At 69.0% G+C, this 114,384-nt stretch carries 96 protein-coding genes (1 of these 96 only partly in view); 34 read left to right on the forward strand and 62 right to left on the reverse strand.

Annotation, left to right across the window (positions count from 1 at the left end; all coding sequences use genetic code 11):
* The first annotated feature begins 142 nt into the window (after positions 1–142).
* The 3 genes from ACGHC0_RS21810 to ACGHC0_RS21820 all read left to right on the forward strand — a co-directional run bounded on the left by ACGHC0_RS21810 (position 143) and on the right by ACGHC0_RS21820 (position 6,408).
* Positions 143–5,251, forward strand: coding sequence for an RHS repeat-associated core domain-containing protein (locus ACGHC0_RS21810; RefSeq protein ID WP_415266744.1), 5,109 nt, complete (start codon positions 143–145; stop codon positions 5,249–5,251).
* Positions 5,230–5,844, forward strand: coding sequence for a hypothetical protein (locus ACGHC0_RS21815; protein WP_415266745.1), 615 nt, complete (start codon positions 5,230–5,232; stop codon positions 5,842–5,844). Before ACGHC0_RS21810 ends, ACGHC0_RS21815 begins: the two co-directional genes overlap by 22 nt.
* Before the next feature lie 303 nt (positions 5,845–6,147).
* On the forward strand, positions 6,148–6,408 hold the full coding sequence (locus tag ACGHC0_RS21820) for a hypothetical protein (protein ID WP_415266746.1): 261 nt from the start codon (positions 6,148–6,150) through the stop codon (positions 6,406–6,408).
* 120 nt (positions 6,409–6,528) lie between these two features.
* On the opposite strand, the gene htpG is transcribed toward ACGHC0_RS21820, so the two are convergent.
* The 4 genes from htpG to ACGHC0_RS21840 all read right to left on the reverse strand — a co-directional run bounded on the left by htpG (position 6,529) and on the right by ACGHC0_RS21840 (position 12,088).
* The gene (htpG, locus tag ACGHC0_RS21825) at positions 6,529–8,478 is read right to left on the reverse strand and encodes a molecular chaperone HtpG (RefSeq protein WP_415266747.1); all 1,950 of its coding nucleotides are present in this window, start codon (positions 8,476–8,478) and stop codon (positions 6,529–6,531) included.
* 140 nt (positions 8,479–8,618) lie between these two features.
* Entirely contained in the window at positions 8,619–9,206 is a 588-nt protein-coding gene (locus ACGHC0_RS21830) for a GAF domain-containing protein (RefSeq protein ID WP_415266748.1), read from the reverse strand.
* Positions 9,199–10,164 (reverse strand): Bug family tripartite tricarboxylate transporter substrate binding protein, encoded by a 966-nt coding sequence (locus ACGHC0_RS21835; RefSeq protein WP_415266749.1) that lies wholly within the window; start codon positions 10,162–10,164, stop codon positions 9,199–9,201. Before ACGHC0_RS21835 ends, ACGHC0_RS21830 begins: the two co-directional genes overlap by 8 nt.
* Before the next feature lie 79 nt (positions 10,165–10,243).
* On the reverse strand, positions 10,244–12,088 hold the full coding sequence (locus tag ACGHC0_RS21840; protein WP_415266750.1) for a gamma-glutamyltransferase family protein: 1,845 nt from the start codon (positions 12,086–12,088) through the stop codon (positions 10,244–10,246).
* A 94-nt stretch (positions 12,089–12,182) separates the two neighbouring features.
* On the opposite strand from ACGHC0_RS21840, the gene ACGHC0_RS21845 reads away from it, so the two are divergent.
* Both ACGHC0_RS21845 and ACGHC0_RS21850 read left to right on the forward strand, forming a co-directional pair.
* Complete coding sequence (locus ACGHC0_RS21845) at positions 12,183–13,154, forward strand: LysR family transcriptional regulator (RefSeq protein ID WP_415266751.1); 972 nt, start codon at positions 12,183–12,185, stop codon at positions 13,152–13,154.
* A 74-nt stretch (positions 13,155–13,228) separates the two neighbouring features.
* Positions 13,229–15,760, forward strand: a complete 2,532-nt coding sequence (locus ACGHC0_RS21850) for a PAS domain-containing protein (RefSeq protein WP_415266752.1) — start codon at positions 13,229–13,231, stop codon at positions 15,758–15,760.
* Here the strand turns inward: ACGHC0_RS21850 and ACGHC0_RS21855 are convergent, their stop codons facing one another.
* From ACGHC0_RS21855 to ACGHC0_RS21865, 3 genes are read right to left on the reverse strand one after another with little or no spacing between them, the layout of a single operon-like run.
* Entirely contained in the window at positions 15,761–16,789 is a 1,029-nt protein-coding gene (locus ACGHC0_RS21855) for a pseudouridine synthase (protein WP_415266753.1), read from the reverse strand. It abuts the gene before it with no gap.
* Between the two features lie 4 nt (positions 16,790–16,793).
* A complete protein-coding gene (locus ACGHC0_RS21860) occupies positions 16,794–19,139 on the reverse strand; it encodes a putative bifunctional diguanylate cyclase/phosphodiesterase (protein WP_415266754.1) in 2,346 nt (781 codons plus the stop codon).
* Positions 19,136–19,762, reverse strand: a complete 627-nt coding sequence (locus tag ACGHC0_RS21865; RefSeq protein WP_415266755.1) for a methylamine utilization protein — start codon at positions 19,760–19,762, stop codon at positions 19,136–19,138. Before ACGHC0_RS21865 ends, ACGHC0_RS21860 begins: the two co-directional genes overlap by 4 nt.
* A gap of 291 nt (positions 19,763–20,053) precedes the next feature.
* Here ACGHC0_RS21865 and ACGHC0_RS21870 point away from each other — a divergent pair, with 291 nt between their 5' ends.
* Positions 20,054–21,673, forward strand: a complete 1,620-nt coding sequence (locus ACGHC0_RS21870) for a methyl-accepting chemotaxis protein (protein WP_415266756.1) — start codon at positions 20,054–20,056, stop codon at positions 21,671–21,673.
* Here ACGHC0_RS21870 and ACGHC0_RS21875 read toward each other — a convergent pair.
* Entirely contained in the window at positions 21,651–22,448 is a 798-nt protein-coding gene (locus ACGHC0_RS21875; protein ID WP_415266757.1) for a Crp/Fnr family transcriptional regulator, read from the reverse strand. The genes ACGHC0_RS21870 and ACGHC0_RS21875 overlap by 23 nt on opposite strands.
* A gap of 77 nt (positions 22,449–22,525) precedes the next feature.
* Complete coding sequence (locus tag ACGHC0_RS21880; RefSeq protein WP_415266758.1) at positions 22,526–24,832, reverse strand: glycoside hydrolase family 98 domain-containing protein; 2,307 nt, start codon at positions 24,830–24,832, stop codon at positions 22,526–22,528.
* A gap of 279 nt (positions 24,833–25,111) precedes the next feature.
* On the opposite strand from ACGHC0_RS21880, the gene cysK reads away from it, so the two are divergent.
* From cysK to ACGHC0_RS21905, 5 genes are all read left to right on the forward strand, one after another.
* The gene (gene cysK / locus ACGHC0_RS21885; RefSeq protein WP_368352938.1) at positions 25,112–26,029 is read left to right on the forward strand and encodes a cysteine synthase A; all 918 of its coding nucleotides are present in this window, start codon (positions 25,112–25,114) and stop codon (positions 26,027–26,029) included.
* Between the two features lie 295 nt (positions 26,030–26,324).
* A complete protein-coding gene (locus ACGHC0_RS21890) occupies positions 26,325–27,104 on the forward strand; it encodes an endonuclease/exonuclease/phosphatase family protein (RefSeq protein ID WP_368352939.1) in 780 nt (259 codons plus the stop codon).
* A complete protein-coding gene (gene clsB, locus ACGHC0_RS21895; protein ID WP_415266759.1) occupies positions 27,101–28,483 on the forward strand; it encodes a cardiolipin synthase ClsB in 1,383 nt (460 codons plus the stop codon). The genes ACGHC0_RS21890 and clsB overlap by 4 nt, the downstream gene beginning before the upstream one ends.
* A 28-nt stretch (positions 28,484–28,511) precedes the next feature.
* A complete protein-coding gene (locus ACGHC0_RS21900) occupies positions 28,512–29,597 on the forward strand; it encodes a lysylphosphatidylglycerol synthase transmembrane domain-containing protein (protein WP_415266760.1) in 1,086 nt (361 codons plus the stop codon).
* A gap of 100 nt (positions 29,598–29,697) precedes the next feature.
* Entirely contained in the window at positions 29,698–31,431 is a 1,734-nt protein-coding gene (locus tag ACGHC0_RS21905) for an NAD(P)/FAD-dependent oxidoreductase (protein ID WP_415266761.1), read from the forward strand.
* 17 nt (positions 31,432–31,448) lie between these two features.
* Here ACGHC0_RS21905 and ACGHC0_RS21910 read toward each other — a convergent pair whose 3' ends face one another.
* The 12 genes from ACGHC0_RS21910 to ACGHC0_RS21965 all read right to left on the reverse strand — a co-directional run bounded on the left by ACGHC0_RS21910 (position 31,449) and on the right by ACGHC0_RS21965 (position 45,134).
* Positions 31,449–31,826, reverse strand: coding sequence for a hypothetical protein (locus tag ACGHC0_RS21910; protein WP_368352943.1), 378 nt, complete (start codon positions 31,824–31,826; stop codon positions 31,449–31,451).
* A gap of 118 nt (positions 31,827–31,944) precedes the next feature.
* Positions 31,945–33,531: a methyl-accepting chemotaxis protein gene (locus tag ACGHC0_RS21915; protein ID WP_415266762.1), complete on the reverse strand. Its 1,587-nt coding sequence runs from the start codon at positions 33,529–33,531 to the stop codon at positions 31,945–31,947.
* A 119-nt stretch (positions 33,532–33,650) separates the two neighbouring features.
* Positions 33,651–34,643, reverse strand: coding sequence for a Bug family tripartite tricarboxylate transporter substrate binding protein (locus ACGHC0_RS21920; protein ID WP_415266763.1), 993 nt, complete (start codon positions 34,641–34,643; stop codon positions 33,651–33,653).
* A 9-nt stretch (positions 34,644–34,652) separates the two neighbouring features.
* Entirely contained in the window at positions 34,653–35,423 is a 771-nt protein-coding gene (locus ACGHC0_RS21925) for a class II aldolase/adducin family protein (RefSeq protein ID WP_415266764.1), read from the reverse strand.
* 46 nt (positions 35,424–35,469) lie between these two features.
* A complete protein-coding gene (locus ACGHC0_RS21930; protein WP_368352947.1) occupies positions 35,470–36,402 on the reverse strand; it encodes an electron transfer flavoprotein subunit alpha/FixB family protein in 933 nt (310 codons plus the stop codon).
* A gap of 151 nt (positions 36,403–36,553) precedes the next feature.
* Positions 36,554–37,303: an electron transfer flavoprotein subunit beta/FixA family protein gene (locus tag ACGHC0_RS21935; RefSeq protein WP_368352948.1), complete on the reverse strand. Its 750-nt coding sequence runs from the start codon at positions 37,301–37,303 to the stop codon at positions 36,554–36,556.
* Positions 37,304–37,339: 36 nt separating this feature from the next.
* Positions 37,340–38,347, reverse strand: a complete 1,008-nt coding sequence (locus ACGHC0_RS21940) for a Bug family tripartite tricarboxylate transporter substrate binding protein (protein WP_415266765.1) — start codon at positions 38,345–38,347, stop codon at positions 37,340–37,342.
* An 87-nt stretch (positions 38,348–38,434) separates the two neighbouring features.
* Positions 38,435–39,709, reverse strand: a complete 1,275-nt coding sequence (locus ACGHC0_RS21945) for a CaiB/BaiF CoA transferase family protein (protein ID WP_415266766.1) — start codon at positions 39,707–39,709, stop codon at positions 38,435–38,437.
* A gap of 66 nt (positions 39,710–39,775) precedes the next feature.
* On the reverse strand, positions 39,776–40,585 hold the full coding sequence (locus tag ACGHC0_RS21950; RefSeq protein ID WP_415266767.1) for an oxepin-CoA hydrolase, alternative type: 810 nt from the start codon (positions 40,583–40,585) through the stop codon (positions 39,776–39,778).
* 21 nt (positions 40,586–40,606) lie between these two features.
* Positions 40,607–41,752, reverse strand: a complete 1,146-nt coding sequence (locus ACGHC0_RS21955) for an acyl-CoA dehydrogenase family protein (RefSeq protein WP_415266768.1) — start codon at positions 41,750–41,752, stop codon at positions 40,607–40,609.
* A gap of 4 nt (positions 41,753–41,756) precedes the next feature.
* Positions 41,757–42,965, reverse strand: a complete 1,209-nt coding sequence (locus ACGHC0_RS21960; RefSeq protein WP_415266769.1) for an acyl-CoA dehydrogenase family protein — start codon at positions 42,963–42,965, stop codon at positions 41,757–41,759.
* Between the two features lie 36 nt (positions 42,966–43,001).
* The gene (locus tag ACGHC0_RS21965; RefSeq protein WP_415266770.1) at positions 43,002–45,134 is read right to left on the reverse strand and encodes a 3-hydroxyacyl-CoA dehydrogenase NAD-binding domain-containing protein; all 2,133 of its coding nucleotides are present in this window, start codon (positions 45,132–45,134) and stop codon (positions 43,002–43,004) included.
* 120 nt (positions 45,135–45,254) lie between these two features.
* On the opposite strand from ACGHC0_RS21965, the gene ACGHC0_RS21970 reads away from it, so the two are divergent.
* The 3 genes from ACGHC0_RS21970 (at position 45,255) to ACGHC0_RS21980 (ending at position 47,753) form a co-directional block, all read left to right on the forward strand.
* Entirely contained in the window at positions 45,255–46,172 is a 918-nt protein-coding gene (locus tag ACGHC0_RS21970; RefSeq protein WP_415266771.1) for a LysR family transcriptional regulator, read from the forward strand.
* Between the two features lie 55 nt (positions 46,173–46,227).
* A complete protein-coding gene (locus ACGHC0_RS21975) occupies positions 46,228–47,052 on the forward strand; it encodes an AraC family transcriptional regulator (protein ID WP_415266772.1) in 825 nt (274 codons plus the stop codon).
* A gap of 83 nt (positions 47,053–47,135) precedes the next feature.
* Positions 47,136–47,753 carry a LysE family translocator gene (locus ACGHC0_RS21980; protein ID WP_368352957.1) on the forward strand — a complete coding sequence of 206 codons (618 nt, stop codon included), beginning with the start codon at positions 47,136–47,138 and terminating at the stop codon, positions 47,751–47,753.
* 17 nt (positions 47,754–47,770) lie between these two features.
* Here the strand turns inward: ACGHC0_RS21980 and ACGHC0_RS21985 are convergent, their stop codons facing one another.
* A complete protein-coding gene (locus tag ACGHC0_RS21985; RefSeq protein ID WP_415266773.1) occupies positions 47,771–48,400 on the reverse strand; it encodes a LysE family translocator in 630 nt (209 codons plus the stop codon).
* A gap of 93 nt (positions 48,401–48,493) precedes the next feature.
* Between ACGHC0_RS21985 and ACGHC0_RS21990 the strand changes: the two genes are divergently transcribed.
* Positions 48,494–48,961, forward strand: a complete 468-nt coding sequence (locus ACGHC0_RS21990) for an Lrp/AsnC family transcriptional regulator (RefSeq protein ID WP_288469576.1) — start codon at positions 48,494–48,496, stop codon at positions 48,959–48,961.
* 79 nt (positions 48,962–49,040) lie between these two features.
* Here ACGHC0_RS21990 and htpX read toward each other — a convergent pair whose 3' ends face one another.
* The 6 genes from htpX to ACGHC0_RS22020 all read right to left on the reverse strand — a co-directional run bounded on the left by htpX (position 49,041) and on the right by ACGHC0_RS22020 (position 55,025).
* Positions 49,041–49,916, reverse strand: a complete 876-nt coding sequence (gene htpX / locus ACGHC0_RS21995) for a protease HtpX (RefSeq protein WP_368352959.1) — start codon at positions 49,914–49,916, stop codon at positions 49,041–49,043.
* A 112-nt stretch (positions 49,917–50,028) separates the two neighbouring features.
* Positions 50,029–50,712 carry a DUF3025 domain-containing protein gene (locus tag ACGHC0_RS22000; protein ID WP_368352960.1) on the reverse strand — a complete coding sequence of 228 codons (684 nt, stop codon included), beginning with the start codon at positions 50,710–50,712 and terminating at the stop codon, positions 50,029–50,031.
* 135 nt (positions 50,713–50,847) lie between these two features.
* The gene (locus ACGHC0_RS22005; RefSeq protein WP_368352961.1) at positions 50,848–51,768 is read right to left on the reverse strand and encodes an NYN domain-containing protein; all 921 of its coding nucleotides are present in this window, start codon (positions 51,766–51,768) and stop codon (positions 50,848–50,850) included.
* Positions 51,769–51,820: 52 nt separating this feature from the next.
* A complete protein-coding gene (gene pyrC / locus ACGHC0_RS22010; protein WP_368352962.1) occupies positions 51,821–52,894 on the reverse strand; it encodes a dihydroorotase in 1,074 nt (357 codons plus the stop codon).
* Positions 52,895–53,110: 216 nt separating this feature from the next.
* Positions 53,111–54,286: a sensor histidine kinase gene (locus ACGHC0_RS22015; protein ID WP_368352963.1), complete on the reverse strand. Its 1,176-nt coding sequence runs from the start codon at positions 54,284–54,286 to the stop codon at positions 53,111–53,113.
* Entirely contained in the window at positions 54,279–55,025 is a 747-nt protein-coding gene (locus tag ACGHC0_RS22020; protein ID WP_107130526.1) for a response regulator, read from the reverse strand. The genes ACGHC0_RS22015 and ACGHC0_RS22020 overlap by 8 nt, the downstream gene beginning before the upstream one ends.
* Positions 55,026–55,202: 177 nt before the next feature.
* Here ACGHC0_RS22020 and ACGHC0_RS22025 point away from each other — a divergent pair, with 177 nt between their 5' ends.
* The 9 genes from ACGHC0_RS22025 (at position 55,203) to ACGHC0_RS22065 (ending at position 63,184) form a co-directional block, all read left to right on the forward strand.
* Positions 55,203–56,621: an efflux transporter outer membrane subunit gene (locus ACGHC0_RS22025; RefSeq protein ID WP_415266774.1), complete on the forward strand. Its 1,419-nt coding sequence runs from the start codon at positions 55,203–55,205 to the stop codon at positions 56,619–56,621.
* Complete coding sequence (locus ACGHC0_RS22030) at positions 56,618–57,754, forward strand: FtsX-like permease family protein (protein WP_368352965.1); 1,137 nt, start codon at positions 56,618–56,620, stop codon at positions 57,752–57,754. The genes ACGHC0_RS22025 and ACGHC0_RS22030 overlap by 4 nt, the downstream gene beginning before the upstream one ends.
* Positions 57,751–58,497 carry an ABC transporter ATP-binding protein gene (locus ACGHC0_RS22035; protein ID WP_368352966.1) on the forward strand — a complete coding sequence of 249 codons (747 nt, stop codon included), beginning with the start codon at positions 57,751–57,753 and terminating at the stop codon, positions 58,495–58,497. The genes ACGHC0_RS22030 and ACGHC0_RS22035 overlap by 4 nt, the downstream gene beginning before the upstream one ends.
* Positions 58,494–59,465, forward strand: coding sequence for an HlyD family secretion protein (locus ACGHC0_RS22040; RefSeq protein WP_415266775.1), 972 nt, complete (start codon positions 58,494–58,496; stop codon positions 59,463–59,465). Before ACGHC0_RS22035 ends, ACGHC0_RS22040 begins: the two co-directional genes overlap by 4 nt.
* Before the next feature lie 89 nt (positions 59,466–59,554).
* Positions 59,555–60,220, forward strand: coding sequence for an MtnX-like HAD-IB family phosphatase (locus ACGHC0_RS22045; protein WP_368355685.1), 666 nt, complete (start codon positions 59,555–59,557; stop codon positions 60,218–60,220).
* Positions 60,217–61,152, forward strand: a complete 936-nt coding sequence (locus tag ACGHC0_RS22050; RefSeq protein ID WP_415266776.1) for an alpha/beta hydrolase — start codon at positions 60,217–60,219, stop codon at positions 61,150–61,152. The genes ACGHC0_RS22045 and ACGHC0_RS22050 overlap by 4 nt, the downstream gene beginning before the upstream one ends.
* Entirely contained in the window at positions 61,149–61,535 is a 387-nt protein-coding gene (locus ACGHC0_RS22055; RefSeq protein WP_368352968.1) for an EamA family transporter, read from the forward strand. Before ACGHC0_RS22050 ends, ACGHC0_RS22055 begins: the two co-directional genes overlap by 4 nt.
* 4 nt (positions 61,536–61,539) lie before the next feature.
* A complete protein-coding gene (locus ACGHC0_RS22060; protein ID WP_415266777.1) occupies positions 61,540–61,953 on the forward strand; it encodes a DMT family transporter in 414 nt (137 codons plus the stop codon).
* On the forward strand, positions 61,943–63,184 hold the full coding sequence (locus tag ACGHC0_RS22065; protein WP_415266778.1) for a DegT/DnrJ/EryC1/StrS family aminotransferase: 1,242 nt from the start codon (positions 61,943–61,945) through the stop codon (positions 63,182–63,184). The genes ACGHC0_RS22060 and ACGHC0_RS22065 overlap by 11 nt, the downstream gene beginning before the upstream one ends.
* A 25-nt stretch (positions 63,185–63,209) precedes the next feature.
* On the opposite strand, the gene ACGHC0_RS22070 is transcribed toward ACGHC0_RS22065, so the two are convergent.
* The 3 genes from ACGHC0_RS22070 to ACGHC0_RS22080 are packed head-to-tail and all read right to left on the reverse strand — an operon-like array spanning position 63,210 to position 66,565.
* Positions 63,210–64,118, reverse strand: coding sequence for a hypothetical protein (locus ACGHC0_RS22070; protein WP_368352971.1), 909 nt, complete (start codon positions 64,116–64,118; stop codon positions 63,210–63,212).
* Positions 64,115–65,182 carry a peptidogalycan biosysnthesis protein gene (locus ACGHC0_RS22075; RefSeq protein WP_415266779.1) on the reverse strand — a complete coding sequence of 356 codons (1,068 nt, stop codon included), beginning with the start codon at positions 65,180–65,182 and terminating at the stop codon, positions 64,115–64,117. Before ACGHC0_RS22075 ends, ACGHC0_RS22070 begins: the two co-directional genes overlap by 4 nt.
* Before the next feature lie 6 nt (positions 65,183–65,188).
* Positions 65,189–66,565: an aspartate aminotransferase family protein gene (locus ACGHC0_RS22080; protein ID WP_415266780.1), complete on the reverse strand. Its 1,377-nt coding sequence runs from the start codon at positions 66,563–66,565 to the stop codon at positions 65,189–65,191.
* A gap of 573 nt (positions 66,566–67,138) precedes the next feature.
* On the opposite strand from ACGHC0_RS22080, the gene ACGHC0_RS22085 reads away from it, so the two are divergent.
* The 6 genes from ACGHC0_RS22085 (at position 67,139) to ACGHC0_RS22110 (ending at position 71,024) form a co-directional block, all read left to right on the forward strand.
* Positions 67,139–68,029: a DUF6402 family protein gene (locus tag ACGHC0_RS22085; RefSeq protein ID WP_415266781.1), complete on the forward strand. Its 891-nt coding sequence runs from the start codon at positions 67,139–67,141 to the stop codon at positions 68,027–68,029.
* A 44-nt stretch (positions 68,030–68,073) separates the two neighbouring features.
* A complete protein-coding gene (locus ACGHC0_RS22090; RefSeq protein ID WP_415266782.1) occupies positions 68,074–68,415 on the forward strand; it encodes a hypothetical protein in 342 nt (113 codons plus the stop codon).
* A 27-nt stretch (positions 68,416–68,442) separates the two neighbouring features.
* A complete protein-coding gene (locus ACGHC0_RS22095; protein ID WP_368352975.1) occupies positions 68,443–68,571 on the forward strand; it encodes a hypothetical protein in 129 nt (42 codons plus the stop codon).
* The gene (locus tag ACGHC0_RS22100; RefSeq protein WP_415266783.1) at positions 68,562–69,014 is read left to right on the forward strand and encodes a hypothetical protein; all 453 of its coding nucleotides are present in this window, start codon (positions 68,562–68,564) and stop codon (positions 69,012–69,014) included. The genes ACGHC0_RS22095 and ACGHC0_RS22100 overlap by 10 nt, the downstream gene beginning before the upstream one ends.
* A 112-nt stretch (positions 69,015–69,126) precedes the next feature.
* Complete coding sequence (locus tag ACGHC0_RS22105) at positions 69,127–69,996, forward strand: hypothetical protein (RefSeq protein ID WP_368352978.1); 870 nt, start codon at positions 69,127–69,129, stop codon at positions 69,994–69,996.
* A gap of 107 nt (positions 69,997–70,103) precedes the next feature.
* Positions 70,104–71,024 (forward strand): FmdB family transcriptional regulator, encoded by a 921-nt coding sequence (locus tag ACGHC0_RS22110; RefSeq protein WP_368352979.1) that lies wholly within the window; start codon positions 70,104–70,106, stop codon positions 71,022–71,024.
* A 13-nt stretch (positions 71,025–71,037) separates the two neighbouring features.
* On the opposite strand, the gene uvrA is transcribed toward ACGHC0_RS22110, so the two are convergent.
* A complete protein-coding gene (gene uvrA, locus ACGHC0_RS22115) occupies positions 71,038–76,899 on the reverse strand; it encodes an excinuclease ABC subunit UvrA (protein WP_415266784.1) in 5,862 nt (1,953 codons plus the stop codon).
* A gap of 227 nt (positions 76,900–77,126) precedes the next feature.
* Here uvrA and ACGHC0_RS22120 point away from each other — a divergent pair, with 227 nt between their 5' ends.
* Positions 77,127–78,248, forward strand: coding sequence for an ABC transporter substrate-binding protein (locus tag ACGHC0_RS22120; protein ID WP_368352981.1), 1,122 nt, complete (start codon positions 77,127–77,129; stop codon positions 78,246–78,248).
* A 108-nt stretch (positions 78,249–78,356) separates the two neighbouring features.
* Here ACGHC0_RS22120 and ACGHC0_RS22125 read toward each other — a convergent pair whose 3' ends face one another.
* From ACGHC0_RS22125 to ACGHC0_RS22180, 12 genes are all read right to left on the reverse strand, one after another.
* Positions 78,357–78,542, reverse strand: coding sequence for a hypothetical protein (locus ACGHC0_RS22125; protein ID WP_368352982.1), 186 nt, complete (start codon positions 78,540–78,542; stop codon positions 78,357–78,359).
* Positions 78,543–78,654: 112 nt separating this feature from the next.
* Positions 78,655–79,665 (reverse strand): porin, encoded by a 1,011-nt coding sequence (locus ACGHC0_RS22130; RefSeq protein ID WP_019704007.1) that lies wholly within the window; start codon positions 79,663–79,665, stop codon positions 78,655–78,657.
* A gap of 478 nt (positions 79,666–80,143) precedes the next feature.
* Positions 80,144–81,802 carry an MFS transporter gene (locus tag ACGHC0_RS22135; RefSeq protein ID WP_368352983.1) on the reverse strand — a complete coding sequence of 553 codons (1,659 nt, stop codon included), beginning with the start codon at positions 81,800–81,802 and terminating at the stop codon, positions 80,144–80,146.
* Between the two features lie 171 nt (positions 81,803–81,973).
* On the reverse strand, positions 81,974–82,624 hold the full coding sequence (locus ACGHC0_RS22140) for a 2-hydroxychromene-2-carboxylate isomerase (protein WP_415266785.1): 651 nt from the start codon (positions 82,622–82,624) through the stop codon (positions 81,974–81,976).
* A gap of 67 nt (positions 82,625–82,691) precedes the next feature.
* The gene (locus ACGHC0_RS22145) at positions 82,692–82,937 is read right to left on the reverse strand and encodes a DUF1289 domain-containing protein (RefSeq protein ID WP_415266786.1); all 246 of its coding nucleotides are present in this window, start codon (positions 82,935–82,937) and stop codon (positions 82,692–82,694) included.
* Positions 82,934–83,440: a YbaK/EbsC family protein gene (locus tag ACGHC0_RS22150; protein ID WP_415266787.1), complete on the reverse strand. Its 507-nt coding sequence runs from the start codon at positions 83,438–83,440 to the stop codon at positions 82,934–82,936. Before ACGHC0_RS22150 ends, ACGHC0_RS22145 begins: the two co-directional genes overlap by 4 nt.
* Positions 83,441–83,542: 102 nt before the next feature.
* Complete coding sequence (locus tag ACGHC0_RS22155; protein WP_415268446.1) at positions 83,543–84,949, reverse strand: M20 family metallopeptidase; 1,407 nt, start codon at positions 84,947–84,949, stop codon at positions 83,543–83,545.
* Positions 84,950–84,990: 41 nt separating this feature from the next.
* Complete coding sequence (locus ACGHC0_RS22160; RefSeq protein ID WP_415266788.1) at positions 84,991–85,896, reverse strand: ATP-binding cassette domain-containing protein; 906 nt, start codon at positions 85,894–85,896, stop codon at positions 84,991–84,993.
* Positions 85,893–86,891 (reverse strand): ABC transporter ATP-binding protein, encoded by a 999-nt coding sequence (locus ACGHC0_RS22165; RefSeq protein ID WP_415266789.1) that lies wholly within the window; start codon positions 86,889–86,891, stop codon positions 85,893–85,895. Before ACGHC0_RS22165 ends, ACGHC0_RS22160 begins: the two co-directional genes overlap by 4 nt.
* Before the next feature lie 21 nt (positions 86,892–86,912).
* Positions 86,913–87,824, reverse strand: coding sequence for an ABC transporter permease (locus tag ACGHC0_RS22170; protein WP_415266790.1), 912 nt, complete (start codon positions 87,822–87,824; stop codon positions 86,913–86,915).
* A gap of 14 nt (positions 87,825–87,838) precedes the next feature.
* A complete protein-coding gene (locus tag ACGHC0_RS22175) occupies positions 87,839–88,756 on the reverse strand; it encodes an ABC transporter permease (RefSeq protein WP_415266791.1) in 918 nt (305 codons plus the stop codon).
* A 52-nt stretch (positions 88,757–88,808) separates the two neighbouring features.
* Positions 88,809–90,347 (reverse strand): ABC transporter substrate-binding protein, encoded by a 1,539-nt coding sequence (locus ACGHC0_RS22180; protein WP_415266792.1) that lies wholly within the window; start codon positions 90,345–90,347, stop codon positions 88,809–88,811.
* A 197-nt stretch (positions 90,348–90,544) separates the two neighbouring features.
* Between ACGHC0_RS22180 and ACGHC0_RS22185 the strand changes: the two genes are divergently transcribed.
* Positions 90,545–91,480: a LysR family transcriptional regulator gene (locus ACGHC0_RS22185; protein ID WP_415266793.1), complete on the forward strand. Its 936-nt coding sequence runs from the start codon at positions 90,545–90,547 to the stop codon at positions 91,478–91,480.
* A gap of 35 nt (positions 91,481–91,515) precedes the next feature.
* On the opposite strand, the gene ACGHC0_RS22190 is transcribed toward ACGHC0_RS22185, so the two are convergent.
* The 7 genes from ACGHC0_RS22190 to ACGHC0_RS22220 form a co-directional block, all read right to left on the reverse strand.
* Positions 91,516–92,427, reverse strand: a complete 912-nt coding sequence (locus ACGHC0_RS22190; protein ID WP_415266794.1) for a hydroxymethylglutaryl-CoA lyase — start codon at positions 92,425–92,427, stop codon at positions 91,516–91,518.
* 39 nt (positions 92,428–92,466) lie between these two features.
* On the reverse strand, positions 92,467–93,393 hold the full coding sequence (locus ACGHC0_RS22195; RefSeq protein ID WP_415266795.1) for a 2-hydroxyacid dehydrogenase: 927 nt from the start codon (positions 93,391–93,393) through the stop codon (positions 92,467–92,469).
* Between the two features lie 58 nt (positions 93,394–93,451).
* Complete coding sequence (locus tag ACGHC0_RS22200; protein ID WP_368352994.1) at positions 93,452–95,485, reverse strand: acetyl/propionyl/methylcrotonyl-CoA carboxylase subunit alpha; 2,034 nt, start codon at positions 95,483–95,485, stop codon at positions 93,452–93,454.
* Positions 95,486–95,635: 150 nt separating this feature from the next.
* Positions 95,636–96,361: a DUF4126 domain-containing protein gene (locus ACGHC0_RS22205; RefSeq protein ID WP_368352995.1), complete on the reverse strand. Its 726-nt coding sequence runs from the start codon at positions 96,359–96,361 to the stop codon at positions 95,636–95,638.
* Positions 96,362–96,385: 24 nt separating this feature from the next.
* Entirely contained in the window at positions 96,386–97,189 is an 804-nt protein-coding gene (locus ACGHC0_RS22210) for an enoyl-CoA hydratase/isomerase family protein (RefSeq protein WP_368352996.1), read from the reverse strand.
* A gap of 46 nt (positions 97,190–97,235) precedes the next feature.
* Positions 97,236–98,840: a carboxyl transferase domain-containing protein gene (locus tag ACGHC0_RS22215; protein WP_415266796.1), complete on the reverse strand. Its 1,605-nt coding sequence runs from the start codon at positions 98,838–98,840 to the stop codon at positions 97,236–97,238.
* A gap of 20 nt (positions 98,841–98,860) precedes the next feature.
* Positions 98,861–100,594 (reverse strand): AMP-binding protein, encoded by a 1,734-nt coding sequence (locus ACGHC0_RS22220; RefSeq protein ID WP_415266797.1) that lies wholly within the window; start codon positions 100,592–100,594, stop codon positions 98,861–98,863.
* Positions 100,595–100,777: 183 nt separating this feature from the next.
* On the opposite strand from ACGHC0_RS22220, the gene ACGHC0_RS22225 reads away from it, so the two are divergent.
* On the forward strand, positions 100,778–101,830 hold the full coding sequence (locus tag ACGHC0_RS22225; protein ID WP_368352999.1) for an AraC family transcriptional regulator: 1,053 nt from the start codon (positions 100,778–100,780) through the stop codon (positions 101,828–101,830).
* Here ACGHC0_RS22225 and ACGHC0_RS22230 read toward each other — a convergent pair.
* From ACGHC0_RS22230 to ACGHC0_RS22245, 4 genes are all read right to left on the reverse strand, one after another.
* Positions 101,818–103,380: a histidine-type phosphatase gene (locus ACGHC0_RS22230; protein WP_415266798.1), complete on the reverse strand. Its 1,563-nt coding sequence runs from the start codon at positions 103,378–103,380 to the stop codon at positions 101,818–101,820. The genes ACGHC0_RS22225 and ACGHC0_RS22230 overlap by 13 nt on opposite strands.
* Before the next feature lie 85 nt (positions 103,381–103,465).
* Positions 103,466–104,185, reverse strand: a complete 720-nt coding sequence (locus ACGHC0_RS22235; protein ID WP_368353001.1) for an HAD family hydrolase — start codon at positions 104,183–104,185, stop codon at positions 103,466–103,468.
* A 366-nt stretch (positions 104,186–104,551) separates the two neighbouring features.
* Positions 104,552–106,393, reverse strand: coding sequence for a hybrid sensor histidine kinase/response regulator (locus ACGHC0_RS22240; protein ID WP_415266799.1), 1,842 nt, complete (start codon positions 106,391–106,393; stop codon positions 104,552–104,554).
* Positions 106,394–106,456: 63 nt separating this feature from the next.
* Positions 106,457–106,897 (reverse strand): YchJ family protein, encoded by a 441-nt coding sequence (locus tag ACGHC0_RS22245; protein WP_415266800.1) that lies wholly within the window; start codon positions 106,895–106,897, stop codon positions 106,457–106,459.
* Positions 106,898–107,003: 106 nt separating this feature from the next.
* Between ACGHC0_RS22245 and ACGHC0_RS22250 the strand changes: the two genes are divergently transcribed.
* Positions 107,004–107,507 carry a DUF421 domain-containing protein gene (locus ACGHC0_RS22250; protein ID WP_368353004.1) on the forward strand — a complete coding sequence of 168 codons (504 nt, stop codon included), beginning with the start codon at positions 107,004–107,006 and terminating at the stop codon, positions 107,505–107,507.
* Between the two features lie 40 nt (positions 107,508–107,547).
* Here ACGHC0_RS22250 and ACGHC0_RS22255 read toward each other — a convergent pair whose 3' ends face one another.
* The 7 genes from ACGHC0_RS22255 to ACGHC0_RS22285 form a co-directional block, all read right to left on the reverse strand.
* Complete coding sequence (locus ACGHC0_RS22255) at positions 107,548–108,678, reverse strand: acyl-CoA dehydrogenase family protein (RefSeq protein WP_368353005.1); 1,131 nt, start codon at positions 108,676–108,678, stop codon at positions 107,548–107,550.
* Positions 108,679–108,738: 60 nt separating this feature from the next.
* Positions 108,739–109,902: an acyltransferase family protein gene (locus ACGHC0_RS22260; RefSeq protein ID WP_415266801.1), complete on the reverse strand. Its 1,164-nt coding sequence runs from the start codon at positions 109,900–109,902 to the stop codon at positions 108,739–108,741.
* A complete protein-coding gene (locus ACGHC0_RS22265) occupies positions 109,874–110,572 on the reverse strand; it encodes an SDR family oxidoreductase (protein WP_415266802.1) in 699 nt (232 codons plus the stop codon). Before ACGHC0_RS22265 ends, ACGHC0_RS22260 begins: the two co-directional genes overlap by 29 nt.
* On the reverse strand, positions 110,569–111,753 hold the full coding sequence (locus tag ACGHC0_RS22270) for an acetyl-CoA C-acyltransferase (RefSeq protein ID WP_415266803.1): 1,185 nt from the start codon (positions 111,751–111,753) through the stop codon (positions 110,569–110,571). Before ACGHC0_RS22270 ends, ACGHC0_RS22265 begins: the two co-directional genes overlap by 4 nt.
* 85 nt (positions 111,754–111,838) lie before the next feature.
* A complete protein-coding gene (aceK, locus tag ACGHC0_RS22275; protein ID WP_415266804.1) occupies positions 111,839–113,647 on the reverse strand; it encodes a bifunctional isocitrate dehydrogenase kinase/phosphatase in 1,809 nt (602 codons plus the stop codon).
* A gap of 43 nt (positions 113,648–113,690) precedes the next feature.
* Positions 113,691–114,353: a carbonate dehydratase gene (gene can / locus ACGHC0_RS22280; RefSeq protein WP_368353010.1), complete on the reverse strand. Its 663-nt coding sequence runs from the start codon at positions 114,351–114,353 to the stop codon at positions 113,691–113,693.
* Between the two features lie 30 nt (positions 114,354–114,383).
* On the reverse strand, position 114,384 holds a 1-nt sliver of the coding sequence (locus ACGHC0_RS22285; protein ID WP_368353011.1) for an isovaleryl-CoA dehydrogenase. Its footprint extends 1,187 nt past the window's final position; only 1 of the gene's 1,188 nt is visible here; its start codon lies off the right edge, out of view; its stop codon straddles the right edge of the window (only 1 of its three bases is visible, at position 114,384).

Consider the following 114,384-nt stretch of genomic DNA (forward strand, 5'->3'; position numbering starts at 1 on the left):
CGTCAACCTTCGGGAACAAAAGTTACCCGGCGCAACTTTTCAATAAATTATAGAAATTTATGATCCCGGCCGTTTGAGAAGAACTCAGCCGCAATCCGGGAGGTTGCGCTCTATAAAAGATAACTGACGAGGGGTACAAACCATGAGCGGCAAACCCGCCGCCCGCCAGGGCGACTTGACGAAAAAGGGCGGCCCGATCGTCCAGGGCTCTGCAACGGTGCTGATCGGCTCGGCGGGCGGCGTGGCGTGCTCGGAGTGCCCCGGAGGCATGGCGGTGGGCAACCCGGTGAACCCGTCGCTGGGCGCAAAGGTGCTGGCAGGAGCCGATGAACTGGACTTCGCACTGCCGGGGCCGCTGCCGCTGGCGTGGCAACGGGTGTACAGCAGCTACGTGAATGCAGAGCACGGCGCGGCATGCGGGCTGCTGGGGTACGGCTGGAAGCTGCCGCTGGAGTTGCGGGTGGTGCTGCACGGCGAGCGCGCGGTGCTCTTCGATGCGTCGGGGCGGGCGATCACGTTCGACGGAGCCCTCGAACCGGGGCAGGCCCTTTACAGCAGCAGCGAGAACCTGTGGTTGATGCGTGGCGGCGGGATGGTCGTTGCGGACCCATCTTCCGCTCCAGCCATCCCCACCGAGTTGCAGCCCTGGCCGCAGCAGCCCCGGTGGTCGCACATTCCGGCTGCGCTGCGCGCCAACCCCCACTGTGTGATCGCCGCGCCGGGCTCTACCGGTGCGGGGGCAACGGCCTGGGTGTTCCTGCCCGCCCGGACGGCAGCGCCCGCCACCCCGGCAGGCAGCGCCCCGGATCATGTCCTGCATGCAGTGATCGACCGCTTCGGCCGCAGCCAGTGCTACCAATGGGGCGACGAAGGCCTGCAGCGGGGCCGCGTCGTGGGCATCACCGACGGTAGTGGACGCCGCTACGCGCTGCGCTACGAACGCATCGCCTCCGATGCATCGGCCAAACCGAAGCCCCCTTCGCTGCAACCCGACGACGGCGTGCGGCTCGTGGCCGTGGACTGCACGTTCAACCCGCTCAATCCCGGCCTGATACCCGGCACGGCCCCGCGCCCGCACCCGCTGGTGGGCTACCGCTACGACAGCGCAGGCAACCTGGCCGAGGTCCTGGGCGCGGACGGCACCATGCTGCGCCGCTTCGGCTACGACGCATTGCACCGCATGACGGAGCATCAGGTGCGCCAGGGCCCCAGGCACCGCTACGTCTATGAAGACCAGACCGCGCAGGGCCGCCGCCAGGGATTGGCGGCGCGCCCGGGCGCCCGCGTGGCCGAGCAGCACAACGAGGAAGGGCTGTCGTACTTCTTCGACTACGGCAGCGCTCCGATAGCGGCCGGTGACAGACCTGCCGCCTCGGTGCGCAGCAGCACGGTCGTGCGCGACAGCCTGGGCCGCACCACAACCTACCACTTCGAGGGCGAAGGTGGGCTCAAGCGCCTCGTGCGGCTGACAGGCCCGGACGGTGCCGAGCAGAGCTACCGCTATGACAGCGCCGGCCGCAGGTTGTCGGCCACCGATGCGCTGGGCCGCACCACGTGGTGGCGCTATGACGGCGCAGGCCGGCTGCTGGGCGTGCAGGGCCCGGACGGCCGCAGCACGCAGCAGCGCTGGGGCGCAGCAGGCAGCGCGCAGGACGGGCTGCTGCTGGCGAGCCAGGACACTGCAGGCCTGCGCACGCACTACCGCTACGACGACTGGGGCCGGCTGGTGGAAGTGGCGATGCTGCCGGAAGGGGGAGCGGACGAGGCAGCAACGCTGCAGGCCCTCACCACGCGCTTCGAATACGCACAGCCCCAGCAGGATGCCGGCACCGGCGCAGTGACATTCCCAACCCACGCTCTCGCCTGGTGCGACCAGCCTGTGGAGGTGATCGACGCGCAAGGCGGGCGCAGCCAGTACGCGTACAACGCGTGCGGCCAAATCACGCGGCACACGGACTGCTCCGGCCGCAGCCAGTCCTGGCGCCACGGTGCATGGGGCGAGGTGCTGGAAGCGGTGGACGCGCTGGGCCAGCGCACACGACTGCACCACGCGATGCAGCAAGGCGCACTGCGGCTGGTGGGCGTGCAGCAGCCGGGCAACACGGCGGTGCGCTACCGCTGGAACGAAGCCGGACGGATGGCGGCCATCACCCACGGCACGCACGACGTGCTGGAAGGCATGGGTGAGTCCGCAGACACCAGCGCCACCATCGCTTACCGTCACGACCTGTGGGGCCGCGTGGTGGAGCAGGTGCAGGCAGGCCGGGGCGTGCAGCTGCGCTACGACGTGGCCGGGCGGCTGCAGGAACTCGTCAACGAGAACGGCGACGTGACCCGCTTCGTGCACGACGCGGCCGACCGGCTGGTGCAGGAAGTGGGCTTCGACGGGCGCAGCCAGGTGTACGGCTACGACGCAGCGGGTCAGCTCACGCACACGGGCGACGGGCATGGCGAAGGCCACCACCCGGGAGCAGCGGCGCGGCCGGAGTTGGGCGCGGTGGTGCGCACGCGGCTGCACTACGACCTGGGCGGCCGGCTGGTGGCGCGTGTCGCCGTGCGGCTGCCGGCACCGGAGCACTCCGATGCCGAACCCCACGCGATACTGCAGATCCAGCGCTTCGAGCACACCTCGGCGGGAGCATTGCAGCAGACGCGGACCTGGGAAGCCGAGTTGCCCCATGGGATCGAGCCCATGGCTCTGCCAGCCCTGTCTTCTGACTCGTCGCGCCCAGGCGTTGCCACGGACCGGCCCATCCCTCTTGCCGAACGCTGGCTGACGCTGGACACCCAGACCCTGTTGTCCCTGCTGGATCGCCCGGGCGACCCGGCCCAGGCGCCGCTGGCCGCCGTGCTGCAGGCGCAGCGGCTGCAACCCGAGGCCCGCGTGACCCTGGCACGCGATGCCTTCGGACGTGTCTGCGGAGAGACGCAGACGCTGTACCGGCAGGCCACGCAGCCGCAGGCGTCCTATACCGGGGGCGAGCCCCCTGTGGAATTCGAGCACGCGATCACCCACACGCTGGGCCCGCTGGGCCAGCGCACGGCCACGCAGGCACAGGGCCTGGGCACGCTGCAATGGCTGGCCTACGGGTCGGGCCATGTGCACGGGCTGCTGCTGGACGGCCAGCCGCTGGTGGACTGGGAGCGCGATGCGCTGCACCGAGAAGTGGGCCGCACGCTGCACCTGCTCGAAGGCAAAGGCAACGAAGAGCTGCACGCCATCGTGCATGCGCGGCAACTCGACCCGATGGGCCGCATGCTGCACCAGGACTGGCGTGGCCTGCGCCATGCGGCGGGGCAGACACAGGCGGGAGAGGATCCGGACACCGGCCCGTCTTCCGCCGCAGGTCGCATTGCCCCGGCCCTGGGCCCCCTCTCCACACTCACCCAGCGCCGGTACTGGTACGCCCCCCTGGGCCAACTGGTGGGCGTGCAGACGCCGGGCGAGGCCACGCGCTACGCCTACGACGCCTGGCAGCGCCTGAGCGGGCTGCACCGCGCAGGCCAGGGCACGCCGGAAGTGCAGGCGCACTGGACGCTGGACGCGGCGGGCAACCGCCTGCCCGCGCCCCTGGAGGCTCGCGCGGCCGGGCCCTCCAGCGCCGAGCGGCAGGACTGGGCGCGGCAGGTGCGCGAGAACCTGCACGATGCGGACTTCGACCTGCTGCGCGCGGGCGACGGGCCTGGCGAGGGTGCAGGCCCGGTCACGCGCTGGCCGGGCAACCGCATCGGATGGAACACGCCCGAGCCGGATGCCGATGGCACCAGCAGCGATGGCAGCGACGGCAGCGACGGCAGCGACGGCAAGGGCATCCTGATCCGCTACCGCTACGACGCCTTCGGCAACCGGGTGCAGGCGCTGCACACCGACGGCCGGGCGCAGCGGCTGCGCTACGACGCGCTGCACCGGCTGCGCGAGGTCTGGCAGCGCGAGACAGCGGGTGGCACCTGGCAGCGGGTGGCCTGCTACCGCTACGACCCCTTCGGGCGGCGGCTGGCCAAGACCGTCTTCGGCAACGGCGACGGCAGCGAACGGGGAGCCGCATCGGGCGTCGCGACCACCACCTACGCCGGCTGGGACGGCGACCGCCTCGTGCACAACGAAGGCCCGCAGGGGCTGCAGCACGTGCTCTACGAGCCCGGCTCCTTCGCGCCGCTGCTGCGCCTGGAGCGCGAGCAGGCCATTCCCACAGCCATGCAGGCCATGCTGGTGATGGAGGACAGTGGAAACGTCGCCAACGATGATCCGGATGGCGGGGAATCCCCCGCCGCAGCCCTGTTCGCGGGCCTGCCGCGAGCCCAGCGCGAACTGATCGAGCGTGCCTTGCACGAGGCCACCGGCCCCCAGGGCGATGCACTGCTGGCGCGCCTGCGGGCAGGCCTGCCCGACGAGGCTGGCGCGTTGCTGCTCGCTGGCGTGCAATCCGTGCGCCGGCAACAGCAGGCCGCCACCCAAGCCCATTCGACGCGCGTCCGCCATTTCCTGTGCGACCACCTGGGCACACCCATCGCTTTGGTGGACGCCAACGGCCCGCAGGCGGGCCTGGTCACCTGGGCCGCGACCTATCACGCGTGGGGCACCGTGCGCGAGGAATACGACCCGCATGGCATCGGCCAGCCCATCCGGTTCCAGGGCCAGCAGCTCGATGCGGAAACAGGGTTGCACTACAACCGCCACCGGTACTACGACCCGATGCTGGGGCAGTATGTGACGCAGGATCCCATTGGATTGTTGGGTGGCGATAACAAATACAGCTATCCCGATTCTCCGACCGGCTGGATAGATCCAAGAGGGCTTAACCCTTTTGCGGTCTGCGCAATACCTGGGCCCACTATGGCTGCCTGTGCTGCGGCGGCAGAGAGTGCATTGAACGTGCTTGCTCTAGGCGCGGCAGCTTTGGCAACTGCGACGATCTCAGGTTCGACCTCGACAGTGAGCGACGCAGAAAGGTTAAGTGCTGCACATGACGCAGCCCAGGGCAACAGGTCTACACCTGGTTATGGAGGAAACTGCTCTCCTGATGAGCATGATGCATTAAAGCAGGAGCAGACTCAGGCCTGCGAAAAAGCAAAAGGCCTAACCTGTGCAGAACCCGAAATCAGCTTCAGTAAGGCAGAAAAATTACAAAAATGCATTGACGCAAGAATCAACATTGCAAAAAAATGCTTTGCTGGTGGCGATGCTGGTCACAACAAGCAAATCAATGAGCTCAGGAGAATCATCGGAAAATGCACGGGACACCAATGGTAGAGAATAATCCAGTCAACCTTCAAATCCTAAAGGAAAGAAAGAGGGCTGCTTCTTTAGCGCCATCTCTAGCAAAGCGCTATGAAAGCATGCTGCTAGCGGCCTTCCCTGAAAGTTACCCAGAAGGTGAATTATTTATAAAAAACACTTTTACAGGAGATGACAGGGAAGATTATCTAAGGTTTTTCTCATTATTTAACGGAAAGAAGTGGACCGAAGTAGATATCGAAAAAATTGAAGATATTTACATACAACACTCCAGATTGACAACCAGCGGTAGCATCTACTATTTACCTGTATTTCTCAAATATTTCTTCGACCTCAAGAATATAGACAACGAATTCTTTATTTATCTGATGTTTGATTTGGAGAATGGATTCGATGAGCATACGCCAGAAAACCTGGACGACTCCTTGAAAGGAAAGAAAAAGCTGGAAAGAAAATATCTTTCCTTTGAAAAGATCAATCCTATACAGTCTAAACTGGTGGCCACATTTTTAGTCAATGCAGCAAACCTTCTCCCGGAGGGAAGCTACGAGGGCAGGCAAGCTCAACGCGCACTCACCAACTACTGGGGAAATTTCCTGCTTTTCTGACCTGCCATGTCGTTTACTACATATCTATATCTACTTGCAGCAGGATCTTGATTTTAAAAACTGCCAGCGATTGCAGATTTTTCAGGATACCGCAGTATGGCGTTGAAAACATATTCCGCCGCGGCCATATGCCTGGCCGCGCATCTGTGCAACGCGGGGCAGGCACCTGAGCCGCCGCGCGCCTCCCATCAAACCCATGCCATCGCTCCAGCGGCATCCATCCAGATCACCCGCGCCACAGCGGAAACCGCGGCAGGAGACACAGCCCCCTGTGCGGGCGTCCGGCCACTGACCGAAAGCGACGTGCGCCGGTTTCTCGCACACGCCCGCCCCATCACCCGCCAGGCGGCCCTGCACGACGACTTCCAGGTGGGCGACTGCTACACGGAAGCCCGCGTCCGCTTCCAGGACGGCCGCACCGCCAGCCTGGGCATCGCCAACGATGCCGGCACGGCCCTGCTGACACCCATCGTGGAGGGCAGGGAGCAGGCACAGGGCCGCTACTTCCGCTGCACACAGTGCGCCGGCATGCTGGACCTGCCGGACCGTCTGCCGACGCACTGATCCGCGCACCGGCGGAAAAACGCACCCACGAAAAAGCCGCGAAAGGCATGCCTGCCTTCCGCGGCTCCGGTGTGCGGCCTGCATGATTGCAGCGCAGGCCGTCAGCTCACGGTCCCGGTCTTACACCAGCAGCGCGTTCACCCGCTTCACGTACGCGGCCGGGTCGTCCGGCAGCCCGCCCTCGGCCAGCAGTGCCTGGTCGAAGAGGATGTGGGCGAGGTCGTGGAAGTGCACGCTGCCGTCCAGCTTCTTCACCAGCGCATGCTCCGGGTTCACTTCCAGCACAGGCTTGGCGTCGGGCATCGACTGGCCGGCCTGTTTCATCAGCCGCGCCAGCTGGGTGCTCATGCCGTGCTCCTGCACCACGAGGCAGGCGGGCGAATCGACGAGGCGGGTGGTCACGCGCACGTCCTCGGCCTTGTCCTTGAGGGCCTCCTTGAGCTGGGCCAGCACGGGCTTGAAGGCCTCGGCGGCCTCTTCGGCGGCCTTTTTCTCGGCCTCGTCCTGCAGCTTGCCCAGGTCCACCGCGCCCTTGGCCACGGATTGCAGCGGCGTACCGTCGAAGTCGTGCAGGTAGTTGAGCGCCCACTCGTCCACGCGGTCGGTCATCAGCAGCACCTCGATGCCCTTCTTCTTGAAGACCTCGAGCTGCGGGCTGTTCTTCGCGGCGGCCAGGGTGTCGGCGGTGATGTAGTAGATGGCCTCCTGGCCCTCCTTCATGCGGGCCTTGTAGTCGGCCAGCGAGACGGTCACGCTGTCGGTCGTGCTGGACGCGAAGCGCAGCAGCTTCGCGATGCGCTCCCGGTTGCCGAAGTCCTCGCCCAGGCCTTCCTTGAGCACGGCGCCGAACTCGGCATAGAACTGCGTGTACTTGCCCTCCTTGGCCTTGTCCTCCTCGCTCACCACGTCGGTCACGCCGTCGGCGCCCTCGCCCGCGGCATGCTTGTCGTGCTTGGCCAGGTCCTCGAGCATGGAGAGCACGCGCTTGGTGGAGCCTTCGCGGATGGCGCGCACGTCGCGGCTTTCCTGCAGCAGCTCGCGGCTCACGTTGAGCGGCAGGTCGGCCGAGTCGATCACGCCCTTCACGAAGCGCAGGTAGGTGGGCATGAGCGCCTCGGCGTCGTCCATGATGAACACGCGCTTCACATAGAGCTTCACGCCGGCCTTCTTGTCGCGGTTCCACAGGTCGAACGGCGCCTTGGCGGGGATGTAGAGCAGTTGCGTGTACTCGGTGTTGCCTTCCACGCGGTTGTGGCTCCAGGTGAGCGGGTTCTCGTGGTCGTGGCTGATGGCCTTGTAGAACTCCTGGTACTGCTCGTCCGTGATGTCCTTCTTGGGGCGCGTCCACAGGGCGCTGGCCTTGTTCACGGCCTCCCACTCGCCGGTCTTCACCATCTGGCCGGGATCGCCCTCCTTCTCGCCGTCCTTCCACTCTTCCTTCTCCATCAGGATGGGCAGGCTGATGTGGTCGGAGTACTTGCCGATGACCTGCTTGAGTTTCCAGGCGTTCAGGAACTCCTCGGCCTCTTCGCGCAGGTGCAGGATGATGCTGGTGCCGCGCTCGGCGCGCGTGATGGTCTCCACCTCGAAGTCGCCCGTGCCGCCACTGATCCAGCGCACGCCCTCTTCGGGCTTCAGGCCCGCGCGGCGCGATTCCACGGTGATCCTGTCGGCCACGATGAAGCCCGAGTAGAAGCCCACGCCGAACTGGCCGATGAGCTGGGCGTCCTGCTTCTGGTCGCCCGACAGGCGGCTCATGAAGTCCTTGGTGCCGCTCTTGGCGATCGTGCCCAGGTGGTCGATCGCCTCCTGCTCGCTCATGCCGATGCCGTTGTCGGTGATTGTGAGCGTCCTGGCGGCCTTGTCGAAGGACACGCGCACTTCGAGGTTGGGCGCGTCCTCGTACAGCGCGGCGTTGTTCAAGGCCTCGAAGCGCAGCTTGTCGCAGGCGTCGGACGCATTCGAGATCAGCTCGCGCAGGAAGATTTCCTGGTTGGAATACAGCGAGTGGGTGACCAGGTGCAGCAGTTGCGCCACTTCGGCCTGGAAGGAATGGGTTTGCTTGCTCATGGTTGGTGGATGGCTCTTTTGTGAGAGTTTCGCAACGAAAGGGAACGCCCGGCCATCTGGGGGCCGGCCGCGGATTATCAAGCCCCGCGACCCCGCCCCCGCCACCGCCGGGGTCGAGCGGCCGTCCCCTGCAGGCTCGCTCACCGACCCGCGGCAGGGACCGGGCCCATCATCACGGCGTGAGCGATGGCAGGAGAGCACAAGGCGGCGAGCAGCCTGGCCAGGGATATCGCTTCGGGCGTCCACCGGGGCTCCGTGCCCAGCAGGTTGAATGTGGCGATGCACCCGCCCTGGCCGTCGAACACCGGCACGTTGATGACGGCCTGCAGGCCCAGGGAGGCAATCAGCGCATGGTCGTCGAACACCGCCTCCAGCACCTCGCGGCCCTCGCCGATGAAGGGCTCCCCGTGCAGGAGCAGTTTCCGTGTCCACGGCGTGAGCGCCTTGCGCTTGCGGCCGGCCACCGGGTAGGCGGCGGGGTCGGAGGTCCAGGCCCGCTGCAACACCAGCGTGGCGCCGGCATCCCCGGCCGGAGGCAGGGGACTGCACAGCAGATTCACAGTGAGCAGGCCCGGGCCGATGAGGGTGCGGCGCGCGGCGTCGGCGATCTCCATGGCGGCGTCCAGCCCGCGCGCGCGAGGCAGGTCTGCCAGCAGCGTGGCGCAGGCGGGCGCGGCCAGAGCCAGCCCGCAGCCAGCGGAATCCGGGAAGGTGGCGTGCTCACTCATTGGTGATGCCGAGTTCCTTGATGATCCTGCCGTAGCGCTGCGCGTCGGCCTTGAGGATGCTGTCGAACTCCTGCGGCGACTTGCTGACCACCTCGACGCCGATGGCATCCATGCGCTGGCGCACCGCAGGCACTTGGAGGGCGGCATTGGCAGCGGCGTTCAGGCGCTGCACCAGATCGGCGGGCATGTCCCTGGGGCCGAACAGTCCGTACCACACACCCAGTTCATAGCCGGGCACGGTCTCTGCCACCGCGGGCACGTCTTTCAGCAACGCGGAGCGCTGCGCTTCCGTCACGGCCAGCAGGCGCAGCTTGCCGGCCTTCACATGCGGCAGGGTCTGCGTTCCGGCGGAGAAGAGCACCTGCGTCTGGTCGGCGACGGTATCCACCACGGCCGGCGCGCCGCCACGGTAGGGCACGTGCGTCATCTGGATCCCGGTGGCCTTCTCGAACAGCACGGCGCTCAGGTGGTTGGTCGAACCCGGGCCGGCCGATGCGTAGTTGAGCTTGCTGGGATTGGCCTTGGCGTAGGCAATGAGCTCCTTGACGTTCTTGGCCGGCACCGACGGATTCACCACCAGGGTGTTGACCACGTTCGCCATCAGGGCGATGGGGGTGAAATCCTCCACGCCCCTGAAAGGCATGTTGGGCATGAGCGCGGGGTTCATGGCATGGGTGCTCATGGAACCCACCAGCAGCGTGTATCCGTCCGGCCTCGCCTTGGCGACGAAGTTCGAGCCAATGTTGCCGGAGGCGCCCGCGCGGTTGTCCACGATGACCGGCTGGCCCAGCGTCTTGCCGAGCTGTTCGGCCAGCGACCGCGCCAGGATGTCGGTGGAGCCGCCGGGGGCCCAGGGCACGATGAGGGTGATGGGTTTGTCCGGATAGTCGGCGTGGGCCAGCGAGGCGAGGCCGAGGAGCGACAGGGCGATCAGGCTGCGGCGAATGCGGGAGAACATGGCGGGGATTCCTTAGGGAGGAGCAACGGAAGGGACGGCGGAAAAGGGACGGGGAAACAGGGGAACGGGAGGCGCCGCGTCAGCGCCCCACGGCGTATCCCTGCATGCCGCGCGGGTTGGCGGCGGCGCGCAGCACCAGGCGGCCTTCCCGGTCGCGCTCGCGGGTGCAGGCGGACATGCGGCTTTCGGACCAGGGCGGCCCCACCTTCACGGTGTGGCCCATGGAGCGCAGTGCATCGATCTGCACGGGGTCGAAGCGCGACTCCAGGGTGAGCTGGTTGAGCGTGGTGCTTCGCGGCCAGAACGACGCGGGGAAATGGTCGATGTGCCAGGCAGGCGCATCGATGGCTTCCTGCAGATTCAGGCCATGCACCGCATGGCGCAGGAAGAATGCCGGGGACCACTGGTCCTGCTGGTCGCCGCCAGGCGTGCCGAACACCATGTAGGGCTCGCCGTCGCGCAGCGCGAGCGATGGCGACAGCGTGGTGCACGGCGCCACGCCGGGCGTGACCGTGTTGGGCAGGCCTTCGTCCAGCCAGGTCATCTGCAGCCGCGTGGTCAGCGCGAAGCCCAGCGCGGGAATGACCGGGCTGGACGAGAGCCAGCCCCCCGAGGGCGTGGCCGCGACCATGTTGCCGTCGCGGTCGATCACGTCGAGGTGGCAGGTGTCTCCCACGAAGACCTCGCGGTCCAGCCATTCGTTCACCGGCGGCAGCGCCGCGAAGGTGGGCTCGCCGATACCGAAGCGGGTGTCCGCGGTCAGCAGGGTGCGGCGCGCCACGTCCAGGTCCGGAAGCACCGGCGTCCGGCCGCCCGGAGTTCCGGCGCGCAGCAGGGTGCTGGCGCTGTCGCCGACCTCGCTCCAGCGCGCGCGCAGGTAGTCGTCGGACAGCAGCGCCATCTGCGCCTCCCGCTGCGCCCCCGGTGCGGCGCCGTACCAGGCCAGGCGGTCGGCCATCGCGAGCTTGGCCGCCTCGGCAATGCGGTGCACGAAGCCTGCGGAATCCACGGGGTGCTGCTCCAGCCCCGCATGGCGCAGCATGCCCACCTGCTGCAGGAATGCCGGGCCCTGGCTCCAGAAGCCGCACTTGGCCAGCGTGTAGCGGCCGAAATCCAGGGTCAGCGGCGCCTCGACGGCGGGCGACCAGTTCGCCAGGTCGTCGTAGCGCAGCAGGCCGCCGTGGCATTCGCCCGTGGTGTCGCGCACTTTCTCGGTGCGGTAGAAGTGGTCGATGTCGCGCGCCACGAAACCTTCGTACCAGCAGCGGATGGCCGCGTCGATTTCCGCGGTGCGCCGACCGCCGCCCTCCCGCTGCGCGGTCTCGACGATGCGCGTGTACGTCCCGGCCAGCCGGGGGAGCCGGAACAGCGCGCCAGGCTGGGGCACCCGGCCATCGGGCAGCCAGACTTCGGCGGAACCGGGCCAGTGGGCGCGGAACAGCTCCTGCACCGCGACGATGGCCTGCACGGCGCGCGCCAGCAGCGGAAAGCCGTCGCGGGCATAGCCGATGGCCGGGGCCAGCACATCCGCCAGCGACCAGGTGCCATGGTCGCGCAGCAGGGTCAGCCACGCGCCGAACGCTCCGGGAACGGTGGCCGGCAGCAACCCGATGCCCGGCACCTGCTCCAGCCCCAGCCGGCGGAAGGCCTGCGCCGTCGCTTCCGCCGGTGCGCTGCCCTGGCCGCGGATGGCGCGCATGGATCGCTCCCGCTCGCTCCAGAACAGGATCGGCACCTCGCCGCCCGGACCGTTCAGGTGCGGCTCGACGATCTGCAGCACGAAGCCCCCGGCCACGGCCGCATCGAATGCGTTGCCGCCCCGTTCGAGCACGCCCATGGCGGTCTGCGATGCCAGCCAGTGGGTGGAAGCGACCACGCCGTGCGTGCCGGTGATTTCAGGGCGGGTCGTGAAGGAGTGGCTCATGCTCGGTTCCGGTGCGTGTGGATGACGTTTCCAGTCTAGGAGCATCAAATAGACCAGCTAACATGGATATCTATAGATGTATGCATAAAACACTATGACCGACGCCTCCCTCCCCCGGGACGAACTGGCGATCCGCCTGGAAAACCGGCTCAAGATGCGCCACTACGCCCTGCTGCTGGCCATCGACCGCCATCGCTCGGTCAGCCGAGCCGCCGACGAACTGCGGCTGAGCCAGCCCACCGTGACCCGCGCGCTGGCCGACATCGAGGACATCTTCATGGCCCCGCTGTTCGTCCGGACCCGGCGCGGGCTGGAGCCCACGCCGGCCGGCGAGGTGGTGCTCGCCCGTGCCCGCTTCGCCGTGGCGGACAACAGCGCGTTGCGGCGCGAACTCGAAGGCCTGCGCGCGGGTCACCAGGGCCGCCTGCGCCTGGGCGTGATCCCCTATGCACCGGACCTCATCCTGGATGCCGCCTGGCAGCACCTGCTGGGCAAGAGGCCGCGGCTGTCGCTGCAGGCCCATGAGAACACGACACTCCACCTCATCGCCGCGCTGCGCAGCCGCACGCTGGACTGCGCCATCTGCCGGTTCTCGCAAGACAGCTCGGCCGATGACCTGGAGCAGGAGTTGCTGTGCCAGCAGACGGCCCACATCGTCGTGTCGAGGGACAACGCGCACTCGCTGAAGCGCCTGGCTTCGCCCGACATAGGCCAGCTGGCGCAGATGGACTGGATCTTTCCGCCGACGAACACGCCCATCCGCCACATGATCGACGCGATGTTCGCCGCCGGCGGCCAGCGGGTGCCGGTCCCCGTGCTGGAGGCCTATGCCACCCGCACCATCGCCACCGCCATGATGCGCCTGCCCCGCGGCGTCACGCTGCTGCCCCTGCACACGGCGGAACTCGTGGCCGCGGATGGTCGCGCCGTCGTCATGCCCGAGCCGCTGCCCTGGCGCATGCCGCCCATCAGCCTGGCCTGGCTGCGCGGCAGTCCCAAGTCGCACATGGCCGTCGAATTGGTGGCGGCGATCCGCGAGCGGTTACGGACGCACGAGGCGGCGTAGGGGAGCCGCAGCGGGCCAGTCCGCAACGATACCGGTCTGCGCCGAATGGCCCGGGCACGGTTACATTGACTGACATGAACGCATCCGCGACCCGCGATGACCATGGCACGGCGTCCGCCGGTGCGCCCCACTTCCTGCCCGACGGCACGCCCGCACATGCAATGCTGCGCGGCTGCGACTGGGCGGCCTCGTCCCTCGGGCATCCCGGCGAATGGCCGCGGCCGCTGCGCGCGGCGGCATCGCTGGTGCTCGACTCCCTGGCGCCGACGTGGCTGGCATGGGGGCCGCGCCTGGGCATGGTCTACAACGCACCCTATGCCGAGATGCTGGGCAACAAGCACCCCTGGGCCATGGGCTCGGCGCTGGATGCGGTATGGGCCGAGGTCTGGCCGGACGTGAGCGCGCTGGTGGCCGCGACCCTTTCGGGCGAAGCCCTCTACCGCGAGGACCTGCCGCTGGTCGTCAACCGCCGCGGCCATGCCGAACCTGCCTGGTTCAGCTTCTCCTACACGCCCCTGCGCGACGACGACGGGCGCGTGCAGGGCATCCTCTGCGCGGTCGCGGAAACCACCGGCAAGATACTGGCGCAGCGCCGGCTGGCCGACAGCGAATCGCGGCTGCGGGCCCTCACGCTGGCCACCGCCAATGCGGTCTACCGCATGAGCGCCGACTGGAGCCGCCTGCTGGAGATCAACGGCCAGGGCTTCGTGGCCGACACCACGGAGCCCACGCGCTCCTGGGTCGAGCAGTACGTGCCTGCAGAGGACCAGCCGCGGGTGCGCGCGGCCATCGCGCAGGCCATTGCGACGCGCAGTCTGCTGGAGCTGGAGCACCGCGTGTTCCGCGTGGACGGCAGCATCGGCTGGACACTCTCGCGCGCCATGCCGCTGTTCGGCGCGCAGGGCGAGGTGACGGAGTGGTTCGGCACCGCCACCGACCTCACGGCCCGCAAGGCCGCCGAAAAGGCGCTGCGCGAAAGCGAGCTGCAGTTGCGCACGCTGTTCGAGACCATGGACGAGGGCTTTTGCGTGATCGAGTTCCTCGACGGCCCCCATGGGCCGCTCAGCGATTACGTGCACGTCTCGGCCAACCCGGCCTACCAGGCTAACGCCGGCATCGCCGACGTGGTCGGCCAGCGCGTGCGCGACATGGTGCCCCAGGAAGCCGATGCCTGGGTGGAGATCTACCGCAAGGTCCTGCTCACGGGCGAGCCGGTGCGCTTCGAGCGCGAACTGGTCAAGACCGGCCGCTACCTGGAGCTGTCCGCCTTCCGCGTGGAGCCGGCCGAGCGCCGCCAGGTGGCCGTGCTGTTCCAGGACGTGACACAGCGCCATCGCGCCGAGCGCGCGCTGCGCGACCTGAACGACGCACTCGAACAGCGCGTGGCGCTGGAGGTGGCCGAGCGCCTGAAGACGGAGGAGGCGCTGCGCCAGGCGCAGAAGATGGAGGCTGTGGGCCAGCTCACCGGCGGCATCGCGCACGACTTCAACAACATGCTGGCGGTGGTGCTGGGCTCGCTGGAACTGCTGGACCGCCGCTTTGCCGCGGGCGAGCCACGCGCCAAGCGCCACATCGACGCGGCCCGCGGCGGTGCCCGGCGCGCGGCGCAGCTCACGCAGCGGTTGCTGGCCTTCTCGCGCCGGCAGCCGCTCAGCCCGGTGCCGCTGGACGCCAACCAGCTCGTCGCCGGCATGTCCGACATGCTGCGCCATGCGCTGGGCGGCGCGATCCGGCTGGAGACGGTGCTCGCCGGCGGACTGTGGCGCATCCATGCCGACCGCAACCAGCTCGAGAGCGTGATCCTGAACCTCGCCGTCAACGGCCGCGACGCCATGGGCGAGCTGGCCGGCGGCGGGCGGCTGACCATCGAAACCGCCAATGCCCACCTGGACGACCGCTACGCCGCGGAGCACCTGGGCGTGGCACCGGGGCAGTATGTGCTGATCGCCGTGAGCGACACCGGCACGGGCATGCCGCCGGAGGTGATCGCCAAGGCCTTCGACCCGTTCTTCACCACCAAGGAGGTGGGCAGGGGCACGGGCCTGGGGCTGAGCCAGGTGTATGGCTTCATCAAGCAGTCCGACGGGCACGTGAAGATCTATTCCGAGGTCGGCGAAGGCACCACCGTCAAGGTGTACCTGCCGCGCCTGCTGGCGTCCTGCCAGGAAGAGGCCGGCCCCGCCGCCCCGCCGCCGCTGCCCCTGGGGGACGCGCAGGAGGTGGTGCTGGTCGTGGAGGACGAGGCAGCCGTGCGGCAGTTCTCCGTGGAGGCGCTGGGCGAACTCGGCTACCGCGTGCTGGAGGCCGACGGCGCCGCCGCGGCGCTGAAGCTGATCGACGCGCACCCGGAGATCGACCTGCTGTTCACCGATGTCGTGATGCCCGACATGAACGGCCGCAGGCTGGCCGAGGAAGCACTGCGCCGCCGCCCGGGGCTGAAGGTGCTGTTCACCACCGGCTACACGCGCAACGCCGTGGTGCACAACGGCGTGCTGGACGCAGGCGTGCACCTGCTCGGCAAGCCCTACACCCTGGAAGACCTGGCGTTGCGGGTGCGCGAGGCGCTGGACGCGCCCGATGCCGGCATCCAGCCCGGCGGCGGCTGATCAGAACCGCTCGTTCGGCCCCAGGTAGCGCCATTGCCCCACGGGCAGGTTGCCCAGCACCACGCGGCCGATGCGGATGCGCTTGAGGCCCACCACCTTCAGGCCCACCAGTTCGCACATGCGGCGGATCTGGCGCTTCTTGCCCTCCTGCAGCACGAAGCGCAGCTGCTCGGGGTTCTGCCACTCCACCTTCGCGGGCTTGAGCGCCTGGCCGTCCAGCGACAGGCCATGGCAGAGGCGCGCCAGCTGCCCGGCCGGAAAGACGGATTGCACGTCCGTCGCGATGTCGCCGTAGTGCACGCGCACGAGGTACTCCTTCTCCACTTCGGAGTCTTCGCCGATCAGGTGCCGCGCCACGCGGCCATCCTGCGTGAGCACCAGGAGCCCGACGGAATCGATGTCCAGCCGGCCGCAGGGCGCGAGGCCGCGCAGCTGCGGTGGCGAGAAGCGCTGGCGGCTCGGATCCTCGCGCCAGTGGGTGCGCGGGTTGATGAGCGCCACGGCAGGCGTGTGGCCGTCCTCGGCCTGCCCGCTGACATAGCCCATGGGCTTGTGCAGCAGGATGGTCACCTGCCGCTCCTGCTGACCGCGGGCGGCGGGGTCCACCTCGATGCGGTCCGTGGGCGCGACCTGCAGCCCCATGGCGGCCACCTGGCCGTTCACGCGCACCCAGCCGCTGGCGATCCAGTCGTCCGCCTCGCGGCGCGAGCACAGGCCCAGCTCGGCCATCCGCTTGTTCAGGCGCGAGGTGCCGGCCGGCGCGTCACCGCGGTGTGCCCCGGCGGGCGCAGCCATGGGGGAGGGCGCGCGCGCGGGGCCGGGGCGCGAGGGCGCCTGCGCGCCTCGTTCTGCCGGAGCGTTGCGTGCAGCGGCTGCGCCGGCCTCGGGGGCGCGCAGGGTGAAGCGGCCCGCGGGCCGGGGGCCGCCCGCGCGGGGCGGCGCGGGACGGGGAGCGGGTTCGTCGGGCTGGCTGGCGCGCGGGCCGCTGGGCGGGAGCGACAGGCGGCGGCGGGGGGCGGAATCGGACATGGCGCTATTTTCGCGCGGCAGCGGCAGCAGCCGCGTGCCAGGCGAGGAAGTCGTCCGCGGGCATCGGCCGGCCGATGTGGTAGCCCTGGGCTTCGTCGCAGCGCAGCCCGCGCAGTTGCTCCAGGATCGCGGCGGACTCCACGCCCTCGGCCACGACGGAGAGCCCCAGGTTGTGCGCCAGGTCGATGGTGGAGCGCACGATCTGCGCATCGCCGGCATCCGCCGCCATGCCCATGACGAAGGACTTGTCGATCTTCAGTTCGTCCACCGGCAGGCGCTTGAGGTAGGCCAGCGAGGAGTAGCCGGTGCCGAAGTCGTCGATGGACAGCTTGAAGCCCTGCGCGGACAGCCGGTTCAGCATGGCCTCGGCCCGGCCGGGGTCGTCCATGATGGCGCTTTCGGTGATCTCCAGGCAGAACCCCCCCGCTTCCACGCCGTGCCGTGCCATGAGCGCGCCCAGGCGGGTGCTCAGGTCCGTGTCCATGAGGTCGCGCGTGGACAGGTTCACCGAGATGCGCAGCCCGAGGCCGCCCACCTCCGGCTGCGCGAGGTAGCGCGCGGCCTGCTCGAAGATCCAGAGCGTGAGCTGCCGCACGAATCCGGTCTGTTCGGCGAAGGGGATGAATTGCATGGGCGGCACGAGGCCGCGCACGGGATGCTGCCAGCGCACGAGCGCCTCGGCCCCGCAGCCGGCCTGGCCGTCCAGCCGGAGCTTGGGCTGCAGGTAAAGCCGCAGTTCGCCGGCTTCCACCGCATGGCGCAGCTCGGACAGCAGCGACAGCGCCGCGGCGCTGGAGGATTCCATCGACGGGTCGTAGATCTGCGCGCCATGCAGGCGCCGCTTGGCCGCGTACATCGCGATCTCCGCGTGGCTGAGCAGCGTGTCGGCGTCATTCGCCGGCCCCGGCCAGCAGGCGATGCCGATGCCCGCGCTCAGGTCCACCATCTGGTCGTCGAACACCAAGGGCGATTCGAACGCCCGCGTGATGCGCTGCGCCGTATCGCGGGCCGCTGCCTCGTCGGCGCCGGGCAGCAGCACGGCGAACTCGTTGCCCCCGAGCCGCGCCACGAGCTCCCGCTCCGCGCGCAGGTGGGCCGCGATGCGCGCCACCACCGCCTGCAGCAGCCGGTCGCCCAGCGCATAGCCCAGCACGTCGTTGACCTGCTGGAACCGGTCGAGGTCCAGGGCGATCACCGACAGCGGCTCCCCGGAGCGTCCCCCATGCTCCATGGCCTCCATCAGCAGCCGGCGGAACCGCTCCCGGTTCGGCACGCCGGTGAGCCGGTCGGTGTCGGCAAGCTGGCGGATCTCGTCCTGCTGCGCCGCGATGCCCAGCCGCATGCGGTCGAAAGAGCGCGCCAGGCGGCCGATCTCGTCCTTGCGGTGCGTGTGCTCGATGGGCTCGGCATAGTTGCCGCGCGAGATGCGCTGGGTGGCCTCCGTCACTGCCCGCAGGGGAGCGGCCACGCGCCGCGCCATGAGCGCGAAGCCGACTGCGAACAGCGCCACGCCCGCGAGCGTGAGGGCGCCGAGCAGCACCTGCAGGTTGCGGTAGGGCGCCAGCACGCCGTCCAGGGAACGCATCAGCAGGACCTGGGTCTCGCCGTTGACGCTCTCGAGGGGCACCCGGCGAATCAGCAACGGTCCGGCATCCGTTTCCACTTCGCCACTTCCTGCCAGCCCGCCGAGCCGCTGCCGGTCGTCTTCCGGCAGGGTGCTCACGGGCACCGACCGCCGGCCGTCGGGGCCGCGCACCACGATGGCCACCTCGATCGACTGCAATTGGTGCATTTCGGCGGCGAGCGCCTGCCCGACCGGGAACCCCATCAGCACCCAGCCGATCAGCAGGGGCGCGCGCATGGGGACCATCACGAACTGGTGGGGCACGCCGCCGACGATCGCGATCTGGCTGCGGCCCGGATGCTGCGCCAGCAGAGGCAGCACGCCGAGCAGCACGGAGCGGGAATCGCTGGAGGCGTCCGAGGCGGACGACACCACCAGCTGCATTTCCGTATCCAGCAGGGCCGCGACCGCCGCGCCGATGCGACTGCCGTGGTTGCTCAGCACCGACGCGATGGTTTCGGCATCGCCGGAGTTGACGGCCGAACGGAAGCCGTAATCAGCCGCCAGCAGCGCCGAGGCCTGCTGCAGCCGCTCCGCGTTCTGTTCGATGAGTCGCCGCCAGACCCGCTCGTCCGCATCCAGCCCCACCGCGATCTGCGCCCGGGCATTGCTCTCTATGGACGCGCGCACCACCAGAAACCCGGCCGCCTGCACCAGCAGGAGCAGGAGCAGCGACACCCCGGCGAGCCGGAACATCAGGCTCCGGCCGAACGCGCGCCAGGTCACTGCACGGCCCCTGCCAGCCGCACGGACACCGGCGCCCCGCCCGGCTCGGCGACGGCGAGCGGCTGGGCCAGGGCGGGAGCCCCCACCGGCAGCCCCGGGTGCCAAACGCGCAGCGTGTACTCGCCCGGCGGCACCTTGTCCAGGCGCACCGCGCCCGACGCATCGGAGCGTCCGTAGTACGGCGTTTCCACCACCAGGATCCAGCCCACCATCTGGTCGTGGATGTTGCAGCCCAGCACCACCACGCCCGGCTGGTCGAACAGCACGGGATTGGCGGGCGTGCCGGAATAGAGCTTGATCTCGAACTTCTTGGCCGGGGAGAAGGAATAGACGTGGTGACGCACCGTGTCGTGGTTCGGGAACTGCACCTGGGTGCCGGCCGTGACCACGAGCACGTCGGGCACGAAGGTCCGCTTTTCCTGGGCGACCTCGGCGGACAGCAGCGGCTTCGCCTGGCGCCGCGCCTGCACCGAATCCAGGAAAGCGACGGCGCCCTGCAGCGGCTTGCCCGCGCCATCCTGGACCAGAACCTGCACCAGTGCGGCCCGCGCCGCGGTGCCGGCGAACAGCGCCAGCAGCAGGGTGGATGTCCACGCCGAGCGCATCACACCTGTTTTCACCATGTCACCTCCAGCGGGCATATGTAACAAAGATATCGAGCCGAACCTGGGTATTACAGACTCTGGCACGATGGGTCCCATGCAAAAGCAAGCTATTAAAAAAATAGCGTAAAACGATGGTTCAGGCTGTTCATGGAATGATCCAATGGTTTCGCCAGACATGGCTTCCGCATGCGGAGCATGCCAGCGAAAGTGCAAGACCTGCGCCCCGTATTTGTAACAACACCAGGTTTTCTACTGGCACTCATCTTGCAATGAACCCCTGACATCGGACCAGGCTACCGGAAACACACTATGCAGGCCGTCACATTCCTTCGCTCCCTCTCGATTTCGCGCCGGCTGTTCCTCGGCTTCGGATGCATGCTGGCCCTGCTGGTGGCCGTGGCGGTCCTCGGCCATTTCTCCATGTCGGCCATGACCGGGCAGATGCAGCAGATCACCGGCCCGGGCGCGGCCAAGGCACGGCTGGCCAACGGCATGCTGCAGACCGTGAGCGCCACGGGCATCCATGCCCGCTCGGCCGCCATGCTGGGCGACATCGATCCCCGCAACGCCGAGGACCAGGCCCGCAAGGCGGCCGAAACCCTGCAGCGGTATGCCAAGCAGGAGGCCGAACTCGCGGCACTGCTGGAATCCGGCGGCGCGACGCCCGAGGAGCGCCAGTTGATGGCGGACATCCAGGCGCAGTCCCGCAAGACCCGTCCCGAAATCGAAGGCGCCGTGAAGCTGGTCACCGACGGCGACACGGTCAGCGCCACGCTCGGCCTCATGACCCGCGTGGCGCCGCCCGAGGCGGCATGGCGCGACAAGCTGGCGCAGCTGGTGGAACTGCAGAACACACTGAACGCCGATGCCGCTGCCGATGCGCAGCAGACCCAGACCCGTTCGCGCCTGACCGGCGGCGCGCTGGTGGCCATCGCCATCGCCCTGGGCCTGTTCATCGCCTGGCGCACCACGGCCACCATCACCCAGCCCATCGGACGCGCCGTCGTGGTGGCCGAACGCATCGCGCGCGGGGACCTCACCTCCCGCGTGGAAGTCCGCATCCACGACGAGACCGGCCGCCTGCTGGACGCGATCGCGGCGATGCAGGAGCAACTGCGTGCCCTGGTGGGGCACATCGGCACCACCGCCGACTCCATCCTCCAGGCCAGTTCCGAGGTCGCCTCCGGCAACCTGGACCTGAGCCACCGCACGGAACAGACCTCCAGCAACCTGCAGGAGGCCGCCTCCGCCCTGGAAGACCTGACCCAGACCGTCCACCAGGGCGCCGAAGCCGCCCGGCAGGCCAACCAGATGACGGCCTCGGCCGCCCAGGTCGCCACGCGCAGCGGCGAGGTGGTCTCCCAGGTCGTGCGCACCATGGACGTCATCAGCTCCAGCTCCCGCAAGATTTCGGACATCATCGGCGTGATCGACGGCATCGCCTTCCAGACCAACATCCTGGCGCTCAACGCCGCGGTGGAGGCCGCCCGCGCGGGCGAGCAGGGACGGGGCTTCGCCGTGGTGGCAGGCGAGGTGCGGGCCCTGGCGGGACGCAGCGCCGAAGCCGCCCGCGAGATCAAGACGCTGATCCTCGCCAGCTCCGGGCAGGTGCAGGAAGGCTCCAGCCTCGTCGCCCAGGCGGGCTCCACCATCGGGGAGCTCGTGCAATCCGTGCAGAAGGTGTCGTCCATCATGGGAGAGATCACCACCTCGGCCCACGAACAGAGCGACCGCATCGGCCAGGTGAGCCAGTCCGTGAGCGCCCTGGAGAACATGACCCAGCAGAACGCCGCGCTGGTGGAAGAGAGCAGCGCGGCGGCCGGCAGCCTGCGCGAGCAGGCAGGCCGCCTGACCGAGATGGTGGGTGCCTTCCGCCTGCAGCGCGACGCCTCGGGCGCCGCTCCACTCACGCCCGCGCTGACGGGCTGACCGCCCGTCGGGCCGCGCCGCCCCGCCGCCCCCTGGTCCGCGGGTGCGAGGCCAGCGGCTCGCCGGCACCGAAAACGCTGTCGCGCAGCGCGGGAAGGTTCAGCACCCGCAGCCCGCCGTATTCGACCCGGATGGCCCCCTGCGCCTGCAGCGCGGCCAGCGCCTCGTTCACGCGCTGGCGCGACAACCCCACCAGGTAGCCCAGCTCCTGCTGCGTGATGCGCAGCACGTGGCCCACGCCGGGATAGAGCAGCGGGTTGAAGAGCGCCGCCAACCCCCGCGCCACGCGCGCGTCCGGGCTGCCCAGGCGCTCGATCTCCCGCGCGGCGATGAACTGGCCCAGCCGCTCGTTGAGCTGCTGCATCACGAAGCGGTTGAAGCCCAGGGAGTGGTCCAGCAGCCAGTGGAAGGTGTCGATCGGCAGTCCGGCCACCACGCTGCGGCGCAGCGCCTGGATGTCGTAGCGGTAGGGCTCGCGCTTCACGGCCGTGCCTTCGCCGAACCAGCCGCCGGGCGGCACGCCCGCGAACGTCATGGTCTGCCCCTGGGCGTTGTCGGTGCTCATCTTGAGCAGGCCCTCCACCACGCCGAACCAGTAGGTGACGGGCCGGCCGCGCCGGCAGACGAAGTCGCCGACCTGGGCATCGCCCACCACCAGCGCGTCCATCGCCCGGTCGCGCTCGTCGGGTGCGAGGGCGGCAAGCCAGGGAATCCCCTGCAACTCGGCCGGCGTGGGCCGCCGGCGGCGCTGGTGGAGCGAGAGTTCTTCGGACATGCGCCCGAGGATGGTGGAAACGCGGGCCAGGATGGTTCAGGGGAAACCACGAGACCGGGCAGCGCCGGCCCCGGCCGTCACTGCCGCAGGACGACGTTGTCGAAATACACGGAAGCCGGCGCCGTGGCCCGCGCCCGGAACTCCACCGTGTTCGCCCCGGCCTGCAGGTCCACCGGCAACGCCTGTACCGCCCAATCGCTGACCGAGGGAGTCTGCGCGAAGACGGGTGAGGCGACGCGCACGCCGTTCACGTACACGTCGATCGTTCCCACGTCGGCACCCGCCACCGCGTAGCGGGCCAGCAGCTGGTAGCGGCCGGCGGCAGGCACCTGGACGCGGCCGCGCAGGCTCGCGGCGCTGCCGGTGCCGAAGTTCACGTAGCCCAGCCCCTGGTAGTTGCGGACCGACTCGCTCACCCCGTTGGCGACCATGCGGGCGATGTTGCGGAAATCGAAATGCTCGGCCTCGTACTGGTGCGCGCCGGCATAGACGGGAGGAGCATCGGGCACCTGGATGCCGGCCTCCGTGTAGCCCGCGAGCCGGCCGCCGGCAGGCCCCGAGCAGTTCACCGTCAGGTCCAGCGCCCCGTTGTGCGCCACGTCCAGCGTGAGCACGCCGTCCGCCCAGGTGCCTGCCACCTGGCTCGCCACATGGTCGCCGCGGTCCTGGAAGGAGAAGGCCGGCTGCGAGGCGGCGCCCCGGAACACGATCCGGCTCTTCTTCAGCGCGGCATTCTCCGGGTCGTAGTTCGTGAGGTAGATGGAGACCTTGTCCGGGTACTCCTTCACCACGCCGGTCGTGAAGGGCGGGTAGGTCACGTCCAGGCCGGCGCAGGTGTTGTACTTGAAGGGAATGCTGCCGCTGGCCGCCTGGCTGGTGCGGTAGGGGTTGTAGGTCACCCAGGTGTTCTCGAGGCGGCCGGCATAGATGTCGCCCGTGGTTTCCTGCGGGAACAGCGCGTCGAATTCGGCCTGCCTGGCCGCGGGGCCGGGCCAGCGGCTCGCGTACTCCGACTTCTTCACCGTGGTCTGGAACGATTGCGCCAGGTCGTCCGTCAGCCGCCAGACCGTGGGAATGGCAGGATACCGGCCTGTCTTCTTGGTCCAGCTGTGCTGGTTCAGGTAAGTGCCGTCGCCATCCATCGCGTACAGCCCGGAGAAAAGCGTTTCCGGCGTGGAGTAGAGGGCCCGGTCGCTGCCCGAGGACACGTCGTTGACGATGGCGATCCGCGTGCGGTCGATGACTTCCTTGCGGCTGGGAATGCGCAGCGTTCCGTCGAGGATCTTGCGGTAGATGTCGAGGTGGATGTTCCGGAACTGGGGGTGGAAATCCCAGCGCCGCGTGGAGTAGCCGTCGGCGGTCTGCCCGTTGGGCAGGTTCCTGACCATGTCGAGCATGATCAGCTCGGGTCCGTCGAACACGGTCTGCCCGGTCAGCGCCAGATGCTCGACGAGGTGGGGCGCGCCCGCGGGCACCGGGTAGGCATTGGAGCCGTCGGCGTTGTACCAGCCCGTGCGGTCCGTGCGGATGCCGTAGTTGCCGGCATAGCCGGAGAGGTACATGCCCAGGCTCACGCTTTCGTTGTCGTGGAAGCCGTAGTTGGCGGTGAACTTCTCCTCGATGATGAAATTCTTCGCATACGTCCTGAGCGCGTTTTCCAGCACCGGGCTGCGCTTGGCCATGGCCAGCGGATTGAGCGCCGCGCCCCAGAAGCCCCCGGTGAAGCTGACGTCGAGGTAGCCGCCGTATTTGTTCGTGAGCCTGAGCAGATTGGCCCAGTGCTCCCAGCGCTTGTCCGCCGACGGGGAGCAGGTCTCGTCGAAACCCCAGAACTGTTCGGCGTAGTTGAAGCCGAGGAAGTTCGGATAGTCCCGGAAGAACTCGCCATAGACGGTCGATTCCAGGTCGGTGCTCCCGTCATAGTCCGGGAAGTGGGTGAACCCGCCGCTGGACGGCTGGACCATGGCCCACATCCGGTTGTCGGCTGCCACCTTGATCCAGGAGCGGGCCGTCTCGATGCCGTTCTCCACCTGCCGCCAGCGGCACTGGCCGGGCGTGGACGTCTTGTCGTCGTGAAGGATGGACAGCGACAGCACCAGCACCGTGTAAGGGCGGATGTCCTGCGGGATGAGGTCGATGATCTTCTGGGGATCGGCCGAATTCCAGGTGTCCACGTGTACCAGGAACATCGGTTGCTGCGGCGATACGGGGCGCCGCAGCGATCCCCCTGCGGTGGTGGCCGGCCCGGATGCCTCGGACCTGGCAACGGCCGCAACCGCAGGCGTGGCGGGGGATTCGCCCCCGCTCCCGCCGCAGGCCGTGAGCACGGCGGCGAGCAGGAGGGACGGGCGGGCGCAGGAGCGCCAGGAAACGATTTTCCGCATGGTTGGTGTATTTCTGTATGGCGGAGACCCGCGTTTTCTGCAAGACGGAATTCCTGCAGATCGGCACGAAGAATATCCGCGCGGCCACTCGCCCATCCACCGCGAATCGATGAACATTTCTAATCCTTTCTAATTTCTTTCATAAATTAAATTTTGAATCCGACAGGGGCGCGTGGAGTATGGAAACAGCGGCATATCCATATGCAGCCCGTGTCGTTGGAGTGGTCCACAATGGCCCGTTCCCGTTCCTCAGGAACCTTTTTCCACCGTGGAGACGCCATGAAGATCGACAACATCCTGCAGTCCATCGGCAGCACGCCGCACGTGCGCATCAACCGGCTCTTCGGGGCGGGGACGAATGTCTGGGTCAAGTCCGAACGCAGCAACCCGGGCGGCTCCATCAAGGACCGCATCGCGCTGGCCATGGTCGAGGACGCCGAGCGCTCCGGCGCGCTTCCACCCGGCGGCACCATCATCGAACCCACCTCGGGCAACACCGGCATCGGCCTGGCGCTGGTCGCCGCGGTGAAGGGCTACCGCCTCATCCTGGTGATGCCCGAGAGCATGAGCATCGAGCGCCGCCGCCTCATGCTCGCCTACGGTGCGCAATTCGACCTCACCCCGCGCGAAAAGGGCATGAAGGGCGCCATCGCCCGCGCGCAGGAGCTGGCAGCGCAGACGCCCGGCGCCTGGGTGCCCCAGCAGTTCGAGAACCCTGCCAACATCGACGTGCACGTGCGCACCACGGCGCAGGAGATCCTGGCCGACTTCCCCGAAGGCATCGATGCGCTCATCACGGGCGTGGGCACCGGTGGCCACATCACGGGCGTGGCGCGCGTGCTCAAGCCGAAATTCCCCCAGCTCAAGGTGTTCGCCGTGGAGCCCGTGGCCTCGCCGGTGATCTCCGGCGGCCAGCCGGCGCCCCACCCGATCCAGGGCATCGGCGCGGGCTTCGTGCCGAAGAACCTGGACACCAGCCTGCTGGACGGCGTGATCCAGGTGGATGCCGAGCCGGCCCGCGAATACGCCCGCCGCGCCGCCCGCGAGGAAGGCCTGCTCGTGGGGATCTCCTCCGGCGCCACGCTCGCGGCCATCGCCCAGAAGCTGCCCGAGCTGCCGCAGGGCGCGCGGGTGCTGGGCTTCAACTACGACACGGGCGAGCGCTACCTGTCGGTCGAGGGCTTCCTGCCGGCGTGAGTACATCCCCCTGAGGCGCTTCGCGCCTTCCCCCTTCTCTCGCCGTGCTGCGCACGGCGGGAAGGGTGACGACGCCGGTGGCCGGGCGGAGCCCGTTCCACGGCGTCTGCTGGCATGGCCTGCTCCGCGGCCTTCTGATGGGTGAGGCCGTGGGGGTACTCCGGGGCCGTCCCAGGACTGCACACGCGGTCGGCCCGCAGTCCTACAGCACGGCCGTGCGGGGGTCGGAACAATCGGTTGAACCCCGCGCCGCGGCCGGCGGCCCGTCCGCCATGGCCGCGGTGCCCTTCTACCGATGGCATCCATGGCTACCCACGCAGAATCCCCCTCGCCCGTCGCGTTCAAGGTGCTGACCGTGAACGTGCACAAGGGCTTCACCTCCTTCAACCGCCGCTTCATGCTGCACGAGCTGCGCGAGGCCGTGCGCAGCGTGTCGGCGGATCTCGTCTTCCTGCAGGAGGTGCTGGGCACGCACCAGCGCCACGCCAGCCGCGTGGCCAACTTCCCGCAGGAGCCGCACTACGAATTCCTGGCCGACACGATCTGGGGACAGTACGCCTACGGCCGCAACGCGGTGTACGACAGCGGGCACCACGGCAATGCGCTGCTGTCCAAGTTCCCCATCGTCCACTACGAGAACCACGACATCTCCGTGAGCGGTCCGGAGCGGCGCGGCATGCTGCACTGCGTGCTGCAGCCGCCGGGACACGACCGCCAGGTGCATGCCATCTGCGTGCACCTGGGGCTGCAGGAGGCGCACCGCCAGCGCCAGCTGCGGCGCGTGTGCGACCTGGTCAGCACCTTCCCCGCCGAGGATCCCGTGATCGTGGCGGGCGACTTCAACGACTGGCGCGGCCGCGCCCACGAGGTGCTGCGCAAGGGCGCCGGGCTGCACGAGGTGTTCGTGCATGCGGGCGGGCGCGCCGTGCGCACGTTCCCGGCCTCGATGCCGCTGCTGGCCCTCGACCGCATCTACGTGCGCAACGCGTCGGTGCACGCGCCCGTGGTGCTGCCGCGCAAGCCCTGGCACAAGCTTTCGGACCACGCGCCCCTGGCGGCGGAGATCGCGCTATGAAACCGGTGCGCCGCTCTTCGCGCTGGGTACCGGGCAACCACTTCGAGCTGCTCGAAAACGGCGAGGCCTTCTTCCCGCGCGTGTTCGAGGCGATCGCCGCGGCCAGGCGCGAAGTGCTGCTGGAAACCTTCATCCTGTTCGAGGACAAGATCGGCAAGGGACTGCACGCCGCCCTGCTGCAGGCCGCCCGCAACGGCGCCGAAGTGCACGTGCTCGTGGATGGATTCGGCTCGCCCGACCTCTCCGAATCCTTCGTCAGATCGCTCGTGGACGCGGGCGTGCGCTTCCGCATCTTCGATCCGGGCGGGCTGCGCATCTTCGGCCAGCGACTGAACCTGCTGCGCCGCATGCACCGCAAGATCGTCGTGGTCGACGGCGAGGTCGGCTTCATCGGCGGCATCAACTATTCCGCCGACCACGTCGCGGATTTCGGGCCCGAGGCCAAGCAGGACTATTCCGTCGAGGTGCGCGGCCCCATCGTGGCGCAGATGCGCGCTTTCGCGCGCAGCGTGGTGGACAAGGGCGACAGGAAGGAGGGCCGGCGCTCGAATCCGCAGGCCACCTCCAGCGCCGAGCCGGAAGCGGGCACCGGCGGCGCACACGCCGGAGGTGCGGCCGCGTCCCCATTGCCCGCGGGCACGCCGGCAGACGGTCCGCGCGCCGCGGCCGAGCGGCGCCGGTGGCCCTTCGGCGCCCGCGCCGCCGTGGAGCGGCACCCCGCGGCCGGCCACGCGGACGCCATCTTCGTCACGCGCGACAACCATGCCCACACCAACGATATCGAGCGCCACTACCGCGTCGCGCTGCGCGCGGCGCGCGAGCGCGTGGTGATCGCCAATGCGTATTTCTTCCCGGGCTACCGCTTCATCCGCGAGATGCGCCGCGCTGCGCGTCGAGGAGTGGACGTGCGCCTGATCCTGCAGGGCCAACCCGACATGCCGATCGTGCGCGTGGCCGCAAGCATGCTCTACGACCACCTGATCCGCGGCGGGGTGCGCATCTACGAATACTGCGACCGACCGCTGCACGGCAAGGTCGCGCTGGTGGACGGCGAATGGTCCACCGTGGGATCGAGCAACCTCGACCCCCTGAGCCTGTCGCTGAACCTGGAGGCCAACGTCGTCATCCGCGACCGCGAGTTCAACGCCACGCTGCACGGGCGCCTCGCGCACCTCATGGAAAACAGCTGCCGGCAGGTGGAACCCACGCCGCCGGGCCGCTGGGACGGCCTGCGGCTGCTGCGCAGCTACTGCCTGTTCCACCTGATGCGCTGGTTCCCCGCGTGGGCAGGATGGCTGCCGCGCCATGAGCCGGAGATCTCGCTCGTGCAGCCCGACGCGCATGGTGGCGACCACGGCCACCGGCCGTCCACCACCTGAGCGCGCGGCGCACGATCGGTCCTGTTCCATGCCACCGGCCTCGCCCACGCCCGCCCTGCCCCGGGACCATGCCGACGACGGCGCGGAACGCTCCGGGCCCGGAAAAAGCCGGTGGCAGCGCCTGCGCTCCCAGCGCTGGTGGCCCTGGGCCATGACGCTGGTGACCGGGGCGTTCATCGCCTTCGTCATCACCCTGCTGGTGCGGCAGGCGCGCAACGTGGACTGGGGCGCGGTGTGGGAAGCCTTCCTCGCGCTGCCCCCGCCCACGCTGCTGACGGCGGCCGCCCTGGCGCTCGCGAGCCACGGCCTCTACAGCACCTTCGACCTGTTCGGCCGCCACTTCACGCGGCACGGGCTGTCCGTGGGGCGCACGGTGGGCATCACGCTCATCGCCTACCCGTTCACCCTGAACCTCGGCTCGATCATCGGCGGGGTATCGGTGCGCTATCGGCTCTACTCCCGGCAAGGCGTGTCCGTGGGCGCGATCGGCCAGGTGATCGGGCAGAGCATCGTCACCAACTGGCTGGGCTATTTCGTGCTCGCGGGCGCGGTGTTCTGGGCCTGGTCGCCGCAGCTGCCGCAGGACTGGCACGTAGGGCCGCAGGAACTGCGCTGGGCCGGCACCGCGCTGGCCGCTGTCACGGCTGCCTACGTCGTGGCCTGCGCCGTGCGCCACGGCCGGCCCATCGCCTGGCGCGGACACGACTTCCCCCTGCCGGGCTGGCGCGTGGCCCTGCTGCAGGTGCTGGTGTCCACGGTCAACTGGATGGTGATGGGCGCCGCCGTGTGGGTGCTGGCCGGGCGCGATACCCCGTACGCGGCTGCCCTGGCCACGGTGCTGCTGGGCGCGGTCGCGGGGCTGGTGTCGCGCATTCCGGCTGGACTGGGCGTGCTGGAGGCCGTGGGCACGGCCGTGCTCTCGGCGTACATTCCCGCCTCCCAGGCGCTGGCAGCGGTGCTGGCCTACCGGGCGCTCTACTTCTTCGCGCCGCTGTTGCTTGCGGCCCTGGCCTTCGGCGCGGTGGAATGGTTCGGACGCGGGACGCCCCCGAAGGCGGCAGAGGCGGAGGACGAAAGCCCGTCCGGGAAGACGTCCGGCAAGGCCACCGCCTGACAACGGCCACCCCGCGGGCAGATGAGCGCATTTTCGTGCGCAGGCGTATGATTTCGGGCCTTTTCCCTGCACCGCCCGATGACCACGGGCCGCACGCCCCATGATCCGCCTGTCTGAAATCAAGCTGCCGCTCGCCGCCCTGCCGGCCGACGGCACCCAGCATCCCGAGCCCGCGCTGCGCGCCGCCGCCGCGCGCATCCTGGATATCCCGCCCGGCGACATCGCCCACCTGAACGTCTTCAAGCGCAGCTTCGACGCGCGCAAGCCCGAGCTGCTGGCCGTGTACATCGTGGACGTCGCCCTTACGGATCCCGGCCAGGAAGCCGCGCTGCTGGCGCGCCATGCGGGCCGCCCCCACGTCCAGCCGACGCCCGACATGGCCTGGAAACCCGTGGGCCATGCCCCCGCCGGCGGCCTGCGCGAGCGTCCGGTAGTGGTGGGCTTCGGCCCCTGCGGCATCTTCGCGGCACTGGTACTGGCGCAGATGGGGCTGCGCCCCATCGTGCTGGAACGGGGCCGGGCCGTGCGCGAGCGCACGCAGGACACCTGGGGCCTGTGGCGCCGCCGCGAACTGCAGCCCGAATCCAACGTGCAGTTCGGGGAGGGCGGTGCCGGCACGTTCAGCGACGGCAAGCTCTACAGCCAGATCAAGGACCCGCGCCACCTCGGCCGCAAGGTGATGGAGGAATTCGTGCAGGCGGGCGCTCCGCCCGAGATCCTGTATGCGGCGCACCCCCACATCGGCACCTTCAAGCTGGTGAAGGTGGTCGAGACGCTGCGCGAGCAGATCATCGCCCTGGGCGGCGAGGTGCGCTTCCAGCAGCGCGTGACCGACATCGCAGTGGACACCGATGCTGCAGGCCGCCGGCACCTGCGCGGCCTGCGCGTGCTGGACCAGGCCACGGGCCAGACCCACGACCTGGAGGCGTCGCACGTCGTCATGGCCCTGGGCCACAGCTCGCGCGACACCTTCGCGATGCTGTACGGACGCGGCGTGCACATGGAGGCCAAGCCGTTCTCGGTGGGCTTCCGCATCGAACATCCGCAGGGGCTCATCGACCGCGCCCGCTGGGGCCGCCACGCCGGCCACCCGCTGCTGGGCGCGGCCGACTACAAGCTCGTGCACCATGCCGGCAACGGCCGCGCGGTGTACAGCTTCTGCATGTGCCCCGGCGGCACGGTGGTGGCCGCCACCAGCGAGCCCGGCCGCGTGGTGACCAACGGCATGAGCCAGTATTCGCGCAACGAGCGCAATGCCAACGCCGGCATGGTGGTGGGCATCGACCCGGCCGACTACCCCACGGACCCGGCCGCCTTCGAAGCAGCGCTGGGCGCCACCCACGGCGTCGAGGCCCTGCCCACGGGCCAGGCCCATCCGCTCGCGGGCATCGTGCTGCAGCGGCAGCTGGAATCCGGCGCCTTCGCGCTCGGGGGCGGCAACTACAACGCTCCCGGCCAGCTGGTGGGGGATTTCATCGCGGGACGCGTCTCGCGCGAGTTCGGAGAAGTGGAGCCCTCGTACCGGCCGGGCGTCACCCTGGCCGACCTGCACGCGGCCCTGCCGGACTACGCGATCGCCGCGCTGCGCGAAGCGTTGCCGGCCTTCGGCCGCAAGATCCAGGGCTTCGACCGCCACGACGCCGTGCTGACGGGCGTGGAAACGCGCACCTCGTCACCGCTCAAGATCGGCCGGGGCGAGGACTTCCAGAGCCTGAACACCGCCGGCCTCTACCCCGCGGGCGAAGGCGCGAGCTACGCGGGCGGCATCCTGTCGGCCGGCGTGGACGGCATCAAGGTGGGCGAGGCCGTAGCCAGAAACCTGCTTACCCCCTGAGTCGCCTGCGGCGCGGATCAGCGCATCGCCCAGTGGCCCGGACGCATGTGCCAGCCGCCCGGGCCCGGCTCCCAGCGGTGGGGCACCCAGACCCAGCCCGGCCGCGGCGGCGCGGCCCAGTGGCCGGGGCGCCAGACATAGCGGCCGCCGCCCCACTCCCAGAAACCGCCCACCCAGACATGTACCGGCGAGGGGGCGACGGTCACGGTCTCCACGTACGGTGCCGGGGGCGCGGTGGGGGCGACCACCACGGCCCCCTGCTGCTCGACCACGACCTGCCGGGGCGGCGCCACGACACAGCCGGACAGGGCTGCGGCCGCGAGGATCGCCAGGGCGCCTGCGGCGCGGATGCGGCCGGATGCACGGCCGGGGGAAGCGGGAATATTGAGGGGCATCGTCGGGCTCCATCGGGAAGGAAAACGCATGCCCATTGAACGCGGCCGTATCCCTTCCGCCGACAACCGCCGTGTAAAGAAAAGGAAAGATGAACGAAGCCCGTCCGCGCGGCGGGCTTCAGCGCGGCAGGGCCGGCGCCTGGCCGGATGCGCCTTCCGGCAGGCGGAAGGCCGCCACGAGGTCGGCCAGCTGCTGCGCCTGCATGCGCAGGCCCTGGGCCGCGGCGGAGGACTCCTCCACCAGGGCCGCGTTCTGCTGCGTCATCTGGTCGAGCTGGCTCACGGCCTCGCCCACCTGCCCGAGGCCGGTGCTCTGCTCGCGAGCGGAGGTGCTGATCTCGCCGACGATGGTCGCCACCTGCTCCACCGAGCCCACGATCTCGCCCATGGTGCTGCCGGCCGCATGCACCTGCTGCGTGCCCTCTCCCACCTGCCGCACGCTGTCGCTGATGAGGGCGCCGATTTCGCGGGCGGCCGTGGCCGAGCGCTGCGCGAGGCTGCGCACCTCCGCCGCGACGACGGCAAAGCCGCGTCCCTGTTCGCCCGCCCGGGCGGCTTCCACCGCGGCATTGAGGGCGAGGATGTTGGTCTGGAAAGCGATGCCGTCGATCACGCCGGTGATGTCGGCGATCCTGCGGGAGGCCTGCGCGATGCCGTCCATGGTGGAGACCACCTGGCCGACGGCGTCGCGCCCGCGCCGCGCGACATCGCTGGCGGTGGCGGCCAGGGTGCTCGCCTGCTGCGCCGCGTCGGCGCTGTGGCGCACGGTGGCGATCAGCTCCTCCATGCTCGCGGCGATCTCCTCCAGGTTGGAGGCCGTGTGCTCGGTGCGCGCGGAGAGATCGGAGTTGCCCGCCGCGATCTCCGCGCTGGCCCCCGCCACCGAGGCGCTGGCCTGCCGCATCCCCACCACCAGGCCCGCGAGCCGCTGCTGCATGCCGCCCAGGCGCTCCAGCAGGGCGCGCACCTCGTCGCGGTTTCCGTCTCCCGCGGGCGGGACGGACGACGTCAGGTCGCCCTCGGCGATGCGGTCGGACACCTCGGACGCCTGCGCCAGCGGCACGAGGATGGAGCGCGAGAGCAGCAGCGCACAGCCCAGGCTCAGCAGCAGCCCGACCACCGATCCACCCACGAGCAGTGCGATGCCCTGCCGTTCGCTCGCCTCGGCCCGGGCGCGGGCCTCGGCCACCCGCTTGCGCTGGTAGTCGGCCATTTCCTCCACGGCAGCCGCATAGCGGTCGGCCGCGGGCCGCAGCAGCTTGCCCACGGCATCGGGCGGCAGGGTTTCCCCGGACCGGCGGCGCTGGACGAGTTCGTCCCGCGCGGCGCGGAAGGCATTGCCCGCGGTGTCGATGTCCTTGAAGATGCGCTGGGACTCGGCGTCCTCGGCCAGGCTCTCGAGCCGCTTGCGGACCTCGGTGGAGCGGGCCGACGTCCGCTTGCGGTCCGCGTCCACGCGGGCCGTGTATTCGGGGCTGCCCACTTCCAGCAGCGCCTCGGCGCGCGCGGAACTCAGCACCACGATGGAATGGAGTTCACGGGCGAGCAGTGCCCGCTCGGAGGACTCGCCCCCCAGGTCGTCCGCGATGTCCTGGAGCTGCATCAGCCGCCATATGCCCACCCCGGCGGCCAGCGACATGACGAGGCAGACAACGCCGAAGGCGATGGCCAGGCGCAGGGAAAGGCGGGTGTGGTTCAGGGTCATGGCGGACGGTACGTGGTTGAGCGGAGCGGACGCCTGCACCGGCCACTGCGAGGAAAAAGCCTCCGGCTGCGGGCCGGCAGCGGCGGCTCATTCCCCCGGCGTGGCTCCGGGCGGCCCCATTACACCACCACGCCGGCCTCCTGGATCACCTTGGCCCACTTGGCGGTCTCTGCCGCGATGAAAGCGTTGCATTCCTGCGGCGACGACCCCTCGGGGAAGGTGCCCATGGCCTGCTCCAGCCGCTGCGACACCTCCGGGCTGCGGATGATGCGCGCCACCTCGCCGGACATGCGCTGCACGATGTCGGCCGGGGTGCCGGCGGGCGCCAGCATCGCGGCCCAGGTGCTGCCGACCAGGCCCGGGTAGCCGAGTTCGGCGAACGTGGGCACGTCGGGCAGCGCCGGCAGGCGCCTGTCGCTGGCCACGCCGATGAGGCGGATCCTGCCGGCCCTGGCGGGCTGGATCAGGTTGGGCGGCGGGTCCAGGAACAGCGGCACCTGCCCGCCCATGAGGTCGGCCAGCGCGGGAGATGCGCCCTTGTACGGCACATGCACCATCTCGACCCCGGTGACCATGCGCATCAGCTCCGACGTGAGGTGTGCCGCCGATCCGCTGCCCGACGAGGCATAACTGATCTTGCCGGGGTTCGCGCGGCCGTAGGCCACGAGCTCGGCCATGGTCTTGAAGGGCGCGTTCATCGACACGGCAGCCACCAGGGGCGACACCCCCATCAGCGAGACGCCGGTCAGGTCCTTCTTCGGGTCGTAGGGCAGCCTGGGGTAGAGCGTCGTGTTGGCCGCATAGGCGGCGATGAACACGCCGAAGGTGTGGCCGTCCGGCGCGGCCTTGGCCACCGCGTCCACCCCGATGATGCTGTTGGCGCCGGGCTTGTTGTCCACGACCACGGGCTGGCCCAGGCGCTGCTGCAGGCCGGCCTGTACCAGCCGTGCCATCTGGTCCGTGAAGCCGCCCGCCGTGTAGGGCACGACGATGCGGATGGGCCTGGCGGGCCAGGTGCCCTGCGCCCGGGCCGGCGCCGCAGGCAGCACGGCACCGGCCGCCAGGGCCGTGCCTGTGTGCAGGAAGGCGCGGCGGGAGGAAGTGAAAGTCATGTGTCTGCCTCAGGTGCGATAGCCCGGGTCGATGCGGTCCAGCCGGCGCAGCAGCCCCGGCCAGGCCAGGCCCGCCCCCTTGCCCTTGGTCACCTGGCGCGACTGCTCCACCGAGGTGGCGATGATCTCGTCCGGAATGCGCGTGAGCGCGCCACCGCCCGCCTGTGCCAGGATCTGGATGCGGCAGGCCGATTCGAGCGTGTACATGGACAGCAGGGCCTCGGGCACGCTGCGCCCGCAGGTCAGCAGGCCGTGGTTGCGCAGCACCATGCTGTTGGCGCCCCCCAGGTCGGCCACCAGGCGCGGCCGCTCGTCGTCGCGCAGGGCCACGCCCTCGTAGCCGTGGTAGGCCAGGCGCGCCAGCGGGAAGATGGATTGCTGCGAGATCGGCAGCAGCCCTCCTTCCTGCGCCGACACGGCCACGCCGTAGGCCGTGTGGGTGTGCAACACGCACTGCACCTCGGGCCGGGCCTCGTGGATCGCGCTGTGGATGAGGAAGCCGGCCGGGTTCACGTCGTACTCGGTGGCCATCACGGGCTCGCCGTGGTGGTCCACCTTGACCAGGCTGGAGGCCGTGATCTCGTCGAACAGCATGCCGTAGGGATTGATGAGGAACTGGTCGGGCTCACCCGGCACGCGCGCCGAGATGTGGGTGAAGATCAGGTCGTCCCAGCCGAAGTGGGCGACCAGCCGGTAGGCGGCAGCCAGCTCGACGCGGATCTGCCATTCCTCGGGCGTGACCTGGCTGCGCACGCCGGAAACATCGTGGATTGCATTCATGGGAAGAACCTTTCTTGCGTTCGGGACGGGAGAACGGGCACGCGCCTCAGAGCCGGCCCGCAAGGTCAGGCACGGCGGTGAACAGGTCCGCCTCCAGCCCGTAGTCGGCCACGCTGAAGATCGGCGCCTCGGCATCCTTGTTGATCGCCACGATCACCTTGGAATCCTTCATGCCCGCCAGGTGCTGGATCGCCCCCGAGATGCCCGCCGCGATGTAGAGCTGCGGCGCCACGATCTTGCCCGTCTGCCCCACCTGCAGGTCGTTCGGGGCGTAGCCCGCATCCACCGCCGCCCGGCTCGCGCCGATGGCCGCGCCCAGCTTGTCCGCCAGCGGCGTCATCACCTCGTTGAACTTCTCCGCGCTGCCCAGCGCACGGCCGCCCGAGACGATGATCTTGGCCGCCGTGAGTTCGGGACGGTCGCTCTTGGTGACCTCGCGGCCCACGAACTGGCTCTTGCCGCTGTCCGCGGCCGCATCGGCCTTCTCCACCGCGGCCGAGCCGCCCGTGGCCGCCGCGGCGTCGAAGCCCGTCGTGCGCACGGTGATCACCTTCACGCTGTCGCTGCTTTGCACCGTGGCGATCGCGTTGCCCGCGTAGATCGGGCGCTCGAACGTATCGGGGCTGTCCACCTTGGTGATGTCGCTGATCTGCGCGACGTCGAGCTTCGCCGCCACCCGCGGCGCCACGTTCTTGCCGCCGGCCGTCGCCGGGAACAGGATGTGGCTGTAGTTGCCCGCGATGGCCAGCACCTGGGCGGCCACGTTCTCGGCCAGCCCGTCCTTCAGGCTCTCGCCGTCGGCCAGGATGACCTTGGAGACGCCCGCGATCTGCGCAGCCGCCTGGGCGGCGGCATCCGCGCCCTGGCCGGCCACCAGCACGTGCACGTCACCGCCGCAGGCCGCAGCGGCCGTGACAGTGTTGAGCGTGGCGGGCTTGATCGAAGCGTTGTCGTGTTCTGCAATAACGAGAGAGGTCATTTCAGTCGTCTTTCTCTTGAATGTCAGGAATACCTGTATCGCCCGCGGCTTTCAGTTCTGGCGCGGCCGATGCGAGGGACACCGAGGAAGGGCCGCCCCGCACCGAGGGTGTCGTCCCCTCGGGGGGATGACGCGTAGCGGCTCAGGGGGGTCAAATCACCTTCGCTTCGTTCTTGAGCTTGTCCACCAGCGTGGCGACGTCCGGCACCTTCACGCCCGCGCCGCGCTTCGGCGGCTCCGTCACCTTCAGCGTCTTGAGCCGCGGCTTCACATCCACGCCCAGGTCCTCGGGCTTGACGGTGTCCAGCTGCTTCTTCTTGGCCTTCATGATGTTGGGCAGCGTCACGTAGCGCGGCTCGTTCAGCCGCAGGTCGGTGGTGACGATCGCCGGCAGCGTGAGCGCCAGCGTCTCCAGGCCGCCATCGACCTCGCGCGTCACGTTCACCTTGTCGCCGCTCACTTCCACCTTGGAGGCGAACGTCGCCTGCGGCAGGTCCGCGAGGGCCGCCAGCATCTGGCCGGTCTGGTTCGAGTCGTCGTCGATCGCCTGCTTGCCCAGGATGACCAGCTGCGGCTGCTCCTTGTCCACCAGGGCCTTGAGGATCTTGGCCACGGCCAGCGGCTGCAACTCTTCCGAAGTCTCCACCAGGATCGCGCGGTCCGCGCCGATCGCCATCGCCGTGCGCAGCGTCTCCTGGCATTGCGCCACGCCGCAGGACACCGCGATCACCTCCGTGGCCACGCCCTTTTCCTTCAGCCGAACGGCCTCTTCCACCGCGATCTCGTCGAACGGATTCATGCTCATCTTCACGTTCGCGATGTCCACACCCGTGTTGTCCGACTTCACGCGGACCTTCACGTTGTAGTCCACCACGCGCTTGACGGGGACCAGTATTTTCATGGGATGACCTTTGGATGGGAAGAAAAGGGAAACGCGTCAGTCCAGCCTGGCGCCGGCCGCTTCGACCAGCGCCTTCCAGACCGGCAGGTCGCGGCGGTAGTTGGCGCGGAAAGCCTCGGGGCTGTTCATCAGCGGCATGAAGCCCGCGCCGCGGATGCGCTCGAGCAGTTTCGGGTCGCGGGCGATCTCGCGCAGGTGCACCTGGAGCGTGTCCATCACCTCCCTGGGCAGGTTCGCGGGGCCGCCCATGGCGACCCAGCCGAAGACGGCATACGCATCGTCCGTCACGCCCTGCTCGTGGATGGTGGGCACCTGGGGCAGGATGTCCATGCGCTGCATGCCGGTCACGCCGATGGCCTTCAGGCGGCCGGAATCGATGAAGGGCTTGGTGTTCTGAGCGCTGGAGAAGCACAGCTGCAGCTGGCCGCCGATCAGGTCCTGGATCATGGGCGCCTCGCCCTTGTAGGCCACGTGGGCCATGTCGGCGTCCTGCGTCTTGCTCATGTAGGCTCCGCCCAGGTGCGCGTACGAGCCTACGCCCCAGGAGCCGTACGAGACCTTGCCCCGGTTCGCCTTCACGTACGCCAGCAGTTCCTTCATGTTGCCGGCAGGCACGGAAGGGTGCACCACCAGCGTGACGGGCGCGGCCGCGACCTGCGTGATCAGCGTCAGGTCCTTCTGCGGATCGTAGGGCAGCTTCGTATAGAGGAACTGGTTGATCAGCATCGAGGTGCTGAGCGAGAGCAGCAGCGTATATCCGTCGGGCGCGGCCTTGGCGACCGCGTCGGTGCCCAGGATGCCGGCGGCGCCTCCCCGGTTATCCACCACCACCGGCTGGCCCAGCCGCTGCGACAGGGCCTCGCCCACGCTGCGGGCGATGATGTCGGTGGCGCCACCGGCGTTGAACGGCACGATCAGCCGGATGGGTCTGGACGGCCATGCCGTGCCGGCGGCCTGGGCGCGGGCCTGGCCCAGCCAGCCGGCGCCGCCGAGCGCGGCCATGCCGTGCAGCACGGCGCGGCGGTTGAATCGGGAACCTGTCATGGTGTTGTCTCCGGGGGTTCTCTGGGGAAGATCGGCTCCGGTGCGCCGCCTCTGCGGGCGGCCTGGTGCACCGGGCCGGCGGGGGAATCAGGCGGGAGGAGGCGCCTCCGGCAGGGTCAGCACGCCGCGCTGCTGCAGGTGGTGCAATTGCGCGTCGCTCATCTGCAGCAGCCGCTGCAGCACATCGCGCGTGCCCTCGCCCAGCGTGGGCGGTGCGTTGCGGATGGGCAGGCGCTCGCCGTCCAGCCGATAAGGCGGTGCGAACACCGGCGTGGTACCCGTGACGGGGTGCGGCATGTCCTGCAGCAGGCCGCCGCGCCGCGTGCGCTCGCTGGTGAGCGCCTCGTGCAGGCCCGCCACCTTGCCGCAGGGAATGCCGCAGGCCGACAGGCGCTCGAGCAGCACGTCGCGCGGGAAGGTGCGGATCAGCTCCGTGAGCATCGGGCCGATCACCAGCCGGTTCTTCGCACGCTCCACGTTGGTGGCGAAGCGCGGGTCTTCCACGATGTCGGGCCGCTCGATCACCTGGCGGCAGAACTTGTCGAACTGCGCGTTGTTGCCCACGGCGATGATGAGCGGGCCGTCGGCCGCATCGAACATGCCGTAGGGCACGATGGACGGGTGGGCATTGCCGTAGCGTGCCGGATCGCGGCCCAGCTGCATCGCGTCGAGCCCGTAGTAGCCGGTGACCATGAGGCCGCAGTCGTAGAGCGCCATCTCGATCAGCCGGCCCCGCCCGGTGCGCTCGCGCCGGAACAGCGCCGCCAGCACGGCCTGGGCGGCATACATGCCCGTCATCAGGTCCACCACGGCCACGCCGAACTTCAGCGGCGGCTGCGAGGCCTCTCCGTTGAGCGCCATGAGGCCCGTCTCGCCCTGGACCACCAGGTCGTAACCCGGCCGCTTCGCCTCGGGGCCGGTCACGTCGTATCCGGCCACGGCGCAGTAGATCAGGTCGGGCTTGATCGCCTTGAGCTGCTCGTAGCCCAGGCCCAGCTTCTCGGCGCCGCCGGTCTTGAAGTTGTGGATCACCACGTCGAACTGCGGCAGCAGGTCGTGCACGATCTTCGCGCCCTCGGGGCTCTGCAGGTCCAGCGTGACCGACCGCTTGTTGCGGTTCATGCTGTTGTAATAGGTGGTCTCGGTCTTGCCGATGCGCATGCCCCAGTCGCGCGTGTCATCGCCGCGCCCGGGGTGCTCCACCTTCACCACCTCGGCGCCGAAGTCGGCCAGCACCTGGCCGCACAGCGGACCGGCGAACACGCGCGAGAGATCGAGCACGCGTACACCCTCCAGCGGAAAGTCGATGGTGTCAGGCGCGGCGGCGGAAGTGGTGGCGTTCAATGTCTTGTCTCCAGTCATTCGTTCATTGTGGTGCGGCGGGCGGCGTGGCCGCTGCCCCCTGCGCGACCCGGCACCGGGAGCGCGTCAGTCCGCCGGGCCGCGCAGGCGCACGTAATCGGGCAGCCGCTTTTCCAGGAAGGCGGCGATGCCTTCGCGCGACTCTTCGGTCGCCTGCGACAGCACCATGCTCTGCGCTTCGCTCTCCAGTTGCTCCTCCAGCGTGGCCTGGGGCGCCGCCAGGCACAGCGCCTTGATGCGCGCCATGGCGTGCTGCGGCCCGTTCGCCACGCTGGCGGCCAGCGCCAGCGCGCCCGCCAGCGCCTCGCCCGGCTCGGCCAGGCGGTTGACGGCGCCCAGGGCATGCAGGCGTTCGCCCGAGATGCGCTCGCCCGTCAGGCACAGCTCCGTCAGCACCTGGCGCGACACGAATTCGGCCAGGAACGCCGTCGCGCCGCCGTCGGGCGTGAGGCCCACCTTCACATAGGCCACCGAGAAGACGGCATCGCGCGCCGCCACCAGCATGTCGCAGGCCAGCGCCAGCGACAGGCCCGCGCCGGCCGCCGCGCCTTCCACGGCGGCGATCACCGGCTTGCCGCTGCCGCGCACCGCGCGGATCAGGTCGTGCAGGCCTTCAAGCTTGGCGCGGCGCTCCTCGATGGGCAGCTCGCGCCGCTTCGCCAATTGGCGGAGGTCGCCGCCCGCGCAGAAGTGCCCGCCTTCACCCGTGAGCACGATGGCGCCCACGGCAGGGTCGTCCTGCGCCGCGGCCAGGGCCGCGGTCAGCGCGGCATAGAACGCGGGCGACAAGGCATTGCGCGCGGCGGTGTTGTTGTTGCTGAGCACCAGCACGGCGCCTTCGCGGCGCTGCAGCAGGGGCGCGGTCGTCTCCGTCATGGAATGGGGTCCTTCTTCGTCTTATGCCGGTTGACTCAGAGCGATGTAGCGCGCCAGGTGGTGGTCTTCATCGCCCAGTTGGTGGTCGATCATCACCAGCCGTTTCGCATAGTGCGCCAGCGGCAGCTCCCAGGTCATGCCGATACCCCCATGCATCTGGATGCTTTCCTCGGCCACGAGCGTGCCGATGCGGCCGATGCTGAACTTGGCCGCCGAAAGCGCCCGCTCGCGCGCGGTGCGGTCCGCGCCGTCGATCGCGGCCGCGGCGTTGATGACCGCCGAGCGGGCCTGCTCCACCTCCAGCAGCAGGTCCGCCATGCGGTGCTGCAGCGCCTGGAAGCTGCCGATCGGCACGCCGAACTGCTTGCGGGTGCGCAGGTATTCCAGCGTGTGTTCCTTGGCCACGTCCATGGCGCCCACGGCCTCGGCACAGAGCGCCAGCAGTCCCCAGCCCAAGGCCCGCTCCAGCAGCGCGGCGCCCGCGCCTTCCGCGCCCAGGAGCGACTCCGCGCCCACGGCCACGTCCTTGAAGACCAGTTCGGCCGTGCGGCCGCCGTCGATGCGGCTATTGGCCCGGCGCGTGAGTCCGGCGGCGTCGCCGGGAACCAGGAAGAGCGAAATGCCCTCCGCATCGAAGATGCCGCCGCCCGTGCGGGCCGACACCAGCAGCCAGTCGGCGGTATCGCCGAACAGCACCACCCCCTTCGCACCGTCGATCACCCAGCCATCACCCTCGGCCGCGCGGCGCGCGGTGGTGGTCACACGCGTCGGTTCGTAGTGGCCGCCCGGCTCGTCGTGCGCCAGCGCGGCCACGGCCTCGCCGGCCACCAGCGGCGCCAGCACGGCATCTTTCTGCGCGGCGCTGCCGGCCGCCGCCACGGCGCGGCCCACCACCAACGCGCCCAGCAGGGGCTCGGCCACGAGGCCGCGACCCAGGCGTTCGAACACCACGCTCACATCGAAGCCCGCCCCGCCGAAGCCGCCGTCGGCCTCGGTGAACAGCGCGCCGATGGCGCCCAGGTCGGCGAAGCCGCGGTACAGCCCCGGGCTGTGGCCCTGCGCGCCGTAGGCGGCGTGGTTGCGCTGCTCGATGCCGGCCTGCCCGGCGATGAAGCGGTCCAGCGTGTCCGCCAGCATGCGGCGGTCTTCGGTGTGTTCGAAGTTCATGGCGTCACAGTCCGAGAATCATCTTGGAGATGATGTTTTTCTGGATCTCGTTGGAGCCGCCGAAGATCGACAGCTTGCGGTAGTTGAAATAGTTCGCCGCGGCCGCGGCGGCACCCTCCGGTCCCACGGCCCGGTCTTCGTGGCCGGCATGCAGGGCCCCTTCCTCGAAGGGCAGCGCATAGGGGCCCATGGCACGGCGCGTGAGCGAGAGGATCTCCTGGCGGATCTCGGTGCCGCGGATCTTCAGCATGGAGCTTTCCGCACCCGGCACGCCGCCACCGGCCACCGCCGCGATCACGCGCAGGTTGGTGGTCTTCATGTTCTCCAGGTCGATCTCCACGCGGGCGATTCGTGCCGCGAACAGCGGGTCCTGCGCCAGCGGACGGCCGTTGCACTGCACCGTGGCGGCCACGCGCTTGAGCTTTTCCAGCGCGGCCACCGAGAAGCCCACGCCCGCGATGTTGGTGCGCTCGTAGGTCAGCAGGTACTTGGCATAGGTCCAGCCCTTGTTCTCCTCGCCCACCAGGTTCTCCGCGGGCACCTTCACGTCGGTGAAGAACACCTCGTTCACCTCGTGCTCGCCGTCCAGCGTGATGATGGGGCGCACCTCCACGCCGGGCGAGCGCATGTCCACCAGCAGGAAGCTGATGCCCGACTGCGCCTTGGCCTCGCGGTCGGTGCGCACCAGGCAGAAGATCATGTTGGCGTGCTGGCCCAGCGTGGTCCAGGTCTTCTGGCCGTTGACGACGTAGTGGTCGCCCTCCTCGTCCCGTTTCAGTACGGCGGTGGTCTTCACCGAAGCCAGGTCCGAGCCGGCGCCCGGCTCCGAATAGCCCTGGCACCACCAGTCCTCGCCGTTCAGGATGCGCGGCAGCCAGTACTGTTTCTGCGCCTCGCTGCCGTACTTGATCAGCACCGGGCCCAGCATGTTCACGCCGAAGGGCACGATGCGCGGGGCGCCGGCCAGCGCGCATTCGTTCTCGAAAATGAACTTCTGCACGGCGTTCCAGCCCGGCCCGCCGTACTGCTCGGGCCAGTGGTTCGCGAGCCAGCCGCGCGCGTTCAGGATCGCGTGCCAGCGCTCCATGTCGGCCTTGTCCAGGCGCAGGCCGGCGCGCACCTTGTGCGACAGGTCGGCGGGCAGGTGCTCTTTCAGGAAGGCCTGCACTTCGTCGCGGAAGGCCTCCTCCTGGGGGGTGAATTGCAGATCCATGGGGCTCTTTCGTCGATCGCTCGTGCTGTCGTTCTGTCAATGCGCCTCGGCGGCGGCACGATTCAGGCTGCCGAAGTCGCGGCCCTCGGCCACCAGCTTTTCCAAAAGCGGCGCGGGCTTCCAGAACAGCGGGTCTTCCTGCGCGAACTCGCGGATGTCGGCCAGGATCTTCGGCAGGCCCACCGTGTCGGCGTAGTGCATCGGCCCGCCCCGGAAGCGCGGGAAACCGTAGCCCGAGAGGAAGGTCACGTCCACGTCCAGCGGCCGCAGGGCGATGCCCTCGTCCACCACCTTCGCGCCCTCGTTGACCATGGCGGCCAGGTAGCGGCGCATGATCTCCTCCGGCGTGAAGGTACGGGGCACGATGCCCTTCTTGGCGCGCTCGGCGTCGACGATCGCCAGCACCTCCGGGTCCGGCTGGCCCGTGCGTGCGCCCTCGGGGTAGAGGTAGAAGCCGCGTCCCGTCTTCTGGCCGAACCAGCCGCGCTCGCAGATGCGGTCGGCGATCTCCACATAGCGTGCTTTCGGATCGCGTGTGGCCGCACGGCGCTTGCGCGTGGCCCAACCGATGTCGCCGCCCGCCAGGTCGGTCACCTGGAACGGGCCCATCGGGTAGCCGAAGCCGCGCACCGCCGCGTCGATCTCATAGGGGCTGGCACCGTCTTCCATCAGGTAATCGGCCGCCTGCTTGTACACGGCCAGGATGCGGTTGCCGATGAAGCCGTCGCACACACCGGCTCGCACGGGTACTTTCCTGAGCCGCTTCGCCAGTGCGAAGGCCGTGGCGACCACGTCGGCACTCACCCGGGCCGGCACCACGATCTCCAGCAGTTTCATGATGTTGGCCGGGCTGAAGAAATGCAGCCCGATCACGTCCTGCGGCCGCCCGGTGGCGGCGGCGATCGCGTCGATGTCCAGGTACGAGGTGTTGGTGGCGAGCACGGCGCCCGGCTTGCAGACGCGGTCCAGCTCGCGGAAGACGGCCTTCTTGACTTCCAGGTCCTCAAACACCGCCTCGATCACCAGGTCGGCGGCGGCGATGTCTTCGTAACGCGTGCTGCCGGTGTAGCGCGCCATCACGGCGGCCTTGGCCTCGGCCGTCATGCGGCCCTTGGCGATAAGGCCGTCGTAGACCTTCTCCACATGCGCGCGGCCCCGGGCCAGTGAGGCGTCGTCGCGCTCGATCATCGTCACGGGCAGGCCGGCGTCCAGCGCCGACACGGTGATGCCGGCCCCCATGGTGCCACCGCCGATGACGGCGATGGCGGCCACCGGACGCGGTGCGGCAGCCTTCGCCTCCGGCACCTTGGCGACCTCGCGCTCGGCGAAGAAGGCGTGGATCAGCCCCGCGCGCTGCGGGCTCGCCAGGCATTCCACGAAGGCCGCGCGCTCGCGCTGCATGCCCTCGTCGAACGGCAGCTCCACGGCGTTGCGCACGCATTCGACGATCTTCAGCGGCGAGAACAGGCCGCGCGACTTCTTCGCGGTATCGGCCGCCAGCGCATCCAGGTCTGCCAGCGCGGCGGCGCGGTCGGCGATCGCGATGTCGCGCGTGCGGCGCAGCGGCGCCTGCGCGGCCTGCAGCTCCTGCACGCAGGCGAGGCCCGCGGCCACCGGATCGCTGCCGTCCACCAGGCGGTCCACCAGGCCCGCGGCGAGGGCCGCCCTGGCGTTCAGCGGCTTGCCGCCCAGCATCATCTCGGCGGCCGGCTTTACGCCCATCAGGCGCGGCGCGCGCTGCGTGCCGCCCGCGCCGGGCAGCAGGCCCAGGTTCACCTCGGGCAGACCGAGCTGCGCGCCCGGCAGCGCCACGCGGTAGTGCGCGGCGAGCGCCACTTCCAGCCCGCCGCCCAGCGCGGCGCCGTGGATGGCGGCCACCACCCGTTTGGTGCAGGACTCGATGCGCTGGCAGACCTCGGGTAGCGAGGGCTCCACGGGCGGCTTGCCGAATTCGCGGATGTCGGCCCCGGCGATGAAGGCCTTGCCTTCGCCCACGATCAGCACGGCCTGCACGTCCGCGCGCGACTCGGCCTCGCCGATGGCGTCCCGCAGGCCCTGGCGCACCGCCGCGCCGAGCGCGTTCACGGGCGGGTTGTCGATGCGGACGACGAGAACGCCGCCCTGCAGGCGCGCTTGCACGGGCGACGGGATAGCCGCTGCTGAGGTCATGCCTTTGTCTCCTGGGATCACTCTGTTCGGGACATTCTTGCGGCGACAATGTTTTCTGACAATCACATCAATCGTTGACAGACTGTCAAAGGATTTCAACCAATACACCGAAACACTGCCATGGACCTGCCCTCGCTGACCCTGCTGGTCGAGATCATCGACAGCGGCAACCTGAGCCAGGCCGCGCGCAAGCTGCGCATGACCCGCGCCAACGTGAGCTACCACCTCACCAAGCTGGAGAAGGCCGTGGGCGTGCAGCTGGTGCAGCGCACCACGCGCCGGGTGGAGCCCACCGAGATCGGCCTGCGCCTCTACGAGCACGGCCGCACCATCCGCAACGAACTGATGGCGGCGCAGGAAGCCGTCACCACGCTGGGCCAGGGCCTGCAGGGCCGCGTGGGCATCAGCGTGCCCAGCGGCTACGGGCAGATCGTGGTCAGCGACTGGCTGATCGAGTTCAAGCGCACGTACCCCGGCATCGTGCTGGACGTGCTGTTCGAAAACCGCGCCGACAACCTGCGCGACGAGGTGGACATCGCCATCCGCGTGGTGCAGGAGCCACCCCTGTCGCTCGTGGCACGCAGCCTGGGCGATGTGCGCTACCTGGCCTGCGCCTCCGCCGATTACGCCCGCCGCCACGGCCTGCCGCGCACGCTGCATGCGTTGCGCGCCGGCTCGGTCATCACCGCCGGCGTGACCGGGCGCCAGTTGCGCCTGTCGGCCTACCAGGGCAACGAGCGGCACGAGGTGCTGCTGGAGCCCACGCTGATCTCCGAGCACTTCCCGTTCCTGCGCCAGGGCATCCTGGCCGGGCTGGGCGTGGGGCTGGTGCCCGACTACGTGGTACAGGACAAGCTCGCCACCGGCGAGGTGCTGACCACGCTGGACGAATACCGCCTGAGCATCTTCGGCACGCACATGTACCTGCTGTACCTGCCCAACCGCCACCAGACACGGGCCGTGCGCACCTGCATCGATTTCCTGCTGGACAAGGCGCGAACGGGTGCCGACACGCCGGCAGTGACCCCGCCCGGCTGAGCACGCCCGCCCCCTGGCCCCGGAATGTCCACGACGGCAGCGTACGATCGGGCGAATGCCGAGGACGCCCCATCATCGAGTCGACCTGCTGCCCTGCCGGCACCCGGGCATCGAAGCCGTGGCGGCAGACACCGCGTTCGCGTTCGGCCGGCACATGCACGCGCAGTTCGGCGTGGGGCTGATCCAGCGCGGCGCGCAGAAGTCCACCAGCGGCCGGGGAATGGTCGAAGCCGGGCCAGGCGACCTCATCACCGTCAATCCCTGCGAAGTGCATGACGGCGCCCCGATCGGCGATGGCGGACGCGCCTGGCGCATGCTGTACATCGATCCGGCCGTGCTGGCACGCGTCGCCCAGGGCCTCGGCCAGGAAAGCGCGCCGCCTTGCCTGGAGTTCGCACGGCCCGCACTGAGCAACCCGGAACTGGCACGCTGCTTTGGCCGGCTCTTTGAAGCCATGACGTGCACACGCACGGGGGGCACGGACGACCTCGCCGCGGACGAAGCGCTGGTACTGCTGCTGGGCGGCCTGCTGCACCCCGGCGCACCGGCGGTCGCCCGCAGCCCCTCCGGAATCGCCCGGGCACGCTCGCTCATCGACGACGATCCCTCCGCGTCGCCGGGCCTGGACAGCCTCGCAGCGCAAGCCGGACTCAGCCCTTACCAGTTCCTGCGCGCCTTCGCCCGGGCGACCGGACTCACGCCGCACGCCTACCTCCTGCAGCGGCGGACCCACCGCGCCCGCCAGTTGATCGGCCAGGGCGTGCCCCTGGCGCAGGCAGCCACGGACAGCGGCTTCTACGACCAGAGCCACATGAGCCGGTTCTTCGTGCGCAGCTTCGGCATGCCCCCCGGCCGCTATGCCGAGGCGCGGCGCCGCTGACCACCGCGCCGCAATTTCATCCAAGACGGCAGCACGCGCGCTGCGGAGGATCGGGAGACTTCCACTCCGCCACGAGGCCTTCCGTGCAACTCTCCCATGAATTCCTGGCCACCTCGCTCATCGTCATCGCCACCCCGGGCACCGGCGCACTGATGACGCTGGCAGCCGCCCTCTCGCGCGGCCGCCGCGCCGCAGTGGTCACAGCCCTGGGCTGTACGCTCGGCATCGTGCCGCACATGCTGGCGGCGATCACCGGGCTGGCCACCCTGCTGGCCGCCAGCCCCGCCGCCTTCGCCACGCTGCGGTATGCCGGTGCGGCGTATCTGCTCTACATGGCCTGGATGACCGCCAGGGCCGACGGGCCGCTGCAGCCGGCATCCCTTTCCGGTGCGCTCTCCAGCGGGCAGGCGGTGCGCGAGGCGATCCTCGTGAACGCCCTCAATCCCAAGCTGTCGCTGTTCTTCCTGGCGTTCCTGCCGCAGTTCATCGATGCGGGCGGGGCGCGGCCCACCCTCCGCATGCTGGAGCTCTCTCTGGTGTTCATGGCGCTGACCTTCGCCGTGTTCGCGGTGTACGGGCTGCTCGCAGCGTCGGTGAGGGACCGCATCCTCTCGCGCCCCGGGGTGCTGCGGTGGATGCGCTGGAGCTTCGCCGCGGCGTTCTGCCTGCTGGCGGCCCGAATCGCATGGCCGCACCGCTGACAACCGGCAAGGCCGGATCACACGGCGGCGACCTGCCACAGGGCGAAGGCGGCCAGCCCCGCAGCGCTGGCGCGTTGGATCCGGCGGTGCCAGCGCGCGTCGAAGCGGGCCCGCAGCAGCCCGACGGCCATGCTCAGGCACAGCCACCACAGCGCGGAGCCCGCGAACACGCCGGCGACCATGGCCGCCGGTGCCGTCGTCGCCGCCGCCGAGCGGCCCGCCATGGCCCCGAAGACCGCGATGAAGGACAGGATCGTGGCGGGATTGGAGAGCGTCAGCGCGAAGGTGTGCGCGAAATCGGGCCAGCCGTTGCGCGCCGGACCGGTGCCGGCACCACTGCCGTCGCCAGCATGAGGAGTGACCGGCGCACGCGCGATATGCCACGCCATCCAGAGCAGGAAGGCCGCTCCCGCCCAGACGAGGGGCACCCTCACCGCCACCAGGGCGTGGACGAGCCAGTGCACCCCATAGGCGCCGAGCGCGCCGTAGACGGCATCCGCCGCGGCAGCGCCCAGCCCCGTGGCCAGCCCGGCGCGCGGCCCGTGCGCCAGGCTGCGCTGGATGACCAGGATGCCGATCGGGCCTACCGGTGCGGCGATCGACAGGCCGATCACCAGGGAGGGGAGAAAGACGTCGAGCAGTGCCATGCCAGCCATCGTAGGCAGGCCGGACGCGGCAACGAAGCCGATTCTTCCGGCCTGCCTGGCGTTTTGCCACTGTTTTTACGGACAATCCAGCCCATGACCGAACCACCCGTACTGGACGACAAGGCCTGGAAGCTGCTGCAGGCGCTGCAGGCGGACGGCCGTGCGCCGCTCAAGACCCTGGCCGAGGCGGCGGGCCTCTCGGTGGCTGCCACGGCCGAACGCCTGAAACGGCTGCAGGAGGCCGGGGTCGTGCGGGGCGTGCATGCCGATCTCGATCCTGCCAAGGTCGGACGGCCCATCCAGGCCCTCATCGGCATCACCGTCGGCCAGCCGCACAAGCGGGCATTCCTCGATGCGCTGCGCGGTCGCGCCGAGGTCCTCGAGTGCCATCACGTCACCGGAGCCGACTCGTACGTGATGGCCCTGGCGGTGGAGAACATGGCGGCGCTGGAGTCCTTCCTCGGAGACATCAACCGCTGGGGCGAGACACGCACGTCCATCGTCATGTCCACCCCCATCTCCCGGCGCGGGCCTGGCCCTGTCGCAGTCGGCGGCCGATGAAAAAACCCCGCCGTGTCGCCACGGCGGGGTCGCGTTTTCTTTCCAGTGCGGCAGCCGGCCCGGCTGCCGCGCAGGGGCATCAGCCCTGGGCGTTCTGCAGCGCGGCGATGCGCTCCTCGATGGGCGGATGGGTGCTGAACAGCTTGCCGATGCCGCCGGCGATGCCCATGGCCTGCAGGCCCTTGGGCAGTTCGGCAGGGTGCATGCCGCCCAGGCGGGCCAGCGCGTTGATCATCGGCTGCCGGCGGCCCATGAGGCGGGCGGCACCCGCATCGGCGCGGAACTCGCGCTGGCGGCTGAACCAGGCCACAATCATCGAGGCCAGGAAGCCCAGCACGATGTCGAGCACGATGGTGGTGACCATGTAGCCGATGCCGGGGCCGGAATTGTTCTCGTCGTTGCGGCGCAGGAAGCTGTCCACCGCGTAGCCGATCACCCGCGAGAGGAACACGACGAAGGTGTTCATCACGCCCTGGATCAGGGTCATGGTGACCATGTCGCCGTTGGCGATGTGGGCCACCTCGTGGCCGATCACGGCCTCGACCTCCTCGCGGGTCATGCCCTGCAGCAGGCCGGTGGATACCGCCACGAGGGCGTTGTTCTTGAAGGCGCCCGTGGCGAAGGCGTTCGGGTCGCCCTCGAAGATGCCGACCTCGGGCATGCCGATGCCGGCCTGGTCGGCGAACTTGCGCACGGTCTGGACGATCCAGGCCTCGTCGGCCGAGCCCGTGCCGTCGATCACGCGCACGCCGGAACTCCACTTGGCGATCGGCTTGCTCATGAGCAGCGAGATGATGGCGCCGCCGAAGCCCATGATGAAGGCGAAGCCGAGCAGCGCCCCCAGGTTGAGGCCGTTGGCCGTCAGGTAGCGGTTGACGCCGAGCAGGCTGGCGACGATGCCCAGCACCACCACGACGGCAAGGTTGGTGAGCAGAAAGAGCGCGATGCGTTTCATCGAAGGTTCTCCACGAAGGGGAAGCGTTGGGTGCAGGGGGAAGAAGCGGCCTGGTACCGGACCCGACACGACAGTAATCTGGGGATGTCGTGCGGGCGTTCAAGCCGCCGTGTCAGCGCGGAGGGACCCCTGTTGTGTACTGTGATGCGGGGCGTGCGCTGCGGAACACGGAAGAGTCATCATAGAAGCAAAAGTTCTCGTTCCCCGCCCACCAGCCGGGCACCCCCAGCACCGGAAGGGGTGTGAAGGGTTTGGTCTCCAGCAGCTCCGGCTCCAGGCGATCCTCCAGCCAGCCGTCGATGTCAGCTACTGTTTCAGGAGCATCCGGCACCAGCAGCACATGGGCGGTGAGCGGCTTGCGAGGCACGGTGAGCTGCTCCAGCAGGGCATGGCCGAAGATCTCCAGGCGCGCCTGCCGCCAGAGCGGCCGCAGGTCCGCGAACAGCCGGCGCCATGCGCGGGCCGCCAGCGCCTCCCGCAGCGCCCGGGGGGCGAACAGCACCGCGCCGTTCTCATCGAAGACCGTGAGCGCATCCCGCAGCGGGCCGCGCATGGCTCCGACGCCCTGTGCGGCGATGGCACCGGCCTGCAGGGCGTTGAGCCGGCGCTTGGCCCGCGGGTAGTGCAGCCAGATCAGGCCGTTGAAGAAATCGTGCAGGTTGTCTCGGGTGGGGACGGTGCCGGTGGCATGGATGAAGCTTTCGTAGGGCACGCCCTTGTCCAGTAAGGATTGGGGTACGAAGCGCACCCTGTATCCGGAGCCCCGCGTGGCGGATAGGCTCATCCCTTCCGCCATGACTTCCCCGAACGGCCGATTCAATGCCTGCGTAAGCGGCGCTCCGGCATACCAAGCAGACTCCACCTGGGTACCGAGAGACGACAACGGCTGCAGCCACGGAGGCACAGCAGCGAAAACACGGGATGCCGCCACTCAACGCGGAGGCAGGATGTAGCGCACGGTATTGGGCTGGCGAGAGGGCAGCAATTCGAAATGGTGCGGGAATTTCTTGAAGAGCTTGGTGGAAGCCGCGTTTTTGCCGAGCAGTTTGGCGTCGTGGAGCAGCTTCACGATCTCGCCCAGGGGCTGTATGTTTCCGCCCGCCAGTGCCGGGGCATGGCGCAGGATGTGCTGCACCGTGACTTGTTCGAGGGGTTCGGCAGCGTTTTTGGCGCGCGGCCCGGGGGCAGGGGCGGCGGATTTCCTGGCCGCAGGCGTTGCCTTCTTTGCGGGCGCCTTCTTCACAGGCACCTTTTTGACGGGCGCCGGGGCAGGCTCACCGCTCGCAGCAGTCTTGCCAGTCGCTGCACGCTTGACGGGCGCGGCCTTCCTGACGGGAGCCTTCTTGGCCGGCACGGCGGACTGCGGGACTGTGATCGGAGGCAGGGCCTGCGCATCGGTATCTGCCGCGGAGACCGGGACAGCGGCCGTCTCCGGCATTGCAGTTCCCACGAAAAGCACCTTGTCGTAAGCATCGACAGCCTCCGGGGCCATCTTGCCTCTTTCGGTGACGCAGACCACCCGGAAACCGCGCTCTCGCAGACGCAGCACCAGCGGCACGAAATCCGCGTCGCCGGATCCGATGGCGATCGTCGCGGGCCGCGGTGTTGCATAGGAAAGCTCCATGGCATCGACAGCCAGGGCAACGTCCGTGGTGTTCTTCGAAAGAGAAAGATTCACATAAGGACGGATCAGCCGCGTGCGCAGCACTTCCGCCAGCCCCTTGAGTTTTTCGGGACTTCCATAGGCACGCCGCAAGGACGTGCGTCCCTCCGAGTTCTCCAGCACACGGCATGCCTCGTCAACCCAGGAAGGTGCGCACAGGTTGTCTGCATCGATGAAAAACGCCGTCATCGGTATCTCCCTCTGTCTTTCGCGTACCGAAAATCGCCGCCCGATGGTCCGGTCACGACACAGCTCGCCACGCCAGTGCCTCGCCCGAGCGCAGCGGCTTGAGCAGCGCTTCGCCGAAGGGGAAGCTCTCGGGCGGTGTCCACGATTCGCGGCGCAGGGTCAGCGTGCCCTGGTTGCGCGGCAGGCCGTAGAAGTCCGGGCCGTGGAAGCTGGCGAACCCCTCCAGCTTGTCCAGCGCGCCCACGCTGTCGAAGGCCTCGGCGTACAGCTCCATGGCGGCATGCGCGCTGTAGCAGCCCGCGCAGCCGGTGGCATGCTCCTTCAGGTGGGCGGCATGCGGCGCGCTGTCCGTGCCCAGGAAGAACTTCGGGCTGCCGCCGGTGGCGGCCTCCACGAGGGCGAGCCTATGCGTTTCGCGCTTGAGCACCGGCAGGCAGTAGTAGTGCGGCCGGATGCCGCCCGTGAAGATGGCGTTGCGGTTGTAGAGCAGGTGCTGCGGCGTGATGGTCGCCGCCGTGAAGGCGTCGCTGGAGGCCACGTACTGCGCGGCCTCGCGCGTGGTGATGTGTTCGAAGACGATCTTGAGCTCCGGGAAATCGCGGCGCAGCGGGATCAGCTGGCGGTCGATGAACACGGCCTCGCGGTCGAAGAGGTCGATCTCGCTGCCCGTGGCCTCCCCATGCACCAGCAGCAGCAGGCCGGCCTTCTGCATCGCCTCCAGCACCGGATAGATCTTGCGCAGCTCGGTCACGCCGGCATCGCTGTTCGTCGTGGCCCCGGCGGGATAGAGCTTGCAGGCGACGATGCCGGCCTCCTTCGCGCGCGCCATCTCCCCGGGCGGGAGGTTGTCGGTGAGGTAGAGCGTCATCAGCGGCTCGAACGACACGCCCTGCGGCACGGCGGCCAGGATGCGCTCCCTGTAGGCCAGCGCCTGGGCGGCGGTGGTCACCGGGGGCCGCAGGTTGGGCATGATGACCGCGCGGCCGAACTGCGCCGCCGTATGGGGCACCACGGTCAGCAGGGGCTCGCCGTCGCGCACGTGCAGGTGCCAGTCGTCGGGCCGGGTGATGGTGAGGGTGTCCACGGAAGCGGATGCGGGAAGGGTGGGGTGTGCGGCAGCGGTCATGGGCGCCGATTCTCCCACCGGGCGCGCCCATAAAAAACCCTGTCCGCCGTGAGGCAGGACAGGGTGAAACCCCAGTCATTGGGGCGAGGGGGGGATCCGAGGCGCCGGGCATCGCTGCTCGGCATGGATGTGATCGTATGCAGCAGGGCCGGACCCGGTTGTGGTCCGTGGGCGGCTGGCCGCGTAGGACTGCGTGCCATGGCCCGCACCTGCGGATCAGTCGATGGCCGGGAATTCCACGGTGAAGCGCGCGCCGCCTTCGGGGCGGTTCTCCACCCGCACGCTGCCGCCCTGGCGCTGCACCAGGGCCTTCACGATCGACAGGCCCAGGCCGGAGCCTTCGCCCCGCCGCCCGGGATCGTGGGGGAAGCGCTCGAAGGGCCGCTCCAGCAGGCGTGCCGGCATGCCGGGGCCCGCATCGCTCACGCGCAGCACGACGCGGTCGCCTTCCCCTGCCACCTCGACCTCCATCCAGCCGCCCGCCTCCGCGTGGCGCAGCACGTTCTCGACGAGGTTGAACAGGATCTGGCGCATGCGGTCCGGGTCCACCATGGCATGGGGCCCCGGGGCATGGGGCAGCCGCAGCGCCAGTTCCACGCCGTGGTCCTCGATGCGCTGCGCATGCAGCGCCACCGCATCGCGCACCAGCTCGGACAGGTCCACCGCACGGGTTTCCAGCGACAACTGGTCCGCCTCCGCCATGGACAGCGTATGCAGGTCGCCCACCAGCCGCCCCAGGTATTCGACCTGCTCCAGCAGCGCGCGGGACTCTTGTGCATCGGCCTCGATCACGCCGTCGCAGATCGCATGCAGGCGCGCGCGCAGCACCGTGAGCGGCGTGCGCAGCTCGTGCGAGATGGAAGCCGCATGGGCGCGCCGCTCCCTGGCCGAGCGCTCGAGCGCATCGATCATCTGGTTGAAATGCCGGACCATTTCCGCCATCTCGTCGTGGTAGCGCCCCGGCTGGGCACGCACCGAGAAATCCCCCATCGCCACGTGGGACGCCACCTCGGCCATCGACGCCAGCGGCAGCGTGACGATGCGCGACACCCAGAACCCCACCACGAGGCCGATGGGCAGGCAGATCACGAGCCCCACCACGAGGGACCACTTCTCGCCGAACAGCAGGTCGCCGTGCCAGTACTGGCCGTAGATCTCCATCGCCCGCGGGCTGTCTTCCATGTCGCGGTCGCGCAGGCCGTCGAGCTCGACCTGCACGTCGGAGGGCAGGCTGCGGTAGAAGTCGCGGTACTGCACCTCGGAAAACAGCATCACGCTCGCGGCCAGGAGCGCCATCGTCGCCAGCACGGTGGCGGCGATGCACACGCCGAACCGCACCCAGACCCGGCTGAACAGCGACCCCTGCGCGGCCGGTGCGCGGTGCTCAGGCAACGGGACCCTCCCCGGGCCAGAGCCGGTAGCCGATACCGCGCACGGTCTCGATGAGCTCCCCCTGCCCCGCCTGCTGCAGCTTGCGGCGCAGTTTGGAGAGGTGGGAATCGATCACGCGGTCGAGCGCATCGCTCTCCGGAAGGCAGTGCTCGATCAGGTGGCTGCGCGAGAAGCAGCGCCGGGGCTGCGCCGCCAGGCAGGCCAGCAGCCGGTACTCGGTCAGCGTCAGCGGCAGCGGCACGGCCCGCCCGTCGTCGCCGTGGGCGAAGGCGGCGTGGGCCTCCTGGTCGATCTCGATGCGACCCACGCGGATGCGCTGGGCGGCCCGGGCCGGTGCGGAGGGCTGGGCCTGCACGCGCCGCAGCACGGCCCGCACCCGGGCCACCACCTCCGGCGGGCTGAAAGGCTTGACCACGTAGTCGTCCGCCCCCAGGCGCAGGCCGACCAGCTTGTCCACGTCGTCGGCCAGTGCCGTCACCATGATCACCGGCGTCTGGCCGTCCTCGCGGATGGCGCGCAGCAGGTCCAGGCCGTCCATGCCGGGCAGGTGGATGTCCAGCAGCACCATGTCGGGCTTGAGCTGGCGGAACAGCCGCAGCGCCTCCAGGCCGTCATGGGCCTGGTGGGCGCGCAGTCCGTCGCGCTGGAGATAGGCGGAGAGGATGGTGGCGATGCCCGGCTCATCCTCGACGACGAGAACGAGCGGGCCGGAGGCCTGCGGGGCAGCGGGAAGGTTCATGGCGTCGGGAGGTGCTGGGCGGAATTATCCACAGCTGCCGGGCATGCCGTGCAAAGCCCCGCATCTCCATGAAGCCTCCATATGCCATGCAAGGCGGCTCAAGCTTGGGACGGTCCAATCCAGCCATCGCCATGGGCTTCTCCGCCCTGGCCCCACCCTGCCAATGTAACGCCGCGCGTGCTTCTTCCGTCCCCCATTCCACGTCCGCTCCGCCTCGGCCTGGCTGCCGCGGCGATCGCGTTCCTGGCCGGCTGCTCGGCACCGGACATCCGCCGCCCGGAGGCGCCCGCCCTGCCCGCCACCTGGACTTCGCCCGTTCCGGACGGCACCGCCGCGGCACCGGAGTTCCGCGCCTGGTGGAAGGCCTTCCACGATCCCGCCCTCGACGCGCTGGTGGACGAGGCGCTGCAGAAGAACCTCGACCTGGCGATCGCCGCCCACCGGCTGCGCGAAGCCCGCCTGCAGGCCGGGCGCGCGGCCGTGCAGTTCCGTCCCTCGTTCGGCGCAGGCGCGCGCACCCTGCAGGACATCGAAGCCACCGACAGCTATTTCCACGCCAGCATCGACATGGTCTGGGAGCTGGGCCTGTTCGGCGCCGCAGACAGCGCGCGGGCATCGGCCGTGGCGGACCGCGACGCGGCCGTGGCGGACGGCCAGGGCGCGCGGGTCGCCGTCGTGGCCGAGGTGGTGCGCGATTACCTGGACCTGCAGGCCGCGCGCCGGCAGCTGCAGCTGCTCGACCGGCAGGCTGCGCTCGACGAACGGGCCGCCCGGCTGGCGGAAGTGCGCCGGCGCACCTGGACCGGCGCCACCGACGAGGTGGCCCAGGCCGGGGTGCAGCGCGCCCGCACCCGCGCCGCCCGGGCCGAGCCCGAACAGGCGCGCGCACGCGCAGCCCAGTCGCTGGCCGTGCTGCTGGACCGCGTGGCGCCGGACCCGGCCTGGAGCGCCGGCCCCGCCCGCGTGCCCACGCTGGCACCCTTCGCCTTCTCCGCGCTGCCTGCCGACCTGCTGCGCACGCGCCCGGACGTGCAGGCCGCGGAAGCGGCCGTGCGCAAGGCCGCGGCCGAGGTGGGCATGGCCCGCTCTGAGCTGTACCCGCGCGTCGCCATCACCGGCTCGCTGCTGTACGCCTACAACCTCACGCGCAACCGCCGCACCACCAGCGACAACGTGCCCGCCATCGGGCCCACCATCGACATCCCGCTCTTCGACTGGGGGCGCCGGCGCATGCAGGTGGACGCGCAGCAGGAGGCCCTGCAGGCCGCGGCGCTGACCTACCAGCGCACGGTGCGCGGCGCCGTCGCCGAAGCCGAAGGCGCCCTCTCCGCACTGGCGGCCCAGCAGAACCGGGCGGATGCCCTCGCGGAGGCGCAGCCCGCGCTCGCCGAGCGCGTGCGTGCCGGCGGCGTCCAGGCCCGTCTCGGCCTGGCCAGCGAATACGACGGACTCGCCGCGCAGCGCGCGGCCCTGCAGGCCGAAGCCGAATGGGCCACGGCCCAGGATGCGCGCTCGCTGGCCTTCGTCGCGCTGTACAAGGCGCTGGGCGGCGCACCGCTCCCCTCCGCGCCGGCCGACGACGGAGAGGCGCCATGATCGCCCTGGCCCGCAAGACACTCATCCACGAGTGGCGGCGGTTCGTGCCCGCGGTGTTCGCGGTGGGCTTCTCGTGCGTGCTGCTGGTGGTGCAGGCCGCCCTGGTGCTGGGCATCTTCGGCAGCGCGGCGCTGTACGTGCGCGCGTCGGGCGCCGACCTCTGGGCCGGCTACCCCGGCACGCAGAGCGTGAATTTCGGCCGGGCGATCGGCAGCGACGTGGACCTGCGGCTGGCCATGGACCCGGCGGTCGTGGCCACCGAGCCCTACCTCTGGGTGGACGCGGACTGGCGCAGCGCGCAGGCCGGCAGCGGCGGGGTGTCGATCTACCTGTCGGGAATCCGCTCCGCCCCGGACGGCATGCTGTTCTCCCACCTGCTCACCGGCTGGCAGCGCGCGGCGCTGCGTGCGCCCGGCGCCGTCATCGTGGACCGGGCAGACCTTTCCACGCTGGGCACCAACGTGGGCGGCACGGCCTGGATCAACGCCCACGAAGTCCACGTCGTGGCCGCGGTGGACGGGCTGCGCGGCCTGGGCGGAGCGAACGTGCTGTCGTCGATCGACACCGCCCGCGAGATCGCGGGTACCGGTTCGGCGACCGCGCCCACTTACGTCGTGGCCCGCACCCGCACGCCGGAGCAGGCCAGGGAGGTCCAGGCGCGGTTCTCCGCCGGAGCCCCGGGCTTCGGCCCGTTCGAGGTCTGGACGGCCCGCCAGTTCGCCCGCCGATCCCAGCTGTACTGGCTGCTGGACACGGGCGCGGGCGTGGCCGTGCTGTTCATGGTGGGCATCGTCTGCCTCGTGGGCACGGTCGTCACCAGCCAGTCGCTCATGGGCGTGGTGGCCGGATCGGCCCGTGAATACGCCGTGCTCAACGCGCTAGGCGTGAGCCGCCGCTCGCTGGGCCGGCTGGTGATCGAGCAGGCCTGCTGGATCGGCGGACTGGGCCTGCTGCTGGGTGCCGCCGCCAGCACCGGGCTGCTGTGGCTCGCCATGTCGCAGGGCGTGCCGGTCGCGATGACGACCGCCACCGCCCTGGCCTGCGCGGGCCTGGTCGCGCTCGTCGCGCTGCTTTCGGGCCTCCTGGCCATGCGCGGCCTCATGGCCGCCGATCCCGCCCTGCTGCTGCGATGAACACCCACGCCCCCCGCTCCCCCGCGCCGCCGCCCGGCGCCGCCCCCAGCCTGCAGGCGGTGGACCTGCAGAAATCCTTCGTCTCGGGCGTCGTGCAGGTACCGGTGCTGCGCCAGCTGTCCCTGTCCATCCTCCCCGGGGAACTCACCCTCATCTCCGGTCCCTCGGGCTGCGGCAAGAGCACGCTGCTGTCGCTGCTGTCCGGGCTGCAGCAGCCGGACGCGGGCAAGGCCTACGCCCTGGGCGAAGACCTGGGAGCGCTCGGCCCGCGCGCGCTGGAGCGCTTCCGGCTGCAGCACACGGGCTTCGTGTTCCAGGGCTTCAACCTTTTTCCCGCGCTGACCGCCCTGGAGCAGGTCCAGCTGCCCCTGGGCTACCTGGGCCTGGGCGCCAGCGAAAGCGCGCGCCAGGCACGGCGCGCCCTCGACGAAGTGGGCATGTCGCAGCGCGCGCACATGCGCCCGGCCCAGCTGTCCGGGGGCGAGAAGCAGCGCGTGGCCATCGCCCGCGCCATCGCCAAGTCGCCCCAACTGCTCTTCGCCGACGAACCCACCAGCGCGCTGGATGCCGACAGCGGCCAGCGCGTCATCGACATCCTCCACCGCATCGCGCGCGCCCACGGCACCACCGTGCTGTGCGTGAGCCACGACCCGCGCCTCGTCCGCCATGCCGACCGCGTGCTCGGCATGGAAGACGGTGCCATCCGCAGCGACTGGCGCCAGCCGGACGCCATCACCCCATGAAACGCCTCTCCCTTCCCCTCGGACCGCGCGCCGCGCGCGGCGCCGCCTGCGCGGCCTCCGCCCTGGCCCTGGCCTGGCTCGCAGCCTGCACCGACCGTGGCACCCCCGCGCAGATGCCCGCGCCCGAGGCGCCCGCGTCCGCTCCGGCCTCCGGCGCGGCCAACGGCGTGGCCATCGCCCGCGGCCGCATCGAGGTCCAGGGCGGAATGCTCGACCTCACGCCCCTGCAGGAAGGCGTGGTGGACTCCGTCGCCGTGCACGAAGGCCAGGCCGTGAAGCGCGGCCAGGTGCTGCTGCGCCTGGCCGGAACCGGCCTGCAGGCCGAGGCCGATGTGGCGCAGGCGGAACTGCAGCTGGCGGAAGCGCGCGAACGCGCACGCGCCCAGCAGGTGCCGGCACTGCGCCGCACGGCCGCCCGCCTCGCCGAAGCCGCCGCCGCCAACGCCGCCGAACCGCAGCGCGCCGATGACGCGGCCCAGGCCCTGCGCGCCGCCGAATCCGATGCCGCCGTGGCGCGCGCAGAGGCCGAAGTGGCGCGCAAGAAGCTCGCCCAGGTGCGCGGCCAGCAGGCCCGCCTCGAGCTGCGCGCTCCCGAGGACGGCACCGTGGTGCATGTCAGGACCCAGGCCGGCGTGCGCCTGGCTGCCGCAGCAGGCAGCCATGCCGCGATCACGCTGCTGCCGCACCGGCCGCTGATCGTGCGGGCGGAGGTCAACCAGAACTACGCAGCCGCGGTGAAGCCGGGGATGCGCGCCATGGTCACGACCGACGGCGACGCCGCCCCGGTCGCCCTGCCCGGCGCGCGGGTGGCGCGCATCAGCCCCGTGCTCGGCGCGTCGCGGCTGCAGGAGGACGCCCAGCGCGGCCCGATGCGGGTCGTGGAATGCGTGCTCGAATTCGACAGCCCTCCGGAAGCCCGCCCCGGACAGACCGTGCGCGTGAGCTTCCTTCCCCTGAAGCAGGAATGACCCCCATGAAGACTGCGTCCTTTCCCCTGTCCTCGCTCCGGCGTCCGTCCCTTCCCGCCCAGGAATTCGCGGCGGGCCCCGCGGGCTGGATGATCCAGTGCGATTTCGACGGCACCATCAGCATCCGTGACGTCACCGACTCCCTGCTGCAGCGCTTCGGCCAGCCCGGCTGGCAGGCGCTGGAAGACGCCTGGGAGCGCGGCGAGATCGGTTCGCGCGAGTGCATGAAGGGCCAGGTCGCGCTGCTGGACATGGACCGCGCCGAACTCGACGCCCATCTCGAGACCATCGAGGTCGATCCGCATTTCGCCGCCTTCGTGCGCGAGGCCCAGGCGCTGGGCATGCCGGTGCAGGTGGTGAGCGACGGCATCGACTACGCCATCCAGTCCGTGCTCGCCCGCCATGGCCTGGACGGACTGCCCGTGATCGCCAACCGCCTCGTGCAGGCCGGCCCGCGCCAGTGGCGCCTGGAGTCGCCCTGGGCCAGCGGCAGCTGCGCGCGCGCCAGTGGCAACTGCAAGTGCGAGCGCCTCGCCGAGCAGCGCGCCCTGCACGGGCGGGTGCTTTTCGTGGGCGACAGCACGTCGGACTTCTGCGTCTCCGGCCGTGCCGACTTCGTCTTCGCCAAGTACAAGCTCATCGCCCATTGCGAGAGCCGCGGCATCGCCCATGCGCCGTTCAGCGACTTTTCCGACACGCTGGAGATGCTGCACCAGCTCGACGCACTGGCACCGCGCCAGCTGGAGGTGGCATGAACGCGGCCGCAGCGACCCTGCGGGCCATGGACGACAGCGCCCTGGCCCGCCCCGCCGCCCCTGCGGCCCTCCATGGCACCGAGCACGAATACCTGCTGGAGGGCCACGGACCGCTCGCCACCACGGGGATCCTGCTGATCCATGGCCTGACCGGCACGCCCAACGAAATGCGGCTGCTCGCCAAGGGCCTGCACCGCGCGGGCTTCACCGTGCTCGCGGTGCAGCTGGCCGGCCACTGCGGCACGCAGGACGACCTGATCGCCACGCGCTGGCAGGACTGGGTGGCCAGCGCCCGGCGCGGCGCGGACCGGCTCATGCAGCTCACCGGGCAGCCGATCGTCGCCTGCGGCCTGTCCATGGGCGCACTGCTGGCGCTGGCGCTGGCCATAGAGCGGCCGAGGCAGGTGGCCGGCGTGGTGGCGCTTTCCACCACCTTCCGCTACGACGGCTGGAGCATGCCGGCCTATACGCGCCTGGCCTTCCTGCTGCCGCTGTTCCGGGCCTTGGGGCTGGGCCGCCGCAGCGTCTTCATGGAAGCGCCGCCCTACGGCATCAAGGATGAAGCCTTGCGCGAGCGCGTGGTGTCGCAGATGCATTCGGGCGACAGCGCAGCCGCCGGCCTGCCGGGCAACCCCTGGTGGTCGGTGATCGAGTTGCGGGCGCTTTCCGCCTACGTGCGGCGCAACCTCGGCGCGGTGCGCGCGCCCTGCCTGGTGATGCACGCCCGCAACGACGACATCGCCGCGGCAGGCAACGCCCAGGACATCGTGCGCGGCGTGCGCCATGCCCCGGTGGAACTGGTGCTGCTGGACGACAGCTACCACATGATCACCATCGACCGCGACCGCCGCACGGTGCTCGCGCGCACGATGGCTTTCGCCGAATCGATCGCGCAGCAGCAAGCGCGACACCCGGGGGGCGCCGCGCCATGACGCCTTCGGACGGCGGCGGCATCACGCCGCTGGTGGCGCTGCTCTGGGTGCTCAACATGCTGGTGGACACGGGCGGGCAGCTGGCCTTCAAGGCCGCGGCCACGGCCGATCCGCGCGCGGGCACGGGCCTGGCGCGCTGGATCTGGATGGCGCGCCGGCCCTGGATCTGGGTCGGCATCGGCTGCTACGTGGCCGAATTCCTGGTCTGGCTGGCGTTCCTGTCCCTCGTGCCGCTGTCCGACGGCGTGCTGCTGGGCTCGATCAACATCGTGGCCGTGATGATCGCCGGGCGCTTCCTGTTCCGCGAGAAGCTCTCGCCGATGCGCGTGGCGGGCATCCTGCTGGTGTCGGCGGGCGTGGCCGTCGTCGGCCTGAAGGGGTGACGCCGTGCGACGCTTCTACGCCATCGGCTTCCTCGTCCTCGTCGCCTTCGACACGCTCGCGCAGATCAGCTTCAAGCTGGCGGGCGAACATGCGCTGCCGCTGGAGTTCTCCGGCGCCTGGCTGGCGCGGGTCTTCGGCCAGCCCTGGATCTACGGCGCCTTCGTCGGCTACGTGGGCGCATTCTTCACCTGGATGACGCTGCTGGAGCACGCGCCCATTGGCCCGGCCTTCGCGGCATCGCACCTGGAGGTCGTCTCCGTGCTGGCGCTCTCGGCCCTCCTGTTCAACGAGCCCATCGGCTGGCCGCAGCTGCTGGGCGCCATGCTGATCGCCGCCGGCATCGCCTGCCTGGCCCGCAGCGAGGCCGAGGAGCAGGCGCCGCCAACCTCCGCCCCGCCCTCGCCCCATGGCGCCTGAGGCGCCGCCCACCGCCGGCCTGCCGCTGGGCTGGCGCGACCTCCTGCCCGGCGGCGATGCCGACCTGGGAAGCGCGCTGGCACGCTTCCTGGACGTGCCGGCCGTGCAGGTGGAATGCTCCGGCACCGCCGCGCTGGTGGTGGCGCTCACGGCCCTGCGCGAGCGCGAGCCCGCGCGCGACGAGATCATCGCCCCGGCCTACACCTGTCCCCTGGTCGCCCTGGCGGCAGCGCACTGCGGCCTGCGGCTTCGGGCCTGCGAACTGCGGCCCGCCAGCCTGGACCTGTGCCCGGAAGCGCTGGCCGCGCTCTGCGGTCCGCGCACCCTGGCCGTGCTGCCCACCCACCTGGCGGGCCGCGTGACCGACGTGGCCCCCGTGCGCGCCCTCGCCCATGCGGTGGGCGCCCGCGTCATCGAGGACGCGGCCCAGGCCCTGGGGGGGCGCGAGGCCGGCGGCGCCTGCATCGGCACCACGGGCAGCGACATGGTCTTCTTCAGCCTGGCCGTGGGCAAAGGGCTCACGATCTACGAAGGCGGTGCGCTGGTGGTGGCCGATCCCTCCCTGCGCGCAGCCTGCGCGCGCGCCGCCCGCACGGTGGCCCCCTGGCGCTGGGGCTGGGAGCTGCGCCGCAGCGCCGAGCTGCTGGGCTATGCCGCGCTCTACCGCCCGGCCGGCCTGCCGCTGGCCTACGGCCTGCCGCTGCGGCGGGCGCTGGCCCAGGGCGATCGCATCGCTGCGGCGGGCGACGATTTCGACGATGCCATCCCGCTGCACCGGGTCGGCCGCTGGCGCCGCGCCGTGGGCGTGCGCGCACTGGCCCGCCTGCCCGCCTGGCTGGCCGAGGGCGAGGCACGGGCTCGGCACCGCATGGCCCTGCTGCGCGAGCGCGCTCCCGGACTGCACGTGATCGGGGACAGCGGCGCCGTTCCGGGCGCGCGGGGCACCTGGCCCACGCTGCTGGTGCTGCTGCCCGACGCCGCCCGCCGCGAAGCCGCCATCGCCGCACTGTGGGGCCGGGGCCTGGGCGTGAGCCTGCCCTTCGTGCATGCCCTGCCCGACTACCCGCGCTATGCGCGGCACGTCGCCCCCGGCCTGCAAGAGGGGGGCTGGCCGCATGCCCGGGATTTCGCTGCGCGCGTGCTCGCCATCGGCAACAGCCCCTGGCTGGACGACGCCGGCTTCGACCGTATCTGCGCGGTGCTGCAGCAGGTGCTGCAGGCCGGCGGATGATCCGGCCCGCCGGATCGACGCGCCGTCAGCCGTCCGTCTCCAGCATATCGAGCAGCCACATGTTGAATGCCGCCTGCGCGGACTGCCAGGCCGGCAGGTCGGCATGCTCCGTGCCGGTCTGCTGCCCGTCGCCCGCGCTCAGCCACCGCTTCCAGGCCGTGGCATAGCGGTGGGTGGAGACGTCGCCCGTTACATCGCTGCCCACGACGCAGTCGCGCAGGCCGGCGATGACCGCCGCGGCATGGCGCGTCTCCAGCGTGCCCTGGTCCCAGTTCGTGCGCACCACGCGCGGGGAAAACACATCCTTGTCCACGCTGAAGTACGTGGGCACCCGCTGCCGCTCGAGCATGCGCGCCAGTTCGCCGACCAGGGCGTCCGCGTCGGGGAACGCGCGGAACCGGTCCGCGATGCCCAGCCAGCGCGCCCAGCGCGTGTCCACGCCGCTGCTCCAGTAGGTGAGCCGGCCCGCGCGCAGCGGCGCGAGGTAGTTCTCCCAGGCATGGCCCGTGCCGATATCGCCCGAGGTGATGCCCACCACGTGCACATGCGACACCTGGGGCAGCAGCGCCACCCGCCGCACCCACGAGCCGCAATGCACCCCGAAGGGAAAGCGCATGTTGTCCGGGTGGTTGTCCAGCACCACCACCCGCAGCGGCTGCGCCGGGGAGAACCCGTGGGCGGCAATGCAGCGCTCGATGAGCGGCCAGCTCAGGTGGTGGAAATCACCGCTGCCCATGAACACCGTACCGTGCGCCGCCACCGGCGGCATGGCCTGCTCCAGTGCCTGCCGGAACGCGCGCATGGTGCCCATGCCGCAGCCGAAGCGGATGCGCTCCTGCCACGCCTGCGCCAGCGGCAGGCGGACCTCCCCGGGCAGCACGCCCACGGAACCGTCCACGTCGAGCACCACCGGGGGCCGCGCCGCGCCGCTCATGCCGCGTCCTCCACACTGTCCTTCCAGCGACGGTCACTCTCGAAATGGCCCGAGAACCGCCGGGCCAGCGCGCGCAGCAGCGGATTGCGCACATAGACGGCATGCCGCGTCCAGGTGAAGGACGCGCCCAGGCTGCGCTTGACCTCGGGGTCGGTCCAGCCCGCGATGTAGTGGGTCAGGCCCCGTTCGACCGCGTATTCCAGGTTGACCATCCAGCTCACGAAATACAGATTGACCTCGCGCGCGGCGGGGTAGGACAGGCCGATGTACTTGTCCACGAGGCGCCCTGCGTGCTCGTAGCAGAGGTTCCAGCCCAGCAGCGCGCCGGTGCCGGCGTGGCGGTACTCGAAGACGATACCGCCGCTGCCGCCGTCGCGCAGCACCGCGGCGAAGAAATCCCGGGTCAGCCGGTCGAAATGCACCTCGCTCTGCGCATGCACGGCCTCGTAGAGCGCATAGCAGGCATCCACCCGCGCGTCGTCGGCATAGGCATCGCCCGTGGGCACGCGCTCGATCTGCAGTTGCGACCGGCTGCGCAGCTTGCGCCGCAGGTTGCTGCGGCGGCTGGAGGACAGGCGCGCCAGATACTCGTCCAGGTTGCCGAAATCGATCGGCACATAGGCCAGCGCCTGGCCCTCCACCAGCACGAAGCCCTGCCGCACGCAGGCCTCGGCCAGCGCCTGGGCATAGGCGTTGTCCTCCGGAGCCAGCAGCGGCGAATCCTGTGGAAGATCCTTCGCGATCACCAGCGCGAAATCACGGCCCGGTCCCGTGCGCAACGCCGCGGCGACCGACTCCGGCGCCGCGCCCTGCGGCAGCGGGGCGTACTCCGTCACCGTGGTGCCCGCGAAGGCCGTGCGCACGCGCAGCCACCGCGACCAGCGCTCGAACAGCGGCCAGCCGCGCAGCCGCGCCTTGAACTCGTCGTCCGCCGTCGTCAGCAGGTCGAACGGCGCCGAGAACACCGGCACCGGCAGCCCCTCCAGCCAGGCGAACCCTTCCGGCGGATGCGCGCCGGCATGCGCCACGAGCGACTCCGGCTCCAGCCGGTTGCGCCAGCGCATTGGCTGTCAGGCTCGCTTTGCCTGGGTCAGGAGCTGGTCCAGCAGCACCATCGCCTCGTCGATCTCGGCGCGCGAGATCATCAGCGACGGCGCGAAGGTGATCACGTTCTTGTAGTAGCCGCCCACGTCCAGCACCAGGCCGCGCTTCTGGCCCTGGTACTCCAGGTTGCCTTCCAGGCCGATGTCCACCATCTTGTCCAGCAGCGCCTTGTTGGGCGTGAAGCCGTCCTCGGTGCAGATCTCGGCGCGCAGCGCCAGGCCCAGGCCGTCCACGTCGCCGATCTCCTTGTGGCGCTTCTGCAGCTCCTTCAGGCCTTCGAGGAAGTAGGCACCGGATTCGCGCACCTGCTTGCCGAAGTCGATCTCGTGCGTCATCTTCATCACTTCCAGGCCCAGGGCCGTGCCCAGCGGGTTGGAGGCGAAGGTGGAATGGGTGGAGCCGGGCGGGAAGATCTTCGGGTTGATCAGTTCCTCGCGCGCCCACAGCCCGGACAGGGCGTTGAGGCCGTTGGTCAGCGCCTTCGCGAAGACCAGCACGTCGGGCTTGATGCCGAAGTTCTCCACCGACCAGAGCGTGCCGGTGCGCCAGAAGCCCATCTGGATCTCATCGACCACCATCAGGATGCCGTGGTCGTCCAGCACCTTCTTGAGGCCCTTGAAGAAGTTCGGCGGCGGCACGACGTAGCCGCCCGTGCCCTGGATGGGCTCGACATAGAAGGCCGCGTACTCGCACTGGTTGGTCTTGGGGTCCCAGACGGCGTGGTACTCGTTCTCGAACTTGCGGGCGAACTCCCGCACGATCTGGTCCGAATACTCCTCGGCCGTCATGCCCTTGGGGCGGCGGAAGGGATAGGGGAACGGAATGAACTGCGCGCGGTCGCCGAAATGGCCGAAGCGGCGGCGGTAGCGGTAGCTGGAAGTGATGCTGGATGCGCCCAGCGTGCGTCCGTGGTAGCCGCCCTCGAAGGCGAACATCAGGCTCTTGCCGTTGCTGGCGTTGCGCACCACCTTCAGCGAATCCTCGATGGCCTGCGCCCCGCCCACGTTGAAATGCACGCGGCCGTCGCTGCCCCACTTGCGCTTGGCGTCCTCGGCGATGAACTTGGCCAGTTCGATCTTGGTCGGGTGCAGGTACTGGCTGGCGACCTGGGGCAGCGCCTGCAGCTGATCGATCATCTTGGCTTCGAGACGCTTGTTCTTGTAGCCGAAGTTCACGGCCGAATACCACATCTGCAGGTCGAGGTACTGCGTGCCGTTGTCGTCCTGCATGTAACTGCCATCGCAGCCCGTGAAGATCTTGGGCGGGTTCACGTAGTGGACGGTATCGCCGAAGGAGCAGTACTTGGCTTCGTCCGCGAGGAGCTGGGCAGCGTCGATGGTCATGGAGGGAAAAATCCGCAACGAGAAAGGAATGGGCGCGAGTCTGCGCAGCCAACCTTGATCGACTATCGAGCGTTTGTGTGCGATTTGTGCAGATGGTGGAGAACGCGTGGGGAGGCGGCTGCCGGCACAGGCGGAACGCGGCTCGGCCGCGGGCAACCCTTTCTTACAGCATGCCCGGCCGTGGGCCATTAGATTTCGCGCCGAGGAGGGACAACACATGCAGAACACCTGCTGCAGGGTTGTGGTGATGCGAAGCGCACATCCACTGCGCAGCACGTCAAGAGGATAGAACAAGCGCGCTCGGAATCGTGGTGCATCAAGCCGCCGTATTTTTGCTCCCCCTGGGCACAGTGCGTATCGCCAGCACAAGCGTGCATCACCTGCTGAATATGCTCTCTTGAATACTTTACCGGATTACCCTTCGGCACAAAGAACCGAAACATTTCTCGCATCGAAATTCTAAAAAATATACAGCACAACCTAAAGACGACGCTCAAGTGACTACAGCCCAGTGACTATACCAGTCGAAATACATTGTCACGGCACTCAAATTAATAAATAAGAGGGATTTTTGTGATCGACATACTGCAAGACACGCTTTCATCAATCAGCGGTAGTTCGAAGAAAAAAGAACCAACTTACCAAACAAGAATTTTTCAGTTACGAGACATTCCCAATGTCATGCGCTCAAGGCTGGGATGGCCTGTGGCTGCCAGTTTGATGGAAAAGTGGTTCAAAGGAGCACCATTTGCGATGCCAGCAGAAATGAAGGAAAGTCGTGGAATATATCCATTAAAAATTTTGAGTCAAGCTCACCTCGATGAGTCCTTAATCAAAATGTCCTGGGCCCTTCAATTCAACAGGGTACGTACGGCGATGCGACAGTTGCAGAACACGTGGTCCAGTCCCGCGGGAATCAAGCAGCTAAAAGTGAGAGTGGATCGTGCCGCACCAGCACATGCCGGCCAGTGCTGGCGATTCGGCAATTTGGGACTTCCCGCAAAGGAACTGGATGATTCCTGTCAGGTGAATTTCTTGCTTTTTGGGAAGATGGGAGACCCCATGGACGACTTCTATGGCGCCATGGGCGAGGCCCAGATAAAGATTGCAGTCTCTGGCATTGTGACATCCATGGAAAACAAAAAGGCATCGATTGAAGTTGATGAACTGGGCTTCTATCTGCGGGATTCCTACGATTTCCAGGACGGCAACAATTTTATTTCTCAACCCCTGGGATGCTGGGGATTCAATGGGGTTGAGTGCAATACCTCCTTGCGGGGTGCCATCAAAATTGGAGACGAGATCGCGGATATCTCACCCGACACAGCGGCCGAACGCAAATACTTGGTGCAAAATTCAGATTTTCAGAAATGGCGGGCAAAAAACCAACACGGTGGGGATTTCATGGTCTTATCCGATGTGCATCGTGTGCGCCTGCCATTTCCGCAAAAGTTCGAAATTTAAAAATGACAAGAGACAACAAAATAATGAGGACCCAGACACTCTGGATGGTCCTTGCCATTGGACTGGCGGCTTTCGTTTGGTATGCCAGCAAGCCCGTCTTCAAAGGCTCAGAAACCAGCCCAATGAATGTTTATCGCGTCGAATACTATGACGCTTCGCCCATCCAGCGCATCCTGCATTACAAAATGAAGATTCCTTCATTTGTAAGGCTGTACCGCATCCAGCCTGAAACCCTGCTAGGGGAGAGTGAGATTGTCGACCTTTGGATGAACGGAACACTTCATTGGTGGACCGATCCCCCATCACATGCCGTAGTGGTTGGTAGCAGTGTGGTGTTCGAAAACATACCGGCAGAGTGCCCGGCCGCCACCAGTTGCCCACGCTGACAGTCAACGAGTCCACCCTTTCCTCAAATGCTCTCGCTGCAGTACCTCATCGATGAAATCACCCAGACGCTGACCATCCCGAAGACGGAAATCCACCGCCATCCCGACGTCAGCCACAAGAACCGCACGGAAGCCGCTACCGCGGCATGGCAATGATGCAATTCGGCGTGAACCTGCGCAGTGCCTCCCTCTGTTTCCTGGTGCTGGTCCATGCCGGCGCTTCAGCTCAGCCCATGAAGGCCGGCCCCCCGTCCCGGTCCATCGCCCCCCTGGGCGCAATCACCCTCCCACGCGCCGTGGAACCTGCACCCGGCAGCGATGCCGACTGCTCCGGCCGGGTCGTCGACGAGCAGCGCATTCGCTATTTCTGGGACCATGCGGTGGAGGGGCCGGCCTCCGACTTCCAGCGTGACTTCGACCTGGCCGACTGCGCCGCATCGCCCCGCCTGCATCTGCGCAAGGGAGTGCATGGCGTGCCGCACCTGCATGACGCCACGGGGTGGGGGGTCCTGGAATGGAAAGGCGCCACGCGATATTTCCGCTGCGCTTCATGCGAAGGCATCCTGGGCCGGAATTTCCGCCCCGATGCACCCCGATAGCGCGCGAAGCGCACCCACTGCCGCGAAAGGCGCTTCCGCGGACTCGGAAAAGCGCATGCCGCTTCGCGCCGGATGCCCACCGGCCCCGCCTTCCACTCTCCAATGAGGCACCATGAATCTGCGTACTTCTTCCTGGATGCTGGGGGGCGCCGCCCTGTTGCTGCTCGCGGCGGGACTGGGCTTTCTGCGGCCGGGCACGGCCGAGGAATCCTCCGGCACACGCGAGGCTGCGGAAGCCGCCCATGCCTCCCGGCCCCTGTCCGCGGACCTGCTACGGGAATACAACCGGGCCGGCCGCCTGGATGGGTTCGTCCGCCAGGCGCTTTCGCATCCTGAGGCGGGAGGCGTGTTCTATGCCGTGCAGGCGCTGCGCCGGTGCCACGGCATCGCGGGCGCCGAGGCAGCTACAGCAGGCCCGGCCTCCCGCGAGGCCCGCGCGGCAGCGGAGACCCTGCGCCAACGGTGCGCGGGCCTGTCGGCAGAGGACACGGGAGACCGGCGCATCGCCCGGCTCGCCGCGGACGGCCTGCGCCGCAAGGACCCCTTGCTGGCCATGGCCCTGCGCGCGGGCAAATCCGCCTACCAGGCCCCGGAGCGGCGCCAATCCCTGCTGTCCGACCTGCTGGCAGCCGGCGACCCGCTGCTCGTACAGGACGTCGCCACGCGCCTTGCGGTCCGCACCGATGCCGGCACGGGCACGCGCGGCTACCGGTTCGAGGGCGTCTTCCATCCCCAGTCGCAGGACGACGGCATGGAGTTCGCCTTCTACCTCCTGCCCTGCGGGCTGGGCCTGGACTGCACGCAGGCCACCGACTGGGACCTGCTGGCCCGCTGTGCCAACGGATTCGAATGCGCCGCGAACCGCCAGGACTATGTGCAGGCCGCGCTGCGCGACCGGCCTGGCGCCTACGAGCGCACGATGGCGCTGTACCGCCGCATGCTCGACGCGATCCGCGCCGGGCGCATCGACGCCTTCGCCTGAGGCACGGGCGCGGCTTCGCATGTCCGCGGAGTCTTTCGGACAGCGCATGCCGCACGCTCCGGGCCGCTGCGAGAGTGCAATTCCCCACATTGCAAGGAACTGCATTCATGGCTATTTCATCGATCTCCTCCTCGCGGCTCCAGGGCGTCCAGGCGCCTGGTGCGCAGGACCCCGCCGGCACCCAGGCCCTGCTCGCGCAGGTGCTGATGGCACTGCTCGAAGGCCTGCTCCAGAAGCTGACCAAGCATCGCCAGGCGCAACCTTCCGAACAGGGCGGCAGCACGGCTTCCGGCGAAGGCAACCGCAGCGGCGGCAGCGGCAGCGGCGGTGGTAGCGGCAGTCCGTCCGGCGCCGCGCCATCGGCAGCCCCGGCACCGGCCGCCGCTCCCGCCTCCGGCTCCACACCCGCGGCCTCCGGCTCCGGCGACGCCCCACCCGTGGCAACCGGCGACCTCGGATCGAAGAGCGTGGACGAGGCCCAGGGCAAGGTCCATCCCAAATTCCTGCCGGTGCTGCGCGGCGACGAGCAGCAACAGGACGCCAAAGTCCGGACGCAGGCCGACTTCGGCCGTGCGGTGGACGAGACCGCCAGGGAATACGGCCTGGACCCCAGCGTCTTCCGCGCCCAGCTGCAGTCGGAGTCGGGGGCCTTCACCCAGGGCTTCCGCAAGGCGATGCAGCACGAGGGCGACCTCGACCGCGCCGGCGACAACAACACCTCGATCGGCCTGGGCCAGATCTCCCGCAAGTTCATGGACGGCCGCGAATGGTCCGCCGACGGCCCTGGCAACAGCCGCGTCGGCGGCCAGAAGGTGCCTTCCGAGCAGTACGAGAAGAGCGTGACCGTGCAACTGCGGATGGCGGCCTCCAACATGGCGCAGCGCATCGCGGACCACGGCGGCCTGAAGCAGGGGCTGTCCTACTACGTCTCGGGCGATGCCAATCCCGCCAACCCCAAGGCGCAGGAATACCTCCAGCACATCAACGAGGCGCTGCGCAACCCCGAGGTGACGAACCCGGGCCGCTGAGCGCCACGGACGGCTAGTCGCCGCGCGCCAGCACGGGCGCGATCGCACGGCCCGTGTGGGTGCCCAGGCGCACCACCTCCTCGGGCGTGGCGGCTGCCACGATGCGGCCGCCGTCCTTGCCGCCCTCGGGTCCCAGGTCGATGATCCAGTCGGCCTCGGCGATCACGTCGAGGTCGTGTTCGATCACCACCACGCTGTGGCCGCCGTCGACCAGGCGATGCAGCACGCGGATGAGCTTGTGCACGTCGGCCATGTGCAGGCCCACGGTGGGTTCGTCCAGCACGTAGAGGGTATGCGGCGCCTTCTGCCCGCGCCGTCCGACCTCGTCGCGCACCTTGGTGAGTTCGGTCACCAGCTTGATGCGCTGCGCCTCGCCGCCCGACAGCGTGGGGCTGGGCTGGCCCAGCGTGAGGTAACCCAGGCCCACGTCCTTCAGCAACTGCAGTGGATGCGCGATGCTGGGCATGCTGGCGAAGAACTCCACCGCCTCGTCCACCTCCATCTGCAGGACGTCGCCGATGCTCTTGCCGCGCCAGGTCACGGCCAGCGTCTCCGGGTTGAAGCGCGCACCGTGGCAGGCCTCGCAGGGCACCTTCACGTCGGGCAGGAAGCTCATGGCGATGGTGCGGATGCCCTGGCCCTCGCAGACCGGGCAGCGGCCCTCGCCCGTGTTGAAGGAAAAGCGCCCGGCTGCATAACCGCGGGCCTTGGCCTCCAGCGTCTCGGCGAAGAGCTTGCGGATGGTGTCCCAGAAACCGATGTAGGTGGCCGGGCAGCTGCGCGGCGTCTTGCCGATGGGCGTCTGGTCCACCTCCAGCACGCGGTCGATGGTCTCGAAGCCCGCCAGGCCCGTGCAGCCGGCCAGCGGCGGCGCCTTGCCGGCATCCATGGCGTCGCGCCCGGCCTTGGTGGAGCGCTGCTGCACCCAGGCCTGCACATTGGCCAGCAGCACGTCCCGCGCCAGCGTCGACTTGCCCGATCCGCTGACGCCCGTGACAGCCACGAGGCGATGCAGCGGCACGGTGGCCGTCACGTTCTGCAGGTTGTGCAGGCTGGCGCCGCGCACCGTCAACCAGCGGATGGCGGCGCGCTCCCTCGCATCCTCCAGCGCATCGGCTTGCAGGGCCGCGGCCTGCGCAGCCCGCTTCCTGGCTGCGGCGCTCTGGCGGCCGGCAGGTGCATTCACGGGCTGGGCCAGCGCGACGGTTTCGGGGTCTACCTCGGAGGGCTGCATGCTGCGCCGCGCCTGCAGCGGATGGCGCATGGCATGCAGCAGGTAGCGGCCGGTCTGCGAATCCTCCGCAGCGGCGATGTCCTCCACCGTGCCCTGGGCCACCAGCCGTCCGCCGCGCTTGCCCGCGCTCGGGCCGATGTCGATGATGTGATCGGCTCGGCGGATGGTGTCCTCGTCGTGCTCCACCACCACCAGGGTATTGCCCTTGTCGCCCAGCTTGTGCAGCGCGTTCAGCAGGATCTGGTTGTCGCGCGCATGCAGTCCGATGGTGGGCTCGTCCAGCACGTAGCACACGCCCTGCAGGTTGCTGCCCAGCTGCGCGGCGAGGCGGATGCGCTGCGCCTCGCCGCCCGAGAGCGTGGGAGCGCCCCGGTCCAGCGTGAGGTACGACAGGCCCACCTCTTCCAGGAACTCGAGCCGGCTCCTGATCTCCGGCACCAGGTCGCGCGCGATCTCGGCCTCGCGGCCCGAAAGCTGCAGGCCGTCGATCCATTGCCGCACCTCGGCCACCGACAGGCGCGCCACCTCGGTCACCGGCGTGCCGGCGAACAGCACGGCCCGCGCCACGGGGTTGAGGCGCGTGCCCTGGCAGCTGGGGCACACGGTGTCGGCCACGTCCTCGGCCTCGGGTTCGGCGAAGGTCTGCTCGCGGCCCCGGTCCTTGTCGTCCTGCACCGAATCGTCGAAGACCTTGCGCTGCTCCTTCGTGAGCTTTACGCCCGTGCCCACGCAGTCGGGGCACCAGCCGTGCTTGCTGTTGTACGAGAAGAGGCGCGGATCCAGCTCGGCGTAGCTGGTGGCGCAGACCGGGCAGGCGCGCTTGGTGGAAAAGGCCTGCAGTGTGCCGATGCCGGCGGTGGACTGCCCGGCGGCCATGGCTTCCTTCAGGCCGGCGAGGCCGCTCAGCACGTGGACCACGCCCTTGCCCAGCTCCAGCGCACGGGCCAGCGCTGCGCGCAGTTCGGACTCCTGCGCGGGCGCCACGTCCAGGCTGGCCACGGGCAGCTCGATGGTGTGCTCCTTGAAGCGGTCGATCCGCGGAAAGCCCGTGGTCGGCAGGAAGTTGCCGTCCACCCGCAGGTGCGTGTAACCGCGCGGGCGTGCCCAGTCGGCCAGTTCGGTATAGACCCCCTTGCGGTTGACCACCAGCGGCGCCAGCAGGCCGATGTGCTGGCCCTTGAAATGCGTGAGCAACTGCGCGGCGATGCTGTCGGCCGTCTGCGGCTGCACCGGGGCACCGTCGTGGATGCAGTGCTGCACGCCCAGCTTCACGTACAGCAGGCGCAGGAAATGCCAGACCTCGGTGGTCGTGCCCACCGTGCTCTTGCGGCCACCGCGCGACAGCCGCTGCTCGATCGCCACCGTGGGCGGAATGCCATAGACCGCATCCACCTCGGGCCGGCCGGCCGGCTGCACGATGCTGCGCGCATAGGCATTGAGCGATTCCAGGTAGCGGCGCTGCCCTTCGTTGAACAGGATGTCGAAGGCCAGCGTCGATTTGCCCGAGCCCGACACGCCGGTCACCACATTGAACTTGCCGCGCGGAATGTCCACCGACAGGTTCTTCAGGTTGTGCTCCTTGGCGTTGACGATCTCGATGGCGTTCCTGGCCGCCACGCCCTCCTGCGCCAGCGCGCCGCGCTGCTCCCTGCGCAGCGCCGCGGCCTTTTCATGCACCGAATGGCCCCCCTCGCCCAGCGCGAGTTCATAGTCGCGCAGCGCGGCGCCGGTGTGCGACGTCGGATGCCGACGCACGTCCTCGGGCGTGCCCTCGGCCACCACCAGGCCGCCGCCGTCGCCGCCTTCGGGCCCCAGGTCGATCAGCCAGTCGCTGGCGCGGATCACGTCCAGGTTGTGCTCGATCACGATCAGCGAATGCCCGGCATCGAGCAGCTTGCGCAGCGCGCGCATGAGCTTGGCGATGTCGTCGAAGTGCAGCCCGGTGGTGGGCTCGTCGAAGAGGAACAACGTGCCCTTCTTCGCGAGTGGCTGGCGGCTGCTGCTGGCGCTCCTGGCGGCCTCGGCCAGGAAGCCCGCGAGCTTGAGCCGCTGCGCCTCGCCGCCGGAGAGCGTTGGCACGGGCTGGCCGAGCTTCACGTATTCCAGTCCCACATCGACGATGGGCTGCAGCGCGCGGATCACGTCGCGGTCCTGCGCGAAAGCCTGCGCGGCCTCGCTCACGGTGAGCTCCAGCACATCGGCCACATTGACCGCGCGCCCGCCGCGCTCGATCGTCACCTCCAGGATCTCCGGCCGGTAGCGCTTGCCGTCGCAATCGGGGCAGCGCAGATAGACGTCGGAGAGGAACTGCATCTCCACATGCTCGAAGCCCGAGCCGCCGCAGGTCGGGCAGCGCCCGTCGCCCGAGTTGAAGCTGAACTTGGCCGCGGTGTAGCCGCGCTGGCGCGACAGCGGCGCCACGGCGAACAACTCGCGAATGGCATCCCACGCGCCGACGTAGCTCACGGGGTTGGAGCGCGCCGTCTTTCCGATGGGCGACTGGTCCACGAACACCACGTCGCCCAGCTGCTCGGCGCCCAGCAGCCGGTCGTGCATGCCGGGCGATTCGGTCGCCTTGCCGAAATGCCGCAGCAGCGCGGGCGCGAGCACGTCCTGGATCAGGGTCGATTTGCCCGAGCCCGACACACCGGTGACGGTGACCAGCCGCTGCAGCGGGAACTCCACCGACACGTCCCGCAGGTTGTGCTCGCGCGCACCCTCCAGGATCAGGCGAGGCGTGGACGCCGCCACCATCCGCTTCACGCCCGCGCCGATCTGCCGGCGCCCGCCCAGGTACACGCCCGTCAGCGTATCGGCGCGGCGCAGGTCGGCCGTGGTGCCGTCGAACACGATCTGCCCGCCGCGCTCGCCCGGGCCCGGGCCCATGTCGATCATGCGGTCGGCCGCCAGCATCACGGCCGGGTCGTGCTCCACCACCACCAGCGTATTGCCCGCATCGCGCAGGCGCAGCATGGCCTCGGTGATGCGGTGCATGTCGCGCGGGTGCAGGCCGATGCTGGGCTCGTCCAGCACGAACAGCGTGTTGACCAGCGAAGTGCCCAGCGCCGTGGTCAGGTTGATGCGCTGCACCTCGCCGCCCGAGAGCGTGCGGCTCTGGCGGTCCAGCGTGAGGTAGCCGATACCCACGTCGCACAGGTACTTCAGGCGCGTGGTGATTTCCTCGTGCAGCAGCTTCAGGGCCTGCGCATCGCCCCCGGCGCCGGCATCGCCTTCCGGCAGCGCCATGCGCGCGAAGAAACGGCGCAGCCGCTCGATGGGCAGCAGCATCAGGTCGTGCAGGGTGAGGCCGGGCAGCGCCTCCAGCTGGGCACGGTTCCATGCCACGCCCTGCGGCATGAAGCGCCGGGACGGCTCGAGCACGGCATCGGCATCGTCCTTGCTTCCCACCCGCCACAGCAGGCTCTCGGTCTTCAGGCGCGCACCGCCGCAGGTCGGGCATGGCGTGTAGCTGCGGTACTTGGACAGCAGCACCCGGATGTGCATCTTGTAGGCCTTGCTCTCCAGGTACTCGAAAAAGCGCCGTATGCCGTACCACTGCTTGTTCCAGTTACCGTCCTTGTAGCCCGGCGTGCCGTCGATCACCCAGCGCTTCTGCTCTTCCGTGAGCTTGTACCAGGGCGTGTCGCGCGGGATGCCCGCGGCCTCCGCATGGCGCATGAGGTCGTCCTGCGCCTCCTTCCAGGCCGGCGTCTGGATGGTCTTGATCGCGCCGGCGCGCAGCGTCAGCCGGTCGTTGGGAATCACCAGGCCGTAGTCCACGCCGATCACCCGCCCGAAGCCGCGGCAGGACTCGCAGGCGCCCACGGCGGAATTGAAGGAGAACATCGACGGGATGGGCTCGGCATAGCGCAGGTCGCTGTCCGGGCAGTGCAGGCCGGTGGAGAAGCGCCACAGCTCCGGCTCGCCCTCTTCGTGCAGCCGGTAGACGTTCAGCCGCCCCGTCCCTCGCTTGAGCGCGACCTCGATCGCCTCGACCACACGGGCGCGTTCGGCATTGCCGAGCCGGAAACGGTCGGCCACCACATCGAGTACCTTGCGGGGGCCCGTGGGCGTACCGACCTCGCGCTCGGCCTGCACCTTCGTGAACCCGCTGGCGGAAAGCCACTGCTCCACCTGCTCGGCCGACGTATGGGCCGGCAGCTCGACCGGGAAGGTGAGCACCACGCGCGGATCGCCCGCCTCCGCGCAGCGGCGCTGCAGTTCGGCATAGATGGTGTCCGGCGTGTCGTGGCGCACCGGCTGCGCCGTCTGCCGGTCGAAGAGCTGGGCAGCACGCGCGAACAGCAGCTTCAGGTGGTCGTTGATCTCCGTCATCGTGCCCACGGTCGAGCGGGACGAGCGCACCGGATTGGTCTGGTCGATGGCGATGGCCGGGGGCACGCCCTCCACCTTGTCCACGGCCGGCTTGTCCATCCGGTCGAGGAACTGGCGCGCGTAGGCGCTGAAGGTTTCCACGTAGCGGCGCTGGCCTTCCGCGTAGAGCGTGTCGAACACCAGGCTGGACTTGCCCGAGCCGCTGGGGCCGGTCACCACCGTGAGTTCGCCCGTGCGGATGTCGAGATCCAGGTTCTTCAGATTGTGCTGGCGCGCGCCATGGATGCGGATCAGGCCCTGGGTCATCGGGAGGAGCTTTCGGAGGGGAGGCGGGCCATTCTAGGAAAGGAAGATGGCCGGCCGGAGTCGGAGAGTGGCTTATCCATATGGGGCGGTTCCCGCCATTGACAACCGCTCCCGCAGGGCAATCCCCTGCGCCCAGGGTTGTCACCTCTTGTCACCATGGCAGCGTTCGGGCATCGTCCCCCGCTCCCATCGAACCACCCCACGCCTTTCCCGGAGATTCCACCATCATGGCCCATTCCTGGCAGACCACCGGCGCCGCCCTGGCCCTCGCGGCCGCTTCCCTGTTCTCCCCGGCCGCCTGGAGCCAGCTGCTGGTGGGGCAGACGGCCGGCTTCACCGGCCCGGTCTCGTCCGGAGTGCAGGAAACCACCGAAGGCGCGAAGCTCTACATTGACGCGGTGAACGCGCGGGGCGGCGTGAACGGGCAGAAGGTCGAACTCGTCTCGCTCGACGACAAGTTCGATCCCACCCTGGCGCAGGCCAACGCGCGCAAGCTCATCGAGGAGCAGAACGTGCTCGCGATGTTCCTCACGCGCGGAACGCCCCACACGGAAGCCATCATCCCCCTGCTCGACAAATTCGACGTGCCCCTGGTGGCCCCTTCCACGGGCGCGATGGTGCTGCACCGCCCCGTCCGCCGCCATGTCTTCAACGTACGCGCGCCCTACCAGCGCGAGGCCGAGAAAGCCATCACCCACCTGGCGTCGATGGGCATTTCCCGGATCGCGGTGGTCATCACCGACGACAGCTTCGGCGCCGACGGGCTCGCCGGCGCGCTCAAGGGCTTCGAGGCCGCGAAGCTCAAGCCCGTGCTGGAGGAACGCTTCGACCGGACCAAGCCCGATTTCTCCGCCATCGCGCCCAAGCTGGTGCAGGCGCAGGCCCAGGCCGTGCTCATGGTCGCATCGGGGGCCGCTACCGCCGAAGGCTACGCGGCCTTCCGGGCGGCCGGTTCGAGCGCCCAGCTCGTCACGCTCTCCAACAACGCATCGTCCGGATTCGCCAGGAGCCTGGGCGCGAATGCGCGCGGCGTCATCGTCACGCAGGTGTTCCCCAACGAACGTGCCACGAACTACCCGCTCGTGCGCGAAGCACACGAGCTGGCGAAGGCGCGCGGCAAGGAAGTGAGCCCCGCCATGCTCGAGGGCATGGCCGCTGCCAAGGTGCTCGTGGAAGGGCTGCGCCGCGCGGGCTCCAAGCCCACGCGCGAACGCCTGCAGGCGGCGCTGGAAGGCATCCAGAAATTCGACATCGGCGGCCTGGAGGTCAACTTCAGTCCCGAAGACCACACGGGCCTGGATTTCGCCGACCTGTCCATCATCGGCACCGACGGCAAGTTCCGCCGCTGATTCCAGCGCCGGCCCCGCGGGGCCGGCATGAAAAAAGCCCGCGTCGCGGGCTTTTTTCATTGGACGCCCCGAAGGCGCAGGCGCCACCGGGACTTGCCGGAAGCGGACTCATGGAGCGCGGCTGGCAGCGGACGCCGCCGATGCCGGGACCGCGGCAGGCGCGGCGGTGTCCGGAGCATGCACGGCATCCGCGCCATGCTTTTCCCCGCTCATGTCCACCTTGTCTCCTGCTTTCATGATGACGAACAACGACAGGGCGGCGAACAGAACGAAGCCCACAACGATTTTCCACATGCTTTTTGTCTCCTGACGGGATGGAAAAAAGCCCCACGCCCTTGCGGGAGTGAGGCTTCATGCTGGATCACCCGGTGCCGGAGGCCCATGCGAGCCCCGGCAGGTGCGGCGATCAGAAGTTGTGGCGAACGCCGAGACCGAACGTGCGGGGATCGGCACCCGTAGCCAGCGTGTTCGTGCCGTTCACGAAGCCATAGGCGTAGTTGGCAGCGGACTTGTTCTTGACGTACGTGTAGGCAGCGTACACCTTGGTGCGCTTGCTCAGGTTGTAGTTGTAGCCCAGGATCAGCTGCTGAGCGCCGGAGTCAGCCACGTTGTTCCACTTGCTGGCCCAGATGTAGTTGGCCACCACTTCCGAAGCGCCGAAGGCGTACTGGGCAGCGATGCCCACCGAGTTGCGGGTACCCACCAGCTCGTAGTCGTTGCGCTGGTAGTAGGCGCCGAGCTGCACGGGGCCCATCGTGTAGTGGCCGCGCACGCCGGCGTCCCAGTTGTCGCCCAGCTTGGCGTAGCCGGCGCCGAAGGCCAGGTTGCCGCCTTCCCAGTTGGCAGCGACGTCATAGGCGTTCTTGGTGCCTGCGTTCACGCCGAAGGGGTTCGTGCGAGCGGCGCGCTCGTGCATGCTGACCGTGGCTTCAGCCCAGAAGCCGCCCAGCATGGGGGTGCGATAGCCGACCTTGTTGGTCTTGCCGAAGGCCACCGAGGTGTACAGCTGGTTGGAGAAGTTGCCGGTGTCGTGGTTGGGCTGGTCCTGCACGCCATAGTCGGCGATGGCGTAGTACGACTCAGGCGTCCAGTTGCCGAGGCGGACCATACCGAAGCCACCGGACAGGTTCACTTCGCTCTGGCGGCCGAAGAACTGCTGTGCGGCTGCGCCGGTGGAGCTGTCGAAACCGCTTTCCAGCTGGAAGCCAGCCTTCAGGCCACCGCCCAGGTCTTCCACGCCCTTGAAACCGAAGCGGGACGCGTTGTTGTTCACACCGGACTGCGACAGATCACCCACCTTGGAATGTTCGACGCTGGTGTTGACGCGGCCGTACAGCGTCACGCTGCTTTGCGCAAATGCGGCGGTGCTGCCCAGAAGGGCCAAGGCGGCGAGAGCCAGACGATGGGTCTTTTGCATGTGATGTCCTCGGATACTTTGTTCGGAAGGTGGAAGTAGGCACCGCGCAGGCTTGTGGCAACAAAATGCAAGTGCAGCTACCACTCAAATTCTAGATGTAACAACCTCATTAGCACGGTTGAAAGTCGTCTTGATAACGAAGCTGACGCTTAACTGCCACACTTTGGCGCTTTTTCCCCACACTTGGCGACCTTCCGGCCGCAAATCACGGGGTTTTCATACAGCGCCCCCCGTCCCCCGGAAGTCATGGCGTCCGCCACGCAAAAAAACACGGGATCCCGCGCCGGTAATCGTTCAGGAAGACTTCTGCATAAAGGGACGGCGCCGGGTGCACTTGATTGGTGCGCGCCCGGCTCCACCGTGTCGTGCCATTTGTCCGCCCGGGGGGTGCTGGCGGCCCGCAGGGAACCTTGCACTGCCCGGGAATACCGCCACGCCAGTGGGCCGTATTCCCGGGAAAGCGCGTTCAATCGCCCTTTCAATCGCCCGCGTAGATGTCCACGTCCTTGGTTTCGCGGATGAACAGCGTGCCGATGATGGCCGTGATGCCCGCGATGATGATGGGATACCAGAGGCCGTTGTACATGTTGCCCGTCTGCGCCACGATGGCGAACGACATGGTGGGCAGCAGGCCGCCGAACCAGCCGTTGCCGATGTGGTAGGGCAGGCTCATCGAGGTGTAGCGGATGCGCGTCGGGAACATCTCCACCAGCATCGCCGCGATCGGGCCATACACCATGGTCACCAGCAGCACCAGATAGGTCAGGATGACGATCATCATCACCTTGTTCATCTTGGCGGGGTCGGCCTTGGAGGGATAGCCGTCTGCCTTCAGCGTCTCGGCCACGGCCTTCTTGAAGGCGGCGTCCTTGGCCTTGGCTTCGTCGGCGGACAGGCCGCGGGCGGCGTAGCTCGGGATGGTGGTCTGGCCGATCCTGATCACCGCGGGCGTGCCGGCCGGCGCGGCTTCGTTGTCATAGCTCACCGAGCTGGCGGCCAGCACCTGCTTGGCGACGTCGCAGGAGCTGGTGAACTTGGCCGTGCCGGTCGGGTTGAACTGGAACGAGCACTCGGCCGGGTCGGCCACGATCACCACCTTGTTCTTCGCCTGAGCGGCGGCCAGGTCGGGGTTGGCGGCTTCGGTCAGCGCCTTGAAGACGGGGAAATACGTGAGCACGGCCAGCACGCAGCCCAGCATGATGATGGGCTTGCGGCCGATCCGGTCGGAGAGTGCGCCGAAGACGACGAAGAACGGCGTGCCGATCAGCAGGGCGGCGGCGATCATCAGGTTGGCCGTGACGGCGTCCACCTTGAGCTGCTGCGTCAGGAAGAAGAGCGCATAGAACTGGCCCGTGTACCAGACCACGGCCTGGCCGGCGGTGAGGCCGATCAGCGCCAGGATCACGATCTTCAGGTTCTTCCATTCCCCGAACGATTCGCGCAGCGGCGCCTTGGAGGTCTTGCCCTCGGCCTTCATGCGCTGGAAGGCGGGAGACTCCGACAGCGAGAGCCGGATCCACAGCGACACGCCCAGCAGCAGGATGGAGACGAGGAACGGAATGCGCCAGCCCCAGTCGGTGAAGGCCTGCTCGCCCATGGCGGTGCGGGTGCCCAGGATGACCAGCAGCGACAGGAACAGGCCCATCGTGGCGGTGGTCTGGATCCACGAGGTATAGGCGCCGCGCTTGCCCTGCGGCGCATGCTCGGCCACATAGGTCGCGGCACCGCCGTACTCGCCGCCCAGGGCCAGGCCCTGCAGCATGCGCAGCACGATCAGGATCACCGGGGCGGCCACGCCGATGCTGGCATAGGTCGGCAAGACGCCCACGATGAAGGTGGACAGGCCCATGATCAGGATGGTGACCAGGAAGGTGTACTTGCGCCCGATCATGTCGCCCAGCCGCCCGAACACCAGGGCGCCGAAGGGCCGCACGATGAAGCCCGCGGCGAAGGCCAGCAGCGCGAAGATGAACGCGGAGCCCGCGTCCAGCCCGCTGAAGAACTGCTTGGCGATGATGGCCGCGAGCGAACCGTACAGGTAGAAGTCATACCATTCGAAAACGGTGCCCAGCGACGAGGCCAGGATGACTTTTCTTTCTTCCGGCGACATGGGCCGGGGAGCGACGTTGGTAGCCATGGTGCTTGTCTCCATGAGGTGGTGGTTGCGACTGCTCCGCGCACCCCCTCCAGGGCACCGCGTGCAACCTGGGTCGCACTATCGAACCGCCATCTGACCGAAGTCTGACAAGCACGGCACCTCCGGGGAAAACCCTTCCCCGGGACAAACCCGCATGCAAAGGCCCGGGCGCTATTTCAACCCGGATGGGAGCTCCGCCACCGCGTCCCATCGCGGCCCCTCGAACCACGGGTCGCCTTCCAGGCGGGCGCGCAGCATGGGCAGGCTGTCGAGCCCCCAGAAGAGCTGGCCGTCCACCACGAAGGCGGGCACGCCGAAAACGCCCTGCGCGGCGGCCGCGTCGGTGTTCGCGCGCAGCAGCGCCTTGGATCGCGCGCCCGGCTCTTCGCCCGGTGCTTCCGCACGCCGTTGCGGCGAGAGCACCAGGGCAAGATCCTCCAGGCGCCCGGGGTCCAGCGCATCGGCACCACCAAGCCATACATGGCGCAGCACCGTGCCGGCCACGAAGCGGTTGATGGACCCGTCCTCGCTGCACGCCAGGGACTGGCGCAGCAGGGGCAGCGGATTGAAGGGATGCCGCGCCGGCACGTCCAGCCCCGTTCCCAACGCATGGCCCAGCCACTCGGCATGGCGGTAGGTCCAGGCACGCTTGGGCGCGATACCCGCGGGGCCGGGGTTGCCGTGCTGCTGCAGCAGCGCGCCGAGCAGCACGGGGCGGTACTCGACCGAATGGCTCAGGCCCTCGAGCACCTGCGGGAGGCGCTCGAAGGCCAGCCACGCGTAGGGCGACACGAAATCCAGGTAAAAAACGATGTGCTTCATGGGGATGCCTCCTTCGTGGGTGCGTCTTCGGCCATCGCCTTGCCTTTCAGCCGCTCGGCCCGGCGGGCTACAGCCCCGCGCGCTGCAGCAGCGCGGCCCAGACCGCACGCTGCCGGGCCGGCGGGGCGGCCGACCAGTCGCGGATCTCGTCGAGCGTGCGAAAGCACCCTTCGCAATGGTGGCCGGCCGCATCCATGCGGCAGACGCCGATGCAGGGCGACGGCACCGGTACCCCGCCCTCCACCGCGAAGCCGCCCGCGGCGGCGACCTGCGCGGCTCGTTCCGCGAGCGCCTGCAGCGCCGTCCGGCTCATGCGGCCGCGGGCGGCTGCACCACGTCCACGACGGGCGCGCCGGTGAGTGCCTCCAGGTCCTGCGGCCGCAGCAGAAACACGCCGTGGGGGTGGCCCGCCGCGGCCCAGATCTCGTCGAAACGGAACAGGTCGCGGTCGATCAGCGTCACCGGCGGCGTGGCGTGCGCCACGGGCGAGACGCCGCCGATGGTGAAGCCGGTCCTGGCCTTGACGAACTCGGCATCGGCACGGCCCGTCTTGCCCACCAGCGCATCCACCTTCTTCTCGTCCACCCGCCGGTCGCCCGAGGTGACCACCAGCACGGCCGCGTCGTCGCTCTTGCGCCGGAAGATGATGCTCTTGGCGATCTGCCCGACGGCGATGCCGAGCGCGTCGGCCGCTTCCTGCGCGGTGCGCGCCGAGTTGTCGAGCATGCGCGGGGCATGGGGATGGCCTTTGGCCTGCAGGGCAGCGGCCACGCGCTGCACGCCCTCGGGCAAGGTTCGGAGTTCGGCACCACACATGGTGAAAGCGTCCTGGTCGTTCGGGAAGGTGGAGGGAAAGCGCCCATCTTAGCGAGCGCGCCCTCCCAGCGCAGGATCGCCTGCCACGCGACAGTCAGGCGCTCACGCGGCGCGCTCCCGCATCACGGCCGGCCCCTGTTCGGCCAGGTCCCAGAACAGGCCGGCCATGATCTCCAGCGATTCGCGCGTGACATCCGCCAGGATGTGTTCGTTGGGCGCGTGCTGCGAGCACGCCGGATAGGAGTGCGGCACCCACAGCGTGGGCAGGCCCAGCGTTTCGGAGAACACGTCGTTGGGCAGGGAGCCGCCCAGGTTGGGCAGCAGTGCCGGGCGCCGGCCGGTGGTGCGTTCCATCGAGGCCAGGCCCCAGCGCACCCAGGCGTCGTCCGGGTCCAGGCGCGTGGCGGCCATGTGCACGTCGGTGCCGCGCACCTCCACGTCGTCGAAGCCATGGGCGGCCAGCTGGGCCCGGATGTGGTCGAGGAAATGCGCCGCGTCGCTGCCCACCACGTAGCGCATGTGGCAGTGCGCCCGCGCCGTGGCCGGAATGGCATGGACCGGCATGGCGGGGTTGCCGCAGGTGAAGGCCAGTACCTCCAGGCTGTTCCAGCCGATGACGCGCTCGGCGGGCGTCAGGCCGGGCTCGCCCCAGTCCGGGTCGATCTCCGGGTCGCCTGCGCTGCCGCCCACCTCGATGTCGCGCAGGGCCACGCGCACGCTCTCGGGCAGTTGCTTCGGAAGCAGGCCCGGCACCAGGATGCGGCCCTTCGCGTCCACCAGCGTGGCGATGGCGTGGGCCAGGCGGATGCCCGGGTTGCGCAGCAGCCCGCCCCAGTTGCCGGAGTGGTGGCCGCCGTCGCGCAGGTCGAGGTGCAGGTCGAAGTTGAACACGCCGCGCGAGCCCAGGAACATCGTGGCCCGCGAAGCCGATACGCGCGGCCCGTCGGAGGCCAGGAACAGGTCGGCGGCCAGGAAGTCCCGGTGCTGCGCGCAGACCGCGTCGAGACCCGGAGAGCCATCCTCCTCGCCCATTTCCAGGATGATCTTCACGTTGTAGCCCAGCACGCCGTCGCGGGCCTGGAGCACCTGCTCCAGCGCCGTGAGGTTGATGGTGTGCTGGCCCTTGTTGTCGGCCGTGCCGCGCCCGTACCAGCGGTTGCCGTCCACCACGATCTTCCAGGGCTGCAGACCTTCGCGCCACTGCGCGTCGTAGCCGCGCACCACATCGCCGTGGCCATAGGTGAGCACGGTGAAGGCGGCTCCCGCCTCGATGCGTTCGGCCAGCAGGAAGGGGCTCTTGCCCGGCATGGGGTTGTCCACGATCCGGCAGCTGAAAGCCAGCTGCTGCAGCAGCGGCACGATCTCGTCGTTCAGGTAGGCGTACAGCTGCGGCAGGCTGGCAGCGTCCTGGCTCTCGGTGCGGAAGGCGACGCGACGATCGAGCGTCGCCTGGAAGCGCCCGTCGTCGAAGACGGCGACGGTACGTGCGATAGCGGATTCACGGGTCATGGCAGGCTCCAGGGTGCCGGTGGAGAAGGCGCAAGTGGTCATCAGGCGAAGGCCTCGCGGTCGATGTCGGGCAGGCCCAGCCCCGGCTCGGGCGACAGGGCGGAAGCCAGCAGCATGCGGGTGTAGGGGTGTTGCGGAGCGGCGAAGACCTGCTCGCGCGTGCCCTGCTCGACGATGCGGCCCCGGTGCATCACGGCCACGCGGTCCACCAGGTGCTCCACCACGCCCAGGTCGTGGCTGATGAACAGGTAGGTGAGGCCGAACTCGGCCTTGAGGTCCAGCAGCAGGTTCAGGATCTGCGCCTGCACGGACACGTCCAGCGCCGAGGTGGGCTCGTCGCAGACCAGGATCCCGGGCCGCAGCACCAGGGCGCGGGCGATGGCCACGCGCTGGCGCTGGCCGCCGGAGAGCTGGTTGGGATATTGCCGGTGCGTGCGCTCGGGCATGCCGACCAGGTCGAGCATGGCCTTGATGGCGCGCGCCTGCTCGGCCGCCGTACCCACGCCATGCAGGCGCAGCGGCACGCCGACGATGTCGGCCACGGTGCGGCGCGGGTTGAGCGAGGAGTACGGGTCCTGGAAGATCGGCTGGATGCGGCGGGCCAGCGCGCGGCGCTCGCGCGGGTCGATCTCCCGGCCGTCCACCAGCACGTTGCCGGACGTGGGCGGCAACAACCCCAGCAGCATCTTGGCCAGCGTGCTCTTGCCGCAGCCGGATTCGCCAACCAGGCCCAGCGTTTCGCCCTGGCGGATGCGCAGCGACACCTCGCTCACGGCCTGGATGCTGCCCGCGGGCTGGAACAGGCCACGCTTGAGCCGGAAGCTGCGGCTCAGCGCGCAGAGCTCCAGCGCGATGTCCTCGGAGCCGCCCACCGTGCCCGCCGGCGGCGGCGCGGCGGAGGCAGGCCCGGGCAGGTTCCAGGCCAGGGAGTCGGTCATGGCGTTCATGCGGCCTCCGCCAGTGGCAGGGTTTCGGAATCGGCGGCGAGGACGCAGCGCACGGCATGGCCCGGCGCCACCTGCACGAACGGCGGCGCGGCGCTGCAGACAGGCCGGGCCAGGCTGCAGCGGTTGGCGAAGGCGCAGCCCTGCACGTCGCCGACGAGGCTGGGCACCACGCCGGGAATCGCCTGCAGGCGGCTGCCCGGCAGCGTTCTGCCGCGCACGGGAATGCAGCGCAGCAGGCCCTGGGTGTAGGGGTGCGAAGGCTGTGCGAACAGCGCGTCCACGGGCGCCGTTTCGACCACCTCGCCCGCGTACATCACGGCCACGCGGTCGGCGATGCGCGCCACCACGCCGAGGTCGTGCGTGATGAAAACCACCGCGGTGCCGAATTCCTTCTGCAGCTCGCGGATCAGGCGCAGGATCTGCGCCTGGATGGTCACGTCCAGCGCCGTGGTGGGCTCATCGGCGATGATGAGGTCGGGGCCGCACATCAGCGCCATGGCGATCATCACGCGCTGGCGCAGGCCGCCCGAGAGCTGGTGCGGGTACTGGCGCAGGCGGTCGGCTGCCTGGGGCACGCCGGCGCGCTCCAGCAGGTAGAGGGCGCGCTCGCGCGCCTCGGCGGCCGTCGCCTTGCGGTGGGCGCGCAACGCCTCGCACAGCTGGTCGCCCAGCGTGTACGAAGGGTTCAGCGAGGTCATGGGCTCCTGAAAGATCATGGACATGCGCGCGCCGCGCAGCCGCGCCATGCCGCGCTCGTCCTGCGCCTGCAGGTCGATGCCGTCGAAGTGCAGGCGGTCGGCCGACCGCCGGGCCCGGGACGGCAGCAAACCCATCAGCGCCAGCGAGGTCATGGACTTGCCGCAACCCGACTCGCCGACCAGGCACAGCATCTCGCCGCGCCGCACCTGGAAGTCGATGCCGCGCACGGCATGCAGCACGCCGCGCTCGGTGGGCAGGTCCACCCGCAGGTTCTTCACATCGAGAAGGATGCTCATCGGGGTTCTCCTCGGTTTTTTTCAGTGGCGTCCATCGGGGGCCGCCACGTCGCGGATGCCGTCGCCCACGAGGTTGATGGCCAGCACCAGAAGCGCCAGCACCACGCCCGGGATCATGATCACCCAGGGCTGGAAGAACATGTAGGCCTTGCCCTCGGCCACCATCAGGCCCCACGAGGGCGTGGGCGGCTGCACGCCCAGGCCCAGGAAGGAGAGCGTGGATTCGAGCAGGATGGCGTGCGCCATCTCCAGCGTGGCCACCACGGTGAGCGCGCCCATCAGGTTGGGCAGCAGTTCGCGCACCAGGATGTAGGGCGTGGAGGCGCCCAGGCTCTTGGCGGCGGCGATGAACTCGGCGTCGCGCAGCTGCTGCGTGGCCGAGCGCGTGACGATGGCGAAGCGGTCCCACAGCAGCAGGCTCAGCAGCACGATCACCACCTTGAGCGAGCCGCCCACCAGCGAGGCCATGGCCAGGGCCACCAGCACCACGGGCATGGCCAGGCGGCAGGTGATGACGTAGCTCACCACCGCGTCCACGCGGCCGCCGAAGTAGCCGGCCAGCACGCCCAGGGTGGTGCCGATCAGCCCGGCGACGAGCGCGGTGACGAAGCCGATCACCAGCGACACGCGCGCACCGTAGAGCAGGCGGCTCAGGTAGTCGCGACCCAGCTTGTCGGTGCCGAGCACGTGCTCCCAGGTGCCGCGCTCGTGCCACACGGGCGGAATCAGACGCTGGGTCACGTCCTGCGCGAAGGGGTCGTGCGGCGCCAGCCAGGGCGCGAACACGGCAGCGATCACGGCCAGGCCCAGCACGATGCTGCCGATCAGCAGCCCGCGGTGGCCGGCCACGCGGCGCAGCGCGCGGCGCCAGGCCGGCACGGGCAGCGCGGCCAGCGCCGCGGTGCCGGACAGGGGCAAGGAGGTCGTCGTCATGGAAATGCCCTTCCTCAGCGGGTGCGCATGCGCGGGTCGAGCGCGGCGTTGAGCACGTCGGCCACGAAGGTGAGCGCGATGTAGAACGTGGCGATGATGAGCACCACGGCCTGCACCACGGGATAGTCGTTGCGGGCGATGGAATCCCAGGCCAGCTGGCCCAGGCCCTGCAGCGAATAGACCGACTCGATGACCACCGAGCCGCCCAGCATGAAGCCCAGCTCCACTGCCGCCAGCGCCACCACGGGAATGATGGCGTTGCGCAGCCCGTGCTTGAACACGACGCGCGACCGCGACAGCCCCTTGGCGCGTGCCGTGCGGATGTAGTCCGAACCCATCACGTCCAGCATGCCGGCGCGCGTCAGCCGCATCAGCGATGGCATGGCGTAGTAGCCCAGCGCCACGGCCGGCAGCACGAAGTTCTGCCAGCTGGTATTGCCCGCCACGGGCAGCCATTTGAGCCCCACGGAGAACACCACGATCAGCGCCAGCGCGAACCAGAAGTTGGGCATGGCCTGCCCTATGGTGGCCACCAGCAGCGCCAGCCGGTCCACCCAGGTGTCACGGTAGAGCGCCGCCGCCACGCCCAGCGGAATGGCCACGGCCACGGCCAGCAGCAGCGATACCGCGCCGAGCTTGAGCGTGATCGGCAGGCGTTCGCCCACCAGCTCCATCACCGTGTTCTGGAAGTAGAACGAGCGGCCGAAGTCCAGTTGCAGGGCCGAGCCCAGCCAGTCGAAGAACTGGGTGGTCATGGGCCGGTCCAGGCCGTACTGCACGCGGATCTTCTCCACGTCGGCGGCGCTCGATTCCGGGCCGGCGATGGCCGTGGCCAGGTCGCCGGAGAGGTGCAGCAGCAGGAAGCTCACCACCGCGACGGTGAGCATCACGGCCAGTGCCACCGCCAGCCTGCGCAGGATGTAGGTCAGCATGGTGTGTCAGCGGGAGGGTTGCAGGGCGTTCACGGGGAGTCGCGGAGCAGGCTCACTTCCAGCGGGACTGCGCGAAGCGCGGCAGCTCGTCGGGCCAGGCGTCGAAGGCCAGGTCCTTGGTGAAGGCGTAGTTGGTCGAGTAGGAGAAGATCGGCGCCCACATCGCCTCCTTGCTGATGCGCTCCAGCGCCTGGCCGTACTTGGCGAGGCGGTCGGTCTTGTCGGTGCTGCTGTCGGCGGTCTGCAGCAGGGCGATGGTCTGCGGGTCCTTGGCCGTGTCGTCCGGCCCGCCCTTGAAGAAATTTCCCACGAAAGCGGAGGCATCGCTGATGGAATACGAGCCCCAGGCCTGGAAGGTGAGCGGCGCGCGGCCGGAGCGGACCTCGGTGCGCAGCGCCGGGTACTGCACGAAATGCAGCCGGGCGCGGATGCCCACCTTGCGCAGGTCGCCGATCAGCGCCTCGGCGTACTCGCGCTCGCGGTAGGCCCACAGGTCGGTGTCGAAGCCGTTGGGGTAGCCGGCCTGCGCCAGCAGTTCCTTGGCCTTGGCCGGGTTGTACTCGTAGCGCACCACCTTGCTGGTCACGCAGCCCACCTGCATGCGGAAGCACGGCGCGTACACCGGCTGGCTGCCGCCGCGCACCAGGCTGTCGGCGAAGCCCTTGCGGTTGATGGCGTAGTTCACGGCCTGGCGCACGCGCACGTCCTTGAAGGGCGCCGATTCGGGCGTGGTGCCCACGTTGTTGATGGTGACGAAGCCCAGGCGCATGGTCTCGCCGCTGAGCACCGTGATCTGGGGCATGGTCGCCTTCATGGACTCTGCCTGGTCGGCCGGCACGCGCCAGATCCAGTCGATCGCGCCGGTCATGAGCTGGGCGGCGCGGGCCTCGGGGTCGCGCACCACGACGAACTTCACCGTGCCGATCTGCGGCTGCCCCACGGGGCTGTCCTTGAAGTAGGCCGGGTTCTTGACCATGGTCACGCCCTGCCCGGGCACCACGGCCGTGATCCTGTAGGGGCCGGTGCCGACGGGCGCCTTGCTGAAGCCTTCCAGGCCGACCTTCTTGAAGTAGGCCGCGGGGTAGATGGGCGTGGGGCCTGCCAGGTATTCGAGCGCGGCCGGGAACGGCGTCTTGAGGTGGATGCGTACCTGCAGCGGTCCGACGACCTCGACGTTCTTGATCCAGTCGGTGTTCTGGCGCGTGGCGATCTTGGCGTCCGGTCCGTTGACCACGTTGAAGGTGAAGGCCACGTCCTCGGCGCCCAGCGGGTCGCCGTTGTGGAACTTCACGCCCGGGCGCAGCGTGACCAGTAGCGCCGTGGGGGACTCCCACTTCCAGGCCGTGGCCAGCAGCGGCTTGTGCTCGCCGGTCTTCGGGTCGCGGTAGATCAGCGTGTCCCAGGCCATGTTGGCCAGGATCACTCCCTCGCGCATGTTGTTGTGGTACGGGCTCACGTTCTCGACTTCGTTGTCCGAGGCGTAGACCAGCGTGTCGTCGGCCTTGCCCGCATGGGCGCCGGTGGCCAGGGACAAGGCTGCGAACGCCAGCGCACAGCTGCGGCGCACCAGAGTGGGGTAAAGATGACCCATTTCGGAAACTCCTTCGTCATACAGGCAACGGAACGTGTGTCGAGGAGCAAGAATGGGACACAAAAGCCGTTCGCACTATTACCGTTTTCGCAGCCCGGCGATGCCGTTCCGGCAACGGAACATCTCTGCGCCCGGTACTGCCGGGGGCTTCGCATGCCTGCTGGCGTGCTGGCACGGTGCATGCAACCTTCCCGGCCATGAACCGTTCCCCGCTCATCGCCCGCCAGTTGCAGGACACGGCGCTGCGCTATTTCCTGGAGGTCGTCCGCTGCGGCTCCATCAGCGAGGCCTCGGCGCGCCTGTCCGTGGCGGGATCGGCCATCAGCCGCCAGATCGCCCACCTGGAGGACGTGCTGGGCGCGGCGCTGTTCGAGCGCCATGCGCGCGGCATGGTGCCCAGCTCGGCGGGCGAACTGCTGGCCACGCACGCCCTCAAGTCCGCGCACGATGCCGAGCGCGTGGTGCAGGAGATCCAGTCACTGCAGGGCATACGGCGCGGGCGGGTGCGCATCGCCTCGGCCGAGGGCTTCGCCATGGAATTCCTGCCGCGGCTCATCAGCGACTTCCACCGGCAGCACCCGGGCGTGCAGTTCCACCTGAGCGTGCATGCGCCGGCAGAATGCACGCGGCGCGTGCTGCTCAGCGACGCGGATATCGGCATCGTGATGAGCCGCCATACCGAGAAAGACATCAAGGTCGAGCATTTGCAGCCCGCGCCGGTGGGGGCCGCCATGCGCCAGGGCCATCCGCTGTCGCGCTTCCGGCAGATCAGCCTCTCGCAGCTGCTGGCCTATCCCATCGCCCTGCCCGAGGACGACACCACCGTGCGCCAGCTGTTCGACATCGCCTGCAGCCGCCAGCGCCTGGCGGTGGAGCCGGTGCTGACGAGCAACTACATCAGTGCGCTGTTCGGCTTTCTGCGCCACCGCGAGGACGGCGTGACCATCTGCGGCCAGATCTCCGTGAGCAACCAGGTGGACCGGAGCGAACTGGCCTTCGTGCGGCTGCGCGACAAGGGGCTGGACTTGCGCAACGTCGAGGTGCAGACGCTCGTCGGACGCACGCAGCCCAGGGCGGCGCAGGCCTTCCTGGAGCACCTGCGCCAGGGGCTGGGCGGGGCCGGGCTGCGTTGAGCGGCGCCGGCGAACCGCCGTCCGTCCGAAAGGGGTCAGCCCGCGCGCTTGTTCAGCAGCGCCGTGGCCGCGCGCGAATTCGGCTTGCGGCCGAGGAAATCGCTGATGTAGGCGCCCGCATCGACCAGCGCATCCAGGTCGATGCCCGTCTCGATGCCCATGCCGTGCAGCATGTACACCACGTCCTCGGTGGCCACGTTGCCCGTGGCCCCCTTCGCATAGGGACAGCCGCCCAGGCCGGCCACCGATGTGTCGAACTGCCAGATACCCATCTCCAGCGCGGCCAGTGTGTTGGCGAGCGCCTGTCCGTAGGTATCGTGGAAGTGCCCGGAGACATCATCCACGGCATAGTGCGCGAGCGTCGCCTCGATGGCGCGCTGCACCTTGCGCGGGGTGCCCACGCCGATGGTGTCGGCCACGCCGATGTGCTGCACACCGATGCCTTTCATGAGCCCGGCCAGGTAACCCACCCGCTCCGGCGCCACTTCGCCTTCGTAAGGGCAGCCCACGGTGCAGCTCATCGCCCCGCGCACATGGATGCCCGCGGCACGCGCGGCCTCCACCACCGGGGCGAAGCGCTCGATGCTCTCGGCAATGCTGCAATTGATGTTCTTCTGGCTGAACGCCTCGCTGGCGGAGCCGAACACCACGATCTCGTCGGGCCGGTCCAGCACGGCCGCCTCGTAGCCCTTCAGGTTGGGCGTCAGCACTGAATAGCGGACGCCCGGGCGCCGCTCGATGCCGGCCATCACCTCATGGTTGTCCGCCATCTGCGGCACCCACTTGGGCGAGACATAGCTCGTGACCTCGATCTCGGTCAGCCCGGCAGCCTGCAGCCGGTGGACGAGGCCGATCTTGACGCTGGCCGGCACGGGCGATTTCTCGTTCTGTAGCCCGTCGCGCGGGCCGACATCCACGATCTTGGCGCGGGTAGGAAGAGAGGACATGGAAAGTTCCTGAAAAGGTTCGTGGGATTCGGGGGGGCCTCAATAGCCCCGCGCCGGATCGACCTCGCCGAGCACCGAGAACGCGCCCTGGCGCAGCGCATCGATCTTGCGCGCGATCTGGGCGATGCTCTCCGCGCGCAGCGTGCGTGCCGAGGTGTGGGGCGTGACGGTGACGCGCGGATGCCCCCAGAACGGATGGTCCGCCGGCAGCGGTTCGGTGCGGAAGACGTCCAGCGTGGCACCCGCGAGATGGCCGCTGTCCAGCAGGGGCAGCAGGTCCTCCTCCACGAGGTGCGCTCCCCGCGCCACGTTGATCAGGTAGCCGCCCGGCAGCAGGCGAGAAAGCGTCTCGCGGCGCAGGATGCCCGTCGTATCGGGGGTGAGGGGCAGCAGGTTCACCAGCACGCGGCTCGCTGCCAGGAAGTCCTGCAGCCCATCGGCCCCGTGGAAGGTGCGCACGTCTTCGACCGCCTTGGGCGAGCGGCTCCAGCCCTGCACGGGAAACTCGAAATGCGCCAGGGCGCGCGCCACGCGCTCGCCCAGCACGCCCAGCCCCATGACGCCCACCGGGAAATCCTGGCGCAGCCGCGGCTTGCGGAAAGCCCAGCGGCCTTCGCGCTCTGCGGCCTCGTAGGCATCGAATTCGCGGAAATGGCGGATGACGGCATGGCAGACATATTCCGCCATCTGCACGGCCATGCCCGCGTCGTCGAGCCGCACGATGCGGCAGCCTTCGGGCACGCGCAGCTTCAGCAGCGCATCCACGCCCGCGCCGATGTTGAACAGCGCCCGCAGCCGCGGCTGCTCGTCCAGGAACTGCTGTGGCGGCGCCCACACCACCGCGTAGTCGGCCTGGGGTGCACCGGGCTCCCACACCGCGACGCGGGCATCGGGCAGGGCGGAGCGCAGGCCTTCCAGCCAGGGCGCGGGCGGTGTATCGGTACAGCAAAAGAGGATGTCGGTCATTCTCCGGAGCCTATCGCAGAGGGCATGGTCCGCGCTGTCACGCAGGCTTTCCGCGCCGTCATGCCGCCGCGGCCAGGCGCAGCAGTTCGGCCCCTTCGCTCACCTGGTCCCCGGGCGCATAGAGCAGCTCCTCCACGGTGCCGTCGGCGGGCGCGGCAATCGTGTGCTCCATCTTCATCGCTTCCATCACGGCCAGCGCCTGGCCCCTGGCCACGCGGTCGCCCGCGCGCACGGCGAAGGACACCACCTTGCCGGGCATCGGGGCGGTGAGACGTCCGCCTTCGGCCTGCGCCTCGCCCGCGTGGGCCAGCCGGTCGATGGCCGTGAGTTGCGCAGCGCCCCGCGGCATGAAGACGTGGCGAGCCTCCCCGCGGGCATGCACCGTGGCCCGCGTGCGCTCGCCGGCGAAGGACAGGTCGATGGCCCCGCCCTCCCCCCCCGTGCCGCCAGAGCGCCCGAAGACCAGCGGCCCCTCGGCCAGCACGGCGCCGCCGGCTTCCACCCGGAGCAGGGGCGCCTCCCCGGGCCGGTAGCTGAGCGTCGCGGAGGCTGGCTGTCCGGCGCACTCCACCTCGAAGCGCCGGAGGCTGTCGCCCCATCCCTGCCAACCGTCACGGCGCCCGAACGGGTCGCCCGGCTGTTCGGCAGCCTGCTCGGCCAGCAGTGCATGGGCCACGGTCGCGGCCAGGGCCAGCGGAAGCGGCACCGGCGACTGGTGGAAAAGCACCGCCTGCTCGCGCTGGATGAGCGCGGTGTCCAGGCGGGCCTTCGCGAAGGATTCGGTGCGCAGCACATGCCGCAGGAACTGCACGTTCGTCGCCAGCCCCACGATGTGCATGCGCGAAAGCGCCTCGTCCAGCCGCGCCAGCGCCTGCTCGCGCGTATCGCCGTGCACGATGAGCTTGGCGATCATCGAGTCGTAGAACGGACTGATCGCATCGCCCTCGCGCACCCCGGCATCGATACGCACCGCGCCGCGCTCGAAATGCGTGCAGGGGCCATGGCGATAGACAGCCAGCCGGCCCGTGGCGGGCAGGAACTGGTTGTCAGGGTTCTCGGCGCAGATGCGCGCCTCGATCGCATGGCCGGTGATGCGCAACTCGTCCTGCGCCAGCGGCAGCGGCTCGCCCGCGGCCACCCGCAATTGCCACTCCACGAGATCCTGGCCGGTGATCGCCTCCGTCACCGGGTGCTCCACCTGCAGGCGCGTGTTCATTTCCATGAAGAAGAAATCCATCGCGCCGCCCTCGCGCTGCTCGACGATGAACTCCACCGTGCCGGCGCCCACGTAGCCCACGGCCCGCGCGGCGGCGACCGCCGCCTGGCCCATGCGCACCCGCATCTCCTCGGCCATGCCCGGCGCGGGCGCCTCCTCCAGCACCTTCTGGTGGCGGCGCTGCACGGAGCAGTCGCGCTCGAAAAGATAAACGCACCCGCCGTGCGTGTCGCCGAACACCTGGATCTCGATATGGCGCGGTCGCTGCACGTACTTCTCGATCAGCACCGCGTCGTCGCCGAAGCTGTTGATCGCCTCGCGCTTGCATGACTCCAGCGCCGCCGCGAAGTCGGAGGCCTTCTCGACCGCCCGCATGCCCTTGCCACCGCCCCCGGCGCTGGCCTTGATGAGCACCGGGTAGCCGATGCGGTCGGCCTCGCGCTGCAGCAGCGCCGGATCCTGGTCGGCGCCGTGGTAGCCCGGCACCAGCGGCACGCCGGCCTTCTCCATCAGTTGCTTGGATTCGGCCTTGAGCCCCATCGCCTGGATGGCGGACGGCGGCGGACCGATGAAGACGAGCCCGGCATCCTGGCAGGCCTGCGCGAACTCCTCGTTCTCCGACAGGAACCCGTAACCCGGATGGATGGCCTGCGCCCCCGTGCGGCGCGCCGCCTCGAGGATGCGCTCCCAGCGCAGGTAGCTCTCCTGCGGGGCACTGCCGCCGATGTGCACCGCCTCGTCGCAGGCGGCCACGTGCCGGGCCGAGGCGTCGGCATCGGAATACACGGCGACGGTCTTCACGCCCATGCGGCGCGCCGTAGCGGCCACCCGGCATGCGATTTCCCCGCGGTTGGCGATGAGGATCTTGTCAAACATGGGAGTCCTCCGCGGAGAAATCGCCTGCGCACGCTGCGCGTGCCATTCCATTTGCAGAAACGCCTGCCCGGCAGGCGATTTCCCCGCGGTTGGCAATCAGTATCTTGTCAAACATCTTTGCGTCTCACTCCAAAATCAGGCCGCCCGCACTCATCTCGTGGCCGGGGCCGCAGGCCGGGAAAACAAAGCCGAGAGCCGCCGCAGCACGGCGCGCAGGAACTTCAGCAGCACCACCAGCACCAGCACCGACAGCGCCACCATGCAGGCCAGCGCGATGCCGAAAGCCACCGGATGCTGCGTGGCCAGCCAGACCACCACCACGACCAGGCCGTCCTCGAAGAACGACAGCAGCCAGTTGGACACGGGCTCCGGCGACGTGTTGGCGGCAGCCCGCGCGGTCATCTTGGTGGCCAGCGCCGTGGCGGACAGCGAACCACCCAGCAGGCCGGCCGCCAGCGCCATGCCGCCGTTGTCCGGGCCGAACACACCGGCGGCCAGCAGGGCGCCCGCGGGCACGCGGATCACGGCATGCGCGGCGTCCCACAGGCTGTCGAACCAGGGCACCTTGTCGGCGATGAACTCCACGCACAGCAGCAGCCCGCTCACCAGCAGCACGGCCGGGTGCTGCAGCATGCGCAACCCTTCCGGCAGCGCGAGCCAGCCTCCCGCTCCCATCGCGCCGACGAGGAAGACCACCGCATAGAGCCGGAAACCGCTGGCCCAGCCGAGCCCGGCGGCGAGCGCCAGCAGGCCCGGCATGTCCAGTGCGCCCGTGGCATGACGCGCCTGCTCCGCCACGGCCCGGGCCGTGCCCGCATCCACGTGCAGCCCGGCGGCGTGCAGCCACTGGACGATGTGCAGCCAGAGGGCATCCATGGCAGCGGGCCCGCAGGGGCGTCCTCAGTCGCGAGCCGGCAGCCAGGCCGGCTTGCGCTTCTGCAGGAAGGCCTGCACGCCCTCGCGCCCCTCGCCGCTCGCCCGGATGTCCGCGATGGACTCCACCGTCGAGGCGATGAGTGCATCGTCGATGGGCCGCCCCGCGATGTCGCGCACCAGGCGCTTGCCCGCGGCCACCGCCTGCGGTCCGGCCGCGGCGATCGCCTGCAGGACGGCATCGAGCTTCTCGTCGAGCTGCTCGAAATCCACCACCTCGTGCACCAGCCCCACGCGCAGCGCCTCCAGCGCGCTGAAGCGTTCGCCGGTCACGACATAGCGGCGCGCCGCGCGCTCGCCCATGGCCTGCACCACGTAAGGCCCGATGGTGGCGGGAATCAGCCCCAGCCGCACCTCGCTCAGGCAGAACGCCGCCGTGTCCACGGCCACCGCCACGTCGCAGGCAGCCACCAGCCCCACTCCGCCCGCATACACATCGCCCTGGATGCGCGCGATGGTCGGCTTGGGGCATTCGTTCAGCGTGCGCAGCATCGCCGCCAGCCGGCCCGCGTCCGCGACGTTCTCCGCACGCGAATAGTCGGCCATGCGGCGCATCCAGTTCAGGTCCGCACCCGCGCAAAAGGCCGGGCCTTCGGCGGCGAGCACGATGGCGCGCACGTCCTCCTGCCGGCCCAGCGCCTCGAACACGCGGGTCAGCTCGGCGATGACCTCGTCGCTGAACGCGTTGCGCACCTCCGGCCGCGCGAGGGTGACGCGCGCGATCGATCCGGCCTGGCCGACGTGCAGATGGCGGTATTCGGTGGTCGTCATGATGGATTCCTCCTTGTGCTGTCAGGATGGGCGAGCCCCGGGGCGCTCACATGCGGAAAATGCCGAACTTCGTGTCCTCTATGGGCGCATTGCGCGCGGCAGCCAGGCCCAGCGCCAGCACGCGGCGCGTGTCCGCGGGGTCGATCACCCCATCGTCCCACAGGCGCGCCGTGGCGTAGTAGGGGTGGCCCTGTTCCTCGTACTGGCGGCGGATCGGCGCCTTGAATGCCTCTTCCTCCTCCATGCTCCAGGTGCCGCCCTTGCCCTCGATGCCGTCGCGCCGCACGGTGGCCAGCACGCTCGCGGCCTGCTCGCCGCCCATCACCGAGATGCGCGCGTTCGGCCACATCCAGAGAAAGCGCGGTGAATAGGCGCGGCCGCACATGCCGTAGTTGCCGGCGCCGAACGATCCACCGATGACGATCGTGAACTTCGGCACCGCCGCCGTGGCCACCGCCGTCACCATCTTCGCGCCATTGCGCGCGATACCTTCGTTTTCATACTTGCGGCCCACCATGAAGCCGGTGATGTTCTGCAGGAACACCAGCGGGATCTTGCGCTGGCAGCACAGCTCGATGAAATGCGCGCCCTTCAGGGCGGCTTCCGAGAACAGGATGCCGTTGTTGGCGATGATGCCCACGGGCATGCCCTCGATGCGCGCGAAGCCCGTGACCAGCGTGGTGCCGTAGCGCGCCTTGAATTCGTCGAATTCGCTGCCGTCCACGATGCGCGCGATGATCTCGCGCACATCGAACGGCTTGCGCGTGTCCACCGGAATCACGCCATACAGCTCCTGCGCCTCGAACGCAGGCGCCTGCGGCGCCGCGCAGCCGGCGGCCGGCGCACGCTCGCGGTTCAGGCTGCGCACCGCATGGCGCGCGAGCTGCAGCGCATGCAGGTCGTTCTGCGCGAGATGGTCGGCCACGCCCGACAGCCGCGTATGCACGTCGCCGCCGCCCAGATCCTCGGCGGTCACCACCTCGCCCGTGGCCGCCTTCACCAGCGGCGGGCCGCCCAGGAAGATCGTGCCCTGGTTCTTCACGATGATGGACTCGTCGCTCATCGCCGGCACATACGCCCCGCCCGCCGTGCAGCTGCCCATCACCACCGCGATCTGCGCGATGCCCTGGGCACTCATCTGCGCCTGGTTGTAGAAGATGCGGCCGAAATGGTCCCGGTCGGGAAACACCTCGTCCTGGTTCGGCAGGTTCGCGCCTCCCGAATCGACCAGGTAGATGCACGGCAGACGGTTCTGCTGCGCGATCTCCTGCGCGCGCAGGTGCTTCTTCACGGTCATCGGATAGTAGGTACCGCCCTTCACCGTGGCGTCGTTGCAGACCACCATGCAGTCCACGCCGCTCACCCGGCCGATGCCCGCGATCAGGCCCGCGCCCGGCGCCTCGTCGCCGTACATGCCCAGCGCGGCCAGCGGCGCGATCTCCAGGAACGGGGAGCCCGGGTCCAGCAGCTCGCGCACGCGGTCGCGCGGCAGCAGCTTGCCGCGCGCCGTATGCTTGGCGCGCGCGGCTTCGCTGCCGCCCAGGGCCACCTGGGCCGCGCGGTCGCGCAGGTCCTGCACGAGAGTGCGCATCGCGGAAGCATTGGCCTGGAAGTCGGCCGAGCGGGGATTGAGGCGGGATTCGAGAATCATGGCAGGGCGGGAGGAAGATTTCAGGCGGTGGCGCGCTCGGTCAGGCCGAGCTGCTCCTTCATGGCATCGCGGATCTTGAATTTCTGGATCTTTCCGGTCACCGTCATCGGGAATTCGGAAACGAACCGGATGTGGCGCGGCACCTTGTAGTGCGCGATCTGGCCCTGGCAGAACGCCCGGATGCCGTCCTCGGTGGGCTGCTCGCCGGGTTTGGCGATGATCCAGGCGCACAGCTCCTCGCCGTACTTCTCGTCGGGCACGCCCACCACCTGCACGTCCTGCACCTGCGGATGCCGGTAGAGAAACTCCTCGATCTCGCGCGGGTAGATGTTCTCGCCGCCGCGGATCACCATGTCCTTGATGCGGCCGACGATGTTCACGTAGCCCTCGGCGTCCATCGTGGCCAGGTCGCCCGTGTGCATCCATCCCTCCGCATCGATCGCCTCGCGCGTCTTGTCCGGATCGCCCCAGTAGCCGTGCATCACCGAATAGCCGCGCGTGCACAGTTCTCCGGAGCGGCCGCGGGGCACGGGCCCGCCGGAATCCGGGTCGATGATCTTCACCTCCAGGTGCGGCTGCACGAGCCCCACGGTGGAGACGCGCTTGTCCAGCGGCGTGTCGGTGCTGCTCTGGCAGCTCACGGGACTGGTCTCAGTCATGCCGTAGGCGATGGTGATCTGCTCCAGGTGCATGTCGCTCACCACGCGCTTCATGACCTCGATCGGGCAGGGGGAGCCCGCCATGATGCCGGTGCGCAGCGTCGAGAGATCGAACTCCGCGAACCGCGGGTGTTGCAGCTCGGCGATGAACATGGTGGGCACGCCATGCAGCCCGGTGCAGCGCTCGGCCTGCACCGTCTCCAGCACCGCCAGCGGATCGAAGCCGTCGCTGGGATAGACGATGGCGCTGCCGTGCGTCACGCAAGCGAGGTTGCCCAGCACCATGCCGAAGCAGTGGTAGAGCGGGACGGGGATGCAGAGCCGGTCTTCCGGCGTGAGGCGCATGCACTCGCCGATGAAGAAGCCGTTGTTCAGGATGTTGCGGTGCGTGAGCGTCGCGCCCTTGGGAAAGCCGGTGGTGCCGCTCGTGAACTGGATGTTGATGGGATCCTGCGCGTCCAGCGTCTTCGCCACCGCATCGATGCGGTCATCCTGCGCATCTCCGCGCGCGAGCAGCTCCGAGAACCGCAGCATTCCAGGCTCTTCGATGTCCCCCTGTCCCGGCGCGTCGATCCACACCACGGTGCGCAGGTGCGGCAGGCGCCGCGCGGCCAGTTGCCCTGGAGACTGCTGGCTCCACTCGGGCGCCAGCTCCCGCAGCATGCCCACATAGTCGCTGGTCTTGAAGCGGGCCATCGCCACCAGCGCCCTGCAACCCACCTTGTTCAGCGCGTACTCGACCTCGGCAGTGCGGTAGGCAGGATTGATGTTGACCAGCACGAGGCCCACCTGCGCCGTGGCGAACTGCATCAGCACCCATTCGGCGTTGTTGTGCGACCAGATGCCCACGCGGTCGCCCTTCTGCAGCCCCAGCCCCAGCAGCGCGCCGGCAAGGCGCCGTACCTCGGCATGCAGTTCCGCATAGGTGTACCGCAGTCCCTGGTGGCGGCTCACGAGGGCTTCCCGGCCGGGATGGCGCGCCGCCATGCCGGCGAAGAAATCCCCCAGGGTCTGCTCGATCAGCGGAGCACGGGTGTCGCCGCGCACATGGCTGGCGGCGGGCGAAAGGACGGACGGATCGGACGGCTGGTTCACGGCAGTTGTCTCCTGGTCATGCGGTCTCTGGCGGACCGGCGGCCGGCGGTGCGCGGCGTATGCGGGACGGCATGCCGGCGGACGCGGCCACACGGACCAAGCATACGCCTGCGAGCCGCCGTCCGGGCCACCGATCAGGCCACACAGGTTGCAATTCGCGCCACCGGACTGCACACTCCCTGCATGACGACAAAGCCACCGGCACCTGCCAGCGCCGCACCACAGCCAGTGGCGGCCACCCCCATGGCCTTTGTCAATGCCATCGTGCACGCCTATGTCCAGCGCGGCATGAGCCCCGCCCATGCCCTGGCAGCGGCACAAATCCCGCCACGCAGTCTGCAGAACCCACAGGCGCGCATCACCGCCTTGCAGATGGAGGCACTCTCCGCCGCCGCCATGCGCGAGCTCGACGACGAAGCCCTCGGCTGGTTCTCCCGTCGCCTGCCCTGGGGCAGCTACGGCATGCTCGCGCGGGCCTCCATCAGCTCACCCACGCTGGGCATCGCACTGCGCCGCTGGTGCCGCCACCATGCACTCATCGCGGACGACATCGGCCTGCACCTGGATGCCGTGGACGGTACCGCCACGCTATCGCTGTCCGAGCACCGCGACCTGGGCGTGCTGCGCGAGTTCTGTACCGTCTCCGTGCTGCGCAATGCCCTCGGGCTGGCCTGCTGGTTCATCGATTCCCGGCTGCCGCTGCTGTCCGCGGCCTTCCCGTTCCAGCCGCCGCCGCATGCCGCGGTCTATCCACTGCTCTTCGGGGTGGCGCCGCGCTTCGGCGCTCCACAGGCCCTGCTGCGGTTCGACGCCCGCTACCTCGACCTGCCCCTGCAGCGCGACGAGGACGCGCTGCGGCTGATGCTGCAGCGTGCCCTGCCCCTCACCGTGCGCCAGTACCGCCGCGACCGCCTGCTGGTGCAGCGCGTGCGGCAGGCGCTGGCCCAGGCACCGGAGTTGTCCCACAGCGCGCAGACACTGGCCGCCGCGCTGCACGTCTCGCCCCGCACCCTGCACCGCCAGCTCCGGGAGGAAGGCGCCTCGCTGCAGGCGCTCAAGGACGAGGCCCGCCAACAGCGCGCGCGGGACCTGCTCCAGCGCACGGACCGGCCCGTCAAGGCCGTGGCCAGGGCGGCCGGCTTCGCCAGCGAGAAGAGCTTCATGCGCGCCTTCCGGCAGTGGACGGGGATGTCCCCCACCGCCTACCGGCAGCACCAGCGCGCCTACAGGCCGTAGCAACGCCTCAGCCCGCCGTACTCGTAATAGCGGCTGCCGCCCGCATGGCGGGCCCCCTCGCAGGCCGCGGGGAAATCCACCTCCTGCTCGTTGAACAGCATCTTCACCAGGACTTTGCCGCCCGCGTCGCGCACCACGTCCCACTGCACATTCGTGGCCATCGGGGAGACATCCTCGCCACGCCAGGGATTACCGGGATAGGCATAGGTCTGCGCGCGCGGCACGGGCGTGGACGCATTGCGCAGCCCCAGGAGCGCGGCGAACGGAATCATCACTTCCGCATGGGTGAAGCGCAGCCGTGCCACCCGCCCCATCTGCCCCTGCGCGATGCGGCCCACCTCGTCGAAGAAGTCCTGCAGCAGCGCCTGCGTGAAAAGGGTCGTGACGCCTCCGTACTCGGTCGCGGCCGGCCCCTTGCCGTAGAAATCGTCGATATCCTGCAGGTACGCGAAGGTCGGCGCATGCTCCGCGGGCATGTACGCGCCGAAATCCACGCCGCCGGTCTCCTGGCGCATGCCCGGCGCGATGATGTAGAGCTCGTAGAGTAGCGCTGCCGCGTCCACGATGCCCTGGATCTTCGTCTTGCCGTCCCCGGTCAGCGTGCTCGTGAAGCGGCCGTCTGCGCTTGCGAAGGTGCGCGTGCCATTGTTGGAGACGCTGTAGCTGCCGGCATCCAGCCTGTCGATGAAAGCCGCAGTGAACAAGCGCTCCAGCACCGCCCTCGCATGGGCCCGCACCTCGGGCGTGGCACGCGCCGCCGCCACTTTGGCCGCGGCCTCCGCACCGTAGCCGGCGGCATCCTTTCCGGCCGCGTAGCGCTGGTAATCCAGGCTGGCGGCCAGCACCGCCGCATGCACGGCGGAGCCGTCAGACACCGCATCGCCCGTGGCCGACAGCTTGTGCGGATAGAGCTGATAGCGGTCCACCACGGCAGGCACGATCGCTCCGGCCACGGCAGGCGCGGCGGCAGCCAGGGACGCTGCGAAGAACTGCGAACTGTCCACCGCCCGGTCCTGCCCGGAATGCAGCACCTCCACCTGACGGTGCCGCCCCTGGAAGCTCTGCCCACTGAACAACTCGGCATCGCGCTGCGCCAGCCGCACCGCGAGCTGCCGATGCTCGGCGATACCCACCTGGGTCAGGTTGCCGTAGCCTGGCGTGCCGATGCCATCGACACCCCAGCCCAGCAGGAAATTGGCCCGCATGATCTTCTCGACATCCGGCCCGAGCTGGCGTCCCAGCGGGGTGAGCGCCCCGTCGGCCTGCGCCCGCGCCCAGAGATTCAGCACGGCATCGTCGTACTTGAGGCTGGACAGGCCCCGCGAGCCATGCCGCGCCACCAGTTCGGCATACACCTTCGAGAAACCCGGCGGAGGTGCCTCATAGCTGTCCGCGGACTGCCGGGGCTGGTAGGCGGTCTTGGTGGCATAGGCGCCGGAAGAGGGCCCGGTTGCGAGGCTCCCTCCACCACCGCCTCCGCAGGCAGCGAGCGTCAGGGCAAGAAGCAGGGCCGAAACGGCCTGGCGGAGCGGAAAGCGGGCAGTGGACATGGCAGGAGGAGAAACGGCACGAAGCCGGCAAGGCTACGCGCTCCATGCGACAACCTCGTGAACGCAGTCGCCCGCACCGCTCGTCCTAATCCACGGCGAACCATGCGGACAACTGCTCCATCGCGCCGATCACCTCCACCGCCCCGGCCGCCCGCAGGGCCTCGGCGGGGTCGTGTCCCCAGGCCGCCGGGCTATAGCCCACCACGGTGGCGCCAGCGGCCACGCCCGCCGTGACGCCCGTCACCGTATCCTCGACGACGAGGCACCGACCGGGCGCCACGCCCAGCGCCGCGGCCGCAGCCAGGTACACGTCCGGAGCCGGCTTGGTACGAGGCATCTCGTGCCCGCTGAACACGCGCCCCTGGAAGTGCTGCAGCAGCCCTACCTTCGAGAGCTGCAGTTCCACCTTGTGCCGGTCGGCGCCGGATGCGCAGGCAATGCGCCCCGATGTGTGGGCATGCGCCGCCTCCACGGCCCGCAGCGCGCCCGGGATGGCCTGCAACTCCGCAGCCAGGGCGGCATTGCGCCGCGCGTAGAAAATCGCCATCCACTCGTCCGTCAGCGGACGGCCCGTCTCCACCTCGATCCGGGCGGCTTCGCTGCGCACGGCCTTGCCGATGAAGATGCGCATGCACTCCTCGAGCGTGAGCGTCCAGCCGGACTCCTCCAGCATGGCTCGCAGCACGCGATGGGTGATCGGCTCGCTGTCCACCAGCACGCCGTCGCAGTCGAACAGCACGGCATCGATCGGAGCAAGCGCCCGGGGGCGGGCGGAAGGGGGCAGCGACAGGGCATCGGAGGGCATGGCAGATATCCGTTGAAAGTGCGCACCAAAAAAAGCGGCGCCCGCCTGGAGCGCCGCAAAGCACACTCGAATCTACCGCATGCAGGCCTGCCGCCTGCGAGGGCCGGACCCCGATGCGCCGTCTGTCGCATAAAGGGACGGCAAGGCCGCGCGTGGCCCGGACACCATGAAGCGACCGGCACGGCCTGCCGTGGAAACGCCGCAGAAAGCGGACGCAAGGCATTGTCGGAAGAACAGGGCCGCTTCCGTACCCCACCGGAGGGGGGTTTTTGTTACCCGGCAGCACATCCGGAGGCGCGGCATCGCATCGCTGTCAGGTATCGCCCGGACGGAGTGCGCGGCTCGAACCCTCCGGAGCCGGCGGCTTCAGGATTTCCCGTCCAGCCAGCGCGCCAGCACGGAATGCAGCGCCTCCGGTGCGATCGGCTTGCGGAAGACGAGGTAGCCGTCCTCCTCGGCCTGCGCCAGCGGGGCAGCGTCATATTCGCCGCTGACCAGCGCCCCGCGCGCGGAGGGAAACCGTTCGAGCAGCGCGCGCAGCACGTCGAACCCGCTCTCTCCTCCGCCCAGGCGCTGGTCGCACAGCACCACATCCGGCGCCCTGCCGGACGCCGCGTGCTCCAGGGCCTGCGCTCCCGTCGCCGCCATCGCGACATGCAGCCCCCAGGACCGGAGCAGCTCCGCCACGGCATGGGCCACCTGCGGATCGTCCTCCACCACCAGGCAACTGCCCGACAGCGAACCCAGGCGCTGCTGCCACGGTGGAAGCGGCACCACCGCCGATCCCGCCGGGGAGTTCGCGCTCCGTGGACCGGCTTCCACCGCCTCCACCACCAGCCAGAAGCACGAGCCGCGTCCCGGCCGGGATTCGAAGCCGTACTCCGCATCGATCAACCGCGCCGACCGGGCCACCACCGACAGCCCCAGCCCATGGCCCGCGACTTCCTGCGTCCAGCGGGCCTCGCCCCGGTAGAAAGGCGCATAGATGCGGTGCCGGTCTTCCGGCGGCACGCCCGGTCCGGTGTCCCAGACCTCGATGCGCCAGACCCCGCGCCGCATCCGCGCGCCGATCAGAACGCCGCCGGCCCGCGTGTAGCGCAGCGCGTTCTGCACCAGGTTGAAAACCATCTGCCGCAGCAGCGCCGCATCGGCACGCACGACAGCCGGCCGGTTCCGCGGCAGGTGGACCTCCAGCCGCAGGCCGCGATGGCGCGCATCCGGACCGAACACCGTGGACACGTCGTGCAGCACCTCCGCGAGAGAGACATCCTCCTGGACGACGGCATAGGCCCCGGACTCCAGCCGGGACAGATCCAGCAGCGCATTGAAAAGGAAAGTCAGCGAGCGGGCGCAGTCCTGGATCCCCTCCAGCACCGGCACCAGCCCCGCATCGGCATTGCGCTGCTGCGCCGACTCCACCAGCAGCCCCATCGCATGCAGCGGCTGCCGCAGGTCATGGCTGGCCGTGGAAAGAAAGCGGTTCTTCTCCTCCAGGGCGCGCTCGGCCTGCTCCTTCGCGGCGCGATAGCGCTCCGCCATGCGGAGCCTCTGCCGCTCCATCTCCACCTGCTGCACCGCAAATTTTCGGGAGCCCCAGGCATGCCGCGAAATCACCGAGCCATAGAGGATCATCAGAGGCAGCATCGCCTGCCACCGCGTCGGGAAGTACCAGGCCACGGCCAGCAATGCCGGCGCATAGGCGCATGCGAAGAACGGCACAAACACCCTCGGAGAGGGTGCCAGGAACGTGGTTCCGGAAGCGATCACCGCGCAGATCACCAGATAGACGACCAGCCGGAACTCCTGCGTCGCGGAGTGCATCGTCAGGAAGATGGGCACGGCCCACATCAGTCCGTTCAATGCGGCCAACGCCTGGAATACCTTTTCCCAACGCGGCACGAGATCACTGTCCGGCAGGTGGGCGTCGCGCCGGAAACGCCACTGCAAACCCCACATCAGGCATGCGAAGACAGCGAAAACGGCCCACCAGGCCAATACCCGATGGGGATCTAGCCCGCTGCGTGCGTACAGCCACGTCAGCACGCCAGGAATGACCACGCCTGCAACTTCGGACACGCCGCGCGACGCGAACGAGTCCAGCAAGCGGCGGCGCACCGCCAGATCGAGCCCGGCACCGGATGCCTCGGCATCGTCGCCGCCCGCATCGCTCCACGCATCGGGATACAGGCTGTCAGGAGCAACGGACATCGTATGGCAATGAGTGGATGAAGGAGCGCGATGAAGGCCAACCCTGGGTGGAGCAGACCGGCATCAGCCGCGCGGAAACTCGCCATCCACGTAGAACCAGCGCCCGTCCTCGCGCACGAAGCGGCTCCGCTCGTGCAGGCGGTGGGCCCGGCCGCCCGCATCGCGCTGGCGCGCCACGAACTCCACCTCGGCCCGGTCCTCGCCCAGCGGCCGGTGCGTCCTCACCTCCAGGCCGAGCCAGCGCACGCCCGGCTCGAACGCCAACGATGGTGGCCGGTGTTCCGCGGCCCAGGTGGCGCGCAGGTAGTCCGCATTGCCCAGCACGAAGGCGGTGTAGCGCGACCGCATCAGGCTTTCGGCATCGGGTGCGGGGCAGGCGTCCCAATGATCGATGTACCTTCCGCAGCAATCCGCATAGGGCAGCGGCGCGCGCCGGCCGGAAAGCCGCCCGCAAGGGCACTCGGAAAGGGAGGAAGGGAAACGGGACACGGCGACCACCGGCATGGGAACGGGACCGCATTCTTGCAGATGCCTGCCAATGCGCTACCAATGGCACACTCGCTGCCGGCGCGGCACGCATGCCGGGCCCTTCTTTTCCTGGAGATCGACGATGTGGGCTCTGAGCGTGCCATGGTGGGAATTCATCCTGCGCGGCGTGGTGGTGTATGCGTTCCTGCTGATGTTCCTGCGGCTCACGGGCAAGCGCCAGACGGGTCAGTTCGCGCCGTTCGACCTCGTGCTGCTGCTCATCCTGTCGAATGCGGTGCAGAACTCCATGAATGCGGGCGACAACTCGCTGATCGGCGGGCTCATCTCGGCATCCACCCTCATCTGCTGCCACGTGGTGCTGGCGCGGGCCACCTTCCGCTTCCCGCGGCTCGCCCACCTGGTGGACGGCCGCCCCCAGACCCTGGTGGACAATGGCCGCGTGGACCGGCTCCTCATGCGTCGGGAACTGCTGTCCGCGGAAGACCTCGCAGCCGCACTGCGCGCCGGCGGCTGCCTGCACCTGCACGAAGTGGAGCGCGCGACCATCGAGACCAACGGCCAGATCACCGTGGTGCTGCGCGAACGCAGCAGCGCCGGCGGCGGAGGCATCACGGACCGCGCGTGAGCAGCGCACCGCCATACATCGCGGCCTGCGCATTCCGCGCTCAGGCCAGCGCGCGGGTGATGAGGATCTTCTGCACGTCGCTGGTGCCCTCGTAGATCTGGCACACCCGCACATCGCGATAGATGCGCTCCACGGGAAAGTCATTCACCACCCCGTAGCCGCCCAGCGTCTGTATGGCTGCACTGCACACGCGCTCGGCCATCTCGCTCGCGAACAGCTTGGCCATGGCGGCTTCCTTCAGGCAGGGACGCCCCGCATCCCGCAGGGCCGCCGCATGCCAGATCAGCTGGCGAGCGGCTTCAAGCTGCGTGGCGCAATCGGCCAGCCGGAATCCCACGGCCTGGTGCTGGAAGATTGGCTGGCCGAAACTCTCGCGCTCCTTCGCATACTGCACGGCCACGTCGAAGGCGCTGCGCGCCATGCCCACGCTCTGCGCGGCGATGCCGATGCGTCCCCCTTCCAGGGCGCCCAGCGCGATCTTGTAGCCCTCGCCCTCGGCGCCGATCCGGTTCTCCACCGGAATGCGGCATCCCTCGAACACGATCTGGGCCGTATCGCTGCTGTGCTGGCCCAGCTTGTCCTCCAGCCGCGCCACGACGTAGCCGGGGGTGTCGGTGGGCACGAGGAATGCGCTCATGCCGCGCTTGCCGGCGGCACGGTCGGTCACCGCGATCACGATCGCCACCTGCCCGTTCCTGCCGCTCGTGATGAACTGCTTCACGCCGTCAATGGCGTATTCGTCGCCATGCCGCACCGCCGTGGTACGCAGCGCCGAGGCATCCGAGCCGACGTGGGGCTCCGTCAGGCAGAAAGCCCCCAGCATCTCGCCGCGCGCCAGGGGTTCGAGCCACCGGCGCTTCTGCGCCTCGCTGCCATAACGCATCAGGATCGCATTGACCGGGCAGTTGGTCACGCTGATCGCCGTGCTCGTGCCGCCGTCGCCTGCCGCGATTTCCTCCAGCACCAGGGCCAGCGACAGGTAATCCAGCCCTGCGCCGCCATGCTCCTCCGGCACGCAGATGCCATAGGCCCCCAGGGCCGCGAGGCCCCGGTGCGCATCGCGGGGAAACAGGTGCTCCTTGTCCCAGCGGGCCGCATGCGGCCACAACTCCGTCTGCGCGAACTCGCGCACCGCGTCACGGATCATCTCCTGGTCCTGCGTCAACAGCATATTCTTGTCTCCATGTCGTTAGAAAGAAAAACGGTGCCAGCGGGTGGCAGCACCCGGTCTTCACTGCGCCGCAGAGTGGATGTCCGGGCGCCGTGCACCGCGCAACCAGTCCACCAGACGGCGTCCTTGCCGTATGCAGGGCTTTTCCACGCAGTGCCATGAAAAAGCGGCCATGGCGAAAGTCAGCGCCAGCGAAAGCGCGAGGCAGACAGGCAAGCCCCACCCTCGGTGCAGGCATATCTCCGTGATCGCCTGCTGGATCGGGAAGGCATAGATATAGACGCCATAGGAGAAATCCTCGCGCGGGAAACCGTTCCATTGCCAGCGGCGCACTCCAGCGTGGGCCAGCCAGAAAGTGCCGGCCGCCACCGCCGCCCAGACCCCGATCTGTACCTTCCCCGCTCCGGTAGCGACGGACGCGATCCATGCGCCGCAGGCGGCTGCGCACCACATCCACGGATGGGTGCGTAGCCGGTACGCCGCGCAGGAGCAGCCCAGCAGGAACAGCACACCGAGCGCGGACACCTCGGACGCACCGAACAACTCGGACAGCCAGGCAGGCACCACAGTACCCGCGTCCATGCGGCGGGCCAGGAACCACCATGCCGCCATCCCCAGCGCCGCCACCGGAAAGATCCAGCGCCGCCGCAGCCCTCCCGCCACGCCAGCCGCCGACAGCAACACGTACATCAGCAGCTCATAGCGAATCGACCACAGCGAGCCGTTCACGGCCCGGGCGAAAGGATTGGACTCGAACACGCCCGGCAGCACCTGCACCGTCGCGATCCCCGCCGCATTGTTGAAGAAATTGAGCCACGTGCCTGGGTGTGTCCAGTATTCCGTGGTCGGCAATCGCGTCATGGCCCAACCCACCACGCACACGGAAAACGCGCTCGCGACGACCAATCCAGGAAAGATGCGTGCCACGCGCTTCACCCAGAAAGCGCCCAGCGCGGGCTCGCGTTCCCAGCTTTGGAAAACCAGGTATCCGCTGATGAAGAAGAAGCAATAGACGGCCAGCGAACCCAGGGTGTGCCCAGGGAACGGAACCGGCAGCGTCAAGCGGTAGAGAAATTCGCCGTGCGACAGCAGCACCGCGACGGCAGCCGCCAGCCGGAGCAGGTTGAAACGATTGTCCCCATGGGACACCGGCGCGCTCACGCGGCCACCTCCGCCATCCTGGCAGGGCCGGCATTCACCATTGCGCCGCCCTTCTTCCATCATGGTGCAGCAGCCGCCCACGGTCACCCGAAGTGACGCTTTCCAGAACGGTACGCATGCGCCCGACGCTCTCCGCCACCTCCAGCATGCCCCCCGCCCCACCCATGTCCGTACGCACCCAGCCCGGGTCCAGCGTGACGAGCGTCGCGTGGGGATAGTCGTGCTGCGCGGCTGCCACCGCCATGTTCAGCGCGGCCTTGCTCGTGCGGTACAGCCACGACCCGCTGTTCGGCACGCTGCCGATCAGCGACATCGAGGAAGAGAGGAACGCGAACACGCCACGGGCGTCCTCCACCAGGGGCGCCACCTGGGGCAGCGCCTGCATCGCGCCGAGCACGTTGGTATGCATCACCGCATCGAAATCCTCCTGCGTCGGCGGCGTGAGCGCTCCAGGGCGGCGGATCACGCCGGCCACGTACAGCGCCAGGCCGATCTTCTCGCCATCGAGCTGCCAGGCGAGGCCGCTCACGCTGGCCGGCCGGGCCACATCCACCGTCAGCACCTCGGCGCCCAGCGCGCCCACGCGTGCGCGTCCGGCCTCATCGCGCACCGTCGCGATCACGCGCCGCCCCGCCTCGCGGTACTGGCGCACGAACTCCAGGCCGATGCCCCGCGACGCCCCGATCACCAGCACGGGATGGCTGGAGCGATCCTCCGGCACGGATGCGCTCACACCAGTTCGATCGCCATGGCCGTGCCTTCGCCACCGCCGATGCACAGCGTGGCCAGCCCGCGCCGCTTGCCACGCGCCTTCAGCGCATGGATCAGGGTCACGATGATGCGGGCGCCGCTCGCTCCGATCGGGTGCCCCAGCGCGCAGGCTCCGCCGTTCACGTTCACGATGTCGTGGGCCACGTCCAGCTCCTTCATCAGCGCCATGGGCACCACCGCAAAGGCTTCGTTCACCTCCCAGAGGTCCACGTCCTGCACGTTCCAGCCGGCCTTGGCCAGCGCCTTCTGCGTGGCACCCACGGGCGCGGTGGTGAACCAATTGGGCTCCTGCGCATGCATGGCATGGCCCGCGATGCGTGCGATCGGCACGGCGCCGAGACGGCGGGCCGTGGACTCGCGCACCATCACCAGCGCCGCGGCGCCGTCGTTGATGCTCGAACTCGATGCCGCCGTGATGGTCCCGTCCTTCTTGAACGCCGGCTTGAGCGCAGGAATCTTGTCCAGCCGCACCTTGCCCGGTCCTTCGTCCACCGACACCACCGTCTCTGCGGCACGTGTCTTCACGGTCACCGGTGCGATCTCGGCGGCAAACGCCCCGGACTCGGTCGCCGCCTTCGCGCGCTGCACGCTCGCCACGGCGAATGCATCCTGCTGCTCGCGCGTGAATCCATACTTCGCCGCGCAATCCTCGCCGAACGTCCCCATCGAGCGCCCGGGCTCGTAGGCATCCTCCAGCCCGTCGAGCATCATGTGGTCGAAGATGCGGTCATGGCCCAGCCGGTAGCCGCCGCGACCCTTCTGCAGCAGATAGGGCGCATTCGTCATGCTCTCCATCCCGCCGGCCACGATCACTTCGTGCGTCCCCGCGAGGAGCATGTCGTGGGCGAACATCGCGGCCTTCATCCCCGAACCGCACATCTTGCTCAGCGTGACGGCTCCGGCGCTCTTGGGCAGCCCTCCCTTGAACCCGGCCTGGCGGGCGGGCGCCTGCCCTTGCCCCGCCATCAGGCAATTGCCGAACAGCACTTCGCCGACGCTCTCCGGCGCAATGCCCGCGCGCTCCACGGCCGCACGGATCGCCACGCCGCCCAGATCATGGGCGGCCAGGCCCGAGAAATCGCCCTGGAAGGCCCCCATGGGCGTGCGTGCGGCACCGATGATGACGATGGGATCTTGCTGCATTCGGAGTCTCCTGTGAAAGTGCTGGATACGGATCAGGGAAGAACGGCGCGGCAGGCGAACCCGGCCGCGCCGCGCGGCATGGGATTCAGGCCGGCGAGCCGGTGTCGGCGCCGAAGCGCCGCTCGGGGTCGTAGGGAAATACGTCGTACATGTGTCCGGCCTGGATGCGCTCCTTGTGCGACTGCCAGAAGACCGGATCGAGCAGGTCCGCATGGTGGCGCATGAACACTTCCCGCACGGCATCGTTGCCCAGCAGGAAAGGTCCGAAGGTTTCGGGAAACACGTCGCGCGGCCCCACGGCCCACCAGACCTCGCCCGAAAGCTCGTCCTCTTCGTTGCGCGGCGCCGGCACCTTCCGGAAATGACAGTCGGTGAGGTACTCGATCTCGTCGTAGTCGTAGAAAACGACCTTGCCGTTGCGGGTGACGCCGAAGTTCTTCCACAGCATGTCGCCGGGAAAGATGTTGGCCGCCACGAGGTCCTTGATCGCATTGCCGTACTCGACCACGCTGCGCTCCATCTGCTGCCGCGCGCGCACGTCGTCCGGGCCGGCATCGAACGCCTCCTGCAGATAGATGTTCAGCGGAATCATGCGCCGCTCGATGTACACGTGCTTGAGGATCACCTCGACATTGCCGTCCCCGTCGCGGTCGCTGATCTCCAGCTGGCTGGGCGCGAACTTCTCGATCTCGGCGATCAGATCGTCCTCGAAGCGCTCGCGCGGGAAAGCCACCTCGCTGTATTCCAGCGTGTCCGCCATGCGGCCCACCCGGTCGTGCTGTTTCACCAGCAGGTACTTGCCCTTGATCTGCTCCCGTGTGGTGTCCTTCTGCGGAGGGTAGTAGTCCTTGATGACCTTGAAGACGAAGGGAAACGAAGGCAGGTCGAACACCAGCATCACCATGCCCTTGATCCCCGGAGCGATGCGGAAGCGATCGCTCGAGTAGCGCAGGTGGTGCAGGAAGTCCCGGTAGAAAAGCGTCTTGCCCTGCTTGGCCAGCCCCAGCGCGTTGTAGAGTTCCGCCCGCGGCTTGCGTGGCATCAGGCTGCGCAGGAACTGCACATACGCGCTCGGGATCTCCATGTCCACCATGAAATAGGCCCGGGCGAAGCTGAACAGCATCTGCAGATCGTCCTCGCCGAACAGCGCCGCGTCGATCACGTAGCGGCCACCGGCGCCGTGCAGGATCGGCAGCGCGAACGCGAGCTCCTGGAACCCGTTGATCACCTTGCCTACCAGGTACGCGCCCTTGTTGCGGTAGAACAGGCTGGACAGCACCTGGATCTGGAAATTCGCACGCCACTTCGCCGGCCCGAGCCGAGGGCGCATCACGTCCGCCACGCGCGCTGCGTCGCGCGCCAGATCCTCGAACTCGCCCTGCAGCTGGAAGTTGTCCACGACGCGCACCAGCGTCTCATGCAACGTCTCCGGCGAAGGGTAGTAGGCCCGGTAGGTCGGCCGCGACCCGGGCTCGTCGTTCTCGAGGTACTCCGTGCTGATGGCCGGCCGCACGAAAATGAAGTCGTTGTGGAAGTGCGTGCGGTGCAGGATCTTGGTCGTGACCGAATTGAAGAACGTCTCGGCCAGCTCGGGCTGCCGGTGCCCCACCAGCAGGCCGATGTAGTGCAGCTTCACCTGGTGCCACACGTCCATCGGCTGCGCACCTGCGGAAAACTCCTTCTCGAGCCTGCGCACGCACTCCTTCACGCGCAGGTCGTAGAACTCGATGCGCTCGCGCTGCGCGCGCTGCTGGCTCGACCAGTCGGACGTCTCGAAGCGGTGCTTCGCGCGCGCCGACTCGGCACGGAACAGCCGGTAATGGCGATTGAAGCCGTCCATCATCGCCTGCGCGATGCCGTATGCGGCAGGAGAATCGAGACGCCGTGGAAACATGGCTGCTGGCTCCATCGACACGTTGCCGGAAAGTGGTGGCGACCTATCCCCGCAGGCGGTTGGCCACGCCCTGAATCGCCGCCTTGTACACGGAATCCAGTCCCTGGATGCCCGACACCGTCATGTGGAGGTTGTTGATCAGCCCATCCTTGAGGCCGTAGCACCAGCCATGCAGCGTCACCTTCTGCCCGCGGCCCCAGGCGTCGGCCATCACCGTCGTCTGCGCCACGTTCACCACCTGCTCGATGGCATTGAGCTCGCACAGCACGTCGAGCTGCAGATCTGCCGGCGTGGCGGCGATCAGCTCCTTGTGGCGGTCCCGGACATCCTTCACATGGCGGATCCAGTTGTCGGCCAGCCCCACGCGAACGCCCTCCAGCGCGGCGCGAACGCCACCGCAGCCATAGTGGCCCACGACCATCAGGTGCTCCACCTGCAACTGGTCCACTGCATACTGGATGGTCGAGAGACAGTTCAGATCGGTGGGCACGACCACATTCGCGACGTTCCGGTGCACGAACACCTCGCCCGGCTCCAGCCCCGTGATCTGGTTGGCGGGAACCCGGCTGTCCGAGCAGCCCACCCACATGTACCGCGGCTTCTGCTGCGCCATCAGCTCCGTGAAAAAGCCAGGACGCTCCCGTTCCATCTGTGCGGCCCATGCGCGGTTGTGGACGAACAATTCATCGATGCTGGGAGCGGTCATCAGGCTTCTTTCTGGAGCGTTGTACAAAAGT

The organism is Acidovorax sacchari (genome assembly GCF_042847045.1).
In the GTDB taxonomy this organism is placed as follows: domain Bacteria; phylum Pseudomonadota; class Gammaproteobacteria; order Burkholderiales; family Burkholderiaceae_C; genus Paracidovorax; species Paracidovorax sacchari.

Bases quoted from the DNA above. Each gene is read 5' to 3' on its own strand.
- ACGHC0_RS21810 (WP_415266744.1), top strand. From the start codon at position 143: ATGAGCGGCAAACCCGCCGCCCGCCAGGGCGACTTGACGAAAAAGGGC.
- ACGHC0_RS21815 (WP_415266745.1), top strand. From the start codon at position 5,230: ATGCACGGGACACCAATGGTAGAGAATAATCCAGTCAACCTTCAAATC.
- htpG (WP_415266747.1), bottom strand. From the start codon at position 8,478: ATGAGCAAGCAAACCCATTCCTTCCAGGCCGAAGTGGCGCAACTGCTG.
- ACGHC0_RS21830 (WP_415266748.1), bottom strand. From the start codon at position 9,206: ATGAGTGAGCACGCCACCTTCCCGGATTCCGCTGGCTGCGGGCTGGCT.
- ACGHC0_RS21835 (WP_415266749.1), bottom strand. From the start codon at position 10,164: ATGTTCTCCCGCATTCGCCGCAGCCTGATCGCCCTGTCGCTCCTCGGC.
- ACGHC0_RS21840 (WP_415266750.1), bottom strand. From the start codon at position 12,088: ATGAGCCACTCCTTCACGACCCGCCCTGAAATCACCGGCACGCACGGC.
- ACGHC0_RS21845 (WP_415266751.1), top strand. From the start codon at position 12,183: ATGACCGACGCCTCCCTCCCCCGGGACGAACTGGCGATCCGCCTGGAA.
- ACGHC0_RS21850 (WP_415266752.1), top strand. From the start codon at position 13,229: ATGAACGCATCCGCGACCCGCGATGACCATGGCACGGCGTCCGCCGGT.
- ACGHC0_RS21855 (WP_415266753.1), bottom strand. From the start codon at position 16,789: ATGTCCGATTCCGCCCCCCGCCGCCGCCTGTCGCTCCCGCCCAGCGGC.
- ACGHC0_RS21865 (WP_415266755.1), bottom strand. From the start codon at position 19,762: ATGGTGAAAACAGGTGTGATGCGCTCGGCGTGGACATCCACCCTGCTG.
- ACGHC0_RS21870 (WP_415266756.1), top strand. From the start codon at position 20,054: ATGCAGGCCGTCACATTCCTTCGCTCCCTCTCGATTTCGCGCCGGCTG.
- ACGHC0_RS21875 (WP_415266757.1), bottom strand. From the start codon at position 22,448: ATGTCCGAAGAACTCTCGCTCCACCAGCGCCGCCGGCGGCCCACGCCG.
- ACGHC0_RS21880 (WP_415266758.1), bottom strand. From the start codon at position 24,832: ATGCGGAAAATCGTTTCCTGGCGCTCCTGCGCCCGCCCGTCCCTCCTG.
- cysK (WP_368352938.1), top strand. From the start codon at position 25,112: ATGAAGATCGACAACATCCTGCAGTCCATCGGCAGCACGCCGCACGTG.
- ACGHC0_RS21890 (WP_368352939.1), top strand. From the start codon at position 26,325: ATGGCATCCATGGCTACCCACGCAGAATCCCCCTCGCCCGTCGCGTTC.
- clsB (WP_415266759.1), top strand. From the start codon at position 27,101: ATGAAACCGGTGCGCCGCTCTTCGCGCTGGGTACCGGGCAACCACTTC.
- ACGHC0_RS21900 (WP_415266760.1), top strand. From the start codon at position 28,512: ATGCCACCGGCCTCGCCCACGCCCGCCCTGCCCCGGGACCATGCCGAC.
- ACGHC0_RS21905 (WP_415266761.1), top strand. From the start codon at position 29,698: ATGATCCGCCTGTCTGAAATCAAGCTGCCGCTCGCCGCCCTGCCGGCC.
- ACGHC0_RS21910 (WP_368352943.1), bottom strand. From the start codon at position 31,826: ATGCCCCTCAATATTCCCGCTTCCCCCGGCCGTGCATCCGGCCGCATC.
- ACGHC0_RS21915 (WP_415266762.1), bottom strand. From the start codon at position 33,531: ATGACCCTGAACCACACCCGCCTTTCCCTGCGCCTGGCCATCGCCTTC.
- ACGHC0_RS21920 (WP_415266763.1), bottom strand. From the start codon at position 34,643: ATGACTTTCACTTCCTCCCGCCGCGCCTTCCTGCACACAGGCACGGCC.
- ACGHC0_RS21925 (WP_415266764.1), bottom strand. From the start codon at position 35,423: ATGAATGCAATCCACGATGTTTCCGGCGTGCGCAGCCAGGTCACGCCC.
- ACGHC0_RS21930 (WP_368352947.1), bottom strand. From the start codon at position 36,402: ATGACCTCTCTCGTTATTGCAGAACACGACAACGCTTCGATCAAGCCC.
- ACGHC0_RS21935 (WP_368352948.1), bottom strand. From the start codon at position 37,303: ATGAAAATACTGGTCCCCGTCAAGCGCGTGGTGGACTACAACGTGAAG.
- ACGHC0_RS21940 (WP_415266765.1), bottom strand. From the start codon at position 38,347: ATGACAGGTTCCCGATTCAACCGCCGCGCCGTGCTGCACGGCATGGCC.
- ACGHC0_RS21945 (WP_415266766.1), bottom strand. From the start codon at position 39,709: ATGACTGGAGACAAGACATTGAACGCCACCACTTCCGCCGCCGCGCCT.
- ACGHC0_RS21950 (WP_415266767.1), bottom strand. From the start codon at position 40,585: ATGACGGAGACGACCGCGCCCCTGCTGCAGCGCCGCGAAGGCGCCGTG.
- ACGHC0_RS21955 (WP_415266768.1), bottom strand. From the start codon at position 41,752: ATGAACTTCGAACACACCGAAGACCGCCGCATGCTGGCGGACACGCTG.
- ACGHC0_RS21960 (WP_415266769.1), bottom strand. From the start codon at position 42,965: ATGGATCTGCAATTCACCCCCCAGGAGGAGGCCTTCCGCGACGAAGTG.
- ACGHC0_RS21965 (WP_415266770.1), bottom strand. From the start codon at position 45,134: ATGACCTCAGCAGCGGCTATCCCGTCGCCCGTGCAAGCGCGCCTGCAG.
- ACGHC0_RS21970 (WP_415266771.1), top strand. From the start codon at position 45,255: ATGGACCTGCCCTCGCTGACCCTGCTGGTCGAGATCATCGACAGCGGC.
- ACGHC0_RS21975 (WP_415266772.1), top strand. From the start codon at position 46,228: ATGCCGAGGACGCCCCATCATCGAGTCGACCTGCTGCCCTGCCGGCAC.
- ACGHC0_RS21985 (WP_415266773.1), bottom strand. From the start codon at position 48,400: ATGGCACTGCTCGACGTCTTTCTCCCCTCCCTGGTGATCGGCCTGTCG.
- ACGHC0_RS21990 (WP_288469576.1), top strand. From the start codon at position 48,494: ATGACCGAACCACCCGTACTGGACGACAAGGCCTGGAAGCTGCTGCAG.
- htpX (WP_368352959.1), bottom strand. From the start codon at position 49,916: ATGAAACGCATCGCGCTCTTTCTGCTCACCAACCTTGCCGTCGTGGTG.
- ACGHC0_RS22000 (WP_368352960.1), bottom strand. From the start codon at position 50,712: ATGGCGGAAGGGATGAGCCTATCCGCCACGCGGGGCTCCGGATACAGG.
- ACGHC0_RS22005 (WP_368352961.1), bottom strand. From the start codon at position 51,768: ATGACGGCGTTTTTCATCGATGCAGACAACCTGTGCGCACCTTCCTGG.
- pyrC (WP_368352962.1), bottom strand. From the start codon at position 52,894: ATGACCGCTGCCGCACACCCCACCCTTCCCGCATCCGCTTCCGTGGAC.
- ACGHC0_RS22020 (WP_107130526.1), bottom strand. From the start codon at position 55,025: ATGAACCTTCCCGCTGCCCCGCAGGCCTCCGGCCCGCTCGTTCTCGTC.
- ACGHC0_RS22030 (WP_368352965.1), top strand. From the start codon at position 56,618: ATGATCGCCCTGGCCCGCAAGACACTCATCCACGAGTGGCGGCGGTTC.
- ACGHC0_RS22035 (WP_368352966.1), top strand. From the start codon at position 57,751: ATGAACACCCACGCCCCCCGCTCCCCCGCGCCGCCGCCCGGCGCCGCC.
- ACGHC0_RS22040 (WP_415266775.1), top strand. From the start codon at position 58,494: ATGAAACGCCTCTCCCTTCCCCTCGGACCGCGCGCCGCGCGCGGCGCC.
- ACGHC0_RS22045 (WP_368355685.1), top strand. From the start codon at position 59,555: ATGATCCAGTGCGATTTCGACGGCACCATCAGCATCCGTGACGTCACC.
- ACGHC0_RS22050 (WP_415266776.1), top strand. From the start codon at position 60,217: ATGAACGCGGCCGCAGCGACCCTGCGGGCCATGGACGACAGCGCCCTG.
- ACGHC0_RS22055 (WP_368352968.1), top strand. From the start codon at position 61,149: ATGACGCCTTCGGACGGCGGCGGCATCACGCCGCTGGTGGCGCTGCTC.
- ACGHC0_RS22065 (WP_415266778.1), top strand. From the start codon at position 61,943: ATGGCGCCTGAGGCGCCGCCCACCGCCGGCCTGCCGCTGGGCTGGCGC.
- ACGHC0_RS22070 (WP_368352971.1), bottom strand. From the start codon at position 64,118: ATGAGCGGCGCGGCGCGGCCCCCGGTGGTGCTCGACGTGGACGGTTCC.
- ACGHC0_RS22075 (WP_415266779.1), bottom strand. From the start codon at position 65,182: ATGCGCTGGCGCAACCGGCTGGAGCCGGAGTCGCTCGTGGCGCATGCC.
- ACGHC0_RS22080 (WP_415266780.1), bottom strand. From the start codon at position 66,565: ATGACCATCGACGCTGCCCAGCTCCTCGCGGACGAAGCCAAGTACTGC.
- ACGHC0_RS22090 (WP_415266782.1), top strand. From the start codon at position 68,074: ATGGTCCTTGCCATTGGACTGGCGGCTTTCGTTTGGTATGCCAGCAAG.
- ACGHC0_RS22095 (WP_368352975.1), top strand. From the start codon at position 68,443: ATGCTCTCGCTGCAGTACCTCATCGATGAAATCACCCAGACGCTGACC.
- ACGHC0_RS22100 (WP_415266783.1), top strand. From the start codon at position 68,562: ATGGCAATGATGCAATTCGGCGTGAACCTGCGCAGTGCCTCCCTCTGT.
- ACGHC0_RS22105 (WP_368352978.1), top strand. From the start codon at position 69,127: ATGAATCTGCGTACTTCTTCCTGGATGCTGGGGGGCGCCGCCCTGTTG.
- ACGHC0_RS22110 (WP_368352979.1), top strand. From the start codon at position 70,104: ATGGCTATTTCATCGATCTCCTCCTCGCGGCTCCAGGGCGTCCAGGCG.
- uvrA (WP_415266784.1), bottom strand. From the start codon at position 76,899: ATGACCCAGGGCCTGATCCGCATCCATGGCGCGCGCCAGCACAATCTG.
- ACGHC0_RS22120 (WP_368352981.1), top strand. From the start codon at position 77,127: ATGGCCCATTCCTGGCAGACCACCGGCGCCGCCCTGGCCCTCGCGGCC.
- ACGHC0_RS22125 (WP_368352982.1), bottom strand. From the start codon at position 78,542: ATGTGGAAAATCGTTGTGGGCTTCGTTCTGTTCGCCGCCCTGTCGTTG.
- ACGHC0_RS22130 (WP_019704007.1), bottom strand. From the start codon at position 79,665: ATGCAAAAGACCCATCGTCTGGCTCTCGCCGCCTTGGCCCTTCTGGGC.
- ACGHC0_RS22135 (WP_368352983.1), bottom strand. From the start codon at position 81,802: ATGGCTACCAACGTCGCTCCCCGGCCCATGTCGCCGGAAGAAAGAAAA.
- ACGHC0_RS22140 (WP_415266785.1), bottom strand. From the start codon at position 82,624: ATGAAGCACATCGTTTTTTACCTGGATTTCGTGTCGCCCTACGCGTGG.
- ACGHC0_RS22145 (WP_415266786.1), bottom strand. From the start codon at position 82,937: ATGAGCCGGACGGCGCTGCAGGCGCTCGCGGAACGAGCCGCGCAGGTC.
- ACGHC0_RS22150 (WP_415266787.1), bottom strand. From the start codon at position 83,440: ATGTGTGGTGCCGAACTCCGAACCTTGCCCGAGGGCGTGCAGCGCGTG.
- ACGHC0_RS22155 (WP_415268446.1), bottom strand. From the start codon at position 84,949: ATGACCCGTGAATCCGCTATCGCACGTACCGTCGCCGTCTTCGACGAC.
- ACGHC0_RS22160 (WP_415266788.1), bottom strand. From the start codon at position 85,896: ATGAACGCCATGACCGACTCCCTGGCCTGGAACCTGCCCGGGCCTGCC.
- ACGHC0_RS22165 (WP_415266789.1), bottom strand. From the start codon at position 86,891: ATGAGCATCCTTCTCGATGTGAAGAACCTGCGGGTGGACCTGCCCACC.
- ACGHC0_RS22170 (WP_415266790.1), bottom strand. From the start codon at position 87,824: ATGACGACGACCTCCTTGCCCCTGTCCGGCACCGCGGCGCTGGCCGCG.
- ACGHC0_RS22175 (WP_415266791.1), bottom strand. From the start codon at position 88,756: ATGCTGACCTACATCCTGCGCAGGCTGGCGGTGGCACTGGCCGTGATG.
- ACGHC0_RS22180 (WP_415266792.1), bottom strand. From the start codon at position 90,347: ATGGGTCATCTTTACCCCACTCTGGTGCGCCGCAGCTGTGCGCTGGCG.
- ACGHC0_RS22185 (WP_415266793.1), top strand. From the start codon at position 90,545: ATGAACCGTTCCCCGCTCATCGCCCGCCAGTTGCAGGACACGGCGCTG.
- ACGHC0_RS22190 (WP_415266794.1), bottom strand. From the start codon at position 92,427: ATGTCCTCTCTTCCTACCCGCGCCAAGATCGTGGATGTCGGCCCGCGC.
- ACGHC0_RS22195 (WP_415266795.1), bottom strand. From the start codon at position 93,393: ATGACCGACATCCTCTTTTGCTGTACCGATACACCGCCCGCGCCCTGG.
- ACGHC0_RS22200 (WP_368352994.1), bottom strand. From the start codon at position 95,485: ATGTTTGACAAGATCCTCATCGCCAACCGCGGGGAAATCGCATGCCGG.
- ACGHC0_RS22205 (WP_368352995.1), bottom strand. From the start codon at position 96,361: ATGGATGCCCTCTGGCTGCACATCGTCCAGTGGCTGCACGCCGCCGGG.
- ACGHC0_RS22210 (WP_368352996.1), bottom strand. From the start codon at position 97,189: ATGACGACCACCGAATACCGCCATCTGCACGTCGGCCAGGCCGGATCG.
- ACGHC0_RS22215 (WP_415266796.1), bottom strand. From the start codon at position 98,840: ATGATTCTCGAATCCCGCCTCAATCCCCGCTCGGCCGACTTCCAGGCC.
- ACGHC0_RS22225 (WP_368352999.1), top strand. From the start codon at position 100,778: ATGACGACAAAGCCACCGGCACCTGCCAGCGCCGCACCACAGCCAGTG.
- ACGHC0_RS22230 (WP_415266798.1), bottom strand. From the start codon at position 103,380: ATGTCCACTGCCCGCTTTCCGCTCCGCCAGGCCGTTTCGGCCCTGCTT.
- ACGHC0_RS22235 (WP_368353001.1), bottom strand. From the start codon at position 104,185: ATGCCCTCCGATGCCCTGTCGCTGCCCCCTTCCGCCCGCCCCCGGGCG.
- ACGHC0_RS22240 (WP_415266799.1), bottom strand. From the start codon at position 106,393: ATGTCCGTTGCTCCTGACAGCCTGTATCCCGATGCGTGGAGCGATGCG.
- ACGHC0_RS22245 (WP_415266800.1), bottom strand. From the start codon at position 106,897: ATGCCGGTGGTCGCCGTGTCCCGTTTCCCTTCCTCCCTTTCCGAGTGC.
- ACGHC0_RS22250 (WP_368353004.1), top strand. From the start codon at position 107,004: ATGTGGGCTCTGAGCGTGCCATGGTGGGAATTCATCCTGCGCGGCGTG.
- ACGHC0_RS22255 (WP_368353005.1), bottom strand. From the start codon at position 108,678: ATGCTGTTGACGCAGGACCAGGAGATGATCCGTGACGCGGTGCGCGAG.
- ACGHC0_RS22260 (WP_415266801.1), bottom strand. From the start codon at position 109,902: ATGATGGAAGAAGGGCGGCGCAATGGTGAATGCCGGCCCTGCCAGGAT.
- ACGHC0_RS22270 (WP_415266803.1), bottom strand. From the start codon at position 111,753: ATGCAGCAAGATCCCATCGTCATCATCGGTGCCGCACGCACGCCCATG.
- aceK (WP_415266804.1), bottom strand. From the start codon at position 113,647: ATGTTTCCACGGCGTCTCGATTCTCCTGCCGCATACGGCATCGCGCAG.
- can (WP_368353010.1), bottom strand. From the start codon at position 114,353: ATGACCGCTCCCAGCATCGATGAATTGTTCGTCCACAACCGCGCATGG.